This is a genomic window from Roseivivax sp. THAF30 (assembly GCF_009363575.1).
Taxonomy (GTDB): Bacteria; Pseudomonadota; Alphaproteobacteria; order Rhodobacterales; family Rhodobacteraceae; genus Roseivivax; species Roseivivax halotolerans.
Genome location: NZ_CP045389.1, coordinates 1,579,732 through 1,689,849 on the forward strand (window position 1 = coordinate 1,579,732; position 110,118 = coordinate 1,689,849).

115 protein-coding genes and 1 tRNA gene (2 of these 116 cut by a window edge) are annotated in these 110,118 nt (G+C 64.9%); 53 read left to right on the forward strand and 63 right to left on the reverse strand.

Translation table 11 applies throughout. The features are described 5' to 3' along the window. A protein-coding gene (locus FIU91_RS07650; RefSeq protein ID WP_254702065.1) for an ABC transporter ATP-binding protein crosses the window boundary here: on the forward strand, nt 1-439 show its 3' portion. 647 nt of this gene lie to the left of the window's left edge; only the last 439 of its 1,086 coding nucleotides appear in the window; its start codon lies beyond the left edge, outside the window; it ends in the stop codon at nt 437-439. A gap of 146 nt (nt 440-585) precedes the next feature. Here FIU91_RS07650 and FIU91_RS07655 read toward each other — a convergent pair whose 3' ends face one another. Beyond that, nucleotides 586-1,263: a YafY family protein gene (locus tag FIU91_RS07655; protein ID WP_152462044.1), complete on the reverse strand. Its 678-nt coding sequence runs from the start codon at nt 1,261-1,263 to the stop codon at nt 586-588. Nucleotides 1,264-1,474: 211 nt separating this feature from the next. Here FIU91_RS07655 and FIU91_RS07660 point away from each other — a divergent pair, with 211 nt between their 5' ends. Genes FIU91_RS07660 through FIU91_RS07675 form a run of 4 tightly spaced genes read left to right on the forward strand, consistent with a single transcriptional unit; the run spans nt 1,475 to nt 3,880 of the window. Next, entirely contained in the window at nt 1,475-1,693 is a 219-nt protein-coding gene (locus FIU91_RS07660) for a twin-arginine translocase TatA/TatE family subunit (protein WP_093012425.1), read from the forward strand. A gap of 11 nt (nt 1,694-1,704) precedes the next feature. Beyond that, entirely contained in the window at nt 1,705-2,160 is a 456-nt protein-coding gene (tatB, locus tag FIU91_RS07665; protein ID WP_152462045.1) for a Sec-independent protein translocase protein TatB, read from the forward strand. Further along, nucleotides 2,157-3,041 carry a twin-arginine translocase subunit TatC gene (gene tatC, locus FIU91_RS07670; RefSeq protein ID WP_093012431.1) on the forward strand — a complete coding sequence of 295 codons (885 nt, stop codon included), beginning with the start codon at nt 2,157-2,159 and terminating at the stop codon, nt 3,039-3,041. Before tatB ends, tatC begins: the two co-directional genes overlap by 4 nt. Beyond that, nucleotides 3,038-3,880 (forward strand): ATP-binding protein, encoded by an 843-nt coding sequence (locus tag FIU91_RS07675; protein ID WP_152462046.1) that lies wholly within the window; start codon nt 3,038-3,040, stop codon nt 3,878-3,880. Before tatC ends, FIU91_RS07675 begins: the two co-directional genes overlap by 4 nt. Before the next feature lie 15 nt (nt 3,881-3,895). Here the strand turns inward: FIU91_RS07675 and FIU91_RS07680 are convergent, their stop codons facing one another. From FIU91_RS07680 to pyrC, 15 genes are all read right to left on the reverse strand, one after another. Further along, entirely contained in the window at nt 3,896-5,077 is a 1,182-nt protein-coding gene (locus FIU91_RS07680; protein WP_152462047.1) for a LysM peptidoglycan-binding domain-containing M23 family metallopeptidase, read from the reverse strand. 71 nt (nt 5,078-5,148) lie between these two features. Next, nucleotides 5,149-5,793, reverse strand: coding sequence for a protein-L-isoaspartate(D-aspartate) O-methyltransferase (locus tag FIU91_RS07685; RefSeq protein WP_152462048.1), 645 nt, complete (start codon nt 5,791-5,793; stop codon nt 5,149-5,151). After that, nucleotides 5,790-6,575 (reverse strand): 5'/3'-nucleotidase SurE, encoded by a 786-nt coding sequence (surE, locus tag FIU91_RS07690; RefSeq protein ID WP_152462049.1) that lies wholly within the window; start codon nt 6,573-6,575, stop codon nt 5,790-5,792. Before surE ends, FIU91_RS07685 begins: the two co-directional genes overlap by 4 nt. Nucleotides 6,576-6,665: 90 nt before the next feature. Beyond that, nucleotides 6,666-7,307 (reverse strand): SDR family oxidoreductase, encoded by a 642-nt coding sequence (locus FIU91_RS07695; RefSeq protein WP_152462050.1) that lies wholly within the window; start codon nt 7,305-7,307, stop codon nt 6,666-6,668. A gap of 33 nt (nt 7,308-7,340) precedes the next feature. Further along, nucleotides 7,341-7,616, reverse strand: a complete 276-nt coding sequence (locus tag FIU91_RS07700) for an amidophosphoribosyltransferase (RefSeq protein WP_152462051.1) — start codon at nt 7,614-7,616, stop codon at nt 7,341-7,343. A gap of 111 nt (nt 7,617-7,727) precedes the next feature. Beyond that, nucleotides 7,728-8,294, reverse strand: a complete 567-nt coding sequence (locus tag FIU91_RS07705) for a DUF2199 domain-containing protein (RefSeq protein ID WP_172974966.1) — start codon at nt 8,292-8,294, stop codon at nt 7,728-7,730. Further along, on the reverse strand, nt 8,291-9,751 hold the full coding sequence (gene purF, locus FIU91_RS07710; protein WP_093012454.1) for an amidophosphoribosyltransferase: 1,461 nt from the start codon (nt 9,749-9,751) through the stop codon (nt 8,291-8,293). Before purF ends, FIU91_RS07705 begins: the two co-directional genes overlap by 4 nt. Nucleotides 9,752-9,895: 144 nt before the next feature. After that, complete coding sequence (locus FIU91_RS07715) at nt 9,896-10,468, reverse strand: CvpA family protein (protein WP_093012457.1); 573 nt, start codon at nt 10,466-10,468, stop codon at nt 9,896-9,898. A 27-nt stretch (nt 10,469-10,495) separates the two neighbouring features. Continuing rightward, nucleotides 10,496-11,866: a DNA repair protein RadA gene (gene radA / locus FIU91_RS07720; RefSeq protein WP_093012460.1), complete on the reverse strand. Its 1,371-nt coding sequence runs from the start codon at nt 11,864-11,866 to the stop codon at nt 10,496-10,498. Nucleotides 11,867-11,913: 47 nt separating this feature from the next. After that, nucleotides 11,914-12,777 carry a DNA repair protein gene (locus tag FIU91_RS07725; RefSeq protein ID WP_152462053.1) on the reverse strand — a complete coding sequence of 288 codons (864 nt, stop codon included), beginning with the start codon at nt 12,775-12,777 and terminating at the stop codon, nt 11,914-11,916. A 165-nt stretch (nt 12,778-12,942) separates the two neighbouring features. Next, on the reverse strand, nt 12,943-13,332 hold the full coding sequence (locus FIU91_RS07730; RefSeq protein ID WP_152462054.1) for a hypothetical protein: 390 nt from the start codon (nt 13,330-13,332) through the stop codon (nt 12,943-12,945). Between the two features lies 1 nt (nt 13,333). Then, on the reverse strand, nt 13,334-14,368 hold the full coding sequence (gene alr / locus FIU91_RS07735; protein WP_152462055.1) for an alanine racemase: 1,035 nt from the start codon (nt 14,366-14,368) through the stop codon (nt 13,334-13,336). Between the two features lie 74 nt (nt 14,369-14,442). Then, nucleotides 14,443-15,933: a replicative DNA helicase gene (locus FIU91_RS07740; RefSeq protein ID WP_152462056.1), complete on the reverse strand. Its 1,491-nt coding sequence runs from the start codon at nt 15,931-15,933 to the stop codon at nt 14,443-14,445. Nucleotides 15,934-16,196: 263 nt separating this feature from the next. Next, nucleotides 16,197-16,880, reverse strand: coding sequence for an orotate phosphoribosyltransferase (locus tag FIU91_RS07745; RefSeq protein WP_152462057.1), 684 nt, complete (start codon nt 16,878-16,880; stop codon nt 16,197-16,199). Between the two features lie 17 nt (nt 16,881-16,897). Continuing rightward, nucleotides 16,898-17,935, reverse strand: a complete 1,038-nt coding sequence (pyrC, locus tag FIU91_RS07750) for a dihydroorotase (RefSeq protein ID WP_152463684.1) — start codon at nt 17,933-17,935, stop codon at nt 16,898-16,900. Nucleotides 17,936-18,037: 102 nt separating this feature from the next. Here pyrC and FIU91_RS07755 point away from each other — a divergent pair, with 102 nt between their 5' ends. Beyond that, on the forward strand, nt 18,038-18,313 hold the full coding sequence (locus FIU91_RS07755; protein ID WP_093012476.1) for a hypothetical protein: 276 nt from the start codon (nt 18,038-18,040) through the stop codon (nt 18,311-18,313). Here the strand turns inward: FIU91_RS07755 and FIU91_RS07760 are convergent. The 5 genes from FIU91_RS07760 to FIU91_RS07780 all read right to left on the reverse strand — a co-directional run bounded on the left by FIU91_RS07760 (nt 18,310) and on the right by FIU91_RS07780 (nt 24,517). Continuing rightward, entirely contained in the window at nt 18,310-19,293 is a 984-nt protein-coding gene (locus FIU91_RS07760; RefSeq protein ID WP_152462058.1) for a phosphoadenosine phosphosulfate reductase, read from the reverse strand. The two genes, FIU91_RS07755 and FIU91_RS07760, sit on opposite strands and share 4 nt — an antisense overlap. Before the next feature lie 105 nt (nt 19,294-19,398). Next, entirely contained in the window at nt 19,399-20,448 is a 1,050-nt protein-coding gene (locus FIU91_RS07765) for a glycosyltransferase family 2 protein (protein ID WP_152462059.1), read from the reverse strand. 42 nt (nt 20,449-20,490) lie between these two features. Then, nucleotides 20,491-22,863 carry a glycosyltransferase family 2 protein gene (locus FIU91_RS07770; protein ID WP_152462060.1) on the reverse strand — a complete coding sequence of 791 codons (2,373 nt, stop codon included), beginning with the start codon at nt 22,861-22,863 and terminating at the stop codon, nt 20,491-20,493. Then, nucleotides 22,860-23,489 (reverse strand): sulfotransferase family protein, encoded by a 630-nt coding sequence (locus FIU91_RS07775; protein ID WP_152462061.1) that lies wholly within the window; start codon nt 23,487-23,489, stop codon nt 22,860-22,862. The genes FIU91_RS07770 and FIU91_RS07775 overlap by 4 nt, the downstream gene beginning before the upstream one ends. Continuing rightward, nucleotides 23,486-24,517 (reverse strand): glycosyltransferase family 2 protein, encoded by a 1,032-nt coding sequence (locus tag FIU91_RS07780; RefSeq protein ID WP_152462062.1) that lies wholly within the window; start codon nt 24,515-24,517, stop codon nt 23,486-23,488. Before FIU91_RS07780 ends, FIU91_RS07775 begins: the two co-directional genes overlap by 4 nt. Before the next feature lie 210 nt (nt 24,518-24,727). Between FIU91_RS07780 and FIU91_RS07785 the strand changes: the two genes are divergently transcribed. From FIU91_RS07785 to FIU91_RS07810, 6 genes are all read left to right on the forward strand, one after another. Then, complete coding sequence (locus FIU91_RS07785) at nt 24,728-25,630, forward strand: MoxR family ATPase (protein ID WP_093012491.1); 903 nt, start codon at nt 24,728-24,730, stop codon at nt 25,628-25,630. Next, nucleotides 25,630-26,889, forward strand: coding sequence for a VWA domain-containing protein (locus tag FIU91_RS07790; RefSeq protein ID WP_152462063.1), 1,260 nt, complete (start codon nt 25,630-25,632; stop codon nt 26,887-26,889). Before FIU91_RS07785 ends, FIU91_RS07790 begins: the two co-directional genes overlap by 1 nt. A 127-nt stretch (nt 26,890-27,016) precedes the next feature. After that, nucleotides 27,017-29,053, forward strand: a complete 2,037-nt coding sequence (locus FIU91_RS07795) for an OmpA family protein (RefSeq protein ID WP_254702066.1) — start codon at nt 27,017-27,019, stop codon at nt 29,051-29,053. Nucleotides 29,054-29,307: 254 nt separating this feature from the next. Further along, a complete protein-coding gene (guaB, locus tag FIU91_RS07800; RefSeq protein ID WP_093012497.1) occupies nt 29,308-30,756 on the forward strand; it encodes an IMP dehydrogenase in 1,449 nt (482 codons plus the stop codon). Between the two features lie 11 nt (nt 30,757-30,767). Next, the gene (locus FIU91_RS07805; RefSeq protein WP_152462065.1) at nt 30,768-31,925 is read left to right on the forward strand and encodes an RsmB/NOP family class I SAM-dependent RNA methyltransferase; all 1,158 of its coding nucleotides are present in this window, start codon (nt 30,768-30,770) and stop codon (nt 31,923-31,925) included. Nucleotides 31,926-32,053: 128 nt separating this feature from the next. Continuing rightward, a complete protein-coding gene (locus tag FIU91_RS07810; RefSeq protein ID WP_152462066.1) occupies nt 32,054-34,255 on the forward strand; it encodes a PAS domain-containing hybrid sensor histidine kinase/response regulator in 2,202 nt (733 codons plus the stop codon). Between the two features lie 33 nt (nt 34,256-34,288). Here the strand turns inward: FIU91_RS07810 and glp are convergent, their stop codons facing one another. The 6 genes from glp to FIU91_RS07840 are packed head-to-tail and all read right to left on the reverse strand — an operon-like array spanning nt 34,289 to nt 38,976. Further along, the gene (gene glp / locus FIU91_RS07815; protein ID WP_152462067.1) at nt 34,289-35,458 is read right to left on the reverse strand and encodes a gephyrin-like molybdotransferase Glp; all 1,170 of its coding nucleotides are present in this window, start codon (nt 35,456-35,458) and stop codon (nt 34,289-34,291) included. Further along, on the reverse strand, nt 35,455-35,934 hold the full coding sequence (moaC, locus tag FIU91_RS07820; RefSeq protein WP_093012509.1) for a cyclic pyranopterin monophosphate synthase MoaC: 480 nt from the start codon (nt 35,932-35,934) through the stop codon (nt 35,455-35,457). Before moaC ends, glp begins: the two co-directional genes overlap by 4 nt. A gap of 3 nt (nt 35,935-35,937) precedes the next feature. Beyond that, nucleotides 35,938-36,738 carry an indole-3-glycerol phosphate synthase TrpC gene (trpC, locus tag FIU91_RS07825; protein WP_093012512.1) on the reverse strand — a complete coding sequence of 267 codons (801 nt, stop codon included), beginning with the start codon at nt 36,736-36,738 and terminating at the stop codon, nt 35,938-35,940. Continuing rightward, nucleotides 36,735-37,388 (reverse strand): uracil-DNA glycosylase, encoded by a 654-nt coding sequence (locus tag FIU91_RS07830; protein ID WP_152462068.1) that lies wholly within the window; start codon nt 37,386-37,388, stop codon nt 36,735-36,737. The genes trpC and FIU91_RS07830 overlap by 4 nt, the downstream gene beginning before the upstream one ends. Next, the gene (gene trpD, locus FIU91_RS07835; protein WP_152462069.1) at nt 37,385-38,398 is read right to left on the reverse strand and encodes an anthranilate phosphoribosyltransferase; all 1,014 of its coding nucleotides are present in this window, start codon (nt 38,396-38,398) and stop codon (nt 37,385-37,387) included. The genes FIU91_RS07830 and trpD overlap by 4 nt, the downstream gene beginning before the upstream one ends. After that, nucleotides 38,395-38,976: an aminodeoxychorismate/anthranilate synthase component II gene (locus tag FIU91_RS07840; protein WP_152463685.1), complete on the reverse strand. Its 582-nt coding sequence runs from the start codon at nt 38,974-38,976 to the stop codon at nt 38,395-38,397. Before FIU91_RS07840 ends, trpD begins: the two co-directional genes overlap by 4 nt. Before the next feature lie 185 nt (nt 38,977-39,161). On the opposite strand from FIU91_RS07840, the gene FIU91_RS07845 reads away from it, so the two are divergent. Then, nucleotides 39,162-40,592: a divergent polysaccharide deacteylase family protein gene (locus FIU91_RS07845; protein ID WP_152462070.1), complete on the forward strand. Its 1,431-nt coding sequence runs from the start codon at nt 39,162-39,164 to the stop codon at nt 40,590-40,592. 3 nt (nt 40,593-40,595) lie between these two features. Here FIU91_RS07845 and FIU91_RS07850 read toward each other — a convergent pair whose 3' ends face one another. From FIU91_RS07850 to FIU91_RS07855, 3 genes are all read right to left on the reverse strand, one after another. Then, the gene (locus FIU91_RS07850) at nt 40,596-41,240 is read right to left on the reverse strand and encodes a DUF1638 domain-containing protein (RefSeq protein ID WP_254702067.1); all 645 of its coding nucleotides are present in this window, start codon (nt 41,238-41,240) and stop codon (nt 40,596-40,598) included. Next, on the reverse strand, nt 41,221-41,394 hold the full coding sequence (locus FIU91_RS19380) for a hypothetical protein (protein WP_172974967.1): 174 nt from the start codon (nt 41,392-41,394) through the stop codon (nt 41,221-41,223). The genes FIU91_RS07850 and FIU91_RS19380 overlap by 20 nt, the downstream gene beginning before the upstream one ends. A 101-nt stretch (nt 41,395-41,495) precedes the next feature. Next, nucleotides 41,496-42,200, reverse strand: a complete 705-nt coding sequence (locus FIU91_RS07855; RefSeq protein WP_093012529.1) for a B12-binding domain-containing protein — start codon at nt 42,198-42,200, stop codon at nt 41,496-41,498. 190 nt (nt 42,201-42,390) lie between these two features. Here FIU91_RS07855 and FIU91_RS07860 point away from each other — a divergent pair, with 190 nt between their 5' ends. Continuing rightward, complete coding sequence (locus tag FIU91_RS07860; protein WP_152462072.1) at nt 42,391-43,476, forward strand: PA0069 family radical SAM protein; 1,086 nt, start codon at nt 42,391-42,393, stop codon at nt 43,474-43,476. A 5-nt stretch (nt 43,477-43,481) separates the two neighbouring features. On the opposite strand, the gene bmt is transcribed toward FIU91_RS07860, so the two are convergent. Next, on the reverse strand, nt 43,482-44,501 hold the full coding sequence (gene bmt / locus FIU91_RS07865) for a betaine--homocysteine S-methyltransferase (protein WP_152462073.1): 1,020 nt from the start codon (nt 44,499-44,501) through the stop codon (nt 43,482-43,484). Between the two features lie 136 nt (nt 44,502-44,637). Beyond that, a complete protein-coding gene (locus tag FIU91_RS07870) occupies nt 44,638-44,952 on the reverse strand; it encodes a DUF1476 domain-containing protein (protein ID WP_093012538.1) in 315 nt (104 codons plus the stop codon). 171 nt (nt 44,953-45,123) lie between these two features. Here FIU91_RS07870 and purC point away from each other — a divergent pair, with 171 nt between their 5' ends. From purC to FIU91_RS07895, 5 genes are all read left to right on the forward strand, one after another. After that, on the forward strand, nt 45,124-45,882 hold the full coding sequence (purC, locus tag FIU91_RS07875) for a phosphoribosylaminoimidazolesuccinocarboxamide synthase (protein WP_093012541.1): 759 nt from the start codon (nt 45,124-45,126) through the stop codon (nt 45,880-45,882). 71 nt (nt 45,883-45,953) lie between these two features. Continuing rightward, entirely contained in the window at nt 45,954-46,184 is a 231-nt protein-coding gene (gene purS / locus FIU91_RS07880; RefSeq protein WP_152462074.1) for a phosphoribosylformylglycinamidine synthase subunit PurS, read from the forward strand. Next, nucleotides 46,184-46,852, forward strand: a complete 669-nt coding sequence (purQ, locus tag FIU91_RS07885; RefSeq protein WP_152462075.1) for a phosphoribosylformylglycinamidine synthase subunit PurQ — start codon at nt 46,184-46,186, stop codon at nt 46,850-46,852. Before purS ends, purQ begins: the two co-directional genes overlap by 1 nt. Nucleotides 46,853-46,888: 36 nt before the next feature. Beyond that, entirely contained in the window at nt 46,889-48,646 is a 1,758-nt protein-coding gene (locus FIU91_RS07890) for an ATP-binding protein (protein WP_152462076.1), read from the forward strand. A 7-nt stretch (nt 48,647-48,653) separates the two neighbouring features. Beyond that, nucleotides 48,654-49,991, forward strand: a complete 1,338-nt coding sequence (locus FIU91_RS07895; RefSeq protein WP_152462077.1) for a sigma-54 dependent transcriptional regulator — start codon at nt 48,654-48,656, stop codon at nt 49,989-49,991. A gap of 64 nt (nt 49,992-50,055) precedes the next feature. On the opposite strand, the gene FIU91_RS07900 is transcribed toward FIU91_RS07895, so the two are convergent. Beyond that, on the reverse strand, nt 50,056-51,114 hold the full coding sequence (locus FIU91_RS07900; RefSeq protein ID WP_152462078.1) for an ornithine cyclodeaminase: 1,059 nt from the start codon (nt 51,112-51,114) through the stop codon (nt 50,056-50,058). 8 nt (nt 51,115-51,122) lie between these two features. Next, on the reverse strand, nt 51,123-52,046 hold the full coding sequence (gene rocF, locus FIU91_RS07905) for an arginase (RefSeq protein ID WP_152462079.1): 924 nt from the start codon (nt 52,044-52,046) through the stop codon (nt 51,123-51,125). 118 nt (nt 52,047-52,164) lie between these two features. On the opposite strand from rocF, the gene FIU91_RS07910 reads away from it, so the two are divergent. Then, nucleotides 52,165-52,608 (forward strand): Lrp/AsnC family transcriptional regulator, encoded by a 444-nt coding sequence (locus FIU91_RS07910; RefSeq protein WP_152462080.1) that lies wholly within the window; start codon nt 52,165-52,167, stop codon nt 52,606-52,608. Here the strand turns inward: FIU91_RS07910 and FIU91_RS07915 are convergent. Next, nucleotides 52,593-53,039 carry a disulfide bond formation protein B gene (locus FIU91_RS07915; protein WP_245760252.1) on the reverse strand — a complete coding sequence of 149 codons (447 nt, stop codon included), beginning with the start codon at nt 53,037-53,039 and terminating at the stop codon, nt 52,593-52,595. The two genes, FIU91_RS07910 and FIU91_RS07915, sit on opposite strands and share 16 nt — an antisense overlap. Before the next feature lie 8 nt (nt 53,040-53,047). Next, nucleotides 53,048-53,626 (reverse strand): YqaA family protein, encoded by a 579-nt coding sequence (locus tag FIU91_RS07920; RefSeq protein WP_093012568.1) that lies wholly within the window; start codon nt 53,624-53,626, stop codon nt 53,048-53,050. A 108-nt stretch (nt 53,627-53,734) separates the two neighbouring features. Between FIU91_RS07920 and FIU91_RS07925 the strand changes: the two genes are divergently transcribed. Further along, a tRNA-Leu gene (locus tag FIU91_RS07925) sits at nt 53,735-53,820 on the forward strand. 218 nt (nt 53,821-54,038) lie between these two features. After that, complete coding sequence (locus FIU91_RS07930; protein ID WP_152462081.1) at nt 54,039-54,467, forward strand: GFA family protein; 429 nt, start codon at nt 54,039-54,041, stop codon at nt 54,465-54,467. Nucleotides 54,468-54,517: 50 nt separating this feature from the next. Here the strand turns inward: FIU91_RS07930 and FIU91_RS07935 are convergent, their stop codons facing one another. The 10 genes from FIU91_RS07935 to FIU91_RS07980 form a co-directional block, all read right to left on the reverse strand. Further along, nucleotides 54,518-55,762, reverse strand: coding sequence for a GAF domain-containing sensor histidine kinase (locus FIU91_RS07935; RefSeq protein WP_152462082.1), 1,245 nt, complete (start codon nt 55,760-55,762; stop codon nt 54,518-54,520). 224 nt (nt 55,763-55,986) lie between these two features. Beyond that, the gene (gene phnE / locus FIU91_RS07940) at nt 55,987-56,799 is read right to left on the reverse strand and encodes a phosphonate ABC transporter, permease protein PhnE (protein ID WP_152462083.1); all 813 of its coding nucleotides are present in this window, start codon (nt 56,797-56,799) and stop codon (nt 55,987-55,989) included. Continuing rightward, on the reverse strand, nt 56,796-57,602 hold the full coding sequence (phnE, locus tag FIU91_RS07945) for a phosphonate ABC transporter, permease protein PhnE (protein ID WP_152462084.1): 807 nt from the start codon (nt 57,600-57,602) through the stop codon (nt 56,796-56,798). The genes phnE (FIU91_RS07940) and phnE (FIU91_RS07945) overlap by 4 nt, the downstream gene beginning before the upstream one ends. Further along, nucleotides 57,599-58,420, reverse strand: a complete 822-nt coding sequence (phnC, locus tag FIU91_RS07950) for a phosphonate ABC transporter ATP-binding protein (RefSeq protein ID WP_093012583.1) — start codon at nt 58,418-58,420, stop codon at nt 57,599-57,601. Before phnC ends, phnE (FIU91_RS07945) begins: the two co-directional genes overlap by 4 nt. Before the next feature lie 70 nt (nt 58,421-58,490). Next, entirely contained in the window at nt 58,491-59,441 is a 951-nt protein-coding gene (phnD, locus tag FIU91_RS07955) for a phosphate/phosphite/phosphonate ABC transporter substrate-binding protein (RefSeq protein ID WP_152462085.1), read from the reverse strand. Between the two features lie 177 nt (nt 59,442-59,618). After that, nucleotides 59,619-60,662: a TonB family protein gene (locus FIU91_RS07960; RefSeq protein WP_152462086.1), complete on the reverse strand. Its 1,044-nt coding sequence runs from the start codon at nt 60,660-60,662 to the stop codon at nt 59,619-59,621. Then, the gene (locus tag FIU91_RS07965) at nt 60,659-61,060 is read right to left on the reverse strand and encodes a biopolymer transporter ExbD (protein ID WP_152462087.1); all 402 of its coding nucleotides are present in this window, start codon (nt 61,058-61,060) and stop codon (nt 60,659-60,661) included. The genes FIU91_RS07960 and FIU91_RS07965 overlap by 4 nt, the downstream gene beginning before the upstream one ends. Then, nucleotides 61,057-61,437 carry a biopolymer transporter ExbD gene (locus tag FIU91_RS07970; protein WP_254702068.1) on the reverse strand — a complete coding sequence of 127 codons (381 nt, stop codon included), beginning with the start codon at nt 61,435-61,437 and terminating at the stop codon, nt 61,057-61,059. The genes FIU91_RS07965 and FIU91_RS07970 overlap by 4 nt, the downstream gene beginning before the upstream one ends. Then, nucleotides 61,430-62,083, reverse strand: coding sequence for a MotA/TolQ/ExbB proton channel family protein (locus tag FIU91_RS07975; RefSeq protein WP_152462088.1), 654 nt, complete (start codon nt 62,081-62,083; stop codon nt 61,430-61,432). The genes FIU91_RS07970 and FIU91_RS07975 overlap by 8 nt, the downstream gene beginning before the upstream one ends. Continuing rightward, nucleotides 62,080-62,373, reverse strand: coding sequence for a hypothetical protein (locus FIU91_RS07980; protein ID WP_371418271.1), 294 nt, complete (start codon nt 62,371-62,373; stop codon nt 62,080-62,082). Before FIU91_RS07980 ends, FIU91_RS07975 begins: the two co-directional genes overlap by 4 nt. 370 nt (nt 62,374-62,743) lie before the next feature. Between FIU91_RS07980 and FIU91_RS07985 the strand changes: the two genes are divergently transcribed. Both FIU91_RS07985 and FIU91_RS07990 read left to right on the forward strand, forming a co-directional pair. After that, a complete protein-coding gene (locus FIU91_RS07985) occupies nt 62,744-63,625 on the forward strand; it encodes an AraC family transcriptional regulator (protein WP_152462090.1) in 882 nt (293 codons plus the stop codon). A gap of 125 nt (nt 63,626-63,750) precedes the next feature. After that, a complete protein-coding gene (locus tag FIU91_RS07990) occupies nt 63,751-65,889 on the forward strand; it encodes a TonB-dependent siderophore receptor (RefSeq protein ID WP_172974968.1) in 2,139 nt (712 codons plus the stop codon). 58 nt (nt 65,890-65,947) lie between these two features. Here FIU91_RS07990 and FIU91_RS07995 read toward each other — a convergent pair whose 3' ends face one another. From FIU91_RS07995 to FIU91_RS08015, 5 genes are read right to left on the reverse strand one after another with little or no spacing between them, the layout of a single operon-like run. Continuing rightward, on the reverse strand, nt 65,948-66,565 hold the full coding sequence (locus FIU91_RS07995) for a hypothetical protein (protein WP_152462092.1): 618 nt from the start codon (nt 66,563-66,565) through the stop codon (nt 65,948-65,950). Beyond that, complete coding sequence (locus tag FIU91_RS08000; protein WP_152462093.1) at nt 66,562-67,515, reverse strand: ABC transporter substrate-binding protein; 954 nt, start codon at nt 67,513-67,515, stop codon at nt 66,562-66,564. The genes FIU91_RS07995 and FIU91_RS08000 overlap by 4 nt, the downstream gene beginning before the upstream one ends. After that, entirely contained in the window at nt 67,512-68,555 is a 1,044-nt protein-coding gene (locus FIU91_RS08005) for an iron chelate uptake ABC transporter family permease subunit (protein ID WP_152462094.1), read from the reverse strand. Before FIU91_RS08005 ends, FIU91_RS08000 begins: the two co-directional genes overlap by 4 nt. Further along, the gene (locus FIU91_RS08010; protein WP_152462095.1) at nt 68,552-69,535 is read right to left on the reverse strand and encodes an iron ABC transporter permease; all 984 of its coding nucleotides are present in this window, start codon (nt 69,533-69,535) and stop codon (nt 68,552-68,554) included. Before FIU91_RS08010 ends, FIU91_RS08005 begins: the two co-directional genes overlap by 4 nt. After that, nucleotides 69,532-70,335, reverse strand: a complete 804-nt coding sequence (locus FIU91_RS08015; protein ID WP_152462096.1) for an ABC transporter ATP-binding protein — start codon at nt 70,333-70,335, stop codon at nt 69,532-69,534. Before FIU91_RS08015 ends, FIU91_RS08010 begins: the two co-directional genes overlap by 4 nt. A gap of 313 nt (nt 70,336-70,648) precedes the next feature. On the opposite strand from FIU91_RS08015, the gene FIU91_RS19385 reads away from it, so the two are divergent. The 5 genes from FIU91_RS19385 (at nt 70,649) to FIU91_RS08035 (ending at nt 72,338) form a co-directional block, all read left to right on the forward strand. Beyond that, nucleotides 70,649-70,816, forward strand: coding sequence for a hypothetical protein (locus FIU91_RS19385; RefSeq protein WP_172974969.1), 168 nt, complete (start codon nt 70,649-70,651; stop codon nt 70,814-70,816). After that, nucleotides 70,813-70,986 carry a hemin uptake protein HemP gene (gene hemP, locus FIU91_RS08020; RefSeq protein ID WP_093012622.1) on the forward strand — a complete coding sequence of 58 codons (174 nt, stop codon included), beginning with the start codon at nt 70,813-70,815 and terminating at the stop codon, nt 70,984-70,986. Before FIU91_RS19385 ends, hemP begins: the two co-directional genes overlap by 4 nt. Before the next feature lie 54 nt (nt 70,987-71,040). After that, nucleotides 71,041-71,301 (forward strand): DUF1289 domain-containing protein, encoded by a 261-nt coding sequence (locus FIU91_RS08025; RefSeq protein WP_093012625.1) that lies wholly within the window; start codon nt 71,041-71,043, stop codon nt 71,299-71,301. A gap of 46 nt (nt 71,302-71,347) precedes the next feature. Beyond that, on the forward strand, nt 71,348-71,764 hold the full coding sequence (locus tag FIU91_RS08030) for a hypothetical protein (protein ID WP_152462097.1): 417 nt from the start codon (nt 71,348-71,350) through the stop codon (nt 71,762-71,764). A 103-nt stretch (nt 71,765-71,867) separates the two neighbouring features. Then, nucleotides 71,868-72,338, forward strand: coding sequence for a Dps family protein (locus FIU91_RS08035; RefSeq protein WP_093012631.1), 471 nt, complete (start codon nt 71,868-71,870; stop codon nt 72,336-72,338). Between the two features lie 75 nt (nt 72,339-72,413). Here the strand turns inward: FIU91_RS08035 and FIU91_RS08040 are convergent, their stop codons facing one another. Then, a complete protein-coding gene (locus FIU91_RS08040; RefSeq protein ID WP_152462098.1) occupies nt 72,414-74,441 on the reverse strand; it encodes a TonB-dependent receptor domain-containing protein in 2,028 nt (675 codons plus the stop codon). A 197-nt stretch (nt 74,442-74,638) separates the two neighbouring features. Here FIU91_RS08040 and FIU91_RS08045 point away from each other — a divergent pair, with 197 nt between their 5' ends. The 6 genes from FIU91_RS08045 to FIU91_RS08070 all read left to right on the forward strand — a co-directional run bounded on the left by FIU91_RS08045 (nt 74,639) and on the right by FIU91_RS08070 (nt 82,845). Further along, nucleotides 74,639-75,694, forward strand: a complete 1,056-nt coding sequence (locus FIU91_RS08045; protein WP_152462099.1) for a hemin-degrading factor — start codon at nt 74,639-74,641, stop codon at nt 75,692-75,694. Next, the gene (locus FIU91_RS08050) at nt 75,691-76,605 is read left to right on the forward strand and encodes a hemin ABC transporter substrate-binding protein (RefSeq protein ID WP_152462100.1); all 915 of its coding nucleotides are present in this window, start codon (nt 75,691-75,693) and stop codon (nt 76,603-76,605) included. Before FIU91_RS08045 ends, FIU91_RS08050 begins: the two co-directional genes overlap by 4 nt. Before the next feature lie 3 nt (nt 76,606-76,608). Continuing rightward, the gene (locus FIU91_RS08055; protein ID WP_152462101.1) at nt 76,609-77,676 is read left to right on the forward strand and encodes an iron ABC transporter permease; all 1,068 of its coding nucleotides are present in this window, start codon (nt 76,609-76,611) and stop codon (nt 77,674-77,676) included. Then, nucleotides 77,673-78,455: a heme ABC transporter ATP-binding protein gene (locus FIU91_RS08060; RefSeq protein ID WP_152462102.1), complete on the forward strand. Its 783-nt coding sequence runs from the start codon at nt 77,673-77,675 to the stop codon at nt 78,453-78,455. The genes FIU91_RS08055 and FIU91_RS08060 overlap by 4 nt, the downstream gene beginning before the upstream one ends. A 686-nt stretch (nt 78,456-79,141) precedes the next feature. Beyond that, entirely contained in the window at nt 79,142-81,886 is a 2,745-nt protein-coding gene (locus FIU91_RS08065) for a Hint domain-containing protein (RefSeq protein WP_152462103.1), read from the forward strand. 284 nt (nt 81,887-82,170) lie between these two features. Continuing rightward, the gene (locus tag FIU91_RS08070; protein ID WP_152462104.1) at nt 82,171-82,845 is read left to right on the forward strand and encodes a Hint domain-containing protein; all 675 of its coding nucleotides are present in this window, start codon (nt 82,171-82,173) and stop codon (nt 82,843-82,845) included. On the opposite strand, the gene FIU91_RS08075 is transcribed toward FIU91_RS08070, so the two are convergent. Continuing rightward, nucleotides 82,818-83,477 carry an NTP transferase domain-containing protein gene (locus FIU91_RS08075; RefSeq protein WP_254702069.1) on the reverse strand — a complete coding sequence of 220 codons (660 nt, stop codon included), beginning with the start codon at nt 83,475-83,477 and terminating at the stop codon, nt 82,818-82,820. The genes FIU91_RS08070 and FIU91_RS08075 overlap by 28 nt on opposite strands. A 173-nt stretch (nt 83,478-83,650) precedes the next feature. Here FIU91_RS08075 and FIU91_RS08080 point away from each other — a divergent pair, with 173 nt between their 5' ends. Next, the gene (locus FIU91_RS08080) at nt 83,651-84,796 is read left to right on the forward strand and encodes a sensor histidine kinase (RefSeq protein ID WP_152462105.1); all 1,146 of its coding nucleotides are present in this window, start codon (nt 83,651-83,653) and stop codon (nt 84,794-84,796) included. Here the strand turns inward: FIU91_RS08080 and FIU91_RS08085 are convergent. From FIU91_RS08085 to FIU91_RS19390, 4 genes are all read right to left on the reverse strand, one after another. Further along, nucleotides 84,738-86,054, reverse strand: a complete 1,317-nt coding sequence (locus tag FIU91_RS08085; protein WP_093012657.1) for an HlyC/CorC family transporter — start codon at nt 86,052-86,054, stop codon at nt 84,738-84,740. The two genes, FIU91_RS08080 and FIU91_RS08085, sit on opposite strands and share 59 nt — an antisense overlap. A gap of 106 nt (nt 86,055-86,160) precedes the next feature. Continuing rightward, on the reverse strand, nt 86,161-87,087 hold the full coding sequence (locus tag FIU91_RS08090) for a site-specific tyrosine recombinase XerD (protein ID WP_152462106.1): 927 nt from the start codon (nt 87,085-87,087) through the stop codon (nt 86,161-86,163). Continuing rightward, the gene (locus tag FIU91_RS08095) at nt 87,084-88,616 is read right to left on the reverse strand and encodes a hypothetical protein (protein ID WP_152462107.1); all 1,533 of its coding nucleotides are present in this window, start codon (nt 88,614-88,616) and stop codon (nt 87,084-87,086) included. Before FIU91_RS08095 ends, FIU91_RS08090 begins: the two co-directional genes overlap by 4 nt. Further along, nucleotides 88,606-88,755 (reverse strand): hypothetical protein, encoded by a 150-nt coding sequence (locus FIU91_RS19390; protein ID WP_172974970.1) that lies wholly within the window; start codon nt 88,753-88,755, stop codon nt 88,606-88,608. The genes FIU91_RS08095 and FIU91_RS19390 overlap by 11 nt, the downstream gene beginning before the upstream one ends. Nucleotides 88,756-88,856: 101 nt before the next feature. On the opposite strand from FIU91_RS19390, the gene FIU91_RS08100 reads away from it, so the two are divergent. Together FIU91_RS08100 and aroB are read left to right on the forward strand one after the other, a co-directional pair. Beyond that, on the forward strand, nt 88,857-89,426 hold the full coding sequence (locus FIU91_RS08100; RefSeq protein WP_152462108.1) for a shikimate kinase: 570 nt from the start codon (nt 88,857-88,859) through the stop codon (nt 89,424-89,426). Beyond that, on the forward strand, nt 89,423-90,544 hold the full coding sequence (aroB, locus tag FIU91_RS08105; protein ID WP_152462109.1) for a 3-dehydroquinate synthase: 1,122 nt from the start codon (nt 89,423-89,425) through the stop codon (nt 90,542-90,544). Before FIU91_RS08100 ends, aroB begins: the two co-directional genes overlap by 4 nt. Here aroB and FIU91_RS08110 read toward each other — a convergent pair. Next, nucleotides 90,522-91,571 carry a M50 family metallopeptidase gene (locus FIU91_RS08110; protein WP_152462110.1) on the reverse strand — a complete coding sequence of 350 codons (1,050 nt, stop codon included), beginning with the start codon at nt 91,569-91,571 and terminating at the stop codon, nt 90,522-90,524. The genes aroB and FIU91_RS08110 overlap by 23 nt on opposite strands. Before the next feature lie 148 nt (nt 91,572-91,719). Beyond that, the gene (gene ssb, locus FIU91_RS08115) at nt 91,720-92,265 is read right to left on the reverse strand and encodes a single-stranded DNA-binding protein (RefSeq protein WP_093012675.1); all 546 of its coding nucleotides are present in this window, start codon (nt 92,263-92,265) and stop codon (nt 91,720-91,722) included. 177 nt (nt 92,266-92,442) lie between these two features. Between ssb and FIU91_RS08120 the strand changes: the two genes are divergently transcribed. Then, nucleotides 92,443-93,033, forward strand: coding sequence for a lytic transglycosylase domain-containing protein (locus FIU91_RS08120; RefSeq protein ID WP_152462111.1), 591 nt, complete (start codon nt 92,443-92,445; stop codon nt 93,031-93,033). Nucleotides 93,034-93,036: 3 nt separating this feature from the next. Here the strand turns inward: FIU91_RS08120 and FIU91_RS08125 are convergent, their stop codons facing one another. From FIU91_RS08125 to miaA, 3 genes are read right to left on the reverse strand one after another with little or no spacing between them, the layout of a single operon-like run. Further along, nucleotides 93,037-94,710, reverse strand: a complete 1,674-nt coding sequence (locus tag FIU91_RS08125) for an ABC transporter substrate-binding protein (RefSeq protein WP_152462112.1) — start codon at nt 94,708-94,710, stop codon at nt 93,037-93,039. Further along, nucleotides 94,707-95,564 (reverse strand): AraC family transcriptional regulator, encoded by an 858-nt coding sequence (locus tag FIU91_RS08130; RefSeq protein WP_093012684.1) that lies wholly within the window; start codon nt 95,562-95,564, stop codon nt 94,707-94,709. Before FIU91_RS08130 ends, FIU91_RS08125 begins: the two co-directional genes overlap by 4 nt. 1 nt (nt 95,565) lies before the next feature. Then, nucleotides 95,566-96,486 (reverse strand): tRNA (adenosine(37)-N6)-dimethylallyltransferase MiaA, encoded by a 921-nt coding sequence (gene miaA / locus FIU91_RS08135; RefSeq protein WP_254702105.1) that lies wholly within the window; start codon nt 96,484-96,486, stop codon nt 95,566-95,568. A 67-nt stretch (nt 96,487-96,553) separates the two neighbouring features. Here miaA and pyrH point away from each other — a divergent pair, with 67 nt between their 5' ends. The 13 genes from pyrH to lpxB all read left to right on the forward strand — a co-directional run bounded on the left by pyrH (nt 96,554) and on the right by lpxB (nt 108,748). Next, entirely contained in the window at nt 96,554-97,285 is a 732-nt protein-coding gene (pyrH, locus tag FIU91_RS08140; protein WP_093012686.1) for a UMP kinase, read from the forward strand. Between the two features lie 93 nt (nt 97,286-97,378). Then, nucleotides 97,379-97,942 carry a ribosome recycling factor gene (frr, locus tag FIU91_RS08145; RefSeq protein ID WP_093012688.1) on the forward strand — a complete coding sequence of 188 codons (564 nt, stop codon included), beginning with the start codon at nt 97,379-97,381 and terminating at the stop codon, nt 97,940-97,942. 50 nt (nt 97,943-97,992) lie between these two features. After that, nucleotides 97,993-98,718, forward strand: a complete 726-nt coding sequence (gene uppS / locus FIU91_RS08150; protein ID WP_093012691.1) for a polyprenyl diphosphate synthase — start codon at nt 97,993-97,995, stop codon at nt 98,716-98,718. Continuing rightward, complete coding sequence (locus tag FIU91_RS08155; RefSeq protein ID WP_152462113.1) at nt 98,715-99,515, forward strand: phosphatidate cytidylyltransferase; 801 nt, start codon at nt 98,715-98,717, stop codon at nt 99,513-99,515. Before uppS ends, FIU91_RS08155 begins: the two co-directional genes overlap by 4 nt. Before the next feature lie 4 nt (nt 99,516-99,519). Continuing rightward, on the forward strand, nt 99,520-100,689 hold the full coding sequence (dxr, locus tag FIU91_RS08160; protein ID WP_152462114.1) for a 1-deoxy-D-xylulose-5-phosphate reductoisomerase: 1,170 nt from the start codon (nt 99,520-99,522) through the stop codon (nt 100,687-100,689). Between the two features lie 15 nt (nt 100,690-100,704). After that, a complete protein-coding gene (rseP, locus tag FIU91_RS08165) occupies nt 100,705-102,048 on the forward strand; it encodes an RIP metalloprotease RseP (RefSeq protein WP_152462115.1) in 1,344 nt (447 codons plus the stop codon). 104 nt (nt 102,049-102,152) lie between these two features. Further along, nucleotides 102,153-102,281, forward strand: coding sequence for a hypothetical protein (locus FIU91_RS19725; protein WP_256371897.1), 129 nt, complete (start codon nt 102,153-102,155; stop codon nt 102,279-102,281). 85 nt (nt 102,282-102,366) lie between these two features. Then, a complete protein-coding gene (gene bamA / locus FIU91_RS08170) occupies nt 102,367-104,721 on the forward strand; it encodes an outer membrane protein assembly factor BamA (RefSeq protein WP_152462116.1) in 2,355 nt (784 codons plus the stop codon). Beyond that, entirely contained in the window at nt 104,721-105,389 is a 669-nt protein-coding gene (locus FIU91_RS08175; RefSeq protein WP_152462117.1) for an OmpH family outer membrane protein, read from the forward strand. Before bamA ends, FIU91_RS08175 begins: the two co-directional genes overlap by 1 nt. A 64-nt stretch (nt 105,390-105,453) precedes the next feature. Then, nucleotides 105,454-105,915 carry a 3-hydroxyacyl-ACP dehydratase FabZ gene (gene fabZ / locus FIU91_RS08180; protein WP_152462118.1) on the forward strand — a complete coding sequence of 154 codons (462 nt, stop codon included), beginning with the start codon at nt 105,454-105,456 and terminating at the stop codon, nt 105,913-105,915. After that, on the forward strand, nt 105,912-106,700 hold the full coding sequence (gene lpxA / locus FIU91_RS08185; RefSeq protein WP_152462119.1) for an acyl-ACP--UDP-N-acetylglucosamine O-acyltransferase: 789 nt from the start codon (nt 105,912-105,914) through the stop codon (nt 106,698-106,700). The genes fabZ and lpxA overlap by 4 nt, the downstream gene beginning before the upstream one ends. A 6-nt stretch (nt 106,701-106,706) precedes the next feature. Beyond that, nucleotides 106,707-107,585 (forward strand): LpxI family protein, encoded by an 879-nt coding sequence (locus FIU91_RS08190; RefSeq protein WP_152462120.1) that lies wholly within the window; start codon nt 106,707-106,709, stop codon nt 107,583-107,585. After that, entirely contained in the window at nt 107,585-108,748 is a 1,164-nt protein-coding gene (gene lpxB / locus FIU91_RS08195; protein ID WP_152462121.1) for a lipid-A-disaccharide synthase, read from the forward strand. Before FIU91_RS08190 ends, lpxB begins: the two co-directional genes overlap by 1 nt. A gap of 55 nt (nt 108,749-108,803) precedes the next feature. On the opposite strand, the gene FIU91_RS08200 is transcribed toward lpxB, so the two are convergent. Continuing rightward, nucleotides 108,804-109,493, reverse strand: a complete 690-nt coding sequence (locus FIU91_RS08200) for an invasion associated locus B family protein (RefSeq protein WP_152462122.1) — start codon at nt 109,491-109,493, stop codon at nt 108,804-108,806. 437 nt (nt 109,494-109,930) lie between these two features. Here FIU91_RS08200 and FIU91_RS08205 point away from each other — a divergent pair, with 437 nt between their 5' ends. Continuing rightward, nucleotides 109,931-110,118: the beginning of a helicase HerA-like domain-containing protein gene (locus FIU91_RS08205; RefSeq protein ID WP_152462123.1), read on the forward strand. 1,363 nt of this gene lie beyond the right edge of the window; 188 of the gene's 1,551 nt are visible here — the first part of the coding sequence; its start codon is at nt 109,931-109,933; its stop codon lies off the right edge, out of view.

The following is a 110,118-nucleotide window of genomic DNA, read 5'->3' on the forward strand; positions in this document are numbered from 1 at the left end:
GATCGTGCAGCGGGGCGCGCCCTACAACATTTATAACTCGCCCGCAGACAAGGCGGCGGTGGCCTTCTTCTCGGACATCAATGTGTTGAGCGGCACGGTTCAGGGCGCGCTGACCGAAACCCCCTTCGGCCAGTTCCTCGCGCCGGGCGTGCCCGATGGCGGGCGAGTCGACATCGTCTTCCGCCCGCAGCACGTCTCCATCGATTTCGACCGCCAGGGACGCGGGCCGAACCCCACCTCGCTTCAGGGCACACCCGCACGCGGTGTTGTCGAGAGAGCGCGCTTCATGGGGTCCGAAAGCCTCGTCGAGTTTCGCATGGATCATGACATGCAGGTTCTGCGCGCGACGGTGCCCAACGTTTTCCTGCCGAAGGTCGGCACGCCGATGTGGCTGTCGATCCGGCGCGATCGGTGTTTCGTCTTTCCCTCGGACGAGTAGGTGACGTTGCGGCATCCAGCCGAGGCACCCGAAACTTAAAGATTTCACTTCCGTGAATCTTTTTCGGAACGCTCGGTGCCTCTTATTAACGAGTCGTGACGAGTTTTCTTTTTTGGTTGGTTTGTATGTGCCGGGCGTTCCACGCATCAGCTTCGGCGTTCAGAGCTCAAATCCCGGTAATCGGAGAGCCGCTTGCCCGGCTCGTCAACGAACAATCCCGGCAACGGCTGAAGGGAGAGAACGCGGTCGATGCGGAACGTGTCGAAGGCGTTTGAGGTCTCGTCCCACACGATAGCTGTCCAGATCCGGCCCCAGTAATCGAGTTGCAGCGGCCTCACATCGCGGGTTTTCGGGTCGCCCCTGAGCGTCACGCGCAGTTTCTGGCGGGCGCGCACCGCCTTGCGAAAGGCTGGCATGTGCCGAAACCCTGCCGCGGCTTCCGCGAAAGGGTAGGTGGCAAAGCCAAAGCGCTTTGCGGCGTCGCTCGTGTCTTCCGGCAAAGCCGCGTCGAGCTTTTGCGATAATGTCAGGGCCGCTTCCGACAGGCTGTCGAGTTCAGCCGCGCCGACCGTGGCAAGACCCAGATGCAGCGCCTCCATTTCCTCGTCTGAGAGGTTGAGCGGCGGCAAGGTCGTCATGGGCCGCGCCGCGTAGCCGCGTCCGCGCGCGCCTTCGATCGGCACGCCCGAAGCGGACAGGGTGTCCATATCCCGGTAGATCGTGCGGAGCGAGACGCCAAACGTACGGGCCAGATCCTCGGCGCGGTGCACCCGTCCGTCCTTCAGCCGCAGCATCAACTCGTAGAGGCGGTCGGCACGATTCATTCTCGCGATTCTCCGGGATAACGCGGCACTTTTTGCCATGAAGCTGACAACTGACAGGATAGTGACAAAATATTCGACATTTCCACCCTCGAAGTGTCAGGAAATCCGGCTTTTGGTGCTTTCACCGCTTCGGCTGAACCGTTATTTCACGTTGTGGATTTCGCGAGGTGCGCTCAGGGAACGGCGGCCTTCGGATTTTGGGAGAACGGACATGCTCAACAATATCGGCCTTCCGGGCCTTCTTCTCATCGCCGTCGTCGTGCTGGTCCTTTTCGGACGCGGCAAGATCTCCAGCCTGATGGGCGAGGTCGGCAAAGGCATCACCGCCTTCAAGAAAGGCGTCAAGGACGGCTCCGAAGAGCTCGAAGACGACAAATCCGCCGAGGGCGCGCGCGACGTGACGCCCGAGGAAGAAAAAGACAAGGTCTGAGGCAAGCTTAGATGTTCGACCTCGGCTGGACCGAGCTGCTGGTCATCGGGATCGTCGCGCTTATCGTCGTCGGCCCGAAAGACCTGCCGGTGCTCTTTCGCAATATCGGCCGCTTCGTGGGCAAGGCGAAGGGCATGGCGCGCGAGTTTTCCCGCGCCATGAACGATGCTGCCGACGAGTCGGGCATGCGCGATGTGCAGAAAACCTTCAAATCGGCTGCGAACCCGATGAGTTCGGCGATGGACGGGGTCAAGGACGCCGCGCGCGACCTGTCCTCTTTCAGCGATCCGAACACGCCCGAGAAAAAGCCCGTCCGCGACGCCGAGAAAGACGCCGCGCGCAAGAAGATCGAGGCTGCCTCGGCACGCAAGGCCGCCGAACGCAAGCAGCGTGAGGCCGAGGAGGCCATGAAGAAGGCCAACGAGCTCGAAGAGCGCCTCGGCGGCGATGAGGAGAGCAAGTCGTGAGCGCCCCTGACGAGATCGAGGACAGCTCCGCCCCGCTGATCGAGCATCTGGCGGAATTGCGGAACCGGCTGATCCATTCCGTCGTGGCCTTCCTCATCGGCATGATCATCTGCTTCACGGTGGCGACGCCGATCTTCAACTTCCTGACCGAGCCACTTTGTCAGGTGCTGTCCGAACGCGGACAGAATTGCGACCTGATCTTCATCTCGCCGCAGGAAGGCTTCTTCGTGGCGATCAAGGTCTCGCTCCTGGGCGGGTTTATCCTCGCCTTTCCGTATATCGCCAACCAGATGTGGCGCTTCGTGGCGCCGGGCCTCTACAAGTCCGAGAAAGGCGCGTTCCTGCCGTTCCTCGTGGCCTCGCCCTTCATGTTCTTCCTTGGCGCGTCGTTTGCCTTCTACGTGGTCACGCCGCTCGCCTATGACTTCTTCCTCGGCTTCCAGCAATTCGGCTCTGGCGGAGAGGCGGTCGTGGGTGAAGAGGTTCGCCAGGGTCTCTCGGTCGTCTTCCAGGGGTCCGCCCAGGAATACCTGAACCTCACGATCAAGTTCATCGTGGCCTTCGGTCTCTGTTTCCAGCTTCCGGTTCTCCTGACGCTGATGGGCAAGGCCGGGCTCGTCTCGGCCAAGGGGCTCGGCGAGGTCCGCAAATACGCGGTCGTCGCCATTCTCGTGCTCGCCGCGCTCGTCACCCCGCCCGATGTCATCACGCAGGTGATCCTCTTCGTGGTGGTCTACGGCCTTTACGAAGTGTCGATCCTCCTTGTCGCCCGAGTGGAGCGCAAGCGTATCGCCGAGCTGAAAGAGCAGGGGCTCTGGTTCGAGGATGACGAAGAAGACGAAGACTTCGACGCGGCCAATGACGAGGATACGCGCCGATGAGCGCTGAGGAGTTGGCGCGGATTGCCGGGGCGCTCGAACGGATGGCCCCGGCGCCGCTCGCCGCACCGGATTTCTCTGCCGCCGACGCCTTCGTCTGGCATGTGAGCCCGGACCGGCTTCATCCCGTGACGGCAGTCAATCGCGTCGATCTTTCGCTGCTGCTCGGCATAAACCGGACCCGCGACACCCTTCTGCAGAATACCCGCCAATTCGCGCGCGGCCTGCCTGCGAACAACGCGCTGCTTTGGGGCGCGCGCGGCATGGGCAAGTCTTCGGTCGTGAAAGCCGTCCATGCGGCGATCCTCGAGGAAGGTCTCGATCTCAAGATCGTGGAGCTTCAGCGCGAGGATCTGCCTTCGGTCTCGCGGCTCCTGAACCACCTGCGCGGCGCGCCGCACCGGTTCCTGCTTTTCTGCGACGATCTCTCCTTCGGACATGACGACGAACACTACAAATCCCTCAAGGCGGTGCTCGACGGGGGAATCGAAGGCCGGCCCGAGAACGTCTTGTTCTACGCCACCTCGAACCGCCGGCACCTGATGCCGCGCGACATGATCGAGAACGAGCGCTCGACCGCGATAAACCCCTCTGAAGCGGTAGAAGAGAAGGTCTCGCTCTCGGATCGGTTCGGGCTTTGGCTGGGCTTCCATCCCTGCAGCCAGGATGAATATCTCGACATGATCCGCGGCTATTGCCGCGCCTTTGGCGTCGATATAGGGGAAGACCGGCTCTACGCCGAAGCGATCGAATGGCAGGCGACCCGAGGCGCGCGGTCGGGCCGCGTCGCCTGGCAGTTCTTCACCGATCTTGCAGGCCGCGAGGGCGTCCGCGTCGGCTGATCGCTGACGCCTTCCTCAGTTCAGGTAGAGGTTCGGGTCGACCGCGTCGAAGCCGTCGCGCACTTCGAAATGCATCCGTGCCGGATCGCCCGCGCGCACCTTCGCGATGCTCTGACCCCGGCTCACCGCGTCGCCCTTGGACACCGTGATCCCGTCGATATGCGTGTAGACGGTGAGGATATTGTCCGGGTGCTTGATGACGAGGATCGGAATGCCATCCGTGTTCGTCGTGATCGCGGCGACCGTCCCGCTGGCGGCGGCCTTGACCGAGGTTCCCGCAGGGGCCGCGATATCGATCCCGTCATTTGTGCCGGGCGCGTATTCGCGGATCACCGAGCCGCTGACGGGCATCATGAAGGCGCCGCCCGAACTTTGCGGCTCGCTCACCTGACCCACATCCGGGGCCGGAGCAGCTGCCGCGACGTCCTCCTCCTCCTCTTCTGCCTCGGTCGGCGCCGTCGGTGCCGGAGGCAATGGCTGCGCGGCGGAAGGGGGCGTAGGCGTTGGCGAGCCCTGTCCGGGCTCGGTGACAGGCTCTTCAGCGGCGCTGGCGGTGCTTTGCGCTTGCGAGGCGGCGGTGCTGGTCGGGATCAGCAGGTACTGGCCTTCGCGCACGGTGTAATTCTGATCGAGCCCGTTCCATTCGGCCAGCGCGCGCGGCGTGACGTTGTAGAGCCGCGCGATCGTGTAGGCGGTCTCACCACGCTCGACCTGGTGGCGCACGGGCTCTGCGCCGCCCGGGGCCGGGGCAAGCGTGCCGCTCGTGATCGGTGTGGGCGCCGCGGAGTTGATGGCGTTGTTCGCCAGAGACGCGATGTCGGTGCCGCCATTGGTGCCGGAGGGTTCCGAGACGCGGTTCGGCAGCGCAACGACTTCGCCTGCGCGGAGCGGGTCGTTCTCCTCGATACCATTATAGCGGGCGAGCGACGCAGGCGTGACACCGACGCGCTGGGCCAGCGTGGCGAGCGTATCGCCGCGACGTGCCACGGCGACCTGGTAGGTCGGGTAGGAGATCACCCCCCGGCTGTCGGGGGCGGGCCGATCCGCCGTGGCGTTTACGGCGGCATTCGTCGTGTTCGCGTCGCCCGGCCGCATGTCGATGTCGAGCGGCCCCTCGCAGGCCGCCAGCACGAACGCCGTGAGCACGAGCCCGCCGGTGCGGATACTCGTCTGGAAGTGGCGGGTGCGATCTGCCATCTCGATGTCCCTCAATTTGCGCCGCCCCTTGTCCCCGGAGCGTCCGTTCCCTGTCTGGCGCGTCTGCGCCCTCAACTGTCCCGTCCGAGCCCCTCGACCAGCGGCACGAAGCGCACCGGGCGAAGCTCGTCATAATCAAATCCGGTCTCGCTGCGCGTCACCCGTATGAGGCGTTGCACCGCGTCCGACTGCCCGACCGGCAAGACCATGATACCGCCGATCTTGAGCTGCGCCAAGAGTGGCCCCGGCGGGTCTTCGGCGGCGGCGGTCACGATTATGCGGTCGAACGGGGCCTGATCGGGCAAACCGTGACTGCCATCGGCGGTAAAGGCGGTGATATTCACGAGCCCCATGCCGTCGAAGACCTCGCGCGCTTCGCGGACGAGGCGCATATGCCGGTCGACTGTATAGACCCTCCGCGCGAGCTGGCTCAGCACCGCCGCCTGGTAGCCCGACCCGGTCCCGACCTCTAGAACCTTGTCGCGCGAGCTCACCTTGAGGGCCTGCGTCATCAAGCCGACGACCGAGGGCTGCGAGATGGTCTGCCCACAGGCAATCGGCAGCGGCATGTCCTCGTAGGCGCGATCGGTGAAATAATGGCGGATAAAGGCGGCGCGGTCGACGGTTTCCATCGCGTGCAGAACGCTCTTGTCGGTCACTCCGCGCGAGCGGAGCGCAAAGAGAAACTGCATCTTGCGTTCCGCCTCGGGCGTCATGAAAGCGCGTCTCCGAGATCGTTCAGCGCATCATGGGCCGTCAGATCCGCGCGCATCGGCGTGACTGAGATATAGCCATCGAGGTTCACCGCGGCATCGGCCTCGGGCAGGGTGCGCGCCCGCTGGTCGCCGCCCTTGATCCAGAGAAACCGGCGTCCCGCGGGCGAGAGCTGCGGCTCGACCGAGAAACCTGTGCCGGGCCGTTTGCCCTGGATCGCGGGTTTCATGCCCCTGACCGCGCTGGCTGGCACGGGCGGGAAGTTGACGTTGTAGAACAGCCGGTAGCCCGCCTCGGGCGTGTCCATAAGCGGCAGGAGCCGACGGATCGTGTCGGCCCCGTGCGCCCGCGCGGCTTCGAACATATCAGGCGCGTTCCAGTTCTCGGGGCCAAGGAATTGCGACAGCGCGATTGCGGGCAGGTCTTGCAGCGCCGCTTCCATCGCTGCGCCGATCGTGCCGGAATAAAGGACGTTCTCGGCAGAATTGTTGCCGCGATTGACGCCCGACAGAACGAGGTCGGGGGGCGTGTCCCGCATTACGTCATGAATGGCGGCGAGCACGCAATCGGCGGGGCTGCCTTCGGCGGCATAGGTGCGCTCTGCGAGCTCGGAGACCATGAAGGGCCGCGAATAGGAGATCGTATGCCCGACGCCCGATTGCTCGAACGCGGGCGCCACAGTCCAGACCTCGCCGCCGGGACCGGCAATATCTTCGGCGATTTCGCGCATGGCTTTGAGCCCGGGGGCATTGATGCCGTCGTCATTGGTGATGAGGATACGCATGAAACCGCCTATTCGCCTGCTCTCGACGTGCATACGGAAAGGGGCCCAAAGGGGCAAGGTGCGCCAGCCCGCGAGTGCGGACTCAGCGACCTAGAGGATCTCGGGAAGGAGCGTTGCGGCCGCGTCTTGCGGGCTCGGCAGGCTGTCGGTGTCCTCGCCCGGAAAGAACCGGCCGCGCGTGGCGCTGCGAAAGGGCTCGGGCGTCAGGATGCGGATATCGGGACCGGTGGTCGCGGTCTCCGCCGCCCAAGAGCGCACAAGCGCCATCTGTCCGGCTTTCGTCGAACCATAGAGACCGAAGAACTTCTGCCCGCCGCGCGGATCATCGAAGAAGACCGCGCGTCCCTCGGGTCCGATCAGCGCCGAGATGAACGGAATGAGATGCCCCATCGCGGTCATGTTGGTTTCGACCGACTTCGACCAATCCTTTTCGGTGACATGGTCCGCCGGCGTCAGCGGCCCCGCATGAACCGCGGTATGGATCCAAAGCGCGGCACCGCCCCACCGATCATGGATCGAGCGACAGAGATGTGCCATCGCATCGCGCTGTGTAATGTCCATCGGCGCGAGCGTCGCCTCGCCGCCGCGGGCCTTGATACGGTCGTCGAGGTCTTCCAGCCCGCCCACGGTGCGCGCCACGGCGATCACGTGATGTGTGTCCGAAAGCGCCTCGGCGAGGGCGAATCCGAGGCCGCGGGAGGCACCAGTGATGAGCGCTGCAGGTTTGGTCATGGCGAGGGCATGTGGATCAGCCCGAAGGCGGTGTCAACTCCCACGCCGGGTCTCGGGCATCTGGATCCAGGTCGTGCGCCCGGTATGGTCCGCGAGCGCCAGCCCGCGTTCGTCGATCGCCGCGACGACCTGCCGTCCGACCTGCGTGCCCGGCTCGACCTTGGCGGTCTCGCCCGACGGCAGACGCAGAAGCGCGGAGGGATTTTCCTCGGTGCCCATCACGCCGAGAAGCGACAGGCGGCGAAGGTCGATTTCGGCACGGATCGTCGCCGTGTCGGCGACGTTTTTCGGGGTCTGGGACTCGGCCATTTCTGCCTCACTGCGTTAACGTGCGCGGCGAAATATGGGGCCTGCCGCAGTGCAGCAAGGGGGCGCAAAAGGTTTGGGCGAAAGGACGCGCAGAGGCCGGCAAGGATTGGCTCAGGCCTGTCCCGTCAGGTGCGGGCGCAGGTCTTCGCCAAGGCCCGCATAAAGGTCGAGGAGTGCGTCGAAGGACAGACCGCTTGATGCGGCCTCGGCGAGCACGCTGCCGGGGTCTGGGGCAAACCGCGGGCGGGTATCGGGCGCGCCGAGGATCAAATTGCCGGTAAAGAGACCGGGGACCGGGTCGGGCAGAATGTTGGCGAGCGTCGCCGGGATGGTCCTCTCGGCGCTTTCTCCCGCCTCGATCCGGTCGAGCGCCTCGTAGAAATCCTCGGGCGCAACCTCGGCCCAGGGCGCAAGGTGGACGGCGTCTTCAGCGCCGCGCACCGGGAACGCGAGATGCGCGCGCAGGAAGCGGCGCGCGCCAAGACGGCACAGCTCGGTAGAAAGCTTGTCCTCGCCTTCCGCGACAACATCCCCCGCCTCCGGCTCCGCGAAAGGCCAGTCGTCCGGCGCACCGAAACCGATATCGATCAGCCCCCCGAAACTCCGCCCACAGCAGGGGCAGACGTAGTCGGGATCATTCAGCCGCCGCCAGCGTGCGTCGAGGTCGAGGAGGTTCACTCCGCCGCCGTCTTGAGCTGGAAGCCCTTCTCGATCTGGTCGGAGGGCGCCACGGGGTATTCGCCCGAGAAACACGCATCGCAATATTGCGGCGCGGCGTCGTCGCGGCCTTTTGCTTCGCCGACGGCGCGATACAGCCCGTCGAGCGAGATGAAGCGCAACGAGTCGATCCCGAGGTGATCGCGCATTTCGTCCTCCGACATGCTGGCGGCGAGCAGTTTCTCGCGCTGCGGTGTGTCGACGCCGTAGAAGCAGGGCCAGGCCGTGGGCGGGCTCGCGATACGGAAATGCACCTCGGCGGCGCCGGCATCGAGGATCATCTCCTTGATCTTGCGGCTCGTGGTGCCGCGCACGACCGAGTCGTCGACGAGGATCACGCGCTTGCCCTCGATAAGGGCGCGGTTGACGTTGAGCTTGAGACGCACGCCCATGTTGCGGATCTGCTCGGTCGGCTCGATGAAGGTGCGGCCCATATACTGGTTCCGCACGATGCCCATGCCGTAGGGGATGCCCGATTCCGCGGCATAGCCTATGGCGGCAGGCGTGCCGCTGTCGGGCACCGGGCAGACGAGATCCGCCTCGACGGGCGCTTCGCGCGCCAGCTCCACGCCGATCTGGTGGCGTGTCTCGTAGACGGAGCGCCCGCCGATCAGCGAGTCGGGGCGAGAGAAATAGACATGCTCGAAGATGCAGAAGCGCGGACGCTGCGGGCGAAACGGACGATGGCTTTCGACGCCTTTATCTTCGGTGATGACGACCATCTCGCCAGGTTCGATCTCGCGCACGAAGTCGGCGCCGATGATATCTAGCGCGCAGGTCTCGGAGGCAAGGCACCACGCATCGCCCACGCGTCCGAGGACAAGCGGGCGCACGCCCAGAGGATCGCGCACGCCGATGAGCTTGGTGCGCGTCATCGCTATGACCGAGAAGGCCCCTTCAACCCGGCGGAGCGCGTCTTCCATCCGGGCGGGGATGTCGCGCTGAAGCGAGCGGGCCATGAGGTGGATGATGCACTCGCTGTCCGAGGAGGACTGGAAGATCGAGCCGCGTTCGATGAGCTCGCGGCGCAGCGCGTCGGCATTGGTGATATTGCCGTTATGCGCGATGGCGACACCGCCCACCGAGAACTCGCCGAAGAAGGGCTGCACGTCGCGGATCTGCGTCGGACCCTTCGAGCCGGACGTCGAATACCGCACATGCCCGATCGCGAGGCTGCCCGGCAGGGTCTGCATCAGCGATTGCGATGTGAAATTGTCGCGCACATAGCCGAAGCGCCGCGCCGAGTTGAAACCCTGGCTCGCCTCGTAGGAGACGATGCCGCCGGCTTCCTGCCCGCGATGCTGAAGCGCGTGAAGGCCGAGGGCCACGAAATTCGCCGCGTCGCTTCCGCCGACAAGTCCGAAGATACCGCATTCCTCGCGGAGCTTGTCGTCGTCGAAGGGATGGGCGAGGGGCATTTGGGGGTCGGACAAAGGGCCGCTCCGAATCCATGTCTGCTTGCAGCCCGTACTTAGTCGCTCAAGCGCGCGCTGTCACGGAACTATCACAGAAGAATTGCCCGCTGCGACACGACGCGCCGCGATGCGCTGCCCTGAGGTCAATCAGGCGTCGTTTGCACCGGGAAGATCGCACACGCCGACCAGCTCTTCGTACTGGCGGGTCACCCAGCCGAGCGCCTCGTCGGGGTTCTGCTCTTCGATCCGGTCGGTGAAGCGCGAGAAGACCGCCGAGGCGCGGCTGTCATTGACCATCGCGATATCCTGCGAGGTGATGACGGTCTCGTAGACGAAGAAGCCGACCGCCACGAGCAGGATGCCGCGTGCCACACCGAAGAGAAACCCGAGGCCCTGGTCGAGCCCGCCAAGCGCCGAGCGCTGCACGATGCTCGAGAAGAGCGGGGTGAAGAACGACACGATGATGAGCGCGAGAGCGAAGACGGCGGCGAAGGCCGCGATGATCGACAATTCGCAGCTATCGGCAAGGAAGTCACCGATGACGGGCAATTCCTTGACCAGCGGCTGCGCTTGCGGTGCGAAGATGAATGCGAGAAACGCGGCCGCGACCCATCCGGCAATTGCCATCGCCTCGCGAACAAGCCCGCGGGAATAGGCGAGCAGCGCGGACAAGACGATGACGACCGCCACCACGGCGTCGATTATGGTGAAGCCTTCCATAAGCCTGCTCTTCCTCACTCTCGGGCGCTAGCCTGCGCCGAATATCTCGCCCACGAAGGCCGCCAGATCGCCCATGCGCGACAGCCGCAATCCCGATGCATCGACCGCCTTGCCGCCTTCAGGCGCGATCGCGGCGGAGAAACCAAGTTTCTGCGCCTCTTTCAACCTGTTTTCGGTCTGAGACACGGGGCGCAACGCTCCTGATAGGCTGATTTCGCCGAAAACGACAGTTTCGGGAGGCAGCGCCGCGTCCTCCCGAGCGGAAAGTAGCGCAGCCGCCACAGCGAGGTCCGCAGCGGGCTCGGAGATTTTCATGCCGCCCGCGACGTTGAGATAGACGTCGAGCCCGGTGAAGGGGATACCGCAGCGCGCCTCGAGAACCGCGAGGATCATCGCCAGCCGGCCGCCGTCCCACCCGACAGTGGTGCGGCGCGGCTGGGCAAGCGAGGTCGGCGCGACGAGCGCCTGGAATTCGCAGAGAACGGGCCGCGTGCCCTCGATCCCGGCGAAGACCACCGAGCCCGGCGCGGGCTCTCCGCGCTCGGACAGGAAAAGGGCCGAGGGGTTCGTGACCTCGGAAAGCCCGCCGCCGGTCATCTCGAAGACGCCGATCTCGTCGGCCGGGCCGAAGCGGTTCTTGACCGCCCGCAGAATGCGGAACTGGTGCCCGCGCTCGCCCTCGAAATAGACAACCGTATCGACCATGTGCTCGACGACGCGCGGGCCGGCGATCTGGCCTTCCTTGGTGACGTGACCGACCATGATGACGGCGGTATTGCGCCGCTTGGCGAAACTCGTCAGCTCATGCGCCGCGGCGCGCACCTGCGCGACGGAGCCCGGCGCGCTTTCCACGTGGTCGGCCCACATGGTCTGCACCGAGTCGATGATCGCAAGGTCGGGCCGTTCCGCCTCGAGCGTCGTGAGGATGTCGCGCAGGTTGGTCTCGGCGCCGAGCATCACCGGCGCCTTGCCGAGACCGAGGCGCTGGGCCCGCATCCGGATCTGCGCCGAAGCTTCCTCGCCCGAGATATACACGACCTTGAGGCCCGCTCCGGCGAAGGAGGCCGCCGCCTGCAGAAGCAGCGTCGATTTGCCGATACCGGGATCACCGCCGACGAGAATGGCAGAGGCCGGCACCAAGCCGCCGCCGAGAACGCGGTCGAGTTCGGCGAGACCCGACGCGGTGCGGGGAGGTGGCGCCTCCTCTGCCGCAAGGCCCGTCAGCGGAACCTGTCGCCCTCGCGAGGCGCCCAGTGTCTTCGCAGCAGGGCCGGACGACAGCGGCGCTTCTTCATGAATGGAGTTCCACTCGCCGCACGCCTCGCACCGGCCCGACCACTTGGTCGTGACGTTGCCGCATTTGGAGCAGACGAAATTCGCTTTGGACGCTTTGGCCATGGCGCGCTTGTGGCCGATCGGCCCGGGGCAGGCAAGCGCCCCCGGCGCTACTGCGCGGCCTTGCGCGAAATCAGCTCGATGATCTCGGGTCCGGGTGCGGTGTCGTCGTCATACTCCTCGCCCGTATCCTCGGCATAGAGCCAGTCGCGCTCGCCGGTCGCGATGAGGTCCGCAGCGCTCTCGGTTTCGCTGTCCTGCGCCACTTCGGGTGCAAACGCTTCGGGCAGGATATCCATGAGATCTTCGCGAAGGCGCGTCAGCTGGCTCTTGGCGACCGACTCGTCGAGTTCCACCGCGTCGACCCATTGACGCAGCTCCGTCGCCGTCGCCTTTGCGCCGCTCAGGCGCTGATTGAAATCTTCCAGCTCATTCTGGCGCTGGATCAGGAAGTCGCGCGCCCGCGCCACGGCGTCGTCGGAATAGACGGAGGCAAGATCGCGGCTGATATGGCTCATCTGGGCGGCAACCTCGATCACCGGCGCTTCGAGTTCGGCGAGGTCGGGATGATCCCGCAGATAGGCGATGCGTTCGCGGACGGAGTCGAATTCCGACTTCAGGTTGAAATTACCCCCGCGATCGGCCGCATGCGCGATCCTGTAGGCGCGGGTCACATCCTCCATCGTCATGTTGAAGCGGCGATGCGACGTCTCGAGCGCCATGACCCGGGCATTGCCGGGAAGATAGGCCAGCAAGCCGACGATGAGCGTGGTGACGGCGATCTGAACGATCATTCCCGCTTCGTGATAGGCCCGATCCCCGAATGTCAGACCGAGATCCAGCCACGCCGTGTGGCCGAGTGCTGCCGACATCGTCCATGCTATGGCAGCAAGTCCGAGAAGAATGAGAAGTGCGGCAGTTATGAACTGGAACGTGACGCGGACGATCCATGCGAGCGACGCGGCGGTTTTCATCAAAGAGCCCCCAGACCCGGAAGAGAATCATGTTTTTTACCGCTCGACATCGGCGATATTACGCCGACAACGCGCAAAAGCATTAAAAAGGTTCAAAAATTTTTTGCGTGCGGCGCGAAGTGTGACAATCCCGCTTGCCCAGCGCGGATTGTTCGCGCCTCGATGCTATCCGAGCGTTGCCGCCCAGAGACCGAGAAACCCCGCGAGAAGCGCGATATGCGCGACGTCGATCCAGCGCCGCGCACGCGATGGCAGGATGGCAGAGACGAAGAACAGCGCGGACAAGGCTAGCGGCACCCTCAGACCCTGTCCGGCGGCAAGAAGGCGCGCGAGCGGCGGGTAATACCCATTTGTCTGCAATCCCAAAGCCGGGGCGAAAGTCACAAGGATGAAGAGTGCACAGAGGGCCGCGACGAGACCTGCGACCAGCCGGCTTCGCCCCTTGGCAAGCACTAGTCGTAGCAGCGCCAGGCCGAATAGCACTTCGAGATAAATAAATCGCTTGGCAAAGATCAGCGCCATCAGCAGCGGATCGGGCTGAAACGCGCTTTCCATCTCAGCCTCCGGTATAGCGCCGGGCATACCGGGCGCCGAGCGCGGTCAGGATTTCGTAGCCGATCGTGCCGGCCGCATCGGCCAGCGTGTCGATGCTCTGGTGGCGGCCCAGAAGCTCGACGTGATCCGGCACGGGCTCTATGCCGGTGACATCGACGCCGATCAGGTCCATCGAGATACGTCCGAGCACCTTGCAACGCGTCTCGCCCGCATAGACGTAGGCTTTGGGCCCCATGCCGCGCAGGACGCCATCCGCATAGCCCGCCGCGATGGTCGCGACCCGGGTCGGACGGCGCGCGATCCAGGTGTTCCCATACCCCACGCTCTCACCGGGCGCGACTTCGCGGACCTGGATTACCGGGATGTCGAGATAGGCGACGGGCTGGGCGTCAATGAAGGGCAGGCCGCCATAGAGGCCGATGCCGGGGCGCGAAAGATCGAAGTGATAGTCGGGGCCCATCAGAATCCCGCCCGTCGCCGACAAGGACAGCGGCACGTCGAGCCCGTACGTCAGCTCGGCGAAGGTTCGCAGTTGGAAATCGTTCATGCCGTGCTGCGGCTCGTCGGAACAGGCGAGGTGGCTCATCACCAGGACAGGGTTCTGTGCCAGCGCGATATCCCGCAACGCGCCCCATTCGGCGGGTTCCATGCCGAGCCGGTTCATGCCCGAATCCAGCTGCACGCCGAAGGGATGACCCGGCAACGCCTCGACATGTCGGAGCATCTGGTCGATCGAATTGATCATCGGGACGAGATCTGCGCTGGCGATCAGCTCCGCATCGCCGGGCATATGCCCGGAAAACACGCTGATCGTCGGGCCGGGGCCGAGGATCCGGCGCAGAGCCGCGCCTTCCTCGGCGATGGCGACGAAGAAGTGCCGCGCACCTTCCTCTGCCAAGGCCGGGGCCACGCGATCGGCCCCGAGACCATAGGCATTTGCCTTCACGACCGCCGCGGTCTCGCCGCCATTCTGCCGGGCGAGGTTGCGCCAGTTACCGCGGATCGCGTCGAGATCGATGGTCAAGGTCGGTTGCATGGCGCACGTCTTGTCATGGCGGCGCGCGACGTCAAGCGGAGAATGCGTCGAGGCAGTGCCCGACGCTAGCCTCCTCAGAACGTGCCGCTTTCCTGCTGCCAGGGTTTGACGAGGTTGCCGAAGCGCGTGAAGCGGCCCTCGAAGCTGAGCTCGACGGTGCCGATGGGGCCATGACGCTGCTTGCCGATGATGACCTCGGCCTTGCCATGCAGGCGCTCCATCTCCTCCTGCCAGGCGGCCATTTTGTCGAGATCATGGTCGCCGGGCTTCTCGCGCTCCTTGTAGTATTCCTCCCGGAAGACGAACATCACGACGTCGGCGTCCTGCTCGATCGAGCCCGATTCCCGCAGGTCCGACAGCTGCGGACGTTTGTCGTCGCGGCTCTCCACCGTCCGGCTGAGCTGCGAGAGCGCGACGACGGGGATGTCGAGCTCCTTGGCGATGGCCTTGAGGCCCATCGAGATCTCCGCGATCTCCTGCACGCGGTTGTCGCCGCGCCCCGAGCCGCGCACGAGCTGCAGGTAGTCGACCATCAGCACGTCGAGCCCGTGGGTGCGCTTGAGGCGCCGCGCGCGTGCTGCGAGCTGCGCGATGGGCAGGGCTGGGGTGTCGTCGATATAGAGCGGGCAGGCCTCGAGGCTTTTCGCGGCTTCGACGAAACGGCGGAATTCCTCCTCGGTCATGTCACCCCGGCGGATCTGTTCCGATGGAACCTCCGCCGCCTCGGAGAGGATCCGGGCAGCCAGCTGCTCGGCCGACATCTCTAGCGAGTAAAAGCCCACGACGCCGCCTTCGATCGCGCCTTCGGTCCCGTCGGGCCTGATGCCGCGCTTGTAAGCCTTGGCGATATTGAAGGCGACGTTCGTCGCAAGCGAGGTCTTGCCCATCGAGGGACGGCCCGCGAGGATCAGAAGGTCGGACTTGTGAAGCCCGCCGAGCTTCTTGTCGAGATCGACGAGGCCCGTGGAAACACCCGCGAGCCCGCCCTCGCGCTGATAGGCGGCGTTGGCCACGTTCACCGCATCGGTCACCGCGCGCAGGAAGGAGACGAAGCCCTGTTCGGCCTGGCCTTGCTCGGCCATCCGGTAAAGCGCCTGCTCCGCCTCTACGATCTGCTCGCGCGGCTCCGAGGCGACATCGACCTTGGCGGCCTTGTCGGAAATCTCGCGCCCAAGCCCGATCAGATCGCGGCGCACGGCGAGATCGTAGATCATCTGGGCGTAGTCCTTGACCGCGAAGGACGAGATCGCGGCGCCTGCCAGGCGGACGAGGTACTCGGGGCCGCCCAGCTCTTTCAGGCCTTCGTCATCGGCCATGAAGGCCTTGAGCGTCACCGGTGAGGCGAGGTTGTTCTTGGCGATCCGCGCGGCGGCCACCTCGAAGATGCGCGCATGCACGGGATCGTAGAAATGTTTGGCCGAGATGATTGCCGCAACCCGGTCATAGACATCGTTGTTGGTCAGGATCGCGCCCAGGAGCTGCTGCTCGGCCTCGATGGAATGGGGCATCGTATCGGGCGATTGCACCTCGGCGCCGGTCGGGTTGAAGCTCGTGATCTCGTTCATGCCTGCCCTCGATTCTGCCTCTGCTGCCCCGAGGTGCCTTCATTAGGATATCGCTGCGGGGCCGGGCAAATTGTATCTTTCTGGGGATAAGTCAGGCAGCGTTCGAAGCCGCCCGGCGCGCCTGTGATCGGGCTGATGTTGCGGCGCGTGGGGCGCGTCTGTCAACATCTGGGAGGCATCCCGCGTGGCTGCTGCGGGAGCGAGGGGCCAGCCCCTCGCACTCCCCGCGGGTATTTGGACCAATCCAAAGAGGGGGCATGCGCTCAGCCAGGCGAGCGTCGCGCCTCCTGCCAGGCGCGGGGATCTCGGAGGAAGGTCTCGACCTCTGCCAGGGTCTCGGCGTCGAAGGCGGCGCGGCGGCGGGCCTCGGCCAGAACGTCCCACCAAGTGCAGAGGTGGTGCAGTTCCACGCCATGATCGCCAAGCGTCTTCCGCGTCTCGGGAAAGATGTCGTAGTAGAAGATCACCGCCGTATGGGCGCAGCTCGCACCGGTCTCGCGTATCGCATCCACGAAGGAAAGTTTCGAGCCGCCATCGGTGGTCAGGTCTTCCACCAGAAGCACCCGCTGGCCTTCGCGCATCGCGCCCTCGATACGGGCATTGCGGCCGTAGCCTTTGGGCTTTTTACGCACATAGCTCATCGGCAGCGCCATCCGCTCTGCCACGAGCGCTGCGAAGGGAATCCCCGCCGTTTCGCCGCCCGCGATATTGTCGAACGCTTCGAGCCCGGCATTCCGCATCACCGTGACCGTCAGGAAATCCATCAGCGTTGCGCGGATGCGCGGAAATGAAATCAGCTTGCGGCAATCGATATAGGAGGGCGAGGGCAGGCCGGAGGCGAGGATATAGGGCTCGCGCGTATTGAAGTTCACCGCCTCGATATCGAGCAGCATCTGCGCGGTCAGACGCGCGATCTCTTCGGCAGGAGGATAGCTGGAGGGGATCATGGGCAAACCTTCTCGTCTCAGTCCGTCACGCGCCAGTGCAGCGGGAAGCCGGGATCGAACACCGTCACCGGCCCGTCGCCGGTCTCGATCCGCTCGGGGTAGTCGACAGGTGCGCCGCGGCTCAGGGTGATGGTCTCGTCATTGGGGGGCAGGCCGTAAAAGGCCGGCCCGTTCAGCGATGCAAAGGCTTCGAGCGTGCCCAGTGCCTCGTCCTGTTCGAACACCTCTGCAAGGATCGACAGGGTGTTGGTCGCCGTGAAGCACCCCGCGCAACCGCAGGCGGTCTCTTTCGCCGCGTCGACATGCGGGGCGCTGTCGGTGCCGAGAAAGAAGCTGTCCTCGCCGCTCGTCGCCGCCGCACGCAGCGCCAGCCGGTGAATTTCTCGCTTGGCGACCGGCAGGCAGTAGTAATGCGGCCGGATGCCGCCCGCGAGGATGTGGTTGCGGTTGATCACGAGGTGATGGGTGGTGATCGTCGCCCCGATATCGGGCCCGCCCGCGCGCACGTATTCAACGCCGTCGCGGGTGGTGATGTGCTCCATCACGACGCGCAGACCCGGCGTCCTCTCGCGCAACGGCTCAAGCACGCGGTCGATGAACACCCTCTCCCGATCGAAGATATCGACCTCGGCATCGGTGACCTCGCCGTGCACGCAGAGCGGCAGGCCGATCTCGGCCATGCGTTCGAGCACCGGGCGGATCCGGTCGAAATCGCGCACTCCTGAGGCGGAATTGGTCGTCGCGCCGGCTGGGTAGAGCTTGACCGCGCGGATGAGGCCCTCGGCGTGAGCGCGCGCGACATCCTCGGGATCGGTCTTTTCCGTCAGGTAGAGCGTCATCAACGGCTCGAAGGCCGCGCCTTCCGGCAGCGCCTCGAGGATTCGGCCCCGATAGGCGGCGGCGTCATCTCCGGTCACCACGGGCGGCACCAGGTTCGGCATGATGATCGCGCGGGCGAAGTGGCGCGCGGTCTCTGGAAGGACGGCCTTCAGCATCGCGCCGTCGCGCAGATGCAGGTGCCAATCGTCGGGGCGGCGGATCGAGAGCGTCGTCATGGCGCGAGCCGTTAGCAGCTTGCCGCGCGCCGCGCCAGCGCGATTGAGCATGCACGCGGTTTGAGGCAGGAATATCCTGCGACGGGACAGGAGACAGGGGACATGCTGATCACGTTTCTGGCGGGACTGGGCGCAGGGGTGCTCGTCGAGCACCTGCAACCCAGGGTGACGGAGCTTTTGTGGCGGCGTCTTTCCGAGGCTGACATGCCCGGTCCGGACGACCGCCGCCTCATCACCTTCGGCGCGGCGCTGATCGGTGCGGCGCTGCTGCTCTGGCTATTGGGAACGGATGCAAAGGCCGCGCCTCTGGTTGCGGGGGCCTTGGTCGGTCATTTCCAGGGTCAGATCCGGGCGCTTCTGACCGCGCGGCGGCGCTAGCGGGCAGTCTCCGCCTCGTCGCCGTCCAAAGCTTCGGCGTCGGCATCGTCGCTCATGCCGTCCTCTAACTTTCGCAGCGCGCGCAGGCGGCGCCGGAAGCGGGGCGCGGTTTTGCGGTCGGTCACGAACGTGCAGAGGATGCGAACAAGCTCGAGCCTCTCTTCATGTTCGAGCCGTGCGAGCAGCTTCCGCAGATAAGGTCCGTATTCGCGCCGCGCGCGCATCGCCTGCGCGAAAGACTGCGTGGTCAGGCGTCCCTCGGCGGCCTCGGTCACGATCTGGGTCAGGATACCCATCTCGAGAAGGGCGGCCTGCAGCGCGGTGCCGAGAAAGGGCACGCGAAAGCGGGTCACGTTGCGGCGATGGAAGAGGGCGGCATGCATCGCATCGAGCGGCTCGCGCGAATCGTAGATGATGTAGCCTTGCTCGGCGCCGTCGATCATGTCAGGCGCATATCCGTAACGGTCGGTGAACTGCATCCGCCGCTGTTCGGTGAAGCGATCGTCCCATTCGGTGATGCGGGGATCGAGCGTGGCCTGGGGCTGAAGCGCGACCACGATCGCGCCCGGTGCGGACACGGAATAGGCGGCGGCGGCATAACCGCAGGGACCCGCGCCGTAGAAGACGACGCGTTCGAAATCGTCGAAGAAACCGTCATCGGTGAGTTGATCGAAGAAGCCGTACACTTCGCCGTCGCGAAACCAGGTATCGTTGCGCGATACAAGTGACAGAAGCGACCAGCTATTCGCCTCGGCGATCTCGAGGCCGAGTGGACGAGCGTCGTCGGAGAGCGCGCCGATACCCGGGAAACTCTCGAAACTTACGAGCAACGTGTCGCCGTCTTCGTGAAAGAGCGCATGATGCTTTGAGCCGAGAGGTTCGAAAAACCCCACGCTTTCGCCGATGGCCTCGAGTTTGCGCCGCCACTCGGCGTAGTCGAGCCCGGTCAGCTCGATATTCCAGCTGCTTTCGTTTTGCATGCGCCACTCGTCCTCGGGATGCGTCGGTTCTGGGCGACGCTTTCCTGCGGAACATCGCCCTGCACCGTGACGAAAATGCGCCTCAACGGCGGAAATTCCAAGGGGTCAGGTGATCCCGCGTCGCCGAGCCTCGAGGCCGAACCCTTTCAGCGTCGCCGCGCTTTGCGCGCTGACGGGCCGGGAGGGAGGCGTCATCAAGAGGCGGCCCATGAGCGCGCGATAGGGCTCTTCGAGCATCAGCGCGCGGAAACGGTCCTGCCGCCAGGCGACAGCGCTCGCGTGCAGATCGGCTAGGCGTGGATCGCTGAGAAGCCGGTCGCGAACGGGCCGTGCGCGTTCGCTCAGCCGGGCGACGGAGCGGTCCTCATCCGTGTTGAAGTTCCGCTCGACCCAGTAATCGAGCCCTAGCATGTCGCTCGAATGGACCGCGCGGCCACGCGCCGCTTTCAGAACGTATTCTTCCATCGAGCCGAGCGGATAGTGGTTGAGCTGCACAAGGTCGTGGTTGGGCTGGCCAAAATTCGAAAAGATCCGCCGGGTGCGGAATTGCGCGTCGAGCGCGCGGCCCGACCCGTCGAACCAGCGTGCGCTCTCTACGCGGTCGGGATCGGGATCGCGCGGGCGGTGCACACCCGGTTTCCGGTAGGTGCCGTCATTGCGGTAGAGCGTCTTGAACATCGCCGCGCGCCACGGCCAATGGATGACCTCCGGCGCGGCGCGGATGAACCGCTCGGGCACAGGGCGATCCTCGTAATTGACCTCGCCCGCGTTCCCGAAAAGCCGCCAAGTGAGCGTGATCGCCTGCGCGTCGGGCAGCGCCGCGATGAGATCGGGCAGGGTGCCGCTTCCGACATGCACGTTGACGAATTCGTCGATATCGAGCGGCAGGATCCAGTCCGCGTCCTGCGTCTCGGCGCGCTGGGCGGCGTCTTTCAGCGCGGTGAACTGGATGCCACCCTTGTCGTATGGGCCGGGATTGGGGATGTGGGTCAGCCCGCCAAGCTCGGAGAGCCGGTCGAGCATGGTATCGGTGCCGTCCTCGCAATCGTTGGAATAGGCCAGAACGTGTGTCACGCCTGCCGCGCGGATATGGGCGAGCCAGTCGATCATGTAGGCCGCTTCATTCCGGACGCAGAGGATCGCAAGGATATTCAAAGCCCTAGACGCTCCGCTTGAGGATGTCGCGCGCGTCGATCATCAGCTTTCAAGGTCCAGCGCAAGTGCATAGGCGACGCGCTCAAGCTCGGTCAGGCGCAAGGTGAGCGCCTTCTGGTACAGCTCTTCGAATTCTGGGATGCCGTGCAGCTCCGTGGCCTTTGCGCGGTGCCAGTCCAGGCCGGCCTCGTGCAAGGCGCGCAACTGAGGGTCGGCAAGGAGGGCGTCGTATTCGGCGCGCAATCGCGGCACGTTGCGCTTGATCGTAATGTCGCGCGCGCCCGACCAATCCATGCGGATCCAGTAATTCAGGCCGATGGAGCGGTCGACATGAAGCGCCCGCCCGCGCTGGCGCTTGATGAGGAAACTCTCCGCTGAACGCAGCGCGTAGTGATTGAGCTGCAAGAGGTCGTAGCCGATGGATTTCTTCGACGACCGCCAGCCGTTCTTGATCGCCTCGCTCGTCATGTCCTGGCCCGAACCATTGACCCAGCGAACCTGGGTTTCCGCTCCCTCGACGAGCTTGTTGGGCCGGTGGCAGGACAGTTTCTTGTACGCGCCGATATTGCGGAACATCGTCTTGTAGCCCCAGACCGTATGGGGCTTCGGGCAGTAGCGCGGCGCGCATTCGTCGAATTGCTCGATCACGAAGCGATCCTCGAGCCGGTTGACGCCGGAATGACCGAAAAGCCGCCAGGTCATCGCGATATTGGTGGCATCGGGCACCCGCTCGAAGAACGCATCGAGCGTGCCGTTGCCGCAGCGCACGTTGATGAACTCGTCCACGTCGATATGGATGATCCAATCGGATTGCGTGACGACCGGCTCTATCATCGCCTTGTTGAGCGCGTGCTGTTGGGGCGAATTGCCCTTCCAATTGTCATTGTTGCGGTGCTGGACGATGCCCAGCTCATCGAGCCGCGCGAGGATCTCCCCGGTGCCGTCCTCGCAGCCATTGGTGTAGATCAGGAAATTGTCGACGCCGATGGCGCGGTGATAAGCGACCCATTCGAGGATGTAGGGCGCCTCGTTCTTCATGCAGCCGACAATGACACGGCCGGACGACCCTTCGGGCAGACTGCGCTGCGGTGCGGGCTCGAACGCGGCGGCGAGCTCCTCCTCGTTAACCGCACCGAGCCGATTGTGCGGCGCGAAGGGCGATCCCTTGAGCTGTGCGAACTTCTGCTTTGCGAGGGGTGGCAGGATCTCCGCGGCCTTGCGGCTGAGACCGGCCTCGTCGGGCGAGGGGGCAGCTGGCGGGGCAGTGGGCAGACCAGCATCGAGCGCTGCGAGCTCCGGTGCCTTCGCCTCGCGCTCTTCTTTCGCGGCTTTCTCGATACGCCAGCGCGCGGCCATCAGGTATTGCGTCGCGCGGAAGCCGTATCCCGGATCGGCTTCCTGCCATGCCTCTGTAGGGCGTGGCGGGTCCAGCGCTGGGCCCCTGAGGAGCGGATGCGCCTCCGCAAGTCGCGCCATGTCATCGGCAAAGCGGGCGCTCACAGCATCGAGGCTGCCCGGATCGAACGGCGCGCCGGCAATCTTCAACTCCATGACGAGCTTGCGCCAGAGCGGCCGCGCCAGGATCGTGTCGGGCTTTTGCAAAAGGCGCAGGGCGACGTCGTTGAAGCGCCGCGCGCGGGTGAGCCAGGCTTCGGGGGGCGGTTCTGGCATGGAGGCCGGCTCGGCTTTGCCGAATGTCGGCTCGATCCCGAAAGCGTCGCGCAAGCCGTCCGTCGCATCTTCGTCCCACAGCGAGGGGTCAAGACTCCAGAGGCGTGTCGCGCCAGCGCCGAAGACTCCATCCCATTCGGCGACGAGGCGCGCGAGATCAAGCCAGAAGGGCGCGCCCTGAACGTCGGCAAAGACGCCCGCTTCGGGCTGCGGCGAGGGACGCGCGGCAAGCGCGGCATCCCACCAACTGTCGCTGCCAAGAAGCGCCAGATCGTCCGACAAGGGCCGGGCACGTCCCTCGATCACCTGCGCCGCGTAGGCGCGGGACAGCATCCGGGCGGGTGCATCCACCTGCGCAAGAATATTTATGTCGGAAGACAAAGGCGCCAGCATCGCCTGCAGCCGTGCGATCTCGGAAGGCCGCGCCAGCGTGGAACCGAGCTGATGGCAGGACAGGATCAGAAGCTCCGGCTGAACACGGGCCACTTCGGCGGCAAGCGCCGCGAACACTTCCTCGCGCAACGCTGCCTGCTTCTCTGGCAAGGTAAAGCCCCGGTTGAACCGCAGCGTGTCGACCTGTTCGGGATCGCTCACCGCCATGAAGAGCCGCGTATGGTTCCGCGCCCCCGGCGAGCGGGCATAGAGCACGCCTTTCCCGGCCAGCTGCTCGCGCTTCTGATCGAGGATGCGCTGCACCCGGTCTGCGCTCTGCGCTTCGGGGCCGATATGAACGACGATCCTCATTCGGTCTCTTCTTTCGCGCGCTCATTCGCGCGGCCCCACCAGGGCAGATCGCGGCCGATGAATGCGCCGATCCGCGCGGGTGCGTCGGGATCGTCGATCCGGTACTCGAGAAAATCGTCGCGACCAGCGAACGCGGCGCGCAGATACGCGTAATGCCCCGCGACCCAGCGCGTCAGCTGATCCGGGCTCTCGCCATAGCCTGCGGGCAGGCCTGGCACATCGTGTTTCGGCAGCCGCCCGGTGCCAAGATTGCGCCAGGCGAGAATACTCTCGACGATATCGGACGGCTCGCGCCAGGAGAGCAGGAAGCGTGTGCCGGAATGGTGCTCTGCGATGGCAGCGAGAAGGCCGTAATCGAATTGCGGCCAGTAATTCGCGCCGCCGCCGATTGCGCTGATCTCGGAGAAGGCGTCGAATTCGTTCATGGCCGACAATGGGTCGCCAGTCGCGAAATATCCTTCATAAAGACATTTGCCCACCAGCTCGTCTTTCAGCGCGTCGTTCTCGCTCTGACCGTCCCGGATCTTCCAATCGGCGACGTTCAGCCCCGCGCGGCGCAGCGCTTTGCCGAGTGTCGTCGTGCCCGATTTCGGCAAACCCAGATTGACCACGCGCAGACGGCTCATGATGCCAGCCCCAGTTCTGCCATGAGCCCCGCCTCGCCGGGCGGGAGCGGGGGCAGGGCACGCAGCGTCTCTGCGAGGACGCGGTACTCGGCGCGTTCCAGCAGCTCATCGCGCCTTGCGACATGCGCTGCGACCGAGGCGTCATGCAGACGCGCGATCTCCGGGTCGGATTTCAGATCTTCGAGCGCAGCTTCGAGTTCCGGCAGATAGCGCTGGATCGACAGGTCCTCCCATGCGGGATCGTTCCGTTCCTGCCAATAGGCGGTATCGAAGGCGCGATGTTCGCGGTTCACGTCGCCCCGGTCGTTCTTCACCAGATAGCTGTCGAGGGATCGAAGGGCGTAGTGGTTGAGCGTTGCGAATTCGCGGGCTCCAGCGGCCAGAAATCGCCGGATTCGCCGCGGGTTCTCGGCGACGAGGAACTTGTGCGGCACCCGCCGCCCCGAGCCATCGGTCCAGAGCGGGCGTTTCTCTTCTGGCAGGCCCTTGCGGAAGAACGGCCGATGCGCGCCGTAATATTGCAGCGGGAAATCGCGGCGGGTCAGCGTCTTCACCTCGATCGCGGTCTCCGCGCACCAGAGATCCGGATTGTGGCTGTGCGTGAACTGACCGATCACGGGGCGGTCCTCGAATGCCCCGATCCCGCCATTGGCGAAAAACTGGAACGTGACCGAGATCGCCTGCGGATTGCCCGACGCGGCGATCAGCGCGGGGATCGTGCGATCGCCCACGTGGATGTTCAGGAACTCATCGACATCGGCAATCCAGACCCAATCGGCGGCCTTGACGACATCCCTGTGCGCACAATCCTTAAGCGCTTCCATCTGGTAATTGCGCCCCTCGGCCGGGTTCGGCAAATGCGTCACGCCGCCCTTCGCCGCCAGCGCATCCAGAAGCGCGTCCGTCCCGTCCGTGCAATCGTTCGAGTAGAACAGGAAATCGGTGACACCGATCAGACGATTGAACGCGATCCATTCCAGAAGGAACGGCCCTTCATTCTTCACGCAGGTGATCGCGGTTATCCGCATCCCCACGCCTTTCCGCAGATAGACATCCGCCTGTCGCCCTCGTGACCTCTTCCGGCCCTCTTGCCTGAGGCCCGTTTATTTTGCGCAAACTCTTGCATGACGGTCCCTCTGCGTCAATTCCGGGACGGCGGGCCTTGCGACCTATGCGCTATTGATCTTTCCGCCCAAGGTCTGCCCTCTGGCCTGCAACACCGCATCAAGGGAGGCGACATGCGAGAAGCCAATTCCATCGACGAGGTGCAGAGCCTGCTGGCAGATACCGGCTATGTCTGCGGCCGGTCACTCGCCACGGTCGTGTTCCTCGCGCTGAAGCTCGGTCGGCCGCTCTTTCTCGAGGGCGAAGCGGGCGTCGGCAAGACCGAGATCGCCAAGGCCCTGTCGGCGGCGCTGGGCCGGCGGCTCATCCGGCTGCAATGCTACGAGGGTCTCGATGCCTCGTCGGCGGTCTACGAGTGGAACTTCCCCGCGCAGATGATCGCGATCCGCACCGCGGAGGCCGAGGGGAAAGCCGACCGCGACGCGCTGCAGCGCGAGCTTTTCGGGCCGGACTTCCTGATCGAGCGTCCGCTGCTGGAGGCGATGCGGCCCGATGAGAACGGCGCGCCGATCCTTCTGATCGACGAGCTCGACCGCACCGACGAGCCGTTCGAGGCGTTCCTGCTCGAGGCGCTCTCGGATTTTCAGGTGACCATTCCCGAGCTCGGCACGATTGCCGCGCCCGAGCCGCCCATCGTGATCCTGACGTCGAACCGGACGCGCGAAGTGCATGACGCGCTCAAGCGGCGGTGCCTATACCACTGGGTCGATTACCCCAATTTCGAGCGCGAGATCGAGATTCTGTCGGCCCGTGCGCCCGAAGCCTCCGAAACACTGAGCCGCGAAGTCGTGGCGTTCGTCCAGCGTCTCCGGACCGAGGATATCTTCAAGAAGCCGGGCGTTGCAGAGACGATCGACTGGGCCAAGTGCCTTCTGGCTCTCGACGTGGTGGACCTCTCGCCCGAGGTGATCGCCGACACTCTGGGCGCGATCCTGAAATACCAGGACGACATCCAGCGGATCGAGGGCTCCGAGGCTAAGCGCCTTCTCGACGAGGCGCGGGCGCAGCTGGCCTGATGCCTGAATACGCTCCGATAGAGATCCCTGAGAACCCCAAGCTCGCGCAGAACGTGGTGCATTTCGCGCGGGCGCTCAGGAAAGCCGGGTTGCCGGTGGGGCCGGGCCGGGTGATCGACGCGATCCGGGCGGTGGAGGCGGCAGGCTTTACCGAGCGCAGCGACTTCTACTGGACGCTGCATGCCTGTTTCGTCTCGCGGCCCGAGCATCGCGCGGTCTTCCACCAGATTTTCCGGCTGTATTGGCGTGATCCGCGATACCTCGAGCACATGATGTCGATGATGCTGCCGGCCGTGCGCGGCGTGCAGGAAGAAAAGGCCGCGCAGGCCGCCGAAAAGCGCGCGGCCGAAGCGCTCCTTGACGGAACCGCGCCCGATCTGCCCGACCAGCCGGAGCCCGAAGAGGAAGAGCTGCCCATAGAGATCGACGCCTCGCAGACCATGAGCGAGGAGGAGCGCCTGCGAAGCCTCGACTTCGAACAGATGTCCACCGCCGAGATCGCCGAAGCCAAGCGCATGCTTGCCCGCTTGCGCCTTCCTGTGAAGCCGATCCTGTCGCGCCGCCGGATGGCCGCGCGGAGCGGACGGCAGCCCGACTGGGCCAGAACCATGCGCAATGCGATGCGGCAGGGCGGCGAAATTCGCGGTTTTGCCCGAACCAAAGCCCGGCCGCGCTGGCCGAACCTTGTCGTCCTTTGCGATATTTCGGGCTCGATGAGCCAATACAGCCGGATGGTCCTGCATTTCCTCCACGCCGTCGCGAACGAAAAAGGCGATGGCTGGGCGAAGGTTCATGCCTTCACCTTCGGCACGCGCCTGACGAACATTACGCGGCATCTTGCGACCCGTGATGTCGATCAGGCGCTCAAGGCTGCGGGCGCGGAGGCGCAGGATTGGGAAGGCGGCACCCGGATCGGGCAATGCCTGCACAGCTTCAATCGTGACTGGTCTCGGCGGGTCATGGGGCAGGGGGCGGTGGTGCTTCTGATCACAGACGGGCTCGACCGTGATCCCGAAGAAGGGCTCGCCCGCGAGATGGAGCGGTTGCACCTTTCGGCGCGGCGTCTCATTTGGCTGAACCCGCTTCTGCGTTGGGACGGGTTCGCGCCCAAGGCCAAGGGCATCCGCGCGATGCTGCCGCATGTAGACAGCTTTCGCGCGGGCCATTCGATCCAGACGCTCGAACAGTTGGCCCTCGCCATTTCGCAGCCTGACGATCCGGGCGAGAAGACGCGCCTCATGCAAGTGATCCAAGGCTGACCGGACCTGATCTGCACTAGCGGTTTTCCGCCGAACCATGCGCGACACGCAACCCGGATGCAGTGCCGGGCGTTCTCATTCCAATCGTCCGTCCACCCGAGACGGACTAGGGAAAGGAGACACTTACGTGACACATCGTTTTCTGAAGACCACCACGGCGCTGGTTCTGAGCGCGAGCCTCGCCATGCCGGCAGCGGTAACGGCGCAGAGCCTTGATCTTGGCATCGACGGGCTGCCGCCGGAACAGGCGATCGCGGAGCTGGAAGCAGCGCTCGATACGCCCGAGGTTCAGGCGGAGCCGGCCGTCGTTGCCCAGATCGAGCAGGAGCTGCAGCGTCTGCACGCCGAGGTCGAGTCCAATGCCGAACCCGAAGCCGAAGCGGGGGCGGACGCGAATGCCGAGGCAGAAGCTGAGGCTGCGCCGGAAGACAGCGCAGTCGATGCGTCTGAACCTGCAGAGCCTGCCCAGCCCGCAGAGCCCGAAACGGCTTCCGAGCCCGCGGCAGCCGAAGAGCCCGCGGATGCGGCAGACGCGACGCCCACCGAAGAGATGGAGCCAACGGACGACGCCGAGCCTACCGATCAGGCCGCGGAAAGTGCGCCTGTGGAAGAGCCCGCCGATGCGGAACCGATGGATGAAGCCCCCGATGCAGAGCCCGTAGAGGAGACCGCCGATACGGAGCCTGCGGACGAACCCGCCGACGCGGAGCCGATGGACAGCGCTGAAGGTGGCGCCTCGACGGATGAGCCTACGGACGCACAGCCGACAGACAATTCGGCGGATGCCGAGCCGACGGATGATGGGGCTGCCGCCGAGCCGACGGAAGATGCGGCTGACGCGGAACCTATGGATGCCGAGACGATGGACAACGCGGCAGACGCGGAGCCCGCGGACGAAGCAACGGAGACCGAGCCCACGGACAGCGCCGTGTCAGAACCGACGGACGGAGCGTCGGACGGCGAACCGGCTCAGACCACGGATGCCGAGCCGACCGACGAGGCAGAGGAGGCCGAATCTGCGGAAGCGACGGCCGATACCGACGGCGAGGCAGCGGATCCGCAGGCCAGCGCCGACGCTGTCTCCGAGGACGATGCCGAAGCCGCGGCTGCAGCGGCCGCATCGGGCGACACCGAAGGTGCCGAAGTCGTAGAAGAAACCGTGACGGATGAAACGGCGCGTTCCTCGGATGAGGAATTCGACACTTCGATCCAGCAAGGCGCGGAAAACGCCGCGCGTTCCGAGGATGACGACGACGACGAGGACGAGCGCAACGACGATGCTCTGCGCGGTGCCGCTGCGGGCCTTCTCGGTCTCGGCGCGCTGGCGGTGGGCGATCTTCTGCGCCCGAACGAGCAGGTCGTCTCCAACACCGGAGACCGCGTGGTCGTCGAGCGGGATGGTCAGTATCGTGTCCTGCGTAACGACGACGCGCTGCTGCGCCAGCCGGGCAATGACGTGACCACGTATCGCTTCGACGACGGCTCGACGCGAACGGTTGTGACACGTGGCGACGGCTCCACGATCGAGACGATCCGCTCGCGCGATGGCCGCGTTCTGCGCCGCGTGCGAACGACGCCCAACGGTGACAGCGTGGTGCTCTTCGATGACACGCGTGAGGTTCAGCAGGTCAACCTGCAGGAGCTGCCGCAGACAACGGATCGCCGAGTCACGAACTTCCGTGATGTCGATCAGGATCAGCTGGCCAGCGCGCTTGCCGCGGTCGAGGCCCAGAACGTCGACCGGAGCTTCTCGCTTAACCAGATCCGCAACATCGATCCCGTCCGAAAGCTTGTGCCCGAGGTCAATGTCGACACGATCAACTTCGCGACCGGCTCTGCCGTGATCCAGGAAGCGGAGGCGCAGGAACTCTCGGCGCTGGGCAACGCGATCAGCCAGCTCATCGCGGAAAACCCGGGCGAGGTGTTCCTCATCGAAGGACATACGGATGCCGTCGGCTCCGCAAGCTACAACCTCGCGCTGTCCGACCGCCGTGCGGAATCGGTGGCGCTCGCGCTGACCGAATATTTCGACGTGCCGCCGGAGAACCTGGTCATCCAGGGCTATGGTGAGAGCGATCTTCTGGTTCAGACCGAAGAAAGCGAGATCCAGAACCGCCGCGCTGCAGTGCGCCGGATCACACCGTTGCTGAGCGCGAGCCGGTAATTCGGTTCAGAAGAGGTCTCGAGATGCCCCGCCGCCGCGCGGGGCATTTCTTTTTTGGGCAGGGGCTTTGCCCCTCTTGGCGGCAGGGCCGCCAATTCACCCCCGGTATTTTCGCCAACCCAAAGAGGTGGGGGCGGCGCCTTGTGCAGCCGCCCCGCTCGGGAGATCGAAAAATGCGGAGCGGGCCTTTCCAACCGGGGCGTTGCATGCAATAGGGAAGCGCCAAACGAGGCTCCCACCGGAAAGGTCCGCTCATGGAGATTCGCGAGGCTCTCACCTTCGACGACGTCCTTCTGCTGCCCGGCGCAAGCGAGGTTCTGCCTTCGACCGCAGATACCCGCACCTGGGTCACGCGGTCTATCGCGCTGAACATTCCGCTTCTGAGTTCGGCCATGGATACCGTGACCGAAAGCGCGATGGCGATCACCATGGCTCAGGCCGGCGGGATCGGCGTCGTGCACAAGAATCTCAGCGTGGAAGAGCAATCCCGCGAAGTGCGGCGGGTGAAGCGCTTCGAATCCGGCATCGTCTACAACCCGGTGACGCTGCGCCCGCACCAGACGCTCGGCGACGCCAAGGCGCTGCGCGACCGCTACGGTTTCACCGGTTTCCCGGTCGTCGACGACGCACACCGCGTCGTCGGCATCGTCACCAACCGCGACATGCGTTTCGCCGAGCGTGACGACACGCCGGTTCACGCGATGATGACCTCCGAGCGGCTCGCCATCCTGCGCGAGCCTGCGGACCGGCAGGAAGCCATCGACCTGATGAAGGCGCGCCGGATCGAGAAGCTTCTGGTGACCGACGCCTCGGGCAAGCTGACCGGGCTGCTGACGCTGAAGGATACCGAGCAATCGGTGGTGAACCCGACAGCCTGCAAGGACTCGCTGGGCCGGCTGCGGGTCGCGGCGGCCACATCCGTCGGCGATAGCGGGTTCGAGCGCACCGAAGCACTCGTCGATGCCGAGGTCGATATCGTCGTGATCGATACCGCCCATGGTCACAGCAAGGGCGTGATCGACGCGGTTCGGCGCGCAAAGATGTTGTCGAACGAGGTCCAGGTCATCGCAGGGAACGTCGCGACCGGCGAGGCGACGCGGGCGCTCATAGATGCCGGTGCGGATGCGGTGAAAGTCGGTATTGGGCCAGGCTCGATCTGCACGACGCGTATGGTTGCGGGTGTGGGTGTGCCGCAGCTGACCGCGGTCATGGAATGCGCCGAAGCGGCGGGGGATGTGCCGGTCATCGCCGATGGCGGCATCAAGTTCTCGGGCGATTTCGCCAAGGCCATTGCGGCGGGTGCCTCTTGTGCGATGGTCGGCTCGATGCTGGCGGGCACCGACGAGAGCCCCGGCGAAGTCATTCTCTACCAGGGCCGCAGCTTCAAGGCCTATCGCGGCATGGGCTCGATGGGCGCGATGGCGCGGGGCTCGGCCGATCGGTATTTCCAGAAGGATGCCGCGACCGACAAGCTCGTGCCGGAAGGGATCGAAGGGCAGGTGCCCTACAAGGGCGGCGCCGGCACGGTGTTGCACCAACTCGTGGGCGGCCTCCGCGCGGCGATGGGCTATACCGGCAACGCGACGGTCGCTGACATGCGAAAGGGCTGCCGGTTCGTGCGGATCACCAATGCCGGTCTGCGCGAGAGCCACGTCCACGACGTGGCGATTACCCGCGAAAGTCCGAATTACCGGATCGGCTGAGCAGGGCGCGCGTGACCCCGGGAGCCCGAGTTCAGGCCGCGATCGAGGTGATCGACCAGGTGCGCGCCGGAATGGCGGCGGAGCAGGCGCTGACCCGCTGGGCACGCGGCGCGCGCTATGCCGGGTCGAAAGACCGGGCCGCCGTACGCGATCACGTTTTCGACGCGCTGCGGATGTGGCGCTCCGCGGCAGAGCGCGGCGGCGGCGAGTCCGGCCGACACCGAATGCTCGGCGTGCTGTTGCTTCAGGGCAAGAATGCGGCAGAGCTGTTCACTGGCGAGGGGCACGCGCCCGCGTGTCTGGCTGAGGATGAGGGGGGCTCTGCCGAGCTTTCGGAGGAGGCGGTTCGGGATGTACCGGACTGGATCTGGGGTGCCTTTTCGGACGATCACGGTCCGGCAAAAGCAGCGGAGATCGCCCAGGCCTTGAGATGCCGCGCGCCAATAACTATGCGGATCAATGGCTTGATGGGTGATCCTAACGTAGCGCGTGAAGTTCTTGACGAAGACGGCATTGAGACCCGCGCGAATCCGCGGGCGGAGTTGGCGCTGACGGTCACCGAGGGCGCGCGGCGTGTCGCGCAGTCACGCGCCTATCGCGATGGACTTGTCGAATTGCAGGACGCCGCCAGCCAAGCGGCGATCGAGGCGCTGCCGCTAAGCGAGGGCATGCGCGTTCTGGATTACTGCGCGGGAGGCGGCGGCAAGAGCCTGGCATTGGCGGCAAGACTTGGCGGCGGACCTGTCTGGGCACACGATTCTGACAAAAAGCGGATGCGTGATTTGCCGGGCCGCGCAGAGCGGGCTGCGGCGGACATCCGGATCGTCGAGCGGCCAAAGGGGCCGTTCGATCTCATCCTTTGCGACGTGCCCTGTTCGGGCAGCGGCACTTGGCGGCGCGCACCGGAAGCAAAATGGCGTTTCGACAAGCAAGACCTGGCCGATTTGAGGAATGTGCAGCGTGAGATTTTGTCGGACGTTGCACCGATTCTGAGCGGCGAAGGTATCCTGGTTTACGCGACCTGCTCGGTCATGAAGGCCGAGAACGACCAGATCGTTTCCTGGTTTCTGTCCGAAAATCAGGACTTTGGCTTGCTGTCCTCACAGCAGGTTCTGCCGGATGAGGACGGCGATGGCTTCTATTACGCTATCCTGCGTCGCGCCGCGTAAACTGCGAAGATCCACCGGCCTGTTTAGTATTTGTTAACGCATTTCTGCGAGTCTGCTCGGGATATTACTCGTTTTGGAAGGGTCTCATGGTCGGCAGCGGGCGGGCCCTCTCGCATCGGGATACCTGGTTGCTCCTTGCCGCGGCGTCTCTGATCGTCGCGGGCTCGGCGCTTGCGCTGACGACGGCTGCGATGCCCGCGCCTTTCTGGCTATGGGCGCCCGCGATCCCCGCGCTTCTCCTGTGGATCTACCGGCATCGAGGTGCATTGTCGCCCGAGGCCCGACTTGCCGCGTTCATAGCCGAGGATCCGGTTGCCTGCCTGCTGAGCGATAAGCGCGGGCGGATCGTGTTGGCCAACCGGGCGGCCCGAGAAACGATGGCGGCCATTCCCGAAATTCCGGTGCGCGACGTCATCGCCGTGGCGGCTGGCCCTTTCGATATCGATACCATGATCGCCGCGGCGGATGCCAACGGCCGCGATGTCGCGCGGCTCGATGCCCAGGATGCGAGCTACATCGTGTCCGCGCGTGTCATCGGACCTCGCCTTCTTTGGCGGTTCGATCCGCTTCCCATGTCGAATACGAGCGTGCCGATCCTGTCTGTCGGCCGGCGCGGCGCGATCCTGTCGATGAACCGCGCAGCGCGGGACCTGATCGGACAGCGGCCTCGCAAAACCGGTCAGCTTGTGGCGGATCCGCCGATCGACGTAGACCGGATTTATCGCATCAAGACGCGGGACGGGCCGCGCGATATGCAGGTCTCGATTCTCAACGAGGCGCCGGGCCGCCGCGAGATCGCGCTCCTCGAGATCGAGGAGGCGTCAAGCATCTCCGCGGATCGCTCGGAGAACGTGCCCGTTGCGATGCTGAAACTGCGGCAGGACGGCACGATCATCTCCGCGACCGAAGCCGCGAGCGCGCTGCTCGGACATGACGACGTCGACGACACGCCGCTCGCCCGCTACATGGAGGGGCTTGGCCGCGCCATCCCGGATTGGCTTGCGGAAGCCGCGAAAAACGCCGGCGTGCCCAAGGCAGAGTTTCTGAGGCTGACGCGCGAGGATCGTGAAGCCTTCGTGCAAGTCACGCTCAGCCGCGTCGTGGAAGATCGTCGCACCATACTGATCGCCGTCATGCACGATGCGACGGAGTTCAAGTCGCTCGAGGCGCAGTTCAACCAAAGCCAGAAAATGCAGGCCATCGGGGAACTCGCCGGTGGCATCGCGCATGATTTCAACAATGTTCTCACCGCGATTTCAGGGCATTGCGAGTTGATGCTGATGCGTCATGATCCGGGCGATCCGGATTACGCAGACCTCGTGCAAATCGACGAGAACACCAATCGCGCGGCGGGGCTTGTAGGGCAGCTTCTGGCGTTCTCGCGCAAGCAGACCCTACGCCCGACGATGCTGGATCTTCGTGAGCTTCTGGCCGATCTCGCGCATCTGCTCAACCGGCTGGTTGGCGAGAACCTGCAGCTCATCCTGTCACACGATCCTCTTCTGCCGCCCGTCCGGGGCGACCGGCGCAAGCTCGAACAGGTCATCATGAACCTCGTCGTCAATGCGCGTGACGCAATGGAAGCTGACGGCGATATCGTCGTCTCCACCGAGGATCTGTACCTGGAGGCTCCGCTGCGACGCGATGGCGCAACAGTGCCCGAGGGTCGTTACGCTGTGATCCGGGTCAGCGATCGCGGCTGCGGTATCGCGGAGGACAAGCTCGGCAAGATCTTCGAGCCGTTCTATACGACCAAGAGCCTCGGGAAAGGCACGGGTCTTGGCCTCTCGACTGCCTACGGCATCGTCAAGCAGACGGGCGGGTTCATCTTCGCAGATTCTGAAGAGGGGATGGGGACGACCTTCACGCTCTACTTGCCTGCCTTCGAGGGCGAGCACGCCGAGATTGTCGAGCCGGATCCGCTGCAAACATCCAAATTCGCGCAGCCGGCGGGTGGCGTCATACTTCTTGTCGAGGATGAAGCGCCGGTCAGGGCCTTCGCCAGCCGCGCGCTGACGCTGAGCGGCTACACGGTGATCGAGGCGGAACATGCGGCCGCCGCGCTCGAATTGCTTCAGGATCCCTCGTTTATGGTCGATCTCGTCGTCTCGGACGTTCTCATGCCGGGTCTCGATGGTCCGACCTGGATCGAGAAGGCGCGCGAGACACGGCCTACACTGCCGGTCGTCTTCGTGTCGGGCTATGCCGAGGATGCGCTGCACCGCGCGTCGGGTGCGCTCGAGAATTCTGCCTTCCTGCAAAAGCCGTTTTCGCTGAAAGCGCTTGCTGAGTCCGTGGCCGTGATGCTTGCCGACCGACGTGCGGGTTAGCGATGGCTTCAGCCAAGCGCGCCCAACACCGGGTCAGCCGATGTGCAGCACGTCAACCTCTGAACCCGCGTTGCGCGCAGGATCATGTGGCGGTCGAATGACCAGGGCATCGGCCTGGCTCAGCACCGAAAGGAGGCTGGAATCCTGCCGCTCGAGAACGCGTACCCCATCCGCGCTGATTTTCGCGCGCATGTAATGCTCGCGCGGGCCGTTGGCTTCAATCGCCTCTGAGATCGGCAGCGTGATCCGGGGCGCGGGCGCGGCAGGCAGTCCCTGCATGGCGCGAAGAACCGGCGCGACGAAGACATGGCCACACACCATCGCGGAGACCGGATTTCCCGGAAGCCCGATCATCATCGCCGCGCCAAGCCGCCCGGCCATCAGTGGTTTTCCCGGGCGCATAGCGACCTTGTAGAATGCGCGCTCGAGACCGGCTTCGCCTGACACCGACGCGACGAGGTCATGATCGCCGACCGAAGCGCCGCCAACGGTGATCACAAGATCCGCATCACCCACAAGATCCAGCACGGCGCCAAGTGCCGCGCGCGTATCCCGAGCGATGGGCAGGAGCCGAACCTCTGCACCTTCTGCCTCGAACAGCGCAGCCAAGCCGTAAGTGTTCGACGCGATGATCTGGTCCGGGCCAGGCATCTCTCCGGGGCTAACAAGCTCGTCGCCTGTCGCGATGATGGCCACGCGGGGTTTCCGGGCGACGACCGGAGCGGCGGCATTCATCGAGGCCAGAAGCGCGATATCGCTCGGGGAGAGCCGGCGCGGCGCCGTGAGCCGCGCCCCGGCCAGGAAATCCGTGCCGGACGGGCGGATATGAGATCCGGGCGGGGTGGTCTCGGTGATGCGGATCTCGTCGCCGTCGCGCTCGACGTCCTCCTGGATCACGACGCGATCCGCGCCATCGGGCACGGGCGCGCCGGTAAAGATCCGCACCGCTTCGCCGGCGAAAAGCGCCCGCGCGAAACGATGGCCGGCCGCTGCCTCTCCGACGACACGCAATACCGTGCCGCTCTCGCCTTCGGCGGTTGCGTATCCATCCATTGCCGACGCGGGAAAGGGCGGCTGATCCCGCGTCGCCACGACATCCTGCGTCAGCACGCGGCCCGCCGCCTCTCGCAAAGATACGGCCTCTGCGGCCAAGCGCGGTGTCAGCTCGAACAGCGCTTCAAGCGCCGCCGCGACGGAGATCAAGGTGCCTCGTAGCGGCCCGATTTGCCGCCATCCTTGAGGGCGACATGCACGCCGCCGATCTCCATGCCTTTGTCGACCGCCTTGACCATGTCGTAGATCGTCAGCGCGGCGGTCGACACTGCGGTCAGCGCCTCCATTTCCACGCCGGTCTGGCCAGTGGTCTTAACCGTAGCCTCGATCCTGAGGCCGGGCAGATCCGCGTCCGGCGAGATCTCGACCGACACCTTGGTGATCGGCAAGGGATGGCAGAGCGGGATCAGCTCGGGCGTCTTCTTCGCGCCCATGATCCCGGCAAGCCGGGCAACCCCGATCACGTCGCCCTTCTTGGCGCGCCCTTCGGTGATCATCTCAAAGGTTTCGGGGGCCATGCGGACCCAGCCGCGCGCTACCGCGATGCGCGCCGTCGTCGCCTTGTCCGAGACATCGACCATATGCGCGTCGCCCTTGGCGTCAAAATGCGTGAGCCCGCCTGACATCGCTCAGGCCACCGGATCCGCAAGGAGGCGCGCGGTGGCTGCCTCCACATTGTCTTCGCGCATCAGGCTCTCGCCCACGAGGAAGGAGCGCACGCCGGCCTCTGCCATTTCGGCGAGGTGAGCGGGCGTGGACAGCCCCGATTCCGAGACGACCAGCGCATCCTCAGGCATCGCCTTGGCGAGCCGGCGCGTCGTCTCGAGCGATGTCTCGAACGTGTGCAGATCGCGGTTGTTCACGCCGATGAGCCGTGACTTGAGGCGCAGCGCGCGGTCCAGCTCGTCCTCGTTATGCACTTCGATCAGGACGTCCATGCCCCAATCCAGCGCGACGGCCTCAAGCTCGGCGGCTTGGCCATCCTCGAGCGAGGCCATGATCAGAAGAATGCAATCGGCGTGCAGCGAGCGCGCTTCGACCACCTGGTATGGATCGTAGATGAAGTCCTTGCGCAGAGCGGGCAGGCGGGTCGCGTTCCGCGCCTGGCTGAGATAGGGCTTGGCGCCTTTGAAGCTCGGCATGTCGGTCAGGACCGAGAGGCACGTCGCGCCGCCGCGTTCATAGGCTTCGGCCAGCGCGGCCGGATCGAAATCGTCGCGGATGAGACCCTTGGACGGCGAGGCCTTCTTCACCTCCGCGATAAGCCCGTAGCCAGCGCCCTGCGCGGTCCTGAGGCTTTCTGCGAAGGGGCGCAGCTCGGAGGCGTTCTTCGCCGCTTCCTCGACGAGGTCGAGCGGCATGGTCGCCTTGTCGGCGGCGATCTCCTGAAGCTTGTAGGCCTTGATCTTGTCCAGAATGGTCTCTGTCATGTCCTCGTCCAGTTGATTTCGGGCTCGCCTCGTGACGTAAGCCAAGCGTTGATCCGCGAAAAGGGCCGCGAGCCGAAAAAGCCCCGACGCGCCGAAAGCGGCGAGGGATGCGGCGCGGTCAGGATAAGGTGGTCCGAGCCGCGAATGAAGGGCTGGAATGCCTGTGCGTGCGCGCCCCAGAGCACGAAGGCGCGGGGCCGATCCGAGAGCCGCGTGAGGATCTCTTCCGTCAGCCGCTGCCAGCCGAGCCTTCGGTGCCCGCCCGCGTCGCCTGCAGGGACCGACAGCGCGGTGTTGAGAAGGAGGACGCCTTCTTCAGCCCACCCTGAAAGGTCTCCCTCGTCTCGCCGCACACCAAGGTCACCCTCCAATTCTTTGAAAATATTGAGAAGTGAGCGGGGCAGGGGTCGCGTGCCAGATGTCACCGAGAATGCCAGGCCGTTGGCGTGGCCCGGGGTCGGATAGGGATCTTGCCCGAGGATCACGGCGCGGATGCTCTCTGGCGGGCTCTCCTCCAACGCTGCGAAGCGCAACTCAGCCCGTGGCAGGATCTGCCGATCCTCCGCCTCGAGTTGTGCCGCGATCCGGGGCCAGTCCTTTGCAAAGAAATCCAGATGCGCCCAGTCGCGCGGGACGGCAGGCGCGTTCACGCTTGGCTCAGCCGCGCCAGCGCCTCAACCCGCGCCTTCGCTGCGCCGCTATCGAGCGCTTCAGCCGCCATCGCCGCGCCTTCGCGAAGGTCGCCCGCGCGCTCCGCGACGAGAAGCGCGGCTGCGGAGTTCAGAAGGACCGCATCTCGATACGCGCCGGGCGCACCGTCCAGAAGCGCGCGGAAGGCCCTGCCGTTCTCTTCCGGCGTACCGCCCAGAATGGCCTCGAATGGATACTCGGACAGGCCCGCATCTTCGGGATGGATGTCGAACTCGGTGATCGCGCCGTCTTTCAGCTCGGCGACATAGCTCTCGCCGGCGATGGAAAGCTCGTCCGTCCCGTCGCCGCCGTGGACAAGCCAGGCCGCTTCAGAGCCAAGGCCCATCAGCGTCTCCGCCATCGGCCGGATCATCGCGCGCGAGAATGCACCTGTGAGTTGCCGTTTCACCCCCGCCGGGTTGGTGAGCGGGCCGAGGATATTGAAGATGGTGCGGGTGCCGAGCTCCATCCGCGTCGGGCCGACATGGGCCATCGCCGGGTGGTGCATCGGCGCCATCATGAAGCAGATGCCAGCGTCCTTCAGGATCGCGCCGACGCGGTCGGCCTCGACCATGACGTTGACGCCCATCTGCGTCAGGGCATCGGCGGACCCGGATTTGGACGAGAGGTTCCGGTTGCCGTGCTTCGCCACGGTCACCCCCGCGCCAGCGACAACGAAGGCCGTCGCGGTGGAGATGTTGAGCGTGCCTTTGCCATCGCCGCCAGTGCCGACAATGTCCATCGCGCCTTCGGGCGCGGTCACCTTGTGGCACTTGGCGCGCATGACGCGAGCGGCGGCGGTGTATTCGGCGACGCTCTCTCCTCGCGTACGCAAGGCCATGAGGAACCCGCCGATCTGCGACGGTGTCGCCTCGCCCTCGAAGAGAAGCGTGAAGGCGCGGTCGGCTTCTTCGGGCGTCAGCGGACGTTCGGCGGCGGCGCCGATCAGCGCTTTCATCCCGTCGCTCATGCGGGCACCGGCAGAAGATCGGTGAAATTCTTCAGCAGCTTGTGTCCATGCTGGGAGGCGATGCTTTCTGGGTGGAACTGCACTCCGTGTATCGGCAGCGTCTTGTGCGAGAGCCCCATGATCGTTCCATCCTCGAGCGATGCCGTCACCTCGAGGCAGTCGGGCAGTCCGTCGCGCGAGACGACGAGACTGTGATAGCGCGTCGCCTCGAAGGGCGACGGCAGGCCAGCAAAGACCCCGCCCCCTTCATGCGTGATCCGTCCCATCTTGCCGTGCACGATCTCCGAATGCCGCTGCACGGTTCCGCCGAGGGCCTGGCCGATGGTCTGATGGCCAAGACACACGCCCATGAGCGGCGTTCCGGTTTCTGCGGCGGCATGGGTCAGCGCAAGACAGATCCCGGCCTGGTCCGGATCGCAGGGGCCGGGCGACAGAAGGATGCCAGCGGGGTTCATCGCCATCGCCTCCTGCACGTTGAGTGCATCGTTGCGGCGCACGACGACCTCGCTGCCCAGTTCCCCGAGATAATGCACGAGGTTGTAGGTGAAGCTGTCGTAATTATCGATCAGGAGGAGCATTTTCTGGCCTGTTTCCGGCGGTTTCACTGTGCCAAGGGGCTGGTCCGGGCGGGTCTCTATCGCGTATAGATGGGCCGAGTGGCCCGAGGAGGTCAAGGGCGCGCGGCCAGCTGCCGTATGCCGTTCCTCGTAGAAGGCCACAGCGATCAGACGGCCCGAGCGGGCCTGGAACGAAGGGGCAGGCAATGGCACGCGGATTTCTGGCAGGCGCAGCGACGGGCCTGATCGTTTCGGTTGGGGCGGCTGCGGGTATTTCTCTCAATATGGGATATCCAGAGCTTCCGGCGGGGCTGATGCCCGAGCCGCAGGTCGATGATGCCGGGAGCGACGATGTCGCTGCGCCCGAGGCGGGCACATCGGAGACCGCGGCCCCCGGCGAAGACGCCGCGCCGGAACTGACGGGCGACACTGCTGGCCTCGCCGCGCCGACCGAGGGCGATACGGTTCCCGAGAGCGTCGAGACCGAAAGCGGCTCGGCGCCGGAAGTTGCAGAAGCGGACGCCGGTCTTGACGCACCTGCGCCCGATGCCGCGCCCGAGGGCATCGAGGCGTCGGAGGATCAGCCGGTCGATGCCGCGCCCGACACCTCCAGCCCCGAAGCGCCGGGGGTCGAAAGCGAGCCTTCGATTTCAACCGATCCTGCCCAGCCTCCCGCGCCCGACGTGACCGAGGAGACGCCCGGTCTCGATCAGCCCGCAGCCGCGGACGCAGACGAGGCCGACACGGCGGAAACGGAGGAGGCTCCGGCGGAAGATGCCGCACCCGCGCCCGAGGCCGAAGACGACATCGCCGGGCCGACCCCGCCAGAGCCCGACAGCGAACGGCCCAGCATCGGCACGCCCGCAACCTCGCTCACCGATCGCGAGGACGGGGCACGCAGCACGCGCCTGCCCTCCATCGGTGCCGATGAGGAGAGCGACACGAGCGAAGCTGAAAGCGAAGAGCCGCCCGTGCGCCGGTTCGCCGCCGACGCTCAAGTGGAAGAGGGTACGCCGCGCCTTGCCATCGTGCTCATCGATGACGGCTCCGGACCTCTTGGACCCGCAGCGCTCGAAGCGTTCCCCTTCGCCGTCACCTTCGCGGTTGATCCGACCGCCGAGGATGCCGCCGAGCGGATGCGCGGCTATCGCGAACGCGGGTTCGAGGTCATGGCCTTGGCCGATGTGCCGGATGGCGCTGCAGCAAGCGACGTTGAAGTGACGCTCGAAGCCTCTCTCCGAGCGGTGCCCGAAGCGGTCGGCATTCTCGAAGCGCCGGGCGGCGGGCTGCAGGGATCTCGTGATGTGACCGAACAGGTGGCCGATTACCTCGCCGCGTCAGGTCACGGGCTCGTCATGCAAGGGCAGGGGCTCAACACCGCCGCCTCGCTCGCGCGGCGTGAAGGCGTGCCCTCCGGCTCGGTCTTCCGGGATTTCGACGGCGACGGTCAGGACCCGGCCATGCAACGGCGGCTCCTCGATCGCGTGGCGATGCGGGCGAGCCAGGACGGCGCGGTGATCGCGCTCGGACGGCTCAGGGCCGATACGGTCTCCGCGCTGCTGCTCTGGGGTCTGCAGGACCGCGCGAACGAACTGGCGCTCGTGCCGGTCTCCGCGGTGATCTCGGCTGAGGAATAAGGCTCAGGCGCGGGCCCAGTTCTTGAGCGTCGCGCCCAGATCGCCGTATCCCGTTGCGCGCCGCTCGAAGGCAAGACCAAGCCGGTCCGCGCAGGCCCGCGCCGTTTCGGTCAAGTCCGGATCGTCCGTCTGCGCGAGATAGACAAGTTTCTCGTAATGGCCGAAATACATCTCGAGCAGCTCCGGATGCCGGTCGAGGCCGAGCGGCTTCCAGACGAAGGCATCGAATTGCCGCGCAAGAAAATCGGTGAGGTAGAAGGCGGTGATCTCGTCCCGCGTCGCGAATTCTGCGTTGCCTTCGAAGAAGCTGTAGCAATGCGGGCCGGGCACCATCTCGACGCCCATCTCGGCGCAAGCGGTCTCAAGCTGCCCGCCGGTGCCGCAATCGCCGTAGACCACGAAGATGCGCGCATAGTCGGACTCCGCTTTCGCGACGGCTTCGCGGACGGCTGGAGTTATCTTTTCGGGGTGATTGTGAAGGATCGCCGGAAGGCAGCGCAGATCCATGTGATCCCAGCCGTTCCGGGCCTTGAGATCGAGTATTTCCCGCGCAAGCGCCCCGCAGGCGATAAGAAGGACACGGCCTCCCGAGGCCGTGTCGAACCCTTCATCGCGCAGTTGCGTGTCGTCAGGTGTGGCTGTCGTCAAAGGGCACATGGCCCAGCCCCCAACGCAGGGCCAAGACGAGGACGATCAGGACCGGCATCACGGCGAGCAGTCCGAAGGCGCTCATCGCCCAAACGGTCAGCGCCGCGGCGGCAATGACCAGCAGGATGGTGAGTGCGAAGGATGTCACAGGCATGATTGCTCCTTTCCCTGCCAACAATATGGGCCGCATATGCGGAAAGGAAAAGCCCCCACCTTGATGGCAGGGGCTTTATGCGACTGAAGGTCACTTTAAGATCAGCCGACCGCGCGCTGGTTGTGGCGGCGCTGGATGAACTCCTTCGCCATGTCCACCGCGACGGCCGCATCGCGGCAATATCCGTCGGCCCCAATGGCCTGCCCGAATTCCTCGTTGAGCGGCGCACCGCCGACGAGAACGATGTAGTCGTCGCGGATGCCCTGTTCCTTCATCGTGTCGATCACGACCTTCATGTAAGGCATCGTGGTGGTCAGCAGTGCCGACATGCCGAGGATGTCCGGCTGTTCCCGCTCGAGCGCCTCGAGATATTCCTCGACGGGGTTGTTGATGCCGAGATCGACCACTTCGAAGCCCGCGCCTTCCATCATCATGGAAACGAGGTTCTTGCCGATATCGTGGATGTCGCCCTTCACGGTGCCGATCACCATCTTGCCCATCTTGGGCGCGCCGGTTTCGGCGAGGAGCGGCTTCAGGATCGCCATCCCGGCCTTCATCGCGTTCGCCGCGAGCAGCACTTCGGGCACGAAGAGGATGCCGTCCCGGAAGTCCCGGCCGACAATGGTCATGCCTGCGACAAGCGCCTCGGTGAGAATACGGTAGGGCTCCCAGCCGCGCTCCAGCAGGATGTTGACGCCCTCCTCGATCTCTTCCTTGAGCCCGTCGTAAAGGTCGTCGTGCATCTGCGGCACAAGCTCTTCGTCGGGCAGTTCGGAGAGGATCAGATCGTCTTCTTCATCAGACATGGAGGTATCCTTTGCCTTCGGGCGCCGCGAACGCGGCACCGCATTGATGGCGAGCTATGTGGCTTTTCGCCACGTAACAATCGCCAGATTGCGACATGGTTCGATCCACGACCGACGCGGCTTTCATGCCTGTGTCGCTCGAATCCGTGTCGAGGTTGAAAGTGTTCCCGTTCCGTTCTAATTTTTCGTTATGGGACGTTTCGAAACCGATATCGAGGCCGATGCGCGACGAGGCCGCGGAGCCGCCAGCCGGGATACCGGCCGGTTCGAGCGGCTGTCGCGCGCAGATTCGCATGATGGCTGGGACATCGCCGAAGAGGTGCGCCAGTTCCGCACCGAGGTTTCGGAGGAAAGCCCCCGCAGCCTTATCAACTACGTCCGCTCGCCCGACATTCCGTTCGACCGGAGTATCAATCCCTACCGCGGCTGCGAGCATGGCTGCATCTACTGTTTTGCGCGCCCAAGCCACGCTTATCTCGGGCTGTCGCCCGGTCTCGACTTCGAAACCCGGCTCGTCGCCCGACCGGGTGCGCCAGAGGTTCTCGACCGAGAGTTGCGCGCCAAGTCCTACAAGGTCGCGCCCATCGCCATCGGCACGAATACCGATCCCTATCAGCCGATCGAGAAAGAACGCGGGATCATGCGCGCCTGCCTCGAGGTGCTGCGCGCCCACCGCCATCCGGTCGCCATCGTCACCAAGGGCACGCTGATCGAGCGAGACATCGACATCCTGTCGGACATGGCGTCGGAAGGACTGGCGCGGGTCGGCATCTCGGTGACGACGCTCGACCGCGATCTCGCGCGCCGGATGGAGCCGCGGGTGCCGGCTCCAGCGCGTCGCCTGCACGCTATCCGCCGACTGACGCAGGCGGGCATTCCCGTGCGCCTCATGGTTTCTCCGGTCGTGCCCGCGCTGACCGATCCCGAGATCGAGCGTATTCTCGAAGCAGGGGCGGAGGCTGGTGCGGATGCGGCGAGCTGGATCATGCTGCGCCTGCCGCACGAAGTGGCGCCGCTCTGGCAGGACTGGCTCGAGGTGCATTACCCGGACAGCGCCGCCCGCGTGATGGCGCGCCTGCGCGAGATGCACGGCGGAAAGGTCTATTCGTCCACATGGCACAAGCGCATGCGCGGCGAGGGGCATTACGCCGAAATCATCGCGCGCCGCTTCAAGCTCGCGGCACGTCTCCACGGCCTCGACCGGCCGACCCAGCCGCTGCGGACCGATCTTTTCGCTCCGCCGCCGCGCGCGGGGGATCAATTGTCGTTGTTCTAGCCTCATCAGCCCCGGCGGCGGCGACGTCCGGTGCTCCGGCGCGGCTCGCCGTCTCCCTCTCCAGTGCCGTCGCTATCCGAGGAAAAGCCGCCGATCTTCTCGGCGATCTCTTCAAGGCTCGGGCGCTCGCCGCGTGGACGCGTTTCCAGCGCCTCGCGCATGTGGCGCAGATGGTCGGGCATGGTGCCGCAGCACCCGCCGATGATCGTGGCACCCGCATCGCGTGCCATGACCGCGTAATCGGCCATCAGCTCGGGCGTGCCGTCGTAGTGGATGTGGCCGTCGACGAAGCGCGGGATCCCTGCATTGCCCTTGGCGATGACCGGCCGCTCGGGTCCTGCGGCGGAGAAGCCGAGCACGGTCCGCAAAAGATCCGATGCGCCGACACCGCAATTGGCGCCGAAGGCGAGGGGCGGGTTTGGCAGACCCTCGACGAGCGTGACCATGTCCTGCGAGGTCAGTCCCATCATAGTGCGCCCCGCCGTGTCGAAGCTCATCGTGCCGCACCAGGGCATGCCAGCGAGCGCGAAGGCCTCGGCGGCGGCCTTGAACTCCTCGGGCGCGCTGATCGTCTCCACCCAGAGCACGTCGGCGCCGCCCTCCTTCAGACCTTCGGCCTGTTCGTGGAACATCTCGACCGCGCTTTCGTGCGAAAGACTGCCGACCGGCTGCATGATCTCGCCCGTCGGTCCGACCGAGCCCGCGACGACGACCGGACGCCCGGCCTTGTCCGCGACCTCTCGGGCCAGCTCCGCCGCGATGCGCGAGAATTCCCGCGCGCGATCCTGTGCGTCGTGCAGCTTCAGACGTGATGCGTTCGCGCCGAAGGAATTGGTGAGAAACAGGTCCGATCCCGCATCGACCGCGCCCTGGTAAAGCGCGCGGATCTTGTCCGGCTCGTCGATGTTCCAGAATTCCGGCGCATCCCCGGAAGAGAGCCCCATGTTGAACAGGTTCGTGCCGGTCGCCCCGTCGGCGAGAAGCCAGTCGCGGTCCTGCAGAAGGGCGGAGAGTGCGTCGGACATGAATGCGGATCCTTTGGTCGCGCGAAATCTATGGCGCGCTGATGCCCCATCCGCCGAGGTGACGCAAATTCATAATGTTCAAGACGATTATGAGGCCGGGCCCGGGCGGCCTTGCCCCTTTTAACCGTGATCCGGTTCAGTTCTCTTCGACGAGCTGCGCCTTGGCCTGGGCCAGACATTCGGCCATCTTCGCGCGAATCTCGTCGGGGTTCGATTTGTCGCCAAGATCGCCCGCGACCTTCCGAACGACATCCTCGTGACCTGCTTCCTCGAAATCTGCCTTCACGACCTCGCGGGCATAGGCGTCCGCTTCGTCGCCCGACAGGCCCAGCTTTTCCGCCGCCCAGAGGCCGAGCAGCTTGTTGCGTCGCGCCTCGGCGCGAAACTTCATCTCCTCGTCATGGGCGAACTTGTTTTCAAACGCGTTCTCGCGATCGTTGAACGTGGTCATCTCGTGTCCCTTCGCAGTGCCAGATCTCGCGCAGACGGTAGGCAAGCGCGCCCGCCGCCGCAAGCGCCGGCTGCGCTGCTGCTTGCGGGATTACGGCCCTTGGACTAAAGGTCGCGCATTACGCGCGGGGCGCTTGCCCGGCGCGATTCCTGTTTTTGGGAAAGGGGCCAGATGGCACGCCGCAAGAAGATCTACGAGGGCAAGGCGAAGGTTCTGTACGAAGGGCCGCGTCCGGGCACGATCGTGCAGTATTTCAAGGACGACGCCACCGCCTTCAACGCCGAGAAGAAGGACGTGATCGACGGCAAGGGCGTTCTGAACAACCGGCTGTCGGAATTCTTCATGACCGGCCTCAACCAGATCGGCGTGCCCACCCATTTCATCGAGCGGATCAACATGCGCGAGCAGCTCGTGCGCTCCTGCGAGATCATCCCGCTCGAGGTGGTGGTGCGGAACGTCGCGGCCGGCTCCATGTCGAAGCGGCTCGGCATCGAGGAAGGCACCCAGCTTTCGCGCCCGATTGTAGAGTATTACTACAAGGACGACGCGCTCGGCGATCCGCTCGTCACCGAAGAACACATCGCGGCGTTCGGCTGGGCCAGCCAGCAGGACATGGACGACATCCTGAGCCTCGCGCTCCGCGTCAACGACTTCATGTCGGGTGTCATGCTCGCCGTCGGCATCAAGCTTGTCGACTTCAAGATCGAGATCGGCCGCGTGTTCGAGGGCGACTTCCAGCGTCTCGTCGTCGCCGACGAGATCTCGCCCGACAGCTGCCGGCTTTGGGACATGGAAACGGGTCAGAAGCTCGACAAGGACGTGTTCCGCCGCGATCTCGGCAACCTGGCCGACGCCTATACCGAAGTGGCGCGCCGGCTTGGCGTGATGCCGAAGAACCAGGGCGTGACCAAGCCGACGCTCATCAACTAGGGAAGGGCCTGGTCGGCCTTTCAGAACGCACGACGCAACGCCGCGCAGGGCGCGGCCGAAGGAGACAGGCGATGAAGGCACGGGTGCACGTGATGTTGAAAGAGGGCGTTCTCGACCCTCAGGGCGAGGCGGTGCGTCACGCGCTTGGCTCGCTCGGATTCGACGGGGTCGAGGGCGTGCGCCAGGGCAAGGTCATCGAGCTCGATCTCGCGGACGGCACCTCCGAGGCGCGGATCGGCGAGATGTGCGAGAAGCTCCTCGCCAACACCGTGATCGAAAGCTACCGGATCGAGGTGCTGTGATGCGCGCCGCGGTCCTCGTCTTTCCCGGCTCCAACTGTGATCGCGATCTCGCCACGGCCTTTCGCGCGGCGGGGTTCAAGACCGACATGGTCTGGCACAAGGACACGAGCCTGCCGGACGGCGTGGACATCGTCGGCGTGCCGGGCGGGTTCTCTTACGGGGACTACCTCCGCTGCGGAGCCATCGCCGCCAATTCCCCGATCTGCCGGGCGCTCGCGGCCCATGCCGAGCGGGGCGGTTTCGTCTTCGGCCCCTGCAACGGCTTCCAGATCCTGACCGAGACCGGCCTTCTGCCAGGAGCGCTTCTGCGGAATGCCGGGCTGAAATACATCTGCCGGACCGTGCCGTTGATCGTGGCAGAGCAGGACAGCGTCTTTACCCGTGGTTATGCGCCCGGCGAGGAGATCCGCATCCCGATCGCACATCACGACGGCAATTACTTTGCCGATACCGACACGCTCGACCGCCTCGAGGGCGAAGGGCTGGTGGCGTTCCGCTATGCCGAGAACCCCAACGGCTCGCAACGTGACATCGCGGGCATTCTCTCGCCCAATCACCGGGTGCTCGGCATGATGCCGCATCCCGAACGCGCGGCCGATGCCGGGCATGGCGGCACCGACGGTCAGCGTCTTTTCGCGCATCTGACAGAGGCTCTGGCCGCTGCCTGACTTGTGGCGCGCTGGTGCGAGCCGTAAGTTGGACCAATGACGGAGACGTCCCAGGATACCGAAGGCCGGGCAGGCCCGCTGTCGTGGCGCGTGCGCGTCGCGCTTCTGGGGCTGTTCGCCGCGGCGGTGGCGACGATCTGGGTGACGAATTCGCTCCTGACCGACCGGTTCACCGAAACCACCCGCAACCGCGCCGAGCTGCGCCTCGCGCTCTACAGCGGCAACCTTCTCAGCGAGCTTCGGCGCAACTCGATCGTGCCTCAGCTCCTGGCCCGTGACCCCGCGCTTATCAATGCGCTCAATACAGGCGATTTCAGCCAGTCGACGCAGCGCCTGATCTCCTTCGTCGAGGAGATCGGTGCGGCCTCGCTGATGCTGCTCGACAGTCAAGGGCGCACGGTCGCGGCCACGGATCGCAACCGGCTTGGCGAGACCCATCGCAACGCCGCCTATTTCGTCGAGGCGCAGCGCTCGTCATCGACCGTCTTCAACGCGATCCGCAACGAGGTCTCAAGCTACACCTTCACCTATTCCCGCCGGATCGAGAGCCGGGGCGCGGTGATCGGGGTGATCGTCGTCGAGGCTGACCTGGCGAAGTTCGAGCGGTCCTGGGCGGGGATTTCGGACGCGGTGCTGGTGACGGACAGTGAAGGCAACATCATCCTGGCCACGGAACCGAAGTGGAGGGGCCTCAGCATCAGCGAGGCGCTGGCACGCCAGCCTGCCGACAGCGCCATCGAACGCGCGATCCAGGCCACCACCGATTGGACTGCCCTTCCGGCGGACGCCTATGTGGGCGGGCAGGCGGTGATGCGGATCGACGGGCGCATTCCGTTTCGCGGCTGGTCCATCACCTCCTTCACCACCTACCAGAGCGTGCGCGAACGGGTGAACGCGGTCCTCGCGCTCGAGATCATGGGCTTCGCGATTCTTGCCGCGCTCGCTTTCTACGCGCTCTCACGCAAGACCGCGCTCAGGATGGCGCTCTTCCAGCGCGAGAGCCGAGAGCTGCGGCAGCTCAACGTGCGTCTTCAGCGCGAGATCGCCGAGCGGGAGCGTGTGCAGGAGAACCTCGCCGTGGCCGAGCAGACGCTCGCCCAGAGCTCCAAGCTCGCCGCGCTTGGCGAGATGTCCGCCGCCGTGAGCCATGAGCTCAACCAGCCGCTCGCGGCGATGCGGACCTATCTTGCCGGTGCGCGGCTTCTGCTGCGCCGCAACCGGCCGGACGAGGCGCTGACGGCCTTCCACCGGATTGATGACCTGATCGAGCGGATGGGTGCGATCACGCGCCAGCTCAAATCCTATGCCCGCAAAGGGCAGGCGGAATTCTCGCCTGTCGACATGGGGGAGGCGGTCAATTCCGCCCTCTCCATGATGGAGCCGCAGCTCAAGGCGCGGCAGGTCCGCATCAGCCGCATCCTGCCCGAAGGCGAGGTCCGCGTTATGGGCGACCGGATGCGGATCGAGCAGGTCCTCATCAATCTCATCCGCAACGCTCTCGATGCGACCAAGACCGTTCGCAACCCGGAGATCGAGATCCTCTTGGCGCGTGGCGAGACGGCGACCCTTACCGTGCGCGACAACGGTCACGGGATCGAGGATCTCGATGCCCTGTTCGAACCATTCTACACGACCAAACAGCCAGGCGACGGCACCGGGCTCGGACTTGCGATCTCCTCGGGGATCGTCAGCGACCTCGGTGGACGCCTGACAGCACGGAACGCCGAGGGCGGCGGGGCCGTTTTCGAAATGCAACTGCCGATCATGGCGGAAGATACTCAAGCCGCGGAATAGAACAACAATGGCACAGGCTATGAAAATCGCGATCGTCGACGACGAAAAGGACATGCGGCAGTCGATCAGCCAATGGCTGGCACTGTCGGGCTACGATACCGAAAGCTTCGGCAGTGCCGAAGACGCGCTGAAGACGCTCGGCGCGAATTATCCCGGTATCGTCATCACGGACATCAAGATGCCGGGGATGGACGGGATCCAGCTTCTCAAAAAGCTCATGGGTCTCGACAGCGCGTTGCCGGTCATCATGATCACCGGCCACGGCGATGTTCCGATGGCGGTCGAGGCGATGCGGATCGGTGCGTTCGACTTTCTCGAAAAGCCGTTCAATCCCGACCGTATGTCCGAGCTTGCCAAGAAGGCGACCGCGGCGCGGCGGCTGACGCTCGACAACCGGCAACTCCGTAAGGAGCTGTCCGATGGCGGGCAGATCATGCAGAAGCTCATCGGTCAGTCGCCTGCGATGGAGCGGCTGCGCGAAGACATCCTCGATCTCGGCCAGGCCGATGGGCACGTGCTGATCGAAGGCGAGACGGGCACCGGCAAGACGCTGGTCGCCCATGCGCTGCACGCCGTGGGGAGCCGGGCGGGCAAGCGTTTCGTGCTTCTGCCTTGCGCGGCGATGGACGAGGCGGCGCTGATGAAGCGGCTCTTCGGCCCGATGGATCCCGATGACAGCCGCCTTCCGGCCATCGAGGAAGCGCGGGGCGGCACGCTTGTTCTCGAGGATATCGAAAGCCTGACGGACGGCGCGCAGGCGCGGCTTTTGTCGGTCATCAATGACCAGGGCAATCCGCCGGAGACGCGGATTGTGGCGATCTGCAACCTTCAGGACGAGGGCAAGACCTGCGAGACGGCGCTGCGCTCGGATCTCTTTTATCGATTGGCGGCGCTGCGGATCACCGTGCCGCCGCTCCGCCAGCGGGGAGAGGACATCCTTACGCTTTTCACGCGGCTGTCCGAGCAATATGCGGATGAGTATGGCTGCGATGCCCCTCAGGTCTCCGCCCAGGAAGCCGCGCAGCTCTTGCAGGCGCCGTGGCCGGGAAACGTGCGTCAGCTCATCAACCTCGCCGAGCGCGCGGTCCTGCAATCGCGGCGCGGGACGGGCACCATCGCCTCGCTCCTGATGAACGATCACGAGGACATGCAGCCGGTCATGACCACCGAGGGCAAGCCGCTCAAGGAATACGTGGAAGCCTTCGAGCGGATGCTCATCGATAACACGATGCGGCGTCACAAAGGGTCGATCTCGAGCGTTATGGACGAGCTCTGCCTGCCGCGCCGGACGCTGAACGAGAAGATGGCGAAGTACGGCCTTCAGCGGTCGGATTATCTGGACTGAGGCATCGACGCCTCGCTCGAGCGCCTGCCCGCCCCACCGGGCAGGCGCTCCTTTCGTCACTCACTCAGGCAGCTACCTCCGGTGCCGCGCGCATCAGCATCCCGTAAAGATCCCTCGGATCGTCCGGATCCGCCAGAAGATCGAGCGGCGTGAAAAAGCGCGTCCCCTCGATCGCGTTCCGCACGAAGCGCAGCGCCGAGAAATCCTCGATCGCGAAACCGACGCTGTCGAAGAGCGTGACCTGCGCCTCCGACGTTCGCCCTTCGGCATTGCCAGCCATGACCTGCCAAAGCTCCGTCACCGGATGATCGGGATCGAGCTGCTGGATTTCGCCTTCGATCCGGGTCTGCTCGGGATATTCCACGAAGATCGACGCGCGTTGAAGGATACCCGGCGCAAGCTCCGTCTTGCCGGGGCAGTCGCCGCCGATCGCGTTCACATGCACGCCGCTGCCCACCATGTTGTCCGACAGGATCGTGGCATATTGCTTGTCCGCGGTGCAGGTCGTCAGGATGTCTGCGCCTTCGATGGCCGCTTCCGCACTCTCGCACGGCACAACGCGCAGACCGCTGCCCGCGAGGTTCCGCGCGCATTTCGCCGTCGCGGCGGGGTCGATATCGTAAAGCCTAACTTCCTCGAGCCCGACCATCGCCTTCATCGCAAGGCTCTGGAACTCGGCCTGAGCGCCGTTACCGATCATCGCCATCACCCTTGCATCTTTTGGTGCGAGGTACTTGGCAGCCACGCCCGACATCGCCGCCGTGCGGAGCGCGGTGAGGAGCGTCATCTCGGTCAGAAGCTTCGGATACCCGGTATAGACATCCGCCAGAAGACCGAAGGCCGTCACGGTTTGCAGCCCTTCGCTGGTGTTCTTGGGATGCCCGTTCACGTATTTGAACCCGTACATCTCGCCATCCGAGGTCGGCATCAGCTCGATCACGCCAACATCGCTGTGGGAGGCGACACGCGGGGTCTTGTCGAAGCTTTCCCAGCGAAGGAAATCCTCTTCGATATGCGCGGCGAGCCCGCGCAGCGTCGCCTCGATGCCCAGGTGATGGACGAGCCCCATCATGTGATCGACGGAGACGAATGGCACGAGGGCCTTGTCGGAGGGTAGGGTCATGAGGGGCCTCACAGCATGCGTTGAGTGGGACGGTCGAAGACGCGGCGGCCGAGCGCGGAGGCGGCAAGATCGACCATGAGCTGCGCGGTGCGCCCGCGCTCATCGAGCATTGGGTTAAGCTCGACCAGGTCGAGCGACGTCATCAGGCCGCTGTCATGGATCATCTCCATCGCCAGATGCCCCTCGCGCACGGGCGCGCCGCCGGGCACGGTCGTGCCTACCGCCGGGGCGACCGAGGGATCGAGAAAATCGACGTCGAGCGAGACATGCAGCGCCCCGCCGGCTTCCGCGACGCGGTTCAGGAAAGCCGCAAGCGGTTTGCGGATGCCGTCTTCATCGATGTCGCGCATATCGGCCCTGGTGACCCCGGCCGCGTCGATGGCATCACGCTCCGGCCCGTCGACGGAGCGCAGGCCGATAATGCAGACATTCTCGGGCGCAACCGGAGCCATGACTTCAGGAAAGCCCTCGAACCCATCGCGCCCCGTTGCATAGGCTAGGGGGGTGCCATGCAGGTTGCCGCTTTCGGTCGTCTCCAGCGTGTGAAAATCCGCATGGGCGTCGAGCCAGAGCACGAATTGCGGCCGTCCCTCACGCGCCGCGTGCGCGGCGACGCCCGGCACCGTCCCGAGCGAGAGCGCATGGTCGCCGCCCATGAAGATCGGCAGACCGCGCGTCATGGCCGCCTCGGCCTCTCGCATCAGCGCCTGCGTCCAGCCGACCGTTTCGGGCAGGGAATAGAGATGCGGATGCGCCGGCAGGTCCACAGCTTCGGGCGTGAGGTTGCCGAGATCGACCACGTCGTGACCGAGATCCCGCAGCGCGCCGGGCAGCCGCGCGGAGCGGTAGGCATCCGGTCCCATCAGGCAGCCCGCGCCGCGTTTGCCGGAATCGACCGGTGCACCCAGAAGAAGGATCGTCTTCGCGCTCATGAAAGCCTCGCCTTGTTGGAAATTCTCTTGAAGTATGCGGCGATTTGCGAAGGATGAAAGCGATCAAAGTGAACGATCTGAGAGATAAGTCTCCGAAACGGATCTGAAAGCCGCCGAAATGGATGCGACCGACCGCGATATTCTCGCCGCCTTGCGCCGCGATGCGCGTATTTCCTTTTCAGACCTTGCCGCCGCGCTCGGGCTCTCGCGCACGACCGTGCGCGCGCGCGTCGAGCGGATGCGGGAAGACGGCCGTATCCTCGGCTTTACCGTGGTCTTGAAAGAGGACGCCGCGCGCGATCCCGTGCGCGCGCTCATGATGATCGGGATCGAGGGGCGTGGGACCGACCGCGTACTCCGTCAGCTCGGCGGCCTGCCCGAAGTGCGCGGGCTGCATTCCACCAATGGCCGGTGGGACGTGATTGCCGAGCTTGGCACGCCGGATCTCGAGACGCTCGACGCCGTGCTCAATCGTATCCGCGCGGTGGACGGTGTTGCGACCTCGGAGACGTCGCTGCTCCTGTCGACCAAGCGCGGCTCGGGTGCTCAGCTTCGGCGGTAGGCGGCGATCCAGAGACCGGCGAGAACCAGCGAGGCGATCATGTTCCAGCTCGCCATAGAGAGCGTCAGGAATTCCCACGCGATCTCGTCGCAGCGCGTCACCGGCGCGTTCATGATCTGGTCCATGAGCGCATCGGTCGAAAGACCGTCGATGGAGCTCGAGGTACAGGTCGTCGGGCCTTCCCACCACCCGCGCTCGACGCCGGTATGGTAAAGACCGAGCCCCGCCGTGGTCAGCGCCGCGATCGCACCCACCAGCGCTACGGCACGGCTCTTGATGCCGATGGCGATGAGCCCGAGCACGATGGCCGCCACATGCGGGTAGCGCTGCCAATAGCAGAGTTTGCAGGGCGGCAGACCGCCCAGATACTGAAACCCGAGCGCCGCGATCAGAAGCGCGGCAGAACCTCCGGCGGCGAGGGCGATGAGCATGTTCCGTGTCATACGAACCGCAGAACCATGAAGCCGCCGATGAGCGCAACGCAGAAAAGCGTGAAGACGAGACCAAGCCGCCGCTCGATGAAATCGCGGATCGGATCGCCGAAGGCGTAGAGCAGCCCCGCCACGATGAAGAACCGCGCCGCCCGGGCAATGATCGCGGAAAGGATGAAGGGCACGATCGGCATCGCGGTCCATCCCGACATGATTGTGATGACCTTGAACGGGAAGGGCGTCAGGCCCGCGAACAGCACCGCCCAGACGCCGTATTCGTTGAACTTGGCGTTGAACGCCGCCATCGAGTCGCCCTTGCCGAGCGCTTCGAGCACCGGCGCGCCGATACTGTCGTAGAAGAACGCGCCGATCACATAGCCCAGCCCCGCACCCGCGACCGACGACACCGTGGCGATGAGCGCGATCAACCAGGCCCGGCGCGGCGCGGCGAGAATCATGGGGATCATCATCACGTCCGGCGGGATCGGAAAGACCGAGCTTTCGATGAAGGCGACAAAGGCCAGCAGCCACAGCGCGTGGGGATGCTCGGCCAGCGCCAATGTCTTGTCATAGGTCTTTCGGAGCATTCGGGGTCCCTCGGCTTCGCCGCCTCTGAGCATGGGCAAGCGCCGGGGTCAAGAACAGGCAAGATCGCATCTGGACGCGCGCGATGCCGGAAGGTAGAGCAGGACCGGGCCCAAGTGGCGGAATGGTAGACGCAGGGGATTCAAAATCCCCCGGTCGAAAGATCGTGTCGGTTCGAGTCCGACCTTGGGCACCAATCATTTCGTCGAGCTTTATCGCTGCAGCAAGCGTAGATCGCTCAGGTGACGGGCGCGTCATGGTCAATCGCGGCGGTGCCCGGTTTCGCCGAGGATATCAGCGTAACCAGCCGCTCGGAGCTCAAATTGACCTTGGTCCTGCGCCCCGGTACTTCCCTTCAGCGGGCGTTCATCCGAAATTGGCAGCCTCGCCACAGCACAGTGCAAGGAGCCCGATTTGGACGGATTGGCGACAGGACAATGCCTGTGCGGCGCGGTGAGCTTCCGCGTAACGGGCGAATTCGAGAGCTTCTTCCTCTGTCACTGCTCGCGCTGCCGAAAGGATAGCGGCTCGGCCCATGCGGCAAATCTGTTTTCATCCACGGCGCAGCTCGCGTGGCTGTCGGGAGAAGACGCGGTCAGCGAGTTCAGGCTGCCGGGGTCCCGGCACGTGAAATGTTTCTGCTCCAATTGCGGATCGGCGCTGCCCGTCGCTCCCGCGGATGAAGGTCTGCTCCTCGTTCCTGCGGGCTCTTTGGACAGCCCGATCCCGATACGGCCGGACGCGCATATTTTCGTCTCTGACCGCGCGGATTGGGACGACGACCTGGCCTCGCTTGCGAGGTTTGAAGGTCTTCCCGGTGCGGATGCCCGTTCCGGCGAGTGACCGGGCGAGCTGAAGCCGCTGCACCGTCTCCGGAAGAGTTGCGCCTTCGGTTATGACCGCGAAGCCTCGCCAATCAACGGGATTTCGAAGCGAAACGTCGTCGTTCCGTTCCCGCTCATCACCGACAGGCTGCCATTATGCGCCCGCGCGATCGAGGATGCGATATGGAGGCCGAGACCGAGCCCCGTGCTTCCGATCTCGGAGCCGCGACGAAAAGGTTGGAACAGGACGTCTTGAACGCTTGGCGGGATCGCGTCGCCCTCGTTGACGACATCGATGGCGAGTCCCGATTGCCGATACTCGGCAGCGATCCTCACAGGTGCATCGGTCCGGCCATAGCTGATCGCGTTCGATACGAGATTGGAGATGGCTTGCGCGACGCGGGCCGGATCGCAGCTGACGGGGCGCGACAGGTCGAGATCGACTATGATCTCTTTCTCCGGGGCCGCAGCGCGCACTTCGGCGACGACATGCTCCACGGCATCTTGCAGCGCCGCGTCGGGTGTCGCCACGACGGTGATACCGGCCCCGAGACGAGACTTTGCATGGAGCATCAGGTTGTCGATCATCTCGTTCATCCGGTAGAGCGAGGCGCGCATCAGAACGAGGTAGTCGCGGCCGCGCTCGGTCAGCGGCTCCTTTGCCACCTGCCGGAGTCCCGACAGCAAGGCCGCAATGGGGTTACGCAGATCGTGACCGAGGATCGCCACGAACTCTTCCTGTGCCTGCTGCATGCGGCGTTCGTGTTCGACCAGCATCTCTTGCGCCTCGAGCCGTTCCTCGGTCTCGAGACTACGACCGATCAGGTCTGCGAACATCTGGAGCATCGCGACCGAACGAGGATTGTCGACGTCCTTCGGGTCGGTATCGATCGCACAGAGCGTCCCGAAAAAGCTGCCGTCGCTGCGGAAGATCGGAGCCGATGCGTAGCTGACGATGCCGAAGGCCGCGGCGATCGGATGCCCTTTGTAGACTGCATCGGTCGTGGCGTTGCCGAAGACGACCATCTCGGAGGTGTCGCGGACCGTCTGGCAGAAGGTCGATTCGATGGGGATTTCGTCTCCGGCTGCGATACCGAACTTGACCTCGTCGACGGTTCGGCAGGCCACCCACCTGTCGGCGGTCACGCGTGCAACTCCGGCGAACCGCATATTCGTGGCCAGCATCACCGTATCGAGGATCGTTCCGATCATATTGCTGCTTGCAAGCAACTCGATATCGGCTTGGAAGTCGTGCGCGCCCGCGAGAAATGTCGCGTGGTCCTGCATCTTGGTCGTCGAGGTCTGCGCGCTCATCAACTACGCCTACAAAAACTCAAAAAAGACAGCCGTGCGTCGGGCGGAAAGACACGAACGCGTTATACACGAAAACGCGCGCGGAACAGAGAACCTTTAATGTCTGATTACGCAATGGAAAGGTGCCAATCTGCGGAAGGGATGAGGCTTGCGTCGTCGTTAGGCGACGTTTCGGCGCGGTTTTGCTGCCATTTCTCCGAAGGGTCGGGGCGCTTGGACCTGGCTCAAATGATGGCTCGCCGGACCTTGGCGGAGACCCATTCGCTTACGACGACCGTGCCGAGGATCAACAAGAGGATCACCGTGACCTGCGGCCAGGCGAGGACGTTGAGCGAGGCTTGCAGCTTCAGCCCGATACCGCCCGCTCCGACGAGACCGAGGATCGTGCTTTCCCGGATGTTGATGTCCCATCGGAAGACGGAGATCCCCCAGAAGGCCGGCATGATCTGCGGCACGATCCCGTAGCTCAGCACCTGCGTGGCACTGGCGCCGGTGGCTTCGACGGCTTCGATCTGTCGCGCATCGGTCTCTTCGATCGCCTCGTAGAGCAGCTTGCCCACGAAACCGATGGAGCGGAGCGCGATCGCGACGATCCCCGCCAGAATCCCAGGTCCGATGATCGCGACGAGCAAGAGCGCCCAGATCAGCGAGTTGATGGAGCGCGAGGCCACGATGATGAAAAGCGCGATGGGCCGTAGGATCCGGGCCGAGGGCGTCGTATTGCGAGCCGCAAGGAAGGCCACCGGCACGGCCATGATGACGCCGGCAATGGTGCCGAGCGTCGCGATGTTGAGCGTGTCCCAAAGCGGAACCAGCAATTCCGGAAGGTAGGACAGACGCGGCGGCATCATGCGGCTGCCGATATCGGCGGCCTGCCGCGGCGCGTCCCAGACGAACGCCCAGATCGTGTTCGCGGTCATGAGCTGCCAGCACCAGACGAAAAGCGCGACAAGCGCGGCCCAGCCAGCCCGGAGAAACAGCCGTGCCTTCGGCGTGCGATGGGCCCATGTTTGACTGTAATGCGTGATCTCGGTCATTGCAGGAACTTCCGCAGGTAGCTGGAGCCGTATTCGGCCACCATCACGATGCCGATGATGATCAGGAGGATCGCGCCGGCGCTATCATATTCATAGCGGTCGATGGCGGTGTTGAGCGTCGCGCCGATCCCGCCTGCGCCGACGATCCCGATCACCGCGCTCTCGCGGAAGTTGATGTCGAGCCTGTAGAGCGAAAGGCCGATGAGGCGCGGCATGACCTGAGGCTGCACCGCGTAATTGACGAGCTGCCACCAGGACGCGCCGGTCGCGCGGACGGCCTCTGCCTGAGCCTCGTCGATCTCCTCGATATCGTCGGCCAGGAGTTTGGCGAGGAAGCCGATGGTGGCGAAGCTGAGGGTCAGGAACCCCGCGAATGGCCCGAAACCGAACATCGCCACGAGGAAGATCGCGATGATGATCTCTTGCAACGCGCGGCTGACGGCGATGATCGACCGGCAGATATAATAGATCCAGGCGGGCGCGAGGTTGCTTGCCGCGCCGATGCCGATGGGCACCGAGATCAGCACGCCGACCACCGTCGAGGTCAGCGTCATCGTCAGGCTCTCGATGAGGCCCCGGTAGATATCGCCCCAACGGCTCGTGAAATCAGGCTGCAGGAAGCCCATGACAAAGCGCTGCCCGCGTTCGAGCCCGATGGACACCCGTTCCCAATCGACCTCGATCGAGCCCACGGCGAGCACGAGGTAGACGAGGATGCCGATCTGCAGCGCAAGGCGCCAGCGCCGGTTCGTGACGATCTGGGGCGGTCGTCGCCAGGTGGTGGGGTAGCTCTGCTCGCTCATTTGGCCAGCGCCGCCATCCGGTCGCGAGCATCAGCCTCGGCGGCCGATTGTTCCTCGTCGCCCTTGCGCATCGCGTTCCAGTCTTCCTCGCCGTAGATCGTCGTCAGGACTGTCTCGGAGAGCTCCGAGGGCGGTCCGTCAAAGACCACTCGGCCCGCGCGCAGGCCGACGATGCGCTCCATGAATTGCTGCGCGAGCGGCACATCGTGGATATTGACGATGGCGGGCAGATTCCGCTCGGCGCAGATCTCGGTCAGCAGGCGCATGATCTGGCGCGAGGTCTTCGGATCGAGGCTCGCCGTCGGTTCGTCGACCAAGAGAAGCTCGGGCTCCTGCGCGAGTGCGCGGGCGATGCCGACCCGTTGCCGCTGACCGCCCGAAAGTGCGTCGGCGCGTTTGTCCGCCTGATGCATGAGACCCACGCGGTCGAGCAGGCGAAACGCCTCCTGCACGTCGCGCGGCGGATAGCGGCGCAGGAAGCTGCGCCAGAACGAGACATAGCCGAGCCGACCCGACAGCACGTTCTCCATCACCGTCAGCCGCTCGACGAGCGCGTATTCCTGGAAGATCATGCCGATGCGGCGGCGCTGACGGCGCAGCTCGGCCTTGCCGAGGCGAGCAAGGTCTACATCGCCCAAAAGGACTTTGCCGCCCGTGGGTTCCACCAGCCGGTTGATGCAGCGGATGAGCGTCGATTTGCCCGCGCCGGACGGGCCGATGAGGCCCACGATCTGACCTTTGGGGATCTCCAGCGTGACATCGCTCAGCGCGGCGTCGCCGGTCTTGTAGGTCTTGGACAGACCTTCGAGCTTCAGCATGAATTGACCTCGGTCGTGAAACGAATGCGGGCGGCGCGTGGCCACCCGCATCCATTGTTTGTAGTCGGGATCAGTTGCACTCGTACGAGACGCCGTTGGCCTCGTCGATCTGGCGGATCACGGCCCAGTCTTCCTGGAACGAGATCTCGATGAACTGGTCCTCACCGTTGCGGCCGAATTCCTCGGCGAGCGCGGTGCCTTCCCAATCGTAGCTGAAGAAGGCTTCGCGGATCGATTCCTGCAGCTCGGGCGTCAGGTTGTAGACCGTGCCGTAACCCGTCGTCGGGAAGGTCTGCGACTGGTAGACCACCTCGAGCTGGTCCTCGGTCACCACTTCGCGATCAAGCATGCGGCCCTTGACCGAGTTGGCGATCGACGCGGCGATGTAGTCCTGGTTCGCGACACCGAGGATCGAGCTGTCATGCGCGCCCGAGAAGGTGGCCTCGAAATCCTCTCCCGCGACCATGTCGAACTCGGACATCAGGATCGCCGAAGGCGCCTTGAAGCCGGAGTTGGAGGTCTCGGAGGTGAAGGCGATGGTCTCACCGCGCAGATCCTCGACTTCCGAGATGCCGGAGCCCGGATAGGTGATGATTTCCATCTCATAGCCGAAGGAGCCATCCTCGGCCGCCATCATCGCGAAGGGTCTGAAGCCCGCGCAAGCCACGGCCAGCGGGTTCGAGCCGGTGTTGAAACCCGCGACGTGAAGACGACCCGCGCGCATTGCCTCGATCTGTGCGGCGTTCGATTGCACCGGGAAGAACTGAACGTCCTTGCCGGTCACTTCGGACATGTGATCGAGAAAGCCCTGCCAGACCTCGGCATAGACGGCCGGGTCCTCGACGGGGGTGTAAGCGAAGATCAGCGTATCGGGATCGATCAGCTCGGATTCGTCGGTCGGGATATCCGCGATCAGGTCGCCGTCATTGTCGACATAGCGATCGCTGAGCGAGAATTCCGCGGAAGCCTGCGTGCCAGCGACGGCAGCCGCGGCTGCGGTGAGTGTGATGAGCGTCTTCATGTCATTCCCTGTTTTCTTGGCAGATGCGAGGCGGGTATGCGTCCCCTGATTCATCATCATGACGCTTTTGTAACGGTTTGACGACAACTGAAGTGCGTCCCGGCGGACGATGATGGGACACGAGCCTGCGCGCTCGGCCTGCATCGAAAAATCCAGTGCTTTTCCGAAAGCTGGGTTTCAGCGGAACTCGATCACGATCGAAAACTGGCGCTGCGCGCCCGGTGGCGGCGGCGGGAAGGGCGCGGCGCGGCGGATGATCTGAGCCGCGGCATTGTCGAGCGAGCCGGACCCCGAGCTTGCCGCGATGCCAAGCCCGGCAAGGCCGCCCGAAGCCGCCACGGTAAAGCTGACGCGCGTGCTTCCGCGCCGGTTCATCCGGGGCCGGCCGACGCGATTGATGCGCGCCATCACCTGGCCAGGATAGTTGCTCGCCGCGGCATTCCCCGATTGCTGTGCCGTGCCTTGGCGCGTGCCCTGCTGCCGGGCCTCTGCCTCGTTTTGACCGGCCGCGGCACCCTGACGGCTGCTTTGCGCGGCATTGCCTTGCGGGGGCTGGCGGTCCGGCGCTGGCTGCCGTTCCGCGCGTTGCGGGTCAGGCTCAGGCTCTGGCGGCTTGTGTTCTTCTTCGAATTCGGCGCTGCGCGGGGCAGGGCGGCGGGAGCGGATCGGGGCGGCGCTGTCAGGCTCGCCGGCCTGAAGCGTTTCGGTGACCTGCTCCGGCGCCTCGGGTGGGGCTGCGGCGTCCGGCGCGACGGGCGATACCGGTTCGGCATCGGGTTCGGCAGCGTCGAGCGGTTCGGGGTCCGCGCGTTCTGCGCGGTCCGGTGGCAGAGCAACGGAGCCGTCCGGGCGTTCGGGCAGGATCGCGGCCAATGCTTCCGGCGCGTCCGGGGGCGGTGCCGGTTCTGCTTGCTGGGGTTGTGTGGTTTCGGGTTGCTCGGCGGGGTCCGCCTCGACTTGCTCCGCCCGCTCAGGAGCGCTCGCGCCTGGGGTCGCGGACTGGTGTGCGGGCTCGGCGCTGTCCTCTGCCTCCTCGGCTTGCATGACGCCCTGAGACATATCGGCGAAACTGCCGGTGCGGGCCGTCTGCGACCCTTGGGCGCTCTCGATCTCGGCTCGCTCGTCGGTATGAAGCGCCACGGCGAGACCGGCATGGATTGCGCCCGCCGCAATCAGCGCGGCAAGTTTCGCGGTCTTCGAGGAGAGAACCTTGCTCGTCATTCGAGCCCCCGTTCCGTCACGACCAGCACCCGCGCCGCGCCGGCGGAGCGCAATTCGCCCGCGATACGCACCAGTGCCGAGGCGTCGAGGTTGCGGTCCGGCACGATCCGGATCGTCGGGCCATCCTCGCCGGGGCGCGTCTCTGCCTCGGAAAGCTCGAGATACGCGCCCGCCGAAACCACGTCGCGCCCGCGATAGCTCAGTCGTCCGTCGACATGGACCACCAGCGCGTCGGGCGGCGCGCGCCCTTCGAGATCCTGCGTTTCGACCAGCGTCACGTCGCCGTCGAGCGGCGCCGCGAGTGTCCCGGCCACCATGAAAAAGACGAGCATCAGGAACACGATGTTGATGAGCGCGATGGTCGGCTCGCGGGCCGCCCGCTTGGGCCTCGTTCTCATGTAGCCTCCATCACCGTCGGTGTGATGTTCGCCACGCCGCGGATCGCCACCAAGAGGTCGGTCAGACGCTGGGCTGTCACATCGTCGCGCAACGCCACGAGCAGAACGCGGGCCGTCTCCTCCGTCTCCGCGGTGAGTGCGTCGCTCAAGGTCTGGAGGGCGAGCACCTCGCCATTGAGACGGATATCCTCGGCTCCGAGTTGCAGAAAGAGCGGCGGGCTGTCGCTCGGCGCATCGGCGGCCTGGGCCGCTGCGGTCAGCTCGACCTCGGAGAATTTCGAGAAGGTCGAGGTCAGCATGAAAAACAGCAGCAAAAGGAAGATGACATCGATGAGCGACGTCATCGACAGCCGCCGCCTTGCCTTTGTCTTACGCATGAGCCGGGGCGAGCTCCGGCTCGGATGCGGAGCGTCCAGATCCCCGCGGCGCAAGAACGGTGTAGAGCGCACGGCCCGCGGTCACGCGCTCGTCGTCCATGCGCGCCTCGAACCAGCTTAGCGCCAATGCTGTCGGCATGGCGACGACGAGCCCGACGGCGGTGGTCAGAAGCGCCACCCAGATCCCGCCCGCGAGGATAGAGGGATCGACCTGTGCTCCGGCGTCCTGGAGTGCCTGGAACGCTTCGATCATGCCGAGCACGGTCCCGAAAAGGCCAAGAAGCGGGGCCAGCTGCGCGACGGAATCAAGGAACCGGAAGCCGCGCTCGAGGCGGGCGAAGCGGGTCTCGGCTTCGGCTTCCAGACGCTGGGCGGCGCCGGGTCCTGCGGAGAGCGCCATGTCGACGACCGGCGCAAGGTAGCTCGTCGACCGGTCCAGGGCGGCCCGCGCGCCTGCGCGGTCGCCGCGATCCCAGGAAGCGATGGCCTCCGACAATGCCTTGTGCCGTCCAACCCCCGCGCTGTTGAACTGCCAGAGCTTGTAGAGAACGACCGCCAGGGTCACCACGGACACCGCGATCAGGAGGAGCACGACCGGACCGCCAAGATCGGCGATGCGGAGGATGGCTTCGGCGATATTGGTCATCCGATCACCTCGATCCCTGCGCGGGTCTCGAGACGTAGATCGCTCGCACAAGCGGCGGGCCCCAGGGCTTCGGCCTCACAGGTCTCCGCGCCGTTGAAAAGCACCCGGCCGAGACCGTCGCAGGCGGTGCCCGAAATCACGAACTGCCGCACGCGCGGTCGTCCTGCGGGCAGCGTTCCGAAATCGAAAAGCGTGAGCCGGTCGACCTGACCTTCGGCATCGAAGAGCACGGTCTCGTAGACCGCCTGTGCGATATCGCTGCCATGTCCGTTGAGAACGACGAAGGACATCCTGCAGCTCTCGCCGTCCGTCTCCGCTGCGTTGAGCTCGATCGATACGCGAGGTCCAAGCTCTTCTTGTGCGACAGCCGGCAGGGCAAGGAGAGAAGCGCAAAGCGCTGATACAAGTGACGTGGGTTTGCTCATGTCCGGTCCCCATGGATTCGTGGCGAGGGTTACAGACATGCGTGGCTATCGAGCGTTGGCTGGCGCATGCGGATTGCTGCGGACTCCGATCATGTTTCCGCGTCGAGTGCAATAGTTGATAAAAACCATCAGAAAGGGGGCGCAGGTCGATATGCGCCCGGTGTTTGCCGTTGAGTCCGGGCAGGATCTCTGAAAGAGGTAAGGTTGAGTTAAACTATCAGGAATTCTTCTTTCGATGAGTTTCCGCCCCGCTGTGACATCGTTCCTGTCCGGGATCCGTCCCGCCGCGCCGCTTGTCTATGCTGCGTGGGATGCGGGCGTCGCAGATCTGTGGCGGGTGGAGATCGGTCGTGACGGGCAGGGCTCTTACACAGCGCGCGATCCGCGCTTCGTTGTCGTTCTCGACAGCGGCGACAGCCCGTTGCGCCTGTCAGGGGCGGGGCTCGACGCCGCGATGCCAGTGCGCGTGGCCTATGTTCCAGCGGGGGTTGCCGTACAGTCCCGCTTCGCACGGCCGGGCGCGCTCACCCATCTCGACCTGCATTTCAGTCGCGCGTGCCTCGAGCGCCGCCTCGGCGATGCCGGGCTCGATGCCGACGTGCTGACCTCGCGCGCGCTCGCACTTCCAGAGGCCCCGGAGGTCGAGGCAATTGCCGGGCTGATCGCGGAAGAAGTAAAGGGCGGCGACGCCTCGACACTGGTCTGTGATGCGCTGGCGACTGCGCTCGCCGGAAAGGTGTTCGCGGAGGCCGCGCCCCTGCTCGGCTCCGCAAGGCGGGGAGGGCTGACAGCCCGGCAACTCGCGGTCGTCGATCGGCTGATGCAGGACAACATGCACCGCCGGTTGATGGTCGCCGAGATGGCCGACGCGATCGGCCTGTCTGAAAGCCGGTTCGCTCATGCCTATCGCGAAAGCCGGGGCCAGACCCCTCATCGGGCCTTGCAGAAACTGCGCGTGCATCACGCGGAACAACTGCTCGAGGATCCCGCGCGCAGCATTGCCGATATCGCGATCGAGACCGGGTTCTCAGACCAGGCGCACCTGACGCGCGCTTTCTCCGCGATGACGGGCCGCACGCCCGGTGCGTGGCGCAGAGCGCGTCTGATCGGAAATTGACAGCAGGATTGCACAATTCCCGACAGTTTTAGTCAAGACGCTGGTGATCTGCCTCGCTAGGTGGCGGGTTCAATCCGCCACGGCCCGCTCCGAGACGGCCGACACCAATGTTCAAGGGGACAACCATGAGACCTCGCACCGACTCCGTGCGCCGTGCGCTTATTACGACGACCATTCTGACCGGGTGTGTCGTGCAACCGGCCTTCGCGCAGCAGGGAGAGGTCGATCTCGGGCAGATCACCTTCGAGGTGCAAGGTGCGGAGCCGGTGGGCAACGACGCCAATCCGAACACGCTCTCGGGTGTGAAGACCGCGACCGAGATCACCGCGGTGCCGCAATCGGTCAGCGTGGTCGGTCGCGAGGCCTTCGAGCGCGAGAACCCCAGCAAGGTCGACCAGGTCCTCCGCGACGTGTCCGGGGTTCAGTCTCAGCTCTACGGCTATGACAGCGACACCAACTGGTTCTACCTGCGCGGGTTCAACTCCTCGGATACCGGCGCGTTCATGGATGGGCTGTCGCTCTTTTCCTACGGCTTCGGCACATTCTACATCGATCCGTTTCTCCTCGACCGCGTGGAGGTGCTTAAGGGGCCGTCCTCGATGCTGTATGGCGCATCGAGCCCCGGCGGCGTGGTCAACTACGTCTCGAAACTGCCGGACGGCGACGAGGGCCGGTCCCTGACATTCGGCGCCGACAGCGAAGGGCGTGCCTGGCTGCAGGGCGAAGTCGCGGGCCTTGCGGGGCCGGACCTGTCCTATCGCTTCGGCGGAAAGCTGCAGCGGCAGGACGGGCATGGCATGTTCGAACCGGGCCTTGAGGGTGTCATCTATGGTGGCGGCACGAAGGCCTTCGCCGATGGCAGCAAGCTCACGCTGCACCTGAGCTACACCGACATGGACGAAGACCATGTCGGCGGTCAGTTCCTTCCCTATTTCGGAACCGAGAAGAAGGGCCCGTTCGGCTATTTCGACGAGTATTACAACGGCGGCGATCCCGATGAGGACGCATATGACCGCGAGCAGCTGATCGCCACGGGTATCTATCGCCGTGACGTGGCCGGCTGGCAGATGACCGACACGTTCCGTCTCGGCTATGCCGATCTCGAGGAGCTCTACGTCTATCCCAACGGCTTCACGAGCGGCCAGGTGCCGAGTGCGACGGCCGACGTGAACCGCTTCGTCTTCGCCCACGACAGCTACGCGACTATCGCCCAGAACGATCTGCGCTTCACACGGCAGATCGAGACGGGCGGCGCGACCCACGATCTCCTCGTCGGTCTCGACATGCGCCGCTACCGGCTCGACGAAGAGCAGTCGTTCGCGCTCGGCACGCCGCTCGATCCGGACGATCCGAGCTACGATGCCGATCAGCCCGAGGTCGGTGCGCCCTATATCGACGGCGTGCGGGTGCAGGATCAGGTCGGCCTTTACGCGCAGGATCAGATCCGGTGGGGCAGCGGCTGGATCGGTACGGTCAACGCGCGTTACGACAAGGTCTGGTCTTCCTTCGAGGACGAACTCGGCCCCGATCTCGACCGCGAAGACGAGGCGTTCACCTGGCGGCTGGCTTTGGCGCGGGAGTTCGGCACCGTCACGCCCTATGCCACGGTCGGTACGTATTTCAATCCGCAGGCTCTGAGCGCGGACTCGCGGGATGCGGAGCCCGAAGAGGGGCGCCAGATCGAGGTCGGCGTGAAGTGGCAGCCGAACCCCTCGTCGCTGGTGACGTTCTCTGCCTTCGACATCACCCGCGAGAACGTCTCGCAGTCCCTCGTCAACGGTGGCACCTTCGACAGCCGCACGCTTGGCGAGGTGCGCTCCCGCGGGATCGAGCTGGAAGCCGATTGGCAGGCCACCGAAGCGGTGCGGCTCAGCGCGGCCTACACCAATCTCGATGTCGAGATCGTGGATTTCGAAGCGGACCCTTCGATCGAGGGCAAGACCCCGCAATCGGTGATCGAGGAATTCGGCTCCGTGCAACTGGCCTACACGCCCTTGTCCTTCCCCGACCTGGAGCTGCGCGTCGGCGCGCGTTATCGCGGCGACAGCTGGGCGGACAACGCGAACACGCTCGACGTGGACGGCGCATGGCTTTTCGATGCCGGTGCGACATGGGATTTCGCGGAGGATTGGACCGCAGATCTGAACGTCACCAATATCGGCGATGAGCGGTACACGGCGAGCTGCCAGACCTCGTTCGGCACGTCCTCGTGCTGGCAGGGCGAAGGCCGGGTCGTCAGCCTCGGCGTCACCAGGTCGTTCTGAGGTCCACCGAAGCAGGGATCAGCCGAAGGAAGGGGCGCGCCGGGTCGGTACGCCCTTTTCAATATGCGCCCTGGGTCACGTTCCGCGTTGTCTGGGCCTTTCTCAGCGGACAATTCGTGCAAAGATCGCCCGCGACGGCGAGATAGCGGCAGCACCCGCCCCGGCGGGGGATCGCTCCGTCCTCGAGCTGCAGTTGGCGGTTGGAAAACGGCGCACCGTAGCTCTTGAGCACATCCTCAGCCCGCAAACGTTCGCCCTGAAGGATCCAGCCGAACGCCAGCCCATCGCCCGCGATACGCCAGAGCGCCCGCGGCGCGATCGGTCCGGCGAAGGCCAGCGCATTGACCGAGGGCGCAAAGAGGCGGGCAGCGGCAAAGCTCGCCGCCGGCGCGCTCGAACGGGGCCGGTTCGCAGGGGCCTCGCAGATCGGCGCGAAGGTCAGGCCATCCCTGGCGTCCGTTCCCGTGGTCAGGTGGAACGTCTCCGCGGGCACGTCGCTCAGTGACAGCCCCTGCGCGTCCCATCGCGTCAGCACCGGCGCAACGGCATGCGCCAGAACGTTCATGATCCACGCGGCGTGATCGCGCCGGGACATCCCGGGTAGCGCCTGCGCGTTGAGAGCGATCAGATCGTCGACCACGTGGCCGGTCGTCGCGAGGGTGAAGGCGATCGTCATTCGGTCTGCACCGGTCCTTCGCCCGCCATCGCCGCTTCCAAAGCCGGCACCAGCATGTCCAGCGCATAGGGCAGGCTCAAGAGAGAGGCATGGGAGAGCGCTCCGCTCAGAAGCGGACCGGCGAAGACTTCCCTGCCACCCCGCGTCGCGTTGAGAAACTCGCGGGTGACAAGCGCCTTGACCGGCGAGAAGTCACCGTCGGTCGAAATCCAGAGGATCACATCCGCGTCGATCACCGAGAGGGCTTCCTCGCTCAGCGTTACGGCGAAAGGATTGCCCGCGCCGGCCGCTTGGTCGATGGCTTTGGGCGTCTCGAAGCCGAGCTCGGCGAGAAGACGCGGGCGAATGTCGGCAGAGGTGTAGGCGCCCGGTGTGCCCGTCAGCGCATAGGCGACGCTCGCGGACTTGCCGTCCCAGCCGGGATGCGCCGCGGCGATCTCCGACACGTATTGCTCGATCTCCGCGATCTGCGCTTCGGCCCTGTCCGTCTTCCCGACCACTCGGCCCGCGATGCGGGCGCGCTCATCCCATGGCAGGTCGTAGTCGCCAACGCCTTCCGGCACCGCGACGACCGGAGCGATACGCGAGAGCTGTTCGTAATCGGCCTCGGTGATCCCGGACCAAAGCGCGAGGATCACGTCGGGATTGGAGGCGGCGACCGCTTCATAGTCGATCTCGCCGCGCAGGACGGTCGGCTCGGAGGTCAGTTCGGGCGCGGCCCAGGGCCAGAGCGGTCCCTCGAACGCGCCATACCAATAGCGCAGGGCGACAGGCTGGATGCCGAGCGCAAGAAGGTCATCGGCCCCGGAGAAATCGAGGCTCGCGACGCGGTCGGGCTCTGTCTCTATGACGGCCTGACCGAACTTGTGCTCGATCGTGAGTGGAAAGTCCTGCGCGACGGCCGGCAGCGCGGCGAGCATCGGGACGGCAATAAGGGCAGGGCGGATCATGAACTCTCCTTGCGGTGTTTTCGGAGCATGAGGAGCGCGAAGCAAGGCGCGCCGACCAGCGCCGTCACAAGCCCCGCGGGAACCTGGTTCGTCCCGAACGCGGCGCGTCCCGCGAGGTCGGCGGCGAGGGTCAGGCAGGCCCCGACGGCCCAGGACAAAGCGAGATGAAGTCCTGGGCCGGTCGGCGCGAGTCTCCTGGCAGCGTGCGGCGCGAGCAATCCGACGAAGGTGATCGGCCCGACAACCGACACCGACGCTGCGGCCAGCCCGACCGAGCCGAAGAGAAGAAGCACGCGGGCCCGGCTCACGATGTGGCCGAGACTCGCGGCAAGATCGTCGCCAAGCCGGAGCGCCGAAAGCGGGCGCGCGGCGAGAAGCATGATGGCAAGGGCGGCGACCGAGACCCATCCCATTTGGCGTACCTCGTCCCAACCGGCCGACCGCACGGATCCCGCGAGCCAGCCGAGCGCCTCGTGGGCTTCGGAGATGCGGCCATAGGTCAGGATGGCCGTCGTCAGCGCGGTCAGGAATGCCGCGATTCCGATTCCGATGAGCAGAAAGCGCGTCGATGCACCGCTCCGCGCACCGGTCAGGGCAAGAATGAGGATCGCGACGACGAGGCCGCCACCGAACGCCGCCGGCGCGCTCCAGGCATCGGGCGCGTTAGGCAGCAGAACCGCGAGCGCCACCACGGCAAGGCCGGCCCCTTGGCTGACGCCGATAAGCGCAGGATCGGCGAGCGGGTTCAGCGTCGTTCCCTGAAGCAGCGCACCGGAGAGCGCGAGAAGGCCTCCCGCCATCAGCGCGGTCAGCGCCCGTGGCAGCCGGAATTCAATGGCGACGAGGTCCGCGCGTTCGGAGGCCGACCCGAACAGCGCGGCCATTGCGTCATTGAAACCGACCCCGGCACTCCCGAGTGACAGACTTGCGAGAAGCAGCGCGCAGATCACCAAAGTCGAGGCGGCAAGCAGGGCCGCGCCGCGCAGGGGCATTTCGAGCGCGATACGATGCCCGAGAGCGGAGGTGCGGATCGTTGTCATCCGCGCACCTTCAGAAGCGCCACGAAGACCGGCGCGCCGACGAGGGCGGTAAGAATGCCGGTCGAGATCTCCGCCGGCGCGATCAGCGTGCGGCCGACCGTGTCGGCGGCGAGCAGGTATATGGCCCCGAGCGCGATGCTCGCGGGCAGAAGGCGGGTGTAATCCGATCCGAAGGTCAGCCGCGCCGCATGCGGCACCGTCAGCCCGACAAAGGCGAGCGGCCCGGCCAGAGCCACGGCACTGGCCGTGAGCACGACCACGGCAGCAAGCGTCAGGACACGGATGCGCGCGACCGGCACGCCGAGCGCCTGCGCGCTCTCGTCCCCAAGGGACAGCACGGTCAGTTTCGGCGCGAGAAGAAGCGCTGCTGCAAGGCCCGCAAGTGCCCAAGGCGCGACAATGCCCACGACCGGCATCCTGAGCCCGGCCAGCGAGCCCGAGAGCCACACCCGTAAATCCTCGAAATTCCTCTCGTCGACAAGGTTGAGCAGCGTAGTCAACGCAGCGAGAAACGCGCTCACCGCAGCCCCGGCGAGGACCGGCGTGAGCATACCCGCACCGCCGCCCGCCGCCGTGGTCAGCCCCCAGACCATCAGCGCGCCCACAAGTGCGCCGAACGCGGCGAGGAGCGGAACCAGAGAGGGCGCGCCGAGCCCGAAGACGCCTTGCGCTGCGACAACGGCGAGTGCGGCACCGGCCAGAAGGCCGAAGAGGCCGGGCTCGGCAAGCGGATTGCGCGTCGCCCCTTGCATGAGCGCGCCAGCCGCCGACAAGGACGCGCCCGCTAACATGGCTCCAAGCGCGCGGGGCAGGCGTATCCCGGCGATCACCGCCGCGTCGTAGCTCTCGCCACCGGACAAGAGCGCGGAGATGACCGCGCGCGGTGGCACGGCATGGGCGCCCGCCCCAAGATGCCAGGCGAGCGCGCCGATCAGAAGGACACTCAGCACCGCAACAGGAAGCAAGGCTCGAATGCTCATGCCGCCGTCCGTGGCAGGCAGACCGGCCGCCCGGTGTCAGGGTCCGCGATGATGCGCGCATCGAGGCCGAACACGCGCTGAAGCAAGGGCGCCGTCAGGACCTCGCTCGGGGGGCCTTCCGCGTCGATATGGCCATCCCGCATCATCACGATCCGATCGGCGAAGGCGGCGGCGAGGTTCAACTCGTGCAGAACGACGAGAATGGTGCGGCCCTTGCGGGCCAGTCTGGCGAGAAGCCCCATGATCTCCAGCTGCACCGACAGATCGAGATAGGTCGTCGGCTCGTCCAGCAACAGGATCGGCGTGTCCTGCGCGAGGGTCATCGCGATCCAGCAGCGCTGACGCTGCCCGCCCGACAAGGCTTCGAGACGGCGGTCGGCGAATTGGACGGTATCCGTGGCGGCCATCGCCATATCGATGGCGGCATCGTCTTCGGGTGACCAGTGCCGCACGAGGCCGCGATGGGGGTGACGACCTTGGGCGACAAGGTCGCGAACGCGCATGCCCTCGGGCAGGATCGGCGATTGTGGCAGCAGCGCCATCCGCTGTGCCGCCGCTCTTGGCGAGAGCCGGGCCAGATTGGTGCCGTCGATCTCAATCTCGCCGGTCTCCGGGCGCAGGATGCGCGCGATGGTCTTGAGAAGCGTGGACTTGCCGCAGCCGTTGCGGCCGACAAGCGCCGTCATCGCTCCCGGAACGATGTCGAGATCGACGCCGCGCAGCGCCTGCGTCTCACCGCGGCGAACGCCGAGGCTTCGAACCGTTATCCGGCCCGGCTTGTCCGGGGCGATCTTGACCATTTCGCCTAATCCCGATCAGTTAACTCAGGATTGGTGTTCCAGACCTTGACCCGGTTCGCAAGGCCCTCGGGCGCGTCAGGCGGCGGCAAGCCGGGCTCGGGTCACCTTTCGAGGCTCGGACGGTTCCGAGGGCTGGTCGCTCGCGCTCGGATAGTCGCCACTTTAACTTGACTGAATGGGTCGGGAATGGCACCTGTTCTTATATCGAGTCTTTTACTCGGAATTTTTGACATTGTGCGCGCATCGATATGGCGCGCGTCCTAGCCACCGCCTCAGGCAGCCCGGACATGAGAGAACAAGAGTGGAGCACGCTGTGAGCGAACGCGATCTCGAGACGGGCCGGACACGGCGAATGGAGCGGAGCGTCTGCTGGCGCGAAACCGCGCTGACGCGGATGGAGAGCAGCATGACCGAAAGCGGCGAGTTCGAGCGGCTTGTCGATTTTCAGCGGTCCCTGGCGACAGGAGCGGAGCAGAGATGAGCATGCATCGTCCCGTGCCGGCCCCGCTGCAATCCCAGACCTCCGGCAGCTCGGCTGTCTATGACGCGCACGACCTGATCCCCGACGGGATCAAGGCCGAAATCGTGCTCGACGGTCAGACCTATACGCTTCGGATCACCCGCACGGGAAAGCTGATCCTGACGAAATGAGACCCCGAAATCCAGCCAGATCGAGCGCATGCTCACATCAAGCAAGGTTCACAAATGTCCAAGACCCCAAGCCCCTGCATCGACGTCTGCAAGTTCAAGCGCGAGGGACATTGCATCGGCTGCTCCATGACCAAGGAGCAGAAGTCGATGTTCAAGAAGCTGAAGAAGGACTCCCATCGCGAGGCCTTCGTGGAGATGCTCGTGGCGCAGCAGGCCGTGATGGGCCGCTACACCCACTGGGAGCGGGCCTACGCCAAGAAATGCCGCAAGAAGAAAGTGAAGCTCGACGTGCTGTCGGGCGGCAAGGCCGCCTGAGCGCGACTGCCATCACGTTCAGATCCTGGAGACGACCCGGATGCCAATGACGCAGATTGCAGCCCTTCCAGCGCCCCGGCCCGAGGCCGCGCCGCGATATCCTCAGGAGCCGCTTCTGGAATATTTGAGGACCGCGCAACGGAGCGTGAGGAGCCGCGCGCGAACCGATCTTTTCCATGCCTGCGCCGCGCTGTCCGACGATCCCGAAATTTCGGCCCGCGCCTCGGCGGAGGTTTTGATGCGGTGCCTTGGGCAAGCGCTCAACAAGCGCCCGCACCTGCATCGTCCCGGCGAAAGCGCGCGCTCCTTCGACGAGGCGTGGCTTCTGCAGCTCAGCAATTCATTGCAGAGCGGCGATACTTCGAGCGCGGTTTTCCTGCTCAACTCGCGCGTCCCGCCGCATGCGCGGCAGGGGATCATCTTTCTCCTCCGCGCCGTAGCTGACGGAATTCGTCAGTTTTAGAATAATTCTAAAAGCTCTTGTCTTGCCTGCGAATGCGGTTAGATTTCCTCAAGCAAGCCAGCCTGAGGTCAGCCAGCCGACATTCACAATTCAGGAGTCCGCCATGACGGAAACCGCTCAATCTCTTTCGACGGATGCGAACACGCAGATCGCCGAGGCCCTCAACCAATGTGTCGCGGAGACCGTTGTCGCGACGATGCTGGCGCAGAACTTTCATTGGAACGTGACCGGCATGGCTTTCGGTCCGCTGCACGCGCTGTTCCAGGAAATCTACGAAGACCATTTCACCGGTCAGGACGACCTTGCGGAGCGTATTCGCGCGCTGGACATGCACGCGGAAGGCACGCTTGCGGGCATGCTCAAGCGCTCCAAGGTCAACGAGGCGGAGGGCGCCCCGGACGACAAGGCGATGATCAAGCAGCTGAAGGACGCGCAGGAAACGCTGGCCGAAACGCTTGCGGGGGCAGGCGAGATCGCCGCGAAGCACGGCGACACGCTGACCGAGGATCTCTGCATCGAGCGCGGCCGCACGCACGAGAAGTTCGCCTGGATGCTGCGCGCGCATTTGCAGTAGGGCGACCGTCAGTCATGCGACTTCGCACGGGGCCGGCCGCGATCTCGTCGGCCCCGTGCGCTGTGTGTGCCGCTCTCAGAACGTCTTGGTGAGGGTCGCCTTGAGCGTCCGTCCCGGCGATTTGCGGCTGGGCGAGGCGAGGTGGCCCACGTAATCCACGTCGAAGGCATTCTCGAGCCCGAAGCGGATCTCCGATCCTGCGAGGATGCCGGACGCGTCCGGCGTCCATGTCGCACGCAGGTTGTTCACGGTGGTGTTCGGCAAATCGTCCCCGAGCGCATCTCGGCGGTCGGCGGTGTGCACCACCTCCCAGCTCAGATCGAGCGTATCGTCGAACGTGCGGCCGACCGTCACCTGTAGCCGGTCCGACAGCGTGTTCCGCCAATCGGCCTCGCCGCCGCCGGGATTGTACTCGGTGCCTTCGACAAGATGCCCGGCGAGGTCGACATAAGTGCCATTCGCGAACCCGTAGGAGGCTTCGAGCTCGGCGCCGCGTGTCTTGACGCTTTCGAGCGGCGTGCCGGTGGAGCCAACGACGGTGTAGCTGGTGATATCCCAGAGCGTCGTCTCGTAGATATTGCCCCGGATGCTCAGCGTGTCGCCCGCCGCGAACCATCCACCGCCGGTATATTCGGCGCCGAGTTCGAAGGTTTGCGACTTCTCGGTCGTCGACATGCGCTCGCGGGCGTCGGGTGTCGCACCGAGATCATCGATGATCGGAAGCCCTTCGGTATAGGCCGCCGAGCCGAAGACGGAAACACCGTTCCCGAACTCGTATCCAAGCGCGAGACCGCCCATCCATGCGTCGTTGTCGAAGGTGCCGAAATCCCCCGCACTGTCGACCTCCGAGGATTCGTAGCGCAGGGCAGGGGTCACGGTGACCGCGCCGATCTGCATCTCGTCGATGAGGAACGCGGCGAACCGCCGATCCGTGCCACCCGGCGCGGAGGCCTCTTCGTTGTCCGCGCGAACGCGTTTCTGCAGCTCGATCCCCGTCAGAAGATCATGCCCGACCGCGCCGGTGTCGAAGATGGCGCGGTTCGAGACGGTCAGCTTGGTCGTCTCGTAGCGCTGATCGGCTTCGACGGTTCTCAGCAGGAACGGAAAACTCGGCGTGCCCTCGGCCGACGACGAGCCGGGCACGTAATCGTATTCGATCTTCTGATCGGCATAAGAAAGGTTGGCCCGCAGGTCTATGAGATCGTTCGCAGGGTTGTATCGATAGTCGAGCGCTGTCTGCGAGGTGTCCGTCACCCGGTCGACGTTGCCGAAGATGTCGGCGGTCGTGATGAACTGGTCGTAAGGCACGTCCTTGTCATCCGCGACCGTCCGGGAATGACTGAAGCTGAGCTGATGCTCATCCGCGTTGCCGAAGGTGAAGGTCGCCTTGGCAAGACCCGAAGGTGTCTGAAAGCTCGAATTCCCGATCTCGTCGCCGTCGCCATCGGTCAGGTCGTCCTGGTCGCGGAATGTATAATTCAGCAGGAACTCGGCATTGTCGCTCGGCACCCAGGCAAGGTTGGTCGAGCTGACGAAGCCGGGCCCGTTGCTGCTGGCCTCGACTGTCTGCGAGCCGCCGAAACCGAGGTCGCCGCCGGTGAAATCGGATGCGTCCTTGGTCTCGAGCCGCACCACGCCGCCGACGATCCCGGAGCCATAGGCGAAACTGCCGATCGTACCCCGCAGAACCTCGACTTCGCGGTAGAGAAGCGGATCGGTGAAAAGCTGCGTGCCGATCCGGTAGAGCTCTTCCGAGCCAACGCTCGCGCCGTCGATCTGAACCGCGATCTTCTGATCCGAGCCGTAGGTCGTGTTCGCACCGAAGCCGCGGATATTGATGCCGGAGCCCTGCGGCGTCGTGCCGTTGACGAGCGCGACCCCCGGCACGGAGTCGACAAGCTGTCCGATGGTGCTGGCCTGCCGGTCCTGGATCTCCTCCGCCCCGACGACCGTGCGCGACAGCGCCGTGCCGAAGCTGAGGTCTCGTTTGCCCTGGGTCAGAACCAGCGTGCCGAGAAAACCAGGATCGTCCTGCGCCGCTGCCGGCCATGCAAGGGTGATGCAAACCAGCGCGGTTGTGCCGCGCAATGCGTGAAGTGCCATGTCGCCATCCTTCGAAGTGTCGGTTGTGCCCGTGGCTTGCTGAGGCTGGCGCGGCATTTATCAGGGTCGCCCGCGTTTCGGCGCGGCGACGGGTTGCACTCCTAGTTTATCCTTATTAAAACAGTCAACAAATAAATGACAGCCACGCACCGCATGCCGGGCGCAGCCATCGACTCCTTCCTGACATGAGGTACCGCATGGCTTTCGAGGCTGAACTTTTCCCTGACGACATTCTCTCGCGCGCCGAAGCACATCCAAAGCTCCGCGCTCGCGATCTTGCTCACCAGATCGGTATTTCCGAGGCCGCGCTTGTGGCCGCGCGGGTCGGGCAGGGTGTCACGCGGATCGACGCTGATCCCGACCGTTTGCTGCCTGCCGTGGAAGCCTTGGGCGATGTGATGGCGCTGACCCGTGTCGAGGCCTGCGTGCATGAGAAGGTCGGGCGCTACGCCAATTACCATCCCGGCGCGCATGCGGCGATGGTGCTTAACGAAGAGATCGATTTGGGGATCTTCCCGTCGCATTGGGCGCATGCCTTCGCGGTCGAGACCGTGGGTGAAGATGGAGGGGTTCGGCGCTCCTTGCAGGTGTTCGACAGGGCGGGCGACGCGGTCCACAAGATCTATTTGCGGGATGGCTCGGATCTTTCAGGCTGGGAAAGCCTCGTGCCCGCGCTCGCGCTGGAGGATCAGAGGCGGGTGCAGCCCGTAGAGCCGCGCGCACCGGTGGAAGGGCCGAAGATTCGCGCCGACAAGGCCGACATCCTGCGCGACGAATGGGCCAAGCTTACCGATACGCACCAGTTCCTGCGTCTCTGCTCGAAGCTCAAGATGAATCGCCTCGGGGCCTATCACACGGCCGGGCAGCCCTTCGCGCGCCGCCTCGATCCGGCATCGGCGGACAAGGTGCTGCAGGATGTTCGGGAGGCGGGGATCGAGGTGATGATCTTCGTCGGCAATCGAGGCTGCATCCAGATCCATAGCGGCCCGATCGGCACGCTCCGGCCGATGGGGCCGTGGCAGAACGTCATGGATCCCGGGTTCAACCTACACTTGCGTCTCGACAAGATCGCCGAGCTCTGGGCGGTCGAGAAGCCGACGCAACGCGGCCCGGCGGTCTCGCTCGAGGCGTTCGACGATGCAGGCGGGCTGATCTTCCAGATCTTCGGGGTCGGCAAGGAGGGCCGTGACAGCCGGCCGCAATGGGGCCGGATCGTCGAGGCGCAAAGCGGCCTTCAGGAGGCAGCGGAATGATCGGCGCGTCCTGTAAACATACGCGTCGCGGCAGCTGGACGATTGCAGTGATCACCCTCGCGACCGCGCTCTTCGGAGCCCATACGGCTTGGACGGTCAGCGCCCCATCTTCGGCGCATGCTGAAGGCTCGGGCGATGTGCTGTCGCTCGGCGGATCCGTGACAGAGATCGTTGCGGCGCTCGGACAGGAGCATCGCCTCAAGGCGCGGGATACGACGTCGAGCTACCCGCCGAGCGTGACCGACCTGCCGGATGTGGGATATGTGCGCGCGCTCTCGCCCGAGGGCGTGCTCGCGGTCAACCCCTCGCTCATCGTGGCCGAGGAAGGCGCCGGTCCTCCCGAGGCGCTCGAGGTGATCCGCGCGGCGCGTATCGATTACGTCGAGGTGCCGGAGGCCTACAGCCGCGACGGCATCCTGCGGAAGATCGAGGTTGTCGGCGATGCGCTTGGCGTATCGGACCGCGCGGAAGAACTGGCAGAAGACGTCGGCGCGCGCTTGTCCGCAGCGATGGCCGAAGCCGAGCGGGCGGAGGCCGACAAGCGCCGCGTGCTTTTCATCATCTCGGCCAATGGCGGAAAGATCACGGCTTCGGGGTCCGGCACGGCGGCGGATGCGATCATCCGCATGGCGGGCGGCGTCAACGCGGTCACGTCTTTCGACGGCTACAAGCAGATGAGTGACGAGGCGCTGGCCGCAGCAGCGCCCGATGCGATCCTGATGATGGACCGCTCCGGCGATCACGCGGTGGACGACGAGGAACTGCTGTCTCTTCCAGCAATGCGCCTCACGCCCGCTGCCGAAACGCGCGATGTGATCCGTATCGACGGCCTGCTCCTTCTGGGCTTCGGTCCGCGCACCGCGCAGGCCGTGACCGAGCTTAGCGGCGCGCTCTATGGCGGTGAGGGCTAGGCAATGGTGGCGGAGACGCAGAGCTTCACCGCGCCAAGGGATCGCCACCTTTTCGCGCGCCAGCTTCACCTCTGGCTGGCGGCCTTCCTGATTTTCTGCGCGGCGCTCAGCCTGCAATTCGGCGCCGCCGATGTGCGGCTGAGCGCGCTTCTGGGCAAGCTCGTCACCGGCGAGCCGCTCTCGCGGATGGAGCGGATCGTGCTCTTTGATATCCGTCTGCCGCGCCTTGCGATGGGCGGACTTGTCGGTGCGGCGCTGGCGGTCTCCGGCGCGACGATGCAGGGACTGTTCCGCAACCCGCTGGCCGATCCGGGCATCGTGGGCGTCGGAGCGGGGGCCGGGCTCGGCGCGATCCTGGCCATCGTTCTGGGCTCGATGCTGCCCTTGGGACTGACGCAAGTGATCGGCGCGCAGCTGGTGCCGGTGGCGGCGTTCCTCGGAGGCTGGGGCTCGACGCTTCTTCTCTACCATGTTTCGACGCGCGGTGGGCGCACCTCGGTCGCAACGATGCTGCTGGCGGGGATCGCGCTTGGCGCGCTGGCGGGGGCCGTGTCGGGCATCCTCGTTTACATCGCCGACGATCAGCAATTGCGCGACCTGACCTTCTGGGGGCTCGGCTCGCTGGCCGGGGCGAGCTGGGGCAAGATCCTGACCGCCGGCCCGCTCATCGTGATCTCGATCGCGGCAGCGCTGTGCCTCGGTCGCGGGTTGAACGGGCTCGCACTGGGTGAGGCGACCGCCTCGCATATGGGGATCGCCGTCCAGCGCATGAAATCCGTTGCGATCCTGTCCGTGGCCGGCGCGACCGGCGCCGCGGTGGCGATCTCGGGCGGGATCGGCTTCGTCGGGATCGTTGTGCCGCACCTGCTGCGCCTTGCCTCTGGTCCCGATCACCGAACGCTCTTGGTGAATGCGGGGCTGCTCGGCGCGAGCCTTCTGATCCTCGCCGACGTGATTGCGCGCATGGTGATCTCACCGGCCGAACTGCCCATCGGGATCGTCACCGCCGTTCTCGGCGCGCCGGTCTTCCTGTGGATCCTGCTCAGACGCCGGGGACTCGTCGATCTATGACGCTCGAAGCTCGGAATATCTCTGTCGATTACGGCAAGCGGCGCGTGCTGCATGGCGTGACGTTCATGGCGCGTCCTGGTGCGATCACCGCGATCGTCGGTCCGAACGGGTCGGGCAAGTCGACCCTGCTGGGTGCCGTATCCGGGGATCTGCCGCATGAGGGGACGGTCAGCCTAGGTGGCCGGGACGTCGCGCGGATGCCCATATGGCAGGTGGCGGCGCAACGGGCGGTGCTACCGCAAGCCTCGCGCCTTGCCTTCGATTTCACGGTTCTCGAGGTGGTCCGGCTCGGCTTGCAATCGGGACGTTCCGGTGACCGCGCGGACATCCCGATGCGCGCGCTCGCGCGGGTCGGCCTTGCCCATTACGCGGCTCGCACCTTTCAGGAGCTGTCGGGCGGCGAGGCGCAGCGCGTGATGCTCGCCCGCGTCCTCGCCCAGGTCTGGGAGCCAGTCGATCAGGGCGGGGCGCGGTGGCTTTTCCTCGATGAGCCGGTCTCCTCGCTCGACATCGCGCACCAATTGCAGGTGATGCAGATCGCGCGGGACTTCGCGTCGGCCGGCGGCGGAGTTGTCGCGGTGATGCACGATCTCAACCTGACCGCGCTTTTCGCCGACGAGGTCACGGTACTGTCGGAGGGCGAGATCATCGCCGCAGGCACGCCGGGCGCGGTGATGACCGATGCCATCCTGTCGCGCGCCTATGGTTGCGCGCTCAAGGTGTCGACACCACCCGCGCGGAATATTCCCTACATCCTGCCACACGCCGCGGCTTCCTGAAATCGAGGCAGGCGGCAACGCGGCATGAGCCAGGCGATGGCCCTGAGGTTGAATCGAGTTGCTCCGCGACAGGATTCGTCTGCGATTCGGGCCACGATTCAATGGCTTTGGCCGCGATCTTGAGGCCAATGAGAGCGTTGATGCGGTATTGGTTATCCCGCGAGAACAACAGCTCGTGAGACTGAGGCGGGATTGTGGCCTGCCTCGTTTGCACCGAATTCAGGTGCGCGTATGTTGCCGATCAGGAAACAAAAACGCAGTATTTTACGAAAAGCAGCGGAGAATATGCTCTTTAAGCGTGATTTAAGAAACAATCACGCGAGTATGTCCCCGCTAAAGAGCCATGATTGCGGCGGCTTCGCGGCGCAATTTGCCGCTAAGAGCCACTTTTCGGACAATTTTTCCTTCCCGCACCGTGAGGCTTCACGTAGTTTCATCCTCAAGCCCACTGGGGGGTGAAACTGCTGGTCACGGGGGCGGCCACCAAAAAACCGACATCCGTCCGGATGCATCGACTTGTGGCTCGGCTTAGCCGGGATGCCGCCTGAGTTCCTGCGTTCTGCCGAAAGGCCCCGCAGCCAAGATGCACCTGAACGATGTTCAATGGATTGGGCCGTATCCGGGACGGATCGGTAACCGCTGGCGCGGATGGGGTGAGAGCCTCGGAAAGGTGAGAGGGTAAAGACATGGCTGATCTCGTTCTCGATTGGACGGACCTTGCGGCAACCACGCCGCGGGTGAGCGGAAACCTCGGAGAGGATGGCTTCGCGACCTACGATGCCGGAGGAGTGGCCGTCGATATCGTGTTCGACTCGCAATCCGACGCATCGACCGCCTACTTCGCAGACTTCGAGGGCTACGTCGCGCCGGGCGAAGATTTCGATCCGAACTCGCATCTGAAGCTCTTCGCGGCGGGCAACAGCACGGGCACACCCTCTGCGGCACCGACCTCGACCACGTCCTTCACGTTCCGCTCCACGGATGAAGCGCTCTACACCGACAGCGTGCAGAATGTCAGCTTCCGCCTGAACGACGTCGACACCGGCCCGAACCAGGATCTCGGCGGCAGCGAAGGCGACGGCTTCGGCGACATCATCACGATCACCGCCTACGATGCCGAGGGCAACCCGGCGACCGTCTCCATCGACAGCTCCGGCGCCGCCACGGTGTCCGGCAACAGTGCGATCGGTGAGGTCACCACGAATTTCGACAATATCGACGGCTCGCTCCGGGTCGATATCGCCGGACCGATCACCCGCATGGACATCGTGCAAGACAATACCGGCACGGCCCAGCAGGCCGTTCTCGTCTCCGATATCAACTTCTCTACCGTGGATGTTGCCGGCAACGAGGACCCCGATGCGGTCGATGACACCACGAGCACCGATTTCGAAACGCCGGTGACCATCGAGGTGCTGACCAACGACACCGATCCCGACGGCGATCCGCTCACCATCACCGACGTCACCGACGGTGCCAACGGCACTGCCGTGATCGACGGCGACACCGTGATCTACACGCCGAATGACGGGTTCGAAGGCACGGACACGATCAGCTACACGATTTCGGACGGCAATGGCGGCACCGACACCGCGACGGTCACCGTCACGGTCTCCGATCCCGACGACCAGGGCCGCATCGACGCCGATGTCTTCCCGGTTGCCGATGCCGACCAGCCGCTCGATCCGCTCAACGGCGCGGACGAGGATCCCGATCCGTTCGACGATCTCGACGACGTGCAGGGCACCGGCGCAGCCGAAACCATCTCGACCGGCGATGACGCCGACACGATCCGCGGCGATGGCGGTGACGACCTGATCCGTCCGGGCATCGACGACGACGATGTGCGCGGCGGCGGCGGCAACGACACGATCATCGACGTTCAGGGCAGCGACACGATCCGCGGCGGCGACGGCGACGACTCGATCATCGCGGGCGTCGATACCTTCTCGGACTACGAGGGCGACGATCCGAACCTGCCGCTGACCATCGGCTCCACGACCTTCACCTCTGACCCGAACCCCGAGGACGGACGCGATTTCGTCGAGGGCAATGCCGGCAACGACACGATCTTCACCGGCGATGACCGCGACACGATCGATGGCGGCGGCGACGATGACTACATAGATGCGGGCATCGACGATGACATCGTCATGGGTGGCCAGGGCGACGACGAGATCTATGGCCGTCACGGGTCTGACACACTCGATGGCGGGCAGGGCAACGATACGCTCGATGGCTCGGCGCCCGCGGCGCTCGAGATCACAGACGATACCGATCCGCAGCCCGAGAACGACCGTGACCTGCTGCAGGGCTTCCAGGGCGACGACCTGCTGATCGGCGGCGACGACGATGACACGCTCGAAGGCGGGTCCGGAAACGACACGCTGGATGGCGGCATCGACGACGACCTTCTCGGCGGTGGCGGTGACGATGACAGCCTGATGGGCGGTCAGGGCGATGACACGCTGAACGGCGATGCCGGCACCGATACGCTCGAGGGCGGTGAGGGCAACGACATCCTGAACGGTGGCGCGGGCCTCGACAGCATCGACGGCGGCGCGGATCGCGACACGATCGTGGTCGACAGCGCCTCGGACGCATCCCAGTCGGACGGCATGGGCGGCTTCCTTGGCGACACGGTCCAGGGCGGCAACGCGGGCGACGACTTCGACACGCTCGATCTGTCCGGAGTGGGCCGGCAGGGGGTCGACTGGCGCATCGTCAACGAGCGTCCTGACGACGACGGGGCGCGCGAGTCGAACGGCATCGACGGCACGGTCGAGTTCCTCTCGGGCGACACCGTCACTGGCAGCTTCGACTTCTTCAACATCGAGGAAATCGTGCCCTGCTTCACGCCCGGCACCAAGGTCGCCACGCCTCGCGGCGAGCGGCTGGTCGAGGATCTGCGCGAAGGTGACAAGATCATCACCCGTGACAACGGTATCCAGGAGATCCGTTGGGTCGGCCGCAAGGATCTGACCGGGTTCGAACTGGCGCGCAAGCCGCACATGAAGCCGGTCCTGATCCGTGCCGGCAGCCTTGGTGCGAACCTGCCCGAGCATGACATGCTCGTCAGCCCGAACCACCGGATGCTCGTCGCCAACGACAAGACCGCGCTCTACTTCGAGGAGAACGAGGTTCTTGCAGCGGCAAAGCACCTGACCGGTCTGGCCGGCGTCGATGAGGTCACCTCGCTCGGTGTGAGCTACATCCATTTCATGTTCGACCGGCACGAGGTCGTTCTGGCGAACGGTGCCTGGACCGAAAGCTTCCAGCCCGGCGACTACAGCCTGAACGGCATCGGCAACGCGCAGCGCAACGAGATCCTGGAGCTCTTCCCGGAACTCGCAGAGGCGCAGGGCCTCAAGAGCTACGCCTCCGCGCGCCGCTCGCTGAAAAAGCACGAAGCGCAGCTTCTGGCGAAATAACCGGTCAATGCAGCGGCCCGAAGCGCCGCGCAGGGACGGGGCTTCGGGAACGGACGGGGCGGGATGTGTGGGGCATCCCGCCCCGCTTCCTTTCCGGCAGGTGGCGTCACTCGGACGAGTTTTAGGCATTACCTCAGGTCATTTCGGCCTGCCGTCACCTCGGCCCAAACAATCCTCATGCTCTCGACGCATTGTTGCCCCGATCTGCTGCCAAATCGGATGGGCAGGTCGAAAACCGAACCCTATTGGTCCGGTGAGCCCCGACCTTCAGGAGACGTGTCTTTGTGAAACATCACGAGTCGAATACAGTAAAAAGTGCTATACCCGGCACCGCTCCGCGCAAGACATCGCGCTACGCCGCCTGTACGCCGTGTTTCACCTCAGGCACGCTGATCAAGACGGTCGAGGGCGAGCGGCGCGTGGAGACCCTTGCCGTTGGCGATCGTGTTCTGACCCGTGACAACGGCTTTCAGGAAATCCGCTGGATCGGCCAGCGCCACTTTTCCCACGAAGCCCTGCTCGAGACGCGCTCCCTTGCGCCGATCCTGATCCCGGCAGGCAGTCTCGGAATAGGGCTTCCCGCGCGCGATCTGGTCTTGTCGCCAGAACATCGGGTTCTTGTTGGCAATGCGTGGACCCAGCTCATGTTCGCCGAGGACGAGGTTCTGATTCCGGCCAAGACGCTGCGGAGCTTTCCGAACGTGCAGCGGATCATCCCGGAGGAGGGCATCTCCTACGTCAACTTCCTTTTCCGGTCGCACGAGCTGGTACAGAGCGACGGGCTCTGGACCGAAAGTTTTCAGCCCGGCGAGGAAATCCTCGATGACGAGGATCGCGCAGCCCGCCTCGAAGTCTTTCGTATCTTCCCCGAACTCGAAGATCATCTCGAGGAAATGCGATTCAACTCGGCCCGGCTGACTCTGAAATCTCATCAGTGCAAGGCGCTGCTCGCGGCCTGATCCGCGCGCCAGGCCGCCCATTCTTCGGGCGTGTCGAGATCAACGAGCGCATGCCGGGCGGGCAGGGGCACATCCCGAACTTTCTCCGCATGAGCCTTCAGAACGGCGCGCGCGCCCGTATCCCCTGTCAGTCCCTCCAGCTCGGCGCGGCAACTCGCTGGAAAGATCACCGGATGTCCAGGTGTCCCATCCGCCGCCGCCGCGCGGATGATGCACGAGCCGCCATGTGCGGCGAAAGCTCCTGCCAATGCCGCGATATCCTCGGCTGTGATCTCTGGCATGTCGGCGGGCAGGATCATCACTCCCACGGCCGAATGGGGAACGGCACTCAATGCGCGAACCAGCGACCTGGCCATGCCCTGATCGGCATCCGGCACTGGTATCGTCGTCACAGCAAGACCCTCGAGCGCCGCGGCGCGTGCTCCCTCAAGGTCGGGAACCGCGACCGAAACCAACGGCACGGTTTGCAAAGCAAAGCGGCTCAGCCGGCGCAAAAGCGGCTCGCCATCGACCTCTTCCAGCAACTTGTCGCCACCGCGCATCCGCTTGGCTTGTCCAGCGGCGGGCAAGATGACAGCTAAAGTCTCAACCATCGGCTTGCGCGAATTCATGTCATTGCTGCCGTTGTCCATTTGTATATTTCTGTAAATTGACAGTTTTGACTGTATCTTTTAACTGACATCATGCCCGTTAGTGTCACCGGATATGGCTCGCGGCTCTCCAGCGGTGCTTTCCCGGATCGGTTCAGACCTACAGGCCGACCGGTAGCTCCGCATAACACGCTCCGGCGAGAAAGGCGAAGCTGATGCGCGCATCCGCTCCGGAAAATCAGGAAGAACGGCTTGCGGAGCTAAGGGAATTCTCGGTTCTCGAAACCGGTCCGGAAGACAGTTTCGAGGATATAGCCCAGCTCATCCGCGATATTTGCGACGTCCCGACCGCGCTTGTCTCTCTGGTTGAAGAAGACCGTCAGTGGTTCAAGGCACGGATCGGGTTCGAATACCCTGAAACCCCGATCGATCGGGCCATCTGCGCGCACACGATCCTGTCGACCGAGATCCTCGAGATCCCCGACACGCAAGCCGATCCGCGCACGGCTGACAACCCTCTGTGTCGTGATGGCGAGACACCGGTTCGGTTTTACGCGGGCGCGCCGCTGGTGTCCGACCGGGGACATGCACTCGGCACGCTATGCGTTCTTGATACACGGCCACGCACGCTCGAGCCGCATCAGCGTCGAGCGCTGAAAGCGCTGGCATCGCAGGTGATGCGCCTTCTGGAACTGCGCCGCACGCTGCAGGCCGAAGAGATGCTCCGCAGCGAAATGGACCACCGGGTGAAGAACTCGCTTCAGACGGTGTCGAGCTTCATCCGCATCTATTCCTCGCGCGCCCAGCACGAAGAGACGAAAGACGCCCTCGACGCCATCGCGCGGCGCGTCAACGCCATCGCGCAGCTGCATGCGGAGCTCTACCAGACGAACCAGTTCAATGACATCCAGCTCGATCAGTACCTGACGCGCGTCACCGAGCTCTTGTCGGCGCAGGTTTCCGAGAATGTCCGGATCGAGACAGATTTCGCACCGGTCTCGACCGAGAGCCGCACGGCTGCCCAGATCGCGATGATCGTCAGCGAATTCGCGGCCAACGCCTCCAAGCATGCCTTCCCGGATGATCGCCGCGGGATCGTATCTTTGCGCGTCACGCGCCTCGACGGCGGAGGGCTGGAGCTGGTCTGCGAGGATAACGGCATTGGTAACGCGGCGACGCCCATCCGGTCCGAGCAAAGCGAGATCGCCTCGATCGGCATGCGTTTGATGGAGAGCGCGGCCGAGCAGATCGGCGGGCGCGTGGAGATGGGCGCAGGGGCCGACGGTTACCGTCTATCGCTCGTCATTGAGCCTCAAGGCGCGGAAGAGCCGCATCAAGCGGCCGCACTTTCAGCCGAGTGATCCGGTTGTTCTCGCGAGAGACGACCTCGAAGCGGAATCCGTGAAAGCTGAATGCCTGGCCGACGGTCGGGATCATCTGCGCCTCGTGAATCACGAGGCCGGCCACCGTGTTCGCCTCGTCATCGGGGAGCTGGTAGTCGGTCGCACGGTTGAAGTCGCGGATCGTCATTAGGCCATCGATCCAGTAATAGCCGTCCTCGGCCACGGTGATGACGTGATCGGCATCGGGGTCGAACTCGTCGGTGATCTCGCCCACGATTTCCTCGAGAATGTCCTCGAGGGTGATGAGCCCCTGCAGTGCGCCGTATTCATCGACAACAAGCGCGAAATGCGTGCGGCGGCGCAGGAACTGGCGCATCTGGTCGTCGAGCGACGTGGTGTCGGGGATGAAGTAGGGCTTCATAGCCACATCCGCGATCTTGAAATCCTGCAGCGCCGCCATCGATGCTTCGGCGCCTTCCATCAACTTGTACATGGCGCGCAGCAGATCCTTGGCATGGATCAGGCCGATGATGTTCTCGGGATCGCCGCGATAGATCGGCAGGCGCGTATGCGGGCTTTCGAGGCATTGTTGCAGGATGACGGACGGATCCGAATCCGCGTCGATCATCTCGATCGAGGAGCGATGAAGCATAATTTCCTCGACGGTGCGTTCGCCAAGGTCGAGCGCGCCCAGAATGCGGTCCCGGTCCTCCTTCTCGACGATCCCCTCGGAGTGGCCGAGATTGAGCGCGCCCGCGATTTCCTCTCGCACGGCAAGAACCTGGCTGTCGGGGTCGGTCTTGACGCCGAAGAGCCCCAGGATGACCCGCACCAGCGCACGCACGGCGCTCACGACCGGCGCGAAAACGAGGATCACGACCTGGATGACGGGCGAGACGCGGCTCGCGGCGGCTTCGGGATTGGTGATCGCGTAGGTCTTGGGCAACACCTCCGCGAAGATCAGCACCAGCAATGTCATGATAAGCGTCGCAAGCGCGACGCCCGACTCGCCGAAGAGCCGCGTGAAAAGTGCAGTCGCGAGCGAGGTTGCGAGGATGTTGACGAGGTTGTTGCCAAGCAGGACAGAGCCGATCAGCCGCTCGTTGTCCTCGGTGATCTTGAGCGCCCGCTCGGCCCCCTTGTTGCCCTTGTCGGTGGCCGCACGCAGCTTTCCGCGTGACGCGGCCGTCAGCGCCGTCTCGGAGCCCGAGAAAAAGCCCGAGCAAACGAGCAAGGCCAGAATGGCAAAGGCGGTGATCCAGAATGCGGCGTCCAAGAAGCTGTCCCCGTTATTTTAATCTGTCACTGGTTATGTGGTGAGGTGGCCAGTCTTTCAAGTCGGCTCGGCCCTGCGACCGGCCGGGTGCAGTCGGATCGCGCTGTCAGTCCCGCGCAAGAGGATGATGATCGAGCACCAGCGCCCTCAACCGTTCTTCGAGGACATGGGTATAGATTTCGGTCGTCGCGACATCCGCGTGCCCGAGAAAGGTCTGGATCGCGCGCAGATCCGCGCCGTTCTCCAGAAGGTGCGTCGCGAAGGCGTGCCGCAGGATATGCGGCGTGACCTTTGCCGGGGACACACCAGCCTCGACCGCGATCTCCTTGATGAGCGCGTAGAAGCTGTGACGTGTGAGATGGCCTGACTTCGCACGCGAGGCGAACAGGTACGCCGAGGGTTTGAGGCGCTTGTCGCGCAGCGCGGCATCCTCCTCCTCGCGCAGGGCCAGCCAATCGGCCAGCGCGGCGCGCGCATCCGGGGAAAGCGGGACCATCCTTTCCTTTCCGCCCTTGCCGCGGATCAGCAACATGCGAGGATCGCCCCGTGCCGCCGAGATCGGCAGGCTCACCAATTCGCTGACGCGCATGCCGGTCGCGTAGAGAAGCTGCATAAGACAGCGGTTCCGGCTCCGGTCGGAGGCGGTGCGTCCGTGCCGGTCCGCGGCATCGAGCAGGCGATCCACCTCCGGAATGCTCAAGGTCTTTGGCAAGCGCTTGTCGCGTCCCGGACCGGCGATGCGGATCGCGGGGTTGTCCTCGCGCAGACCCTCCTCGAAGGCGAAGCGATAGACCTGCTTGATCGCCGACAGCCGACGTGCCCGCGTTGCGGTCGCGAACCCTTGTGCGGCGCAATGCAAGAGGTAGCCTTCGATGTCGGACGGGTCGGCGCTCAGCAAGCTGCGTCCTTTGCCCGAAAGCCACTCCGAAACGTCGCTCAGATCGCGCGCATAGGCTTGAAGGCTATTCTCCGCGGCGCCGCGCTCTGCCGCCTGTGCCTCAAGGAAGGCGCCGATCAGCGCTGCGTCCGTCACCGTCCGGCCCGCATCCGGTCGAGGAGCGCAAGCTGCAGCGCAGCCCGGCGCGCGGTGTCCTCGAGACCGACGGCGCGGAAGCTCGCAAGAGCCTCGGAGAGCTGCGGGCTGTTGCCCTCGGCCCCGGTGCTGAAAAGATCGATGGCGCGCAGGATCGCCTCGCCAAGCTGGTCATTTCCCAGACGCCGCGAGATTGCCGCGGTCGGTTCGGCATCGCCGAAAGCCGCGGCGATCGCGTCCGCATGGGGTAGGGCGCTCGTGGCCTCCGGCGCTTCGCCGCGCGCGATCGCCGCCAGGAAGGCATGATCGCCGGTCGCCTCACCGACCTGGCGCGCAGCTCTCTCGTAATGCTCCGACAGAAAGCCGGCCTCGATGGCAAGATCACGCGCGCGCCCTGATAGCGGCAAGGCCAGCAGTTGATCGGCATAGAGCGCGGCGAAGGGAACGAGCAGCTCGGCCTCCTCCATCTGCGGCCAGACGCGGGTCAGGGCAGAGGCGATGGATGTCGGATTGCGCGAGGTCATCGCGATGTCGAACCGCTGCATAGCCTCCACGCGATCCCAGATGCCGCCCGACGCCGCCGGGCTCCGCAGCGTGTAGATGCCGAGAAGGCGGTTCTCCGGGAGTGCGCCGCTTCGGGCCAGCCGCTCGGCGGCGGCAATCTGTGCGCGCCAGCCAGTATCGCCCGAAAGATCGGTATAGGCGAAGGCGCGCGGCAAAGGCCCGGTCGGAAGCGCCTCGCCGATGGCCTCGAACAGCGCGAATTGCAGCGGTGTCGGGCGCGAGGGCGGAGGCAGCGGCGGCAATCCTTCTGAAATCTCGGGATCGAGAAACCGCTCGAGAAGGTCGCGGTCGCGCGGAGGCAGCGTGCCGAGCGCCGCGGCGGTGCCGAAAGTCAGGCTTGCTTTCGACCAGTCGCCCTCGCGTGCCGCGCAGAAGATGTCGGACGCGATGTCTTCGGTCAGCCAAGGGTCGGCGTTCAAAGCCTCGCACGGGGCTTCGAGCCTGCCTTCGAGGAGCGATGCTTCGAGCCAGGGCGTGAAAAGGTCCGGGTGATCGGGCCCTGCGCGTTCGAGAAGCGCGAGCGCAGGATCGATGGCGCCCATCTCCATCAGGCGGGCTACACGGGCCGCGACGAAAGCGGCCCCGTCACCGTCGCCGCGGGGTGGTTCCGCCTCGGCTAGAAGAAGCGTGGTCAGCAAGGACGCGACCGCCGGAACGGCGGCTTCGCTGTCCTCGATGGCGCGGATCAGCGTGGCGGATTGACTGTTTTGCCAAAGATTTGTCGGAAGTCCCGTCACGGATGGCGGCAAGAGTCCAACTGCCGCGATGGATTGCGTACCGAGCGGTTCCTGCGCGACATCCGGCACATCCACGGCATCGGCAACCGGCGGCTCGTTCGTGGCGGGCGACGGGCTGGAGGGTTGCGAGACGGGATCGTTCAGCCAGTCGATCGCGGACAGCGGATCTTGCGCCAGTGCCGGCGCGGCAAGCCAGAACGCGCAGAAAACCGCCGCGCTATTCCGCATCAAGATCGACCGGCTGGCGAATCTCCGATTGTGGCGGGGCAAAGTCGGCACCGAAGAACTCACCGACATAGGCATAGCCGATAAGCGCGATCGCCCCGAGAATCGCGAGATAAAACAACCATTTGATCAGCCGCCCCATCGTCTCGCTCGCCTTCTGCCCCGTTATTTTTTTCCACTTATAACTGGCATTTCACCCAAGTTCACGTCATTCACGCCGAAATTGTCGTGATTGGGCGGACGATGGCCGAGGCGGCTTCGAAAAACAGATCACTTTTGACAAAGAGCGTGGTTCTTGTCGGCATGATGGGTGCAGGCAAGACCGCGGTTGGCAGGGCGCTGGCGCATATGCTGCGCGTGCCGTTCCGCGATTCCGACGCGGAGATCGTCGCCGCCGCGCAGATGTCCATTGCCGAGATTTTCGAGCGTGATGGCGAGCCTTTCTTCCGCCGCCGCGAGACAGAGGTGCTGACGCGGCTGCTGGACGGGCCGCCCGCGCTGCTGTCTACGGGGGGAGGGGCGTTTCTGCAGAATCGCAACCGCGCCCTGATTTCGGAAAAGGGGGTGTCGGTCTGGCTCGATGCCGATCTCGACCTGCTCTGGAGCCGGGTGAGGCACAAGGATACGCGGCCGCTCCTGAAGACGCCCGATCCCTACCGCACCTTGTCAGAGCTCTTCGAGGCGCGTGTGCCGATCTACCGAAAGGCGGATATCGCCGTACGCACCGATCCCAGCTTTTCCATCGAGGACACCGCCCGCGCGGTGCGCGCGGCGCTGGCAAGCCGCCCGGACGTATTGAGAGAGACAGGATGACAGAAATCGTTTCCGTCGCATTGGGCGCGCGGTCGTATGACGTGCGGATCGGGCCGGGTCTGATCGGCCGGGCCGGAGTTGAGATTGCGCCGATCCTTTCGCGTCCGCGCGTCGCCATCGTCACGGACAGGCATGTCGGCGAGGCGCATCTCGCCGCGCTCCAAGCCGCGCTTCAGGCCGAGGGGATTACCTCCGAAGCGCTGACCCTGCCTGCAGGCGAGGCCACCAAAAGCTGGGCGCATCTGCAAGAGGTGACCGAATGGCTCCTCGCGCAGCGGATCGAACGGCGCGACGTGGTGGTCGCGCTCGGTGGCGGCGTGATCGGCGATCTGGTCGGGTTCGCGGCGTCCATCCTGAGGCGCGGTGTCCGCTTCGTGCAAATCCCGACCTCGCTTCTGGCGCAGGTGGATTCCTCGGTCGGCGGCAAGACCGGGATCAACTCGCCGCATGGCAAGAACCTCGTTGGCGCATTCCATCAGCCATCGCTCGTGCTGGCCGATATCGATGCGCTCTCGACCCTGGCTCCGCGCGACTTTCTGGCGGGATATGGCGAGGTCGTGAAATACGGGCTCCTGGGCGACGCGGCCTTCTTCGACTGGCTGGAGGCGCATGGTCTCGACATGGCTGCGGGCGATGTCGAGGCGCGGGCCTACGCCGTGCGCCGTTCGGTCGAGATGAAGGCCGAGATCGTGGCCCGCGACGAGACAGAGCAGGGCGACCGCGCGCTTCTCAACCTTGGGCATACGTTCTGCCATGCATTGGAAGCTGCGACCGGCTATTCGGATCGTCTTCTGCATGGTGAAGGCGTCGCTATTGGCTGCGGCCTAGCCTTCGAGCTTTCTTCTCGGCTGGGGCTCTGTTCCCAGGAGGAGCCGAGCCGCGTGCGCGCCCACATCTCCGCGATGGGCATGAAGACGGATCTTGCGGATATTCCCGGCGATTTGCCGGACGGGCCGGCGCTGCTGAAGCTCATGGGGCAGGACAAGAAGGTGGTCGACGGCAGATTGCGTTTCATTCTCGCGCGGCGGATCGGCGAGGCTTTCGTGACCTCCGACGTGCCGGGCGAGGCGGTGCTCGCGGTGCTGGAGGACGCACTCAGCGCGGGGCGCGCCTCCTGAGGAGCCCTGCCGCACTCCCTTGCGTGACGTAACCCACGAGGCGGCCCGACGGGCCTGTCACGCCGATTGCGTGCCGCTCTCCGAGGACATCCAAGAGGTGCCCCGCCGGGCGGCTCATCGGCAGGCTCATCACATCGGTCTCCATGACGTCCGCGATACGCCCTCCGCCGTCGGCTTCGAGGATCGTATCGGCCTCCACGAACCCGGCGAGCTTGCCGTCACGGCCCACAACCGGGAAGATCGACTGGTCGGAGCTGCGAACCAGTTCTGCCGCCGCGCTGACGGGCGCATCGGGCGAGAGGTGCGTGAAGTCGCGCAGCATCGCGTCGCCGACGCTGAGATCGGACAGGGCCGCCCGGCTCTTCATCTGGCCGAGCTCGGCATTGCCTGCAAGGAACACGAACAGCGCGACGAGACCCAGAAGGAAGTTTCCGCTCCAGAGCGCGTAAGCCGCGAAGGCCAGCGCGAAGGCTTGCCCGATCCTGACCGCGAAAAGCGTCGCCCGCAGACGCGGCAGGAAGATCGCGAGCACGCCGCGAAGCACCCGTCCGCCATCCATCGGGAAGGCCGGGATCATGTTGAAGAGAACCAGCAGGATATTGACGCTCAGAAGCGCGCTCGCGAACGCACCGGCTGAGGTTTCGAGCGCGAGCGAGGTCGAGGGGCCGAAGCCCGCAAGCCAGAGCGCGGCGGCGATCACCACATTGACGAGCGGGCCCGCCAGCGCGACCGCGATCTCCTGGAACGGGCGGTCGGGCATCCGTTCAAGACGCGCAAGCCCGCCGATGGGCAGAAGCGTGATGTCGGGCGTGCGGATGCCGAAGCGGCGTGCCATCAGCGCATGGCCGAATTCATGGGCAACGACGCATGCGAACAGCGCCATGACGAAAAGAATGTTGGACAATGCCGCGCCCGCTCCGCCGATGCCCCAGGCCGAGGCCCCGACCCACAAAAGGAGCAGGAAGAATGTCGCGTGAATACGCACTTCCGATCCCAGAAGTCGTCCGATGGGAAATGACCAGCTCATGCGTCCTGCCTCGTGCGTCCTGTCTTGTTGCACCTCACATGGGGCTCGCACGGCCAAAGACCAAGGCACGGGCGACGGCTGGTCGCGATGACGAAAAACGCCGCGTCCTGTCGGGCGCGGCGTTGAAGCTGTTCGATGAAGGAATGGATCAGAACGGGATCTCGTCGTCGATATCCCGCGACGGGGCGCGCGAGCCGCCACCACCGCCGGAGCCGCCACCATAGCCGCCGCCCTGGTCGCCGCCGCCATAACCACCGCCCTGATCGCCGCCACCGTAACCGCCGCCGTAATCGTCGGAATAGCCGCCACCGCCGCCGCCATAGCCGCCGTCGCCACCGCCGCCCCGGCTGTCGAGCAGCGTCAGCTCACCGCGATAGGGGCGCAGCACAACCTCAGTGGAATACCGGTCCTGGCCGGACTGGTCCTGCCATTTACGCGTCTCGAGCTGGCCTTCGATGTAAACCTTGGAGCCCTTCTTGAGATATTGCTCCGCGATCCGCGCGAGCGGTTCGGAGAAGATCGCGACCGAATGCCACTCGGTGCGCTCGCGACGCTCGCCGGTGTTGCGATCCTTCCAGTTCTCCGAGGTGGCGATACGCAGGTTGCACACCTTGCCGCCATTCTGGAACGTCCGCGTCTCGGGGTCGCGCCCGAGATTTCCGACGATGATCACCTTGTTCACGGATCCGGCCATGACGATCCCCTCTTTCTCATCCGATTCCGGGCCACGCGGCCCGATCCTTCAGGCGACGTTACACCACCAAAACCGAGAATGGTAAACGCCGTCTTGAGATCAGACGCTCAGGACTCGCAAATTCCTCAGATCCGCGTATAGTCCCGCCGGACAGTGACGACAGGGACCGGGGGACAAATGCGCAAGGTCATCTGCGCTGCAGCCGCTTTTGCGGTGACGGCGAGCCTCGCTCATGCCGACGTTCTATCGACGCAAGGACGCGGCAAACTCTTCACCAACCAGACCAGCGTGCTCGATAAACGCGCCTCCGAGCAATACCGCAGCTCGGTGCGCCTTCAGCCGACGCGGGTGAAGACGCCCACCAAGTGGGACACCGAGGACGCGCCGCGCTACTCGGGCAAATACAAGGGCATCTACCTGCAATCGGCGCGCCTTGCCGCGCAGCGTCACGGCATTCCCGAAGACCTGTTCCTGCGCCTCGTGCAGCAGGAATCGGGCTGGAACCCAAAGGCGTTGTCGCACAAGGGCGCGATCGGCCTCGCGCAGCTCATGCCGGGCACGGCGAGCCGACTGGGCGTGGACCCGCATGATCCCGAGCAGAACCTCGACGGCGGCGCGCGGTATCTGCGCGTCCAGTACAACCGGTTCAAGTCGTGGCGGCTGGCGCTCGCGGCCTACAATGCCGGCCCCGGCGCGGTCGAGAAGTACGGCGGCATTCCGCCCTACAAGGAAACCAAGAACTACGTCGCGATCATTCTCGGGAGCTGATGCTCACTCCTCGTCTCGCGCCCCTTCGGCCCATCCGAGTGCGTAGAGGTGGATCTCGAAGGATGGGTGCATCTCCGCCCCGAGGATACCGGGTCGGAAATGCCGGAACAGCGCGCGCCAATAAGGCTGCACGATCACCGCATCCTCGACCAGCATCCGCTCCAGCTCGGCCATGACCTCGCGCCGCTCCTCGGCGCTCGCGATCGCGCGGGCACGGGTCAGCGCTGCATCGAACTCCGAATTGGCGTACGCGCTTTCGTTCCAGACCGCGCCCGAACGATAGGCGAGCGACAGCGTCTGCACGCCGAGAGGGCGGTGGTTCCACTCGGTGATCGAGAGCGGAAAGTCCTTCCAGGCCGACCAGAAGCGCGATCCGGGAAGGACGGTCTGGCGCGCGGGAATGTCGGCATCGAGAAGCAGCGCGACAACCGCTTCGCCGGTCCGCCGCGCCACGCCGTCATCGAGCGTGACAACGTCATGCGTCACATTGATCTTGCCCGCCTGCACGATCAATGCACGGCCCTCTGCGGGCGCGAACCGCGGCGGGCCGATATCGGCGTAATCGGGCTGGATCGGGGCGACGTGGTGATTGGCGGCGACCTCGCCACGGTCGCCATAGCCGAGCTCGAGGCAGATCGCGTTGTCGATGGCGAGGCTGAGGCCGCGACGGATACGCGGATCGGCATAAAGCTTCTCGCCATTCACATCCGCACTCTGATTGCCGCGCAAAACCACCGTAGAGGCCGTGTCCGTGCGCGAGCTTTCCCAGCCAAGCTCCGTCGCAGCGTCTATGAAACGGCCCACATTCTCGTAGAGCATATCGACCCGGTCGTCCTCGATCGCTGCAACCCAAGAGGCCGGATCGGTGCCGAGATCGATGAACTCGATCCGCTCGAGCGTTGCCGGCCCGAACCCTTCGACCTTGGTCCCCCACCAGTCGAAATCCTCGCGCCTCACGAGGATGGCCCGCTCTCCTGTCGAGATGAGCTCTGGCCGGTAGGGGCCTGTTCCGACGGGATTTTCCAGCATCGTCTCGGGCGTGAAGCCGGGCGGGATGACCGCGGCGGGATAGTCGGCGAGCGCCACGATCAGCGTCACATCGGGGCTGCCCGGTCGCAGTCGAACGCGCATCGGATCGACGATCTCGACCGCGCCGTCGCGAAGGCCGCCCGTCTCGGGATCGCTCAGCGACGACAGGCTCGCCGCCATGACGTTTCCGGGCACCTCCGGCTCGCACCAATAGGCGAACATGCGCGCCACGTCCTGCGCGCTGAATTCCGTGCCGTCCGACCAACGCACGCCGGGACGAACCTTGAGCAGGTATTCGGTCGCGTCCGCGTTGACCTCCCAATTCTCAAGGAGCATGCCCCGGACCGATCCGTCGCGTTGATACTCGACAAGGTATTCGAGCCATCCGCGCGTGACATTGGCGATCTCGGGCCAGTCCATCGTGCGTGGATCCTTGAGCGCGCGCACATCCTGCTGGATGCGAAGCGTGCCGCCGGATGCCCGTCGCGGCGCATCCTGAGCGGCAAGCGGACGCGGCAAGCCAAGCGCGCCGAGCGCGGCTGCCGATGCGCCGAGCGCCGTCGCGCGTGTCAGGAACTCGCGCCGCGAAAGCTGACCTGAGCGATATTCCATCCCGAGCGCCGGGATCGACGGGTGAAGCCGCATCATGCCCGTCCCGTGGTCAGGGCGCGCTTTCGCAGCGACGATGGCGTCTGACCGGTATGGCTCTGGACGAAGCGGGTGAAATACGCGGCCGAATGAAAGCCGAGCGCCTCCGCCACGCCCGAGATCGGCGGCTCCGCTTGCCCCAGCATCACGCGAGCTTCGTAAAGCTTGCGCTCGGTGATGATCTCGGCGGCGGTCTTGCCCGAGGCAGCCCGGCAGACGCGCGTGAGATGCGTGGGCGTCACGCCGAGCGCCCCTGCATAATCCGCCATCACCCGGTCCGATCGGAACTCGCGCACGACGAGATCCGAGAAGCGCCGCGCCAGCCTTTGCGTCGCGGTGTCTTTCGGACGATCCGCGGCACCCTCGGCGATCTGCCGGCGCAGCCAGACGGTCGCAAGCCTCAGATGCGCCTCGAGCGAATCCGTAAGGTAGAGCCGGTCGCGGCCGATCTCGCGGCTCATCGCCTCAATCTCCGCCGTCAACTCCGCCTGGGCGAGGCTGTCGCGGCAGCGCACGTGTTCGGGCTGGCGTTTGGGCAGCTCCATCATGCCGGCAGGTGCCTCGATCACGCTCGCTAGCGATTGCGGCGTAAGCTCCAGGCCAAAGAGTGTTCCAGCGGGCAGGAAAATCGCGTTGTGGCTGCCATAGCCGCGCAGCACGCCGCCGATATTTACCCGGCCTTGGCCCTTGGTGATCCAGATCAGAAGATCGGTGTCGCGGTCATGCAGGTCCGAAATCCGCCACGGCGCGCCGCGCGTGAACTTGCCGATATTCTCGCAGCGGATGCGGCGCGGCACGGCGGCGGTGTCGTGGATCTTGCCTGGTTTTCGCAGGAAGCTCGGGCCGGATGCCATCTCAGACCTCCGCACGCGCAGGATCGATCCAACGCCATGCGCCCATGTTGGAGCGGAACCAGGTCCGCTGGCGCTTTGCGAATTGCCGTGTCTGGATCACGGCGCTGCTGATCGCGTCATCGAGACTCATAACTCCTTCAACATGCGATATGAGCTCGCGCGCGCCAATCGCTTTCGCGGAGGGACGCGCCATCGTGAACCCGGCTGCGTTCTCTTTCGCCTCTTGCAGCGCACCTTCGGTGATCATCTGCCGAAATCGCGTCTCGATCCGCGCATTCAACCAGTCCTTGTCGGGGCCGATGACGATGGTTTCGGCCGCGCCGGGCGCCAGCAGTGGCGGCGGCGTCTCGGCTTGCCAAGCGGCAAGTCCCTTTCCGGTCGCGCGATAGACCTCCCAGGCGCGCTGCACGCGCATGGGGTTCGCGGTGTCGATCCGGCCACGGGTTGCCCCGTCGATCTCGGGCAGGAGCGCATCCGGCCCGCCTTCAGCTAGACGCGCCATCGCCTCTTGGCGAAGCGCGTCCGGCACAGGCGGGATCTGTGCAAGACCTCTGGTCAACGCGTTGAAATAGAGCCCCGTACCGCCGACGATGATGGGGCGCTTGGGGCCATCGAGCCAGGGCGCGATCTCGCGCAGCCATTCGCCGACAGAATAGGGGTGATCGCCCGGCACGTGGCCGTATAGCGCGTGAGGCGCACGGGCCTCTTCCACAGGAGAGGGCCGCGCCGTCAGAACGCGCCAATCAGAGAAGACCTGGATCGCGTCGGCATTCAGGATGACCCCGCCCTGCGCTTCGGCGATGGCGAGCGCGAGCCCCGATTTGCCCGACGCGGTCGGCCCCGCGATCAGCACGGGACGGTCGGGGTGAATGCTGGACAGGTCGATCATCGGCGGCTGGGTCTCATCCTCGTCCCGCGCCATTGTCATCGGGCACGATTTCCGACATCTATGGCCGCAATCCTAGACCGCCACAGTCACGGAGCGCAACATGGCCCAAGGCGACGAGCATACCACCACCTTCAAACGGGTTTTGTTGAAGATTTCGGGCGAGGCGCTGATGGGCGACCAGGGTTACGGCCTGCATCCCCCGACGGTGGAGCGGATCGCCCGCGAAGTGCAGTCGGTCCAGGAAATGGGTGTCGAGATCTGCATGGTCATCGGCGGCGGCAATATCTTCCGCGGTCTGGCCGGATCGGCGCAGGGAATGGAACGGACGACCGCCGATTACATGGGTATGCTCGCCACCGTCATGAACGCGCTCGCGATGCAATCGGCGCTCGAAGGGCTCGGGGTCTACACGCGGGTGATCTCGGCCATCCGGATGGACGAGGTGGCCGAGCCTTACATCCGGCGCCGCGCCGTGCGCCACCTTGAGAAAAAGCGCGTCTGCATCTTCGCTGCCGGCACGGGCAATCCGTATTTCACCACCGATACGGCCGCGACGCTCCGCGCCAACGAGATGGCCTGCGAGGCGATCTTCAAGGGAACGAAGGTCGATGGCGTGTACGACAAGGATCCGATGCAGCATCCCGACGCGGTGCGGTACGACGAGGTCAGCTACGACGATTGCCTGGCCAAGCACCTCAAGGTCATGGATGCCTCCGCGATCGCGCTCGCGCGGGACAACAACCTGCCGATCATCGTCTTCTCGCTCGACGAGCCGGGCGGCTTCCGGGGTATTCTTGCAGGTAAAGGCACCTATACGAAGGTACACGGCTAGGGGCTGACGGATGGGGCGTCTATACAAGACCTGCCGCGTCCCTTAGAACGCCCAGCGACGCATAAAAAATATCACGACGACCGAGACAGGATCATGGCTGACGATTTCGAACTGGATACCGACGATCTGAAGCGGCGCATGGATGGCGCCATGTCCAACCTCAGAACCGAATTCGCCTCGCTGCGGACGGGCCGGGCCTCGGCCTCGATGCTGGAGCCCGTGCAGGTCGAGGCTTACGGGCAGATGACGCCGATCAACCAGGTCGGCACGGTGAACGTGCCCGAGCCGCGCATGGTCACCATCAACGTTTGGGACAAGAGCCTCGTCAACAAGGTGGACAAGGCGATCCGCGAGTCGGGTCTGGGGATCAATCCGCAGATGAACGGCACGATCATCATGCTGCCGATCCCCGAACTCAACGAGGAGCGCCGCCGCGAGCTGACCAAGGTCGCAGGTCAATACGCCGAGAATGCGCGCGTCTCCGTGCGGAACGTCCGCCGCGACGGCATGGACCAGATCAAGAAAGCCAAGAACGACGGCATGTCCGAGGACGATCAGAAGTTCTGGGAGACCGAGGTTCAGGATCTGACCGACGATTACATCAAGCGCGTGGACGAGGCGCTCGAGACCAAGCAGCAGGAAATCATGCAGGTCTGAGACCCCGCACCCGCCCGCGCAGCACGAAGACCGGTCAGGAGGCCGTTTCGATGTCGAAACAGGACAAGCCCGCAGGCGCGCCGCGCCATGTCGCCGTCATCATGGACGGCAATGGCCGGTGGGCGCAAAGCCGGGGGCGGCCGCGCCTTTTCGGGCACCAGGCGGGCGCGCGGCGCGTGCGAGAGATCGTCGAGGCCTGCCCCGATTGCGGTGTCGAATACCTGACGATCTTCGCCTTCTCGACAGAGAACTGGAAGCGCACCCAGGACGAGGTTGCGGGTCTCATGTCCCTGTTCCGGATCTACATCACGCGCGAGGCGCGGGCGCTGCGCGACAACGACGTGCGCGTGCGCTTCATCGGCGATCGGGTGCGTCTCGACCACAAGTTGCAGAAGCTGATGGACCAGCTCGAGGCGATGACGGCCCATTGCGAAGGCACGAACCTGACGATCGCGCTCAATTACGGCGGCCGTGACGAGGTCGCCCGCGCAACCAAGCGCCTTGCCGAGGACGTCGCCGCGGGCCGGCTCGATCCGGCCGATGTCGGCGAGGAGACGCTGCCGCGCTATCTCGACACCTGTCTTCTGCCCGATCCCGATCTCGTCATTCGCACGAGCGGCGAGGCGCGGATCTCGAACTTCCTACTGTGGCAATCCGCCTATTCCGAATACGAATTCGTCGACACGCTCTGGCCCGATTTCACCGCAGCCGAATTCGCCCGGCTGACCGAAACCTTCGGAAGGCGGGAACGCCGCTACGGAGCCGTGCCTGCATGAGTGCCAGGTCACGCTGGAACGACCTCTCCGAACGGATGATTTCGGGCATCGTGCTGGTGGCGGTGGGCATGACCGTCGTCTGGATCGGTGGCTTCACCTTCCATATCGCGATCGCGCTCATTGTCGGTCTGATGATCTGGGAATTGGTCTCGATGCTGGACCACGACCGCGCGAAGACCCCGCTTGTTCTGGGTGTGGCCTCGGGGATCGCGGTCTTGACGGCAGGCGAGGTCTCGCCCGCGGTTGCGATGCCGCTGCTACTGGCGCCCTCGATGCTCGGTATCGGGCAGATGAGCCGGGGCGGCGTGACCTTTGCCAGCTTCACTGCCCTTATCATGCTCGCGGGCTATGGCATGATGGCCCACCGCGACGATTACGGGCTTTTCTGGATGCTCTGGCTCGTGCTGGTCGTCGTGGCAACTGATGTGGCGGGCTACTTTGCGGGCCGCCTGATCGGCGGGCCGAAATTCTGGCCGCGTGTCAGCCCCAAGAAGACCTGGTCGGGCACTGTGGCGGGGTGGATCGCCGCAGGCGCGCTCGGCGCGGCCTTCGCGGCATTGTCGAACGCCAATTACGGGCTGGTGCCATTGTCGATCGCGATCTCGATGGCGAGCCAGCTCGGCGATATCGCCGAGAGCGCGATCAAGCGCCGGGCAGGGGTCAAGGACAGCTCGAACCTCATTCCCGGCCATGGCGGTCTGTTCGACCGGTTCGACGGTATGCTGGGCGCGGCGCTCTTCATCTTGATCGCGGGGCAGATCGTCGGCTTCCCGCCGGGCTTGCCGCCGAGCATGTGACCGGATGACCGACAGACGGCGCATCTCCATCTTCGGGGCGACAGGCTCCATCGGACAGAACACGCTCGACCTTGTCGCGCGCGAGCCGGATCGATTCGAGGTTGTCGCTCTGACCGGCGGCCGTAACGCGGCGCAGCTGGCGGCGGATGCGCGGCGCTTCGGCGCGAGCCTTGCCGTCACCGCTTTCGAGGATGCCTTGCCCGACCTGCGCGCGGCGCTTGATGGCTCCGGCATCGAGGCGGCGGCGGGCGAGGCTGCCCTTGTCGAGGCCGCGCGCCGGCCGGCGGATCTGGTCATGTCCGCCATCGTCGGGGCGGCGGGTCTCGCACCGGGGCTCGCGGCGCTTGAGACGGGCGCATCACTCGCGCTTGCCAACAAGGAGAGCATGGTCTGCGCGGGCCCCCTGGTCATGGCGACGGCAGAGGCGCATGGCGGCCGTGTCATTCCCGTCGACAGCGAGCATTCAGCCGTGTTCCAGGCGCTCCTCGGCGAAGACATCGCTTGCGTCGAGCGTGTCATCATCACCGCATCGGGCGGTGCGTTCCGCGACTGGCCGCTGGAGAAGCTGGCCGAGGCGACGCCCGCAGAGGCCGCGACGCACCCCAATTGGGACATGGGCCAGCGTATCACCATCGACAGCGCGTCGATGTTCAACAAGGCGCTGGAACTGATCGAGACGAAGGAATTCTTCGGCTTCGCACCGAGCCAGATCGAGGCCGTGGTCCACCCCGAATCCATGATCCACGCGCTTGTCGGCTTCTGCGATGGCGGCCTCATGGCGCATGTCGGTCCGCCGGATATGCGCCATGCCATCGGTTTCGCGCTGAACTATCCCGCGCGCCGTCCCGTGCCGGTGGAGCGGATCGACCTTGCCAAGCTCGCGACGCTTACTTTCCGGCCCGCCGACGAAACGCGATGGCCCGCTCTCCGCATCGCGCGCGAGGTGATGGAAACGGGCGGTCTTTCGGGCGCGGTCTTCAATGCCGCCAAGGAGCGCGCGCTCGATGCGTTTATCGATGGCCGGATCGGATTCCTCGACATGCCGCGCATTGTGGAGCGCGTTCTCGACAGGGTTTCGGCCAAGGGCGGTCTCAATATCGACGTGATCACGCTTGATAAGGTGCTCGAAGCAGACCATCTCGCACGAAGGCTTGCGGACGAAGAAATAGGCTGAAGAAGGGCAGGGGTTTTGGATCTGGTGACGCTCATTCCGCAGTTCGGAGGTCTCCTCTGGACGCTTCTGGCCTTTATTGTCGCCCTGTCGGTGATCGTCGCCATCCACGAATACGGCCATTACATCGTCGGACGCTGGTCGGGTATCGACGCCGACGTCTTCAGCCTCGGCTTCGGCCCGGTGATCTATTCGCGAGACGACAAGCGCGGCACGCGCTGGCAGATCGCGCTCTTCCCGCTCGGCGGATACGTCAAATTCCGCGGCGATGCGAACCCCTCGGGCGGCAAGGACGAAGCGGCGATGAGCGCGCTGCCGGAGAATGAGCGCCGCCGCACGATGAACGGCGCGCCGCTTTGGGCGCGGGCCGCGACGGTTGCCGCCGGGCCGATCTTCAACTTCATCCTGTCCATTCTCGTCTTCACGGGCGTCTTCATGGCGCGCGGCGTGGTGTCCGAGCCGATCACAGTGGGCGATCTGCGCCCGCTGCCCTCGGTGCAGGAGCTGGAGCCCGGCGACGAGATCGTCGAAATCGCCGGTGTCAGCCCGCCGAGTTTCGAGGCGGCGGCAGATTTCGAAAGCTTCCTCGACGGCCTACCGACCGAGCCCGTGCTCGACTACACAGTGCGCCGCGGCGAGGACGAGATCGTCGTTGAAGGCCCTTACGTCTATCCGCCTATCGCGACTTCGGTGGTGCCGCGCTCTGCCGCGGACGATGCGGGCTTCCGGAAGGGCGACGTGATCCTCACCATCGATGGCGCGGATGTCTTCGCCTTCGACCAGCTGCGCGAAAAGGTGGAAGGGTCCGAAGGCGCGCCGCTCGATCTTGAGATCTGGCGCGATGGCGAGGTGATCGAAACGACGCTGACGCCGCGGCGGACCGACGAGCCGCAACCTGACAATTCGTTCCGCACGGTCTACCGGATCGGTATCGTGGGCGGTCTCTTTTTCGAGCCAGCCACGGAAACCCCCGGACCCTGGGATGCCGTCTCCTCGGGTGTGGCGCAGACCGGCATGATCATTGAAGGGTCGATCTCCGGTCTCTGGCACATGATCACCGGCGCAATCTCCACCTGCAATCTCTCGGGCCCCATCGGCATCGCCGAGACGAGCGGCTCGATGGCAAGCCAGGGGACGACCAATTTCATCTGGTTCATCGCCGTCCTGTCGACCGCGGTTGGGCTTCTGAATCTGTTTCCGGTTCCCGTTCTCGACGGGGGACATCTATGCTTTTACGCCTATGAGGCTGTCTCGGGGCGTCCGCCTTCCGACCGCGCGCTCAAAGTGCTGATGTCGATCGGCCTGACGCTCGTGCTGTCCCTCATGGTTTTCGGCATAACCAACGATCTGTTCTGTCCCTGACCCGACAGGGGCTGCGGCCATTCTGGCGCCGCGCCCTTGCCGCAAAACTGCCGCAATCGGGTGGCAGCTATCATCCGTGAAACGGCAGCTTTACGGATAAGGACATGCAACAGGCCATTCATGACGGCTACCGCAGCCTCGGGTTGATCGTGAACCTGAACTGGGACCGCATCCTCTACGGTCTGACCATCGTTGTGGCCCTGTGCCTCGGCACGTTCGTGGGCTCTTTCTGAGCGCTATTTTCCCCCTTCTGGCTTTTGACAAGGTTCGCCAATCCCGATACTGACTTCTGCGAGGGATGTCTGAAGGATAGGCGGGATGTCGAGCACGACCAACGCGCGGCCGCGTCTGGCGGCGCTGAACGCAATGACCAAACGCGCAAGTTTGGCGATTTTTGCACTCACGGCGACGACGGCTCTGGTGTCTGTTCCACAATCGGTGGTGGCGCAGACCTTTGTCTTCAACAACGTGCAGATCGAAGGCACCCAGCGGATCGAGCCGTCCACGATTCTGAGCTATGCCGGGATCGCGCGTGGTGAACCTGTCTCGGCCGGGCAACTGAACGATGCCTTCCAGAACATCCAGAATTCGGGTCTTTTCGAGAGCGTCGAGATCGTCCCGCAGGGCAACACGCTCCTGATCCGGGTCGTCGAGTATCCGACGATCAACCGCATTGCGATCGAGGGCAACCGGCGCATCGACGACGAGGACCTCGCGCCGCTTCTGCAATCGCAATCGCGCCGGGTCTATTCGCCCTCTACCGCCGAGGCCGACGCGAACGAGATCGCCGAAGCCTATCTTCAGCAGGGCCGGATCGCCGCACGCGTTCAGCCGCGCGTCATTCGCCGGTCCGATAACCGCATCGACCTTGTCTTCGAGGTGTTCGAGGGCGGTGTCGCCGAGGTCGAGCGCATCGGCTTTGTCGGCAACCAGCAATATTCCGATCGTCGCCTGCGCCGGGTTGTCGAGACCAAGCAGGCCGGCCTCCTGCGCGCGATCATTCAGAGCGACACGTTCATCGAGGATCGCATCCAGTTCGACCAGCAGCTTCTCGAGGATTTCTACGCCTCGCGCGGCTATGTCGACTTCCGTATCACCGGCGTGAACGCGGAACTCGCGCGGGAACGTGACGGCTATTTCGTGACCTTCAACGTCGAGGAAGGCCAGCAATTCCGCTTCGGACAGGTCAGCGTGACCTCCGATCTGCCGGAAGTGGACATTCCCGCCTTCCAAAGCGCGACCACTGTCCGCACGGGCAACATCTACGCACCGCAGCTCGTCGACCGCGACATCGAACGCCTCGAGCGTCGGGCGGTCGAAGAAGGGCTCGATTTCGTCCGCGTCGAACCGCGCGTGACCCGCAACGATCGCGACCTGACGCTCGACGTCGAGTTCGTGCTGACGCGCGGGCCGCGCATCTTCGTCGAGCGGATCGACATCGAAGGCAACACCACCACGCTCGACCGTGTCGTGCGACGCCAGTTCGAAACCGTCGAAGGCGATCCCTTCAACCCGCGCGAGATCCGCAACGCCGCTGAACGCATCCGGGCGCTCGGCTATTTCGCCGACGCCCAGGTGGAAGCCCGCGAAGGCTCCTCGCCGCAGCAGGTGATCGTCGATGTCGATGTCGAAGAGCAGCCCACCGGTTCCATCAGTATCGGCGGCTCCTTCTCAAGCTCGACCGGTTTCGGTCTGAACTTGTCCTTCGCGGAGCAGAACTTCCTAGGCCGCGGTCAACAGCTTAGCCTTTCGGCAACTACAACTGCGGACACAGAACGATATTCTTTCGACTTTGTCGAGCCGGCACTCCTGGGCCGGGATCTCGCCTTCGGTTTGGGGCTGTCCTATGCGCGGACGGAACAGGATAACTCTGACTACAACACGGAAGTAGCACGATTTTCGCCCTCTCTAGCATTTCCAATCTCAGAAAATGGTCGTCTGAGACTTAGCTATACACTTGAGAGCACAGACTTGACCGTGCCCGATGCATCGGATGTCGGCGGGATTGTACGTGCCGAGGCGGCGCAGGGTCAGATTATCAAAAGCTCGCTCGGCTATCGCTTCAGCTACGACACGCGCCGGACCGGGCTCGACCCGAACGCGGGCGTGCTTCTGGAGTTCGGACAGGAATTCGGGGGCGTCGGCGGCGATGTGTCCTTCGTCGAGACCCGCGCGCGCGCCGTGGCGCAGCGCTTGGCCTTCAGCGAGGAAGTGACGCTCCGCGCGACCCTCGAAGCTGGCGCGCTCAATTATCTCGACGGCGATTCAAGCCGCGTCACCGACCGCTTCTTCCTTGGCTCGAGCCTCATGCGCGGCTTCGAGCCCGGCGGGATCGGCCCGCGCGAAGTTGGCCCCGGCGTTGATGACGCGCTCGGCGGCGATTACTTCGCGGTCGCCCGCTTCGAGGCCGAATTCCCGTTGGGCCTGCCGGACGAATACGGCGTCTCGGGCGGCGTGTTCTACGATGTCGGCACGCTCTGGGGCGTCGAGAACAAGGACAACGCGACGGGATCGGTGCTCTATGACGATGCCTCGATCCGGCAGGTCGCGGGTGTGTCGCTGTTCTGGGACACGCCGCTCGGCCCGCTGCGGTTCAACTTCTCCGAGGCCCTTCAGAAGGAAAAAGAGGATCGTGAACAGAACTTCGAGCTGACGATCTCGACCGACTTCTGATGATACGTCTCTGGGCGATCTGGCTCGGCAGCGCGATCTTCGCGCTGGTATTGGCCTTGCCCGTTCTGGCGCAAGACCAGGGCTCCGGCGAGCGCGCGGTCGTCCGCTCGCCGATCCTGACCATTGAGTCCGAGCGGTTCTTTGGCGAAAGCGCGTTCGGTCAGCGGCTTCTGTCGCAGATCGAGGAGGACGGGCAGGCCCTCGCCGCGGAAAATCGTCGCCTTGAGGCCGAGCTTACCGCAGAGGAACGCCGGCTGACCGAGCTACGCGGAACCGTTGAGCCGGAAGCGTTCCGCGAGATGGCCGACGATTTCGACACCCGCGTGCAGGACCTGCGCCAGCAACAGGACGCGAAGGCCCGCGCGCTCGCCAATCGTGACGAGACCGCCCGGCGGCAATTCTTCAGCGCGGCCCAGCCCGTGCTCGGTGAAATCCTGCGCGATGCTGGTGCGGCGCTGATCCTCGAACGCGGAAACGTCCTGCTGAGCGCGAATTCCATCGACATTACCGACGTCGCGATCGCGCGCGTCGACGCTACGATCGGCGATGGCTCCGACCTGGGTTCGAGCGCACCGGAAGGCACGCCGACAGAGCAGGCGCCGCAGCCGCAGGCGGACGACGGATCACTTTTCGATATGGGCGAGGGCGCGCCGAACGCCACGGAGTGACGCGCTTGCCAGTTCGGGCCGAGGTTGCTACCGAACGGGAAAGCACAAATTCCGGGGAGCGGGCATGTCCGACGATCTCAAACGCGCCGATATCCAACTGATCCAGCGCATTCTGCCGCACCGGTATCCCTTCCTTCTGGTGGACCGGGTCGAAGAGATCGACGGCTATTCCTCCGCCGTGGGCATCAAGAACGTCACGATGAACGAGCCCCATTTCCAGGGCCATTTCCCCGGCACTCCGATCATGCCGGGTGTGACCATCGTCGAGGCGATGGCTCAAACTGCTGGGGTGATGGTCGGTACTGCGCTCGATCTCGCCGACAAGAACATGCTCATTTACTTCATGGGCATCGACGGCTGCAAATTCCGCCGCAAGGTCGTGCCGGGCGATCAGCTCCGCATGCGTCTCGAGACGGTGCGCGGCAAACCGGGTGGCAAGGTCTGGAAGTTCAAGGGCCAAGCGACCGTTGAAGGCGAGATGGCCGCCGAGGCGGAGTTCACCGCGATGATGGACCTCACCTCTTGACCGAAAGCCGCATTCATCCCAGTGCCGTGATCGAGGACGGGGCCGAGATCGGTCCCGGCTGCGAGATCGGACCGTTCTGCCATATCGGCCCGGATGTCCGGATCGGGCCCGGCAACGTGTTTAAATCGCATGTCGTGGTCACGGGAGAGACCGAAATCGGCGCGGAGAACGCGATCTATTCCTTTGCGGTGATCGGGGAGATCCCGCAGGACAAGAAATTCAAGGGCGAGAAGACCCGTCTCGTCATCGGTGATCGAAATCGCATCCGCGAACACGTGACGATGAATGCCGGCACCGATGGCGGTGGCGGCGTCACGAGTGTCGGCAATGACGGTCTGTTCATGGCTGGATGCCACGTCGCGCATGATGTGCGGATCGGGAACAACGTGATCCTTGTGAACAATTCCGCGCTCGCAGGCCATTGCGTGATCGAGGACGATGTCATCGTCGGCGGCCTCTCGGGCGTGCATCAATTCGTTCGGATCGGACGCGGTGCGATCATCGGCGCGGTGACGATGGTGACGAACGACGTCATTCCCTACGGGCTGGTGCAGGCCCCGCGCGGCGTGCTCGACGGGCTGAACCTCGTCGGGCTGAAGCGGCGGGGCGTCGCGCGCTCGGACATCACGGCGCTGAGGGCCGCGTTCCAGATGCTTGCGCAAGGCGAAGGCGCGTTCCAGGACCGTGCGCGCCGTCTCGGAGAAGACACGGAAAGCCCCTATGTCCGCGAGATCGTCGATTTCGTCCTCGCCGACACTGACCGTCACTTCCTGACGCCGGGCTGACGCGGCATGCTGGGTCTCATCGCAGGGCGCGGAGCGTTGCCGGGCGCGGTCTCCGCGGCGCGGGTGGAAAAGCCTCTCGTCGCTGCGCTCGAAGGCAATGCCCCGGATAGCGTGACGCCGGATCTGACATTCCGGCTGGAGACGCTCGGCACGCTGATCGAAACCTTCAGCGCGCGCGGCGTGCGCGAGGTCTGCCTCTGCGGCAGTATCGACCGGCCCCAGATCGACCCGGCCCGCATCGATGCGCCGACAGAGCCGCTGGTGCCGCGTCTCAAGGAGGCGCTGGCCCTTGGCGATGATGGGGCGCTGCGCGTGGTGATGGCGCTTTTCGAGGAAGCGGGGATGACGATCCTCGCCGCGCACGAAGCCGCGCCCGCGCTCCTGCTGCCGCCCGGCGTTCCGACCACGACGCATCCGCCCGCCATCGCGGAGACCGAAGCCGAGGTCGGAGAGCGCGTGCTCTCGGAGATGGCCGCGGCGGATCTCGGCCAGGCCTGCGCGATCCGCGGCACCGAGGTTCTGGCCCGCGAAGGCGAGGATGGCACCGATGCGATGCTCGCGCGTCTGGCGCAAGGCGATGCGGGGGGCGATCCGGTGTCGTTCATGATGGACACCGCCTACGACGTGCTGGGCGGCGCGGCTGACTGGCTCTCGGCCAAACCGCAGGGCGGGCAGGGCTGTCTCTTCAAAGCGCCGAAGCCGGGGCAGGACCGACGCGCGGATCTGCCCGCGATCGGGCCCGAGACGGTGCGCGGTGTGGCGGCGGCCGGGCTCGCCGGGATCGTGATCGAGGCGGGTGGCGTGCTCGTCCTCGACCAGCGGACGACGCTCGCAAGGGCGGAGGAGGCGGGCCTCTATCTCTGGTCCCGTCCGGCGAAAGGCTGATGCGGGTCTTCGTCATCGCAGGAGAGGCATCGGGCGACCGGCTTGGCGCGGCGCTGATGCGGGGGCTACGCGGCCTCGCAGGCGAGAAGGTCGATTTCGCGGGTGTCGGCGGGGAGCGCATGCTCTCCGAAGGGCTGACCAGCCTGTTTCCAATGGACGAGATCTCGATCATGGGCATTGGCGAGATCCTGAAGGAATACCGCGCGCTCAAGCGCCGCATCCGCGAGACGGCCGATGCGATCCTCGACGCCAAGCCCGATGTCGTCGTCACGATCGACCTGCCCGAATTCAACCTGCGCCTCGCAAAGCTGGTGAAGGCGCGTTCCGACATTCGCATCGTGCATTACGTCGCGCCGACCGTCTGGGCGTGGCGGCCCGGCCGGGCGGAGAAGATGGCGCGCCACGTGGACCAGGTGCTCGCACTCTTGCCGTTCGAGCCGCCTTACATGGAAGCCGCCGGGATGCGCTGCGATTTCGTGGGCCACCCGGTCGTCACGGATCCCAAAGCGAGCGCGGCGGAGGAGGCGTCCTTTCGGCTGACCTACGGGATCGGCGACGCGCCTCTCTGCGCCGTTTTGCCGGGATCGCGCCGCTCCGAGATCCAGCGCCTCGCGCCCGTCTTCGGAGAGGTTGTCGCACGGCTCGCCAAGGCCCGGCCCGATCTTCGCTTCGTGCTGCCCGCCGCGCACAGCGTCGCGGGGGCGGTCCAGGAGGCCGTCTCCGAATGGCCTCATCAGCCGCTTGTCCTTGATCCGCGCGAGGGACCGCGCGTCGAGGAGGCCAAGCGCGCCGCGCTCGCCGCCGCCGATGTGGCTCTCGCGGCCTCGGGCACCGTCTCGCTCGAGCTGGCGCATGCGCGTACGCCGATGGTTGTCGCCTATGACATGAACTGGCTGTCGCGGCAGATCATCGGACGGATGCTTCTGACCGACACGGTCACGTTGGTGAACCTCGTCTCGGAGACCCGCGCGGTGCCGGAATTCGTGGGGCGCGATTGTCGGCCGGACCGCATTGCGCCGGCGCTTCAGAGGGTTCTGGAAGAGCCGCAGGCGCAGCTGCGCGCGATGGACCTGACGATGGAGCGTCTGGGCGAGGGTGGCGCGCCGCCGGGTGAGCGGGCTGCCCGCGCGGTGCTCGACGGTCTCGGCCGAGCCTCCGAATGAAAACGCCGCCGGGATCATCCCCGGCGGCGTCTCGATCTCACGTGGCGATCAGCGCTTACTGCGCCGCTTCGACGGAATCGTAGCTGTCGGTGAAGCCCGACAAGGACATGCCAACCGTCACTTCCTGATCCGGTGCGGCGGCGGGCACGATCGTCACGTTGGCGACGGCTCCGCGCTTGAACTGGTTGATGTCGGCTTCGGTGAAGCCGACGCGCGCCACGCATCCAAGCTGCGCGCAGAACGCGAAGTCATAGCGCTTGGCCTGGCCGCCATCGACCGCAATTGTGAGCTTCTGGGTGAGCAGCGTTTCGAGCGGCACGATGAAATTCGCGCCCGCGACCGCCTGGCCTTGTCCCTGAACCTTGAAGAGGCTCACTTCGGCGACGGAATTCCCGTCCTCATCCTCGAGCAGCTGATAAAGCTGGCAGGGGTCTTCGCCTTCCTGGGCGCGCAGGCACTGGATATCCCAGTCGCCATTGGTCTCGCGCACATAGCTCGCGCTGTCCTCTTGCGTCTCTCCGCCCACGGGCTCGCCCGTATCGAAGAGCTCGCTCGTCGCGCTGCTGCCTTCAGCGGGTGCTTCAGAGGTGCTCTCGTCGCTGGCCGATGCGTCATTCTCTGCCGGTGCCGCGTCTTCGGCTTGCGCGGCCTCGGCCGGCGTGTCCTCGGTCGTGGTGTCCTGAGCGATCGCCGGGCTCGCCGCGATCAGCGCGAGAAGGGAAAGTTGCGTCAGCGTGGTCTTCATGTCCTGGGCTCCATCGTATTGGCCGAGATGCGTCGCAGATGCGCTTAGCACGGGTGCGCGGGAGTGTCAGGGGGGAACAGCAAATCGCTTCGGGGCGGTTCCGGCAGGTTTCGGCGGCGTTGCGCGCACAAAAGAAAAGAGAGCCCGATGGGCCCTCTTTTCCGTCTCTCCCCGTCGGACTGGCCGACTTTGTCATTGCCCCGGACGCTACGGTTAGATCGCGCACCCGTCAACAGGCAAAACGCCGCTTATTCGGCGTTTCATCTATTTGTAATTTACGAAGAAAAATGCCGCGCCCTGAGGCGCGGCCAGCCTGACAGGGAGGAAGTCTGTCCGAGGCCAGAGAGGACATGCGGCCCGGACAATTTTCACACTGACAGCAAAAGGTTAAGCAAGTATGGTCGCGCCGTACCGGGGACAGGACGAGGCGGCGGGGCATGGAGAACGGGATATTCGTCGGCGGTGGCGGCGAAGGCTATGGTGACAAGCAGTGGTTGAAGCTTGATTACGCCAACAGGCATGGGTTGATCGCTGGTGCAACCGGCACAGGCAAGACCGTGACCTTGCAGATCCTGGCCGAAGGATTTTCCGCCGCGGGCGTGCCGGTTTTCCTGTCCGACGTGAA

Excerpts from the sequence above, each read along its gene's own strand:
- FIU91_RS07900 (WP_152462078.1), bottom strand. The coding sequence starts at position 51,114 with ATGACCCTACCCTCCGACAAGGCCCTCGTGCCATTCGTCTCCGTCGAT.
- FIU91_RS08055 (WP_152462101.1), top strand. The coding sequence starts at position 76,609 with ATGGTGGCGGAGACGCAGAGCTTCACCGCGCCAAGGGATCGCCACCTT.
- rocF (WP_152462079.1), bottom strand. The coding sequence starts at position 52,046 with ATGAGCGCGAAGACGATCCTTCTTCTGGGTGCACCGGTCGATTCCGGC.
- FIU91_RS07685 (WP_152462048.1), bottom strand. The coding sequence starts at position 5,793 with ATGACGCCCGAGGCGGAACGCAAGATGCAGTTTCTCTTTGCGCTCCGC.
- FIU91_RS07760 (WP_152462058.1), bottom strand. The coding sequence starts at position 19,293 with ATGCAAAACGAAAGCAGCTGGAATATCGAGCTGACCGGGCTCGACTAC.
- FIU91_RS07840 (WP_152463685.1), bottom strand. The coding sequence starts at position 38,976 with ATGCTCCTCCTGATCGATAATTACGACAGCTTCACCTACAACCTCGTG.
- FIU91_RS07725 (WP_152462053.1), bottom strand. The coding sequence starts at position 12,777 with ATGAAAACCGCCGCGTCGCTCGCATGGATCGTCCGCGTCACGTTCCAG.
- FIU91_RS08030 (WP_152462097.1), top strand. The coding sequence starts at position 71,348 with ATGACGCAGATTGCAGCCCTTCCAGCGCCCCGGCCCGAGGCCGCGCCG.
- phnC (WP_093012583.1), bottom strand. The coding sequence starts at position 58,420 with ATGCTGAAGCTCGAAGGTCTGTCCAAGACCTACAAGACCGGCGACGCC.
- FIU91_RS07965 (WP_152462087.1), bottom strand. The coding sequence starts at position 61,060 with ATGAGAACGAGGCCCAAGCGGGCGGCCCGCGAGCCGACCATCGCGCTC.
- trpD (WP_152462069.1), bottom strand. The coding sequence starts at position 38,398 with ATGAGCGACGGGATGAAAGCGCTGATCGGCGCCGCCGCCGAACGTCCG.
- FIU91_RS07655 (WP_152462044.1), bottom strand. The coding sequence starts at position 1,263 with ATGAATCGTGCCGACCGCCTCTACGAGTTGATGCTGCGGCTGAAGGAC.
- FIU91_RS08155 (WP_152462113.1), top strand. The coding sequence starts at position 98,715 with ATGAGTGCCAGGTCACGCTGGAACGACCTCTCCGAACGGATGATTTCG.
- FIU91_RS07995 (WP_152462092.1), bottom strand. The coding sequence starts at position 66,565 with ATGACGATCGCCTTCACCCTCGCGACGACCGGCCACGTGGTCGACGAT.
- FIU91_RS07730 (WP_152462054.1), bottom strand. The coding sequence starts at position 13,332 with ATGGAAAGCGCGTTTCAGCCCGATCCGCTGCTGATGGCGCTGATCTTT.
- FIU91_RS08075 (WP_254702069.1), bottom strand. The coding sequence starts at position 83,477 with ATGGACAACGGCAGCAATGACATGAATTCGCGCAAGCCGATGGTTGAG.
- purF (WP_093012454.1), bottom strand. The coding sequence starts at position 9,751 with ATGCCCCTCGCCCATCCCTTCGACGACGACAAGCTCCGCGAGGAATGC.
- FIU91_RS07860 (WP_152462072.1), top strand. The coding sequence starts at position 42,391 with ATGGGACGTTTCGAAACCGATATCGAGGCCGATGCGCGACGAGGCCGC.
- trpC (WP_093012512.1), bottom strand. The coding sequence starts at position 36,738 with ATGACAGAGACCATTCTGGACAAGATCAAGGCCTACAAGCTTCAGGAG.
- FIU91_RS07890 (WP_152462076.1), top strand. The coding sequence starts at position 46,889 with ATGACGGAGACGTCCCAGGATACCGAAGGCCGGGCAGGCCCGCTGTCG.
- FIU91_RS07845 (WP_152462070.1), top strand. The coding sequence starts at position 39,162 with ATGGCACGCGGATTTCTGGCAGGCGCAGCGACGGGCCTGATCGTTTCG.
- FIU91_RS07745 (WP_152462057.1), bottom strand. The coding sequence starts at position 16,880 with ATGATCCCCTCCAGCTATCCTCCTGCCGAAGAGATCGCGCGTCTGACC.
- FIU91_RS07695 (WP_152462050.1), bottom strand. The coding sequence starts at position 7,307 with ATGACCAAACCTGCAGCGCTCATCACTGGTGCCTCCCGCGGCCTCGGA.
- FIU91_RS08125 (WP_152462112.1), bottom strand. The coding sequence starts at position 94,710 with ATGATGCGGCTTCACCCGTCGATCCCGGCGCTCGGGATGGAATATCGC.
- FIU91_RS08025 (WP_093012625.1), top strand. The coding sequence starts at position 71,041 with ATGTCCAAGACCCCAAGCCCCTGCATCGACGTCTGCAAGTTCAAGCGC.
- FIU91_RS07740 (WP_152462056.1), bottom strand. The coding sequence starts at position 15,933 with ATGAACGAGATCACGAGCTTCAACCCGACCGGCGCCGAGGTGCAATCG.
- frr (WP_093012688.1), top strand. The coding sequence starts at position 97,379 with ATGGCTGACGATTTCGAACTGGATACCGACGATCTGAAGCGGCGCATG.
- FIU91_RS07785 (WP_093012491.1), top strand. The coding sequence starts at position 24,728 with ATGCGAGAAGCCAATTCCATCGACGAGGTGCAGAGCCTGCTGGCAGAT.
- FIU91_RS08100 (WP_152462108.1), top strand. The coding sequence starts at position 88,857 with ATGGCCGAGGCGGCTTCGAAAAACAGATCACTTTTGACAAAGAGCGTG.
- dxr (WP_152462114.1), top strand. The coding sequence starts at position 99,520 with ATGACCGACAGACGGCGCATCTCCATCTTCGGGGCGACAGGCTCCATC.
- FIU91_RS08050 (WP_152462100.1), top strand. The coding sequence starts at position 75,691 with ATGATCGGCGCGTCCTGTAAACATACGCGTCGCGGCAGCTGGACGATT.
- FIU91_RS07960 (WP_152462086.1), bottom strand. The coding sequence starts at position 60,662 with ATGACGAGCAAGGTTCTCTCCTCGAAGACCGCGAAACTTGCCGCGCTG.
- FIU91_RS07700 (WP_152462051.1), bottom strand. The coding sequence starts at position 7,616 with ATGGCCGAGTCCCAGACCCCGAAAAACGTCGCCGACACGGCGACGATC.
- guaB (WP_093012497.1), top strand. The coding sequence starts at position 29,308 with ATGGAGATTCGCGAGGCTCTCACCTTCGACGACGTCCTTCTGCTGCCC.
- FIU91_RS07910 (WP_152462080.1), top strand. The coding sequence starts at position 52,165 with ATGGATGCGACCGACCGCGATATTCTCGCCGCCTTGCGCCGCGATGCG.
- purC (WP_093012541.1), top strand. The coding sequence starts at position 45,124 with ATGGCACGCCGCAAGAAGATCTACGAGGGCAAGGCGAAGGTTCTGTAC.
- hemP (WP_093012622.1), top strand. The coding sequence starts at position 70,813 with ATGAGCATGCATCGTCCCGTGCCGGCCCCGCTGCAATCCCAGACCTCC.
- FIU91_RS19390 (WP_172974970.1), bottom strand. The coding sequence starts at position 88,755 with ATGGGGCGGCTGATCAAATGGTTGTTTTATCTCGCGATTCTCGGGGCG.
- FIU91_RS08200 (WP_152462122.1), bottom strand. The coding sequence starts at position 109,493 with ATGAAGACCACGCTGACGCAACTTTCCCTTCTCGCGCTGATCGCGGCG.
- FIU91_RS07895 (WP_152462077.1), top strand. The coding sequence starts at position 48,654 with ATGGCACAGGCTATGAAAATCGCGATCGTCGACGACGAAAAGGACATG.
- FIU91_RS07870 (WP_093012538.1), bottom strand. The coding sequence starts at position 44,952 with ATGACCACGTTCAACGATCGCGAGAACGCGTTTGAAAACAAGTTCGCC.
- fabZ (WP_152462118.1), top strand. The coding sequence starts at position 105,454 with ATGTCCGACGATCTCAAACGCGCCGATATCCAACTGATCCAGCGCATT.
- pyrH (WP_093012686.1), top strand. The coding sequence starts at position 96,554 with ATGGCCCAAGGCGACGAGCATACCACCACCTTCAAACGGGTTTTGTTG.
- radA (WP_093012460.1), bottom strand. The coding sequence starts at position 11,866 with ATGGCCAAAGCGTCCAAAGCGAATTTCGTCTGCTCCAAATGCGGCAAC.
- FIU91_RS08120 (WP_152462111.1), top strand. The coding sequence starts at position 92,443 with ATGCGCAAGGTCATCTGCGCTGCAGCCGCTTTTGCGGTGACGGCGAGC.
- FIU91_RS19380 (WP_172974967.1), bottom strand. The coding sequence starts at position 41,394 with ATGCCTGTGACATCCTTCGCACTCACCATCCTGCTGGTCATTGCCGCC.
- FIU91_RS07660 (WP_093012425.1), top strand. The coding sequence starts at position 1,475 with ATGCTCAACAATATCGGCCTTCCGGGCCTTCTTCTCATCGCCGTCGTC.
- FIU91_RS08000 (WP_152462093.1), bottom strand. The coding sequence starts at position 67,515 with ATGATCCGCCCTGCCCTTATTGCCGTCCCGATGCTCGCCGCGCTGCCG.
- FIU91_RS08015 (WP_152462096.1), bottom strand. The coding sequence starts at position 70,335 with ATGGTCAAGATCGCCCCGGACAAGCCGGGCCGGATAACGGTTCGAAGC.
- miaA (WP_254702105.1), bottom strand. The coding sequence starts at position 96,486 with ATGGCGCGGGACGAGGATGAGACCCAGCCGCCGATGATCGACCTGTCC.
- uppS (WP_093012691.1), top strand. The coding sequence starts at position 97,993 with ATGTCGAAACAGGACAAGCCCGCAGGCGCGCCGCGCCATGTCGCCGTC.
- FIU91_RS08080 (WP_152462105.1), top strand. The coding sequence starts at position 83,651 with ATGCGCGCATCCGCTCCGGAAAATCAGGAAGAACGGCTTGCGGAGCTA.
- FIU91_RS08110 (WP_152462110.1), bottom strand. The coding sequence starts at position 91,571 with ATGAGCTGGTCATTTCCCATCGGACGACTTCTGGGATCGGAAGTGCGT.
- FIU91_RS07935 (WP_152462082.1), bottom strand. The coding sequence starts at position 55,762 with ATGAGCGCGCAGACCTCGACGACCAAGATGCAGGACCACGCGACATTT.
- lpxB (WP_152462121.1), top strand. The coding sequence starts at position 107,585 with ATGCGGGTCTTCGTCATCGCAGGAGAGGCATCGGGCGACCGGCTTGGC.
- surE (WP_152462049.1), bottom strand. The coding sequence starts at position 6,575 with ATGCGTATCCTCATCACCAATGACGACGGCATCAATGCCCCCGGGCTC.
- aroB (WP_152462109.1), top strand. The coding sequence starts at position 89,423 with ATGACAGAAATCGTTTCCGTCGCATTGGGCGCGCGGTCGTATGACGTG.
- pyrC (WP_152463684.1), bottom strand. The coding sequence starts at position 17,935 with ATGACGACGCTCTCGATCCGCCGCCCCGACGATTGGCACCTGCATCTG.
- FIU91_RS07715 (WP_093012457.1), bottom strand. The coding sequence starts at position 10,468 with ATGGAAGGCTTCACCATAATCGACGCCGTGGTGGCGGTCGTCATCGTC.
- FIU91_RS08060 (WP_152462102.1), top strand. The coding sequence starts at position 77,673 with ATGACGCTCGAAGCTCGGAATATCTCTGTCGATTACGGCAAGCGGCGC.
- bmt (WP_152462073.1), bottom strand. The coding sequence starts at position 44,501 with ATGTCCGACGCACTCTCCGCCCTTCTGCAGGACCGCGACTGGCTTCTC.
- FIU91_RS07780 (WP_152462062.1), bottom strand. The coding sequence starts at position 24,517 with ATGCGGATAACCGCGATCACCTGCGTGAAGAATGAAGGGCCGTTCCTT.
- FIU91_RS08040 (WP_152462098.1), bottom strand. The coding sequence starts at position 74,441 with ATGGCACTTCACGCATTGCGCGGCACAACCGCGCTGGTTTGCATCACC.
- FIU91_RS07755 (WP_093012476.1), top strand. The coding sequence starts at position 18,038 with ATGCTGATCACGTTTCTGGCGGGACTGGGCGCAGGGGTGCTCGTCGAG.
- alr (WP_152462055.1), bottom strand. The coding sequence starts at position 14,368 with ATGCAACCGACCTTGACCATCGATCTCGACGCGATCCGCGGTAACTGG.
- purS (WP_152462074.1), top strand. The coding sequence starts at position 45,954 with ATGAAGGCACGGGTGCACGTGATGTTGAAAGAGGGCGTTCTCGACCCT.
- FIU91_RS19725 (WP_256371897.1), top strand. The coding sequence starts at position 102,153 with ATGCAACAGGCCATTCATGACGGCTACCGCAGCCTCGGGTTGATCGTG.
- FIU91_RS08065 (WP_152462103.1), top strand. The coding sequence starts at position 79,142 with ATGGCTGATCTCGTTCTCGATTGGACGGACCTTGCGGCAACCACGCCG.
- purQ (WP_152462075.1), top strand. The coding sequence starts at position 46,184 with ATGCGCGCCGCGGTCCTCGTCTTTCCCGGCTCCAACTGTGATCGCGAT.
- FIU91_RS07920 (WP_093012568.1), bottom strand. The coding sequence starts at position 53,626 with ATGCTCCGAAAGACCTATGACAAGACATTGGCGCTGGCCGAGCATCCC.
- phnE (WP_152462083.1), bottom strand. The coding sequence starts at position 56,799 with ATGACCGAGATCACGCATTACAGTCAAACATGGGCCCATCGCACGCCG.
- FIU91_RS07790 (WP_152462063.1), top strand. The coding sequence starts at position 25,630 with ATGCCTGAATACGCTCCGATAGAGATCCCTGAGAACCCCAAGCTCGCG.
- FIU91_RS07675 (WP_152462046.1), top strand. The coding sequence starts at position 3,038 with ATGAGCGCTGAGGAGTTGGCGCGGATTGCCGGGGCGCTCGAACGGATG.
- FIU91_RS08130 (WP_093012684.1), bottom strand. The coding sequence starts at position 95,564 with ATGGCATCCGGCCCGAGCTTCCTGCGAAAACCAGGCAAGATCCACGAC.
- FIU91_RS08005 (WP_152462094.1), bottom strand. The coding sequence starts at position 68,555 with ATGACAACGATCCGCACCTCCGCTCTCGGGCATCGTATCGCGCTCGAA.
- phnD (WP_152462085.1), bottom strand. The coding sequence starts at position 59,441 with ATGAAGACGCTCATCACACTCACCGCAGCCGCGGCTGCCGTCGCTGGC.
- FIU91_RS07975 (WP_152462088.1), bottom strand. The coding sequence starts at position 62,083 with ATGACCAATATCGCCGAAGCCATCCTCCGCATCGCCGATCTTGGCGGT.
- bamA (WP_152462116.1), top strand. The coding sequence starts at position 102,367 with ATGTCGAGCACGACCAACGCGCGGCCGCGTCTGGCGGCGCTGAACGCA.
- moaC (WP_093012509.1), bottom strand. The coding sequence starts at position 35,934 with ATGTCAGGCGGGCTCACGCATTTTGACGCCAAGGGCGACGCGCATATG.
- FIU91_RS08175 (WP_152462117.1), top strand. The coding sequence starts at position 104,721 with ATGATACGTCTCTGGGCGATCTGGCTCGGCAGCGCGATCTTCGCGCTG.
- FIU91_RS08095 (WP_152462107.1), bottom strand. The coding sequence starts at position 88,616 with ATGCGGAATAGCGCGGCGGTTTTCTGCGCGTTCTGGCTTGCCGCGCCG.
- FIU91_RS08045 (WP_152462099.1), top strand. The coding sequence starts at position 74,639 with ATGGCTTTCGAGGCTGAACTTTTCCCTGACGACATTCTCTCGCGCGCC.
- FIU91_RS08010 (WP_152462095.1), bottom strand. The coding sequence starts at position 69,535 with ATGAGCATTCGAGCCTTGCTTCCTGTTGCGGTGCTGAGTGTCCTTCTG.
- phnE (WP_152462084.1), bottom strand. The coding sequence starts at position 57,602 with ATGAGCGAGCAGAGCTACCCCACCACCTGGCGACGACCGCCCCAGATC.
- FIU91_RS07775 (WP_152462061.1), bottom strand. The coding sequence starts at position 23,489 with ATGAGCCGTCTGCGCGTGGTCAATCTGGGTTTGCCGAAATCGGGCACG.
- FIU91_RS08190 (WP_152462120.1), top strand. The coding sequence starts at position 106,707 with ATGCTGGGTCTCATCGCAGGGCGCGGAGCGTTGCCGGGCGCGGTCTCC.
- ssb (WP_093012675.1), bottom strand. The coding sequence starts at position 92,265 with ATGGCCGGATCCGTGAACAAGGTGATCATCGTCGGAAATCTCGGGCGC.
- FIU91_RS08035 (WP_093012631.1), top strand. The coding sequence starts at position 71,868 with ATGACGGAAACCGCTCAATCTCTTTCGACGGATGCGAACACGCAGATC.
- tatB (WP_152462045.1), top strand. The coding sequence starts at position 1,705 with ATGTTCGACCTCGGCTGGACCGAGCTGCTGGTCATCGGGATCGTCGCG.
- FIU91_RS07980 (WP_371418271.1), bottom strand. The coding sequence starts at position 62,373 with ATGTCCTTCGTCGTTCTCAACGGACATGGCAGCGATATCGCACAGGCG.
- FIU91_RS07770 (WP_152462060.1), bottom strand. The coding sequence starts at position 22,863 with ATGAGGATCGTCGTTCATATCGGCCCCGAAGCGCAGAGCGCAGACCGG.
- FIU91_RS07985 (WP_152462090.1), top strand. The coding sequence starts at position 62,744 with ATGAGTTTCCGCCCCGCTGTGACATCGTTCCTGTCCGGGATCCGTCCC.
- FIU91_RS07970 (WP_254702068.1), bottom strand. The coding sequence starts at position 61,437 with ATGCGTAAGACAAAGGCAAGGCGGCGGCTGTCGATGACGTCGCTCATC.
- FIU91_RS07915 (WP_245760252.1), bottom strand. The coding sequence starts at position 53,039 with ATGCTCATCGCCCTCGCCGCCGGAGGTTCTGCCGCGCTTCTGATCGCG.
- FIU91_RS07855 (WP_093012529.1), bottom strand. The coding sequence starts at position 42,200 with ATGTCTGATGAAGAAGACGATCTGATCCTCTCCGAACTGCCCGACGAA.
- FIU91_RS07680 (WP_152462047.1), bottom strand. The coding sequence starts at position 5,077 with ATGGCAGATCGCACCCGCCACTTCCAGACGAGTATCCGCACCGGCGGG.
- FIU91_RS07990 (WP_172974968.1), top strand. The coding sequence starts at position 63,751 with ATGAGACCTCGCACCGACTCCGTGCGCCGTGCGCTTATTACGACGACC.